This is a genomic window from Streptomyces sp. NPDC058650, from assembly GCF_042717315.1.
GTDB lineage: Bacteria > Actinomycetota > Actinomycetes > Streptomycetales > Streptomycetaceae > Streptomyces.
Genome location: NZ_JBHXRL010000010.1, coordinates 110,415 through 223,717, shown reverse-complemented (window position 1 = coordinate 223,717; position 113,303 = coordinate 110,415). Strand labels below are relative to the sequence as shown.

General features: G+C 72.5%; 95 protein-coding genes, 2 tRNA genes and 1 pseudogene (2 of these 98 cut by a window edge). 41 read left to right on the top strand and 57 right to left on the bottom strand.

The window, feature by feature from the left end:
* Window positions 1–1,445, bottom strand: partial view of a glycoside hydrolase family 48 protein gene (locus ACFWWU_RS20310; RefSeq protein WP_384147183.1) — the start only. It extends 1,468 nt beyond the left edge of the window; 1,445 of the gene's 2,913 nt are visible here — the first part of the coding sequence; the start codon lies at window positions 1,443–1,445; its stop codon lies off the left edge, out of view.
* Between the two features lie 271 nt (window positions 1,446–1,716).
* Between ACFWWU_RS20310 and ACFWWU_RS20305 the strand changes: the two genes are divergently transcribed.
* Together ACFWWU_RS20305 and ACFWWU_RS20300 are read left to right on the top strand one after the other, a co-directional pair.
* The gene (locus ACFWWU_RS20305; protein WP_384147181.1) at window positions 1,717–3,270 is read left to right on the top strand and encodes a cellulase family glycosylhydrolase; all 1,554 of its coding nucleotides are present in this window, start codon (window positions 1,717–1,719) and stop codon (window positions 3,268–3,270) included.
* Between the two features lie 47 nt (window positions 3,271–3,317).
* Window positions 3,318–5,063: a glycoside hydrolase family 6 protein gene (locus ACFWWU_RS20300; RefSeq protein WP_384147180.1), complete on the top strand. Its 1,746-nt coding sequence runs from the start codon at window positions 3,318–3,320 to the stop codon at window positions 5,061–5,063.
* A 372-nt stretch (window positions 5,064–5,435) separates the two neighbouring features.
* Here ACFWWU_RS20300 and ACFWWU_RS20295 read toward each other — a convergent pair whose 3' ends face one another.
* A complete protein-coding gene (locus ACFWWU_RS20295) occupies window positions 5,436–6,485 on the bottom strand; it encodes a LacI family DNA-binding transcriptional regulator (protein WP_384147247.1) in 1,050 nt (349 codons plus the stop codon).
* A 332-nt stretch (window positions 6,486–6,817) separates the two neighbouring features.
* On the opposite strand from ACFWWU_RS20295, the gene ACFWWU_RS20290 reads away from it, so the two are divergent.
* The 4 genes from ACFWWU_RS20290 to ACFWWU_RS20275 all read left to right on the top strand — a co-directional run bounded on the left by ACFWWU_RS20290 (window position 6,818) and on the right by ACFWWU_RS20275 (window position 11,693).
* The gene (locus ACFWWU_RS20290; RefSeq protein ID WP_384147177.1) at window positions 6,818–8,161 is read left to right on the top strand and encodes an ABC transporter substrate-binding protein; all 1,344 of its coding nucleotides are present in this window, start codon (window positions 6,818–6,820) and stop codon (window positions 8,159–8,161) included.
* Between the two features lie 88 nt (window positions 8,162–8,249).
* Window positions 8,250–9,260, top strand: coding sequence for a carbohydrate ABC transporter permease (locus ACFWWU_RS20285; protein WP_384147175.1), 1,011 nt, complete (start codon window positions 8,250–8,252; stop codon window positions 9,258–9,260).
* Between the two features lie 4 nt (window positions 9,261–9,264).
* Window positions 9,265–10,182, top strand: coding sequence for a carbohydrate ABC transporter permease (locus ACFWWU_RS20280; RefSeq protein ID WP_384147173.1), 918 nt, complete (start codon window positions 9,265–9,267; stop codon window positions 10,180–10,182).
* 68 nt (window positions 10,183–10,250) lie between these two features.
* On the top strand, window positions 10,251–11,693 hold the full coding sequence (locus tag ACFWWU_RS20275) for a GH1 family beta-glucosidase (RefSeq protein ID WP_384147171.1): 1,443 nt from the start codon (window positions 10,251–10,253) through the stop codon (window positions 11,691–11,693).
* 60 nt (window positions 11,694–11,753) lie between these two features.
* Here ACFWWU_RS20275 and ACFWWU_RS20270 read toward each other — a convergent pair whose 3' ends face one another.
* Window positions 11,754–12,956 (bottom strand): erythromycin esterase family protein, encoded by a 1,203-nt coding sequence (locus ACFWWU_RS20270; RefSeq protein ID WP_384147169.1) that lies wholly within the window; start codon window positions 12,954–12,956, stop codon window positions 11,754–11,756.
* Between the two features lie 58 nt (window positions 12,957–13,014).
* Between ACFWWU_RS20270 and ACFWWU_RS20265 the strand changes: the two genes are divergently transcribed.
* Both ACFWWU_RS20265 and ACFWWU_RS20260 read left to right on the top strand, forming a co-directional pair.
* The gene (locus ACFWWU_RS20265) at window positions 13,015–13,779 is read left to right on the top strand and encodes a TioE family transcriptional regulator (protein WP_384147167.1); all 765 of its coding nucleotides are present in this window, start codon (window positions 13,015–13,017) and stop codon (window positions 13,777–13,779) included.
* 152 nt (window positions 13,780–13,931) lie between these two features.
* A complete protein-coding gene (locus ACFWWU_RS20260; protein ID WP_384147165.1) occupies window positions 13,932–14,825 on the top strand; it encodes a glycerophosphodiester phosphodiesterase in 894 nt (297 codons plus the stop codon).
* Here the strand turns inward: ACFWWU_RS20260 and ACFWWU_RS20255 are convergent.
* From ACFWWU_RS20255 to ACFWWU_RS20240, 4 genes are read right to left on the bottom strand one after another with little or no spacing between them, the layout of a single operon-like run.
* Window positions 14,815–15,909, bottom strand: a complete 1,095-nt coding sequence (locus tag ACFWWU_RS20255) for a CU044_5270 family protein (RefSeq protein ID WP_384147163.1) — start codon at window positions 15,907–15,909, stop codon at window positions 14,815–14,817. The two genes, ACFWWU_RS20260 and ACFWWU_RS20255, sit on opposite strands and share 11 nt — an antisense overlap.
* Complete coding sequence (locus ACFWWU_RS20250; RefSeq protein WP_384147161.1) at window positions 15,906–16,568, bottom strand: RNA polymerase sigma factor; 663 nt, start codon at window positions 16,566–16,568, stop codon at window positions 15,906–15,908. The genes ACFWWU_RS20255 and ACFWWU_RS20250 overlap by 4 nt, the downstream gene beginning before the upstream one ends.
* A gap of 45 nt (window positions 16,569–16,613) precedes the next feature.
* Complete coding sequence (locus ACFWWU_RS20245; RefSeq protein ID WP_384147159.1) at window positions 16,614–17,132, bottom strand: HD domain-containing protein; 519 nt, start codon at window positions 17,130–17,132, stop codon at window positions 16,614–16,616.
* Between the two features lie 8 nt (window positions 17,133–17,140).
* Complete coding sequence (locus ACFWWU_RS20240) at window positions 17,141–18,088, bottom strand: hypothetical protein (protein ID WP_384147157.1); 948 nt, start codon at window positions 18,086–18,088, stop codon at window positions 17,141–17,143.
* A gap of 128 nt (window positions 18,089–18,216) precedes the next feature.
* On the opposite strand from ACFWWU_RS20240, the gene ACFWWU_RS20235 reads away from it, so the two are divergent.
* Window positions 18,217–18,882, top strand: a complete 666-nt coding sequence (locus ACFWWU_RS20235; RefSeq protein WP_384147155.1) for a class I SAM-dependent methyltransferase — start codon at window positions 18,217–18,219, stop codon at window positions 18,880–18,882.
* 64 nt (window positions 18,883–18,946) lie between these two features.
* On the opposite strand, the gene recQ is transcribed toward ACFWWU_RS20235, so the two are convergent.
* Window positions 18,947–20,968, bottom strand: coding sequence for a DNA helicase RecQ (gene recQ / locus ACFWWU_RS20230; RefSeq protein ID WP_384147153.1), 2,022 nt, complete (start codon window positions 20,966–20,968; stop codon window positions 18,947–18,949).
* Window positions 20,969–21,127: 159 nt separating this feature from the next.
* On the opposite strand from recQ, the gene ACFWWU_RS20225 reads away from it, so the two are divergent.
* Entirely contained in the window at window positions 21,128–22,225 is a 1,098-nt protein-coding gene (locus ACFWWU_RS20225) for a TauD/TfdA family dioxygenase (RefSeq protein ID WP_384147151.1), read from the top strand.
* A complete protein-coding gene (locus ACFWWU_RS20220) occupies window positions 22,222–22,770 on the top strand; it encodes a phosphonate degradation HD-domain oxygenase (protein WP_384147149.1) in 549 nt (182 codons plus the stop codon). The genes ACFWWU_RS20225 and ACFWWU_RS20220 overlap by 4 nt, the downstream gene beginning before the upstream one ends.
* Window positions 22,771–22,804: 34 nt before the next feature.
* On the opposite strand, the gene ACFWWU_RS20215 is transcribed toward ACFWWU_RS20220, so the two are convergent.
* The 8 genes from ACFWWU_RS20215 to ACFWWU_RS20180 form a co-directional block, all read right to left on the bottom strand.
* Window positions 22,805–23,560, bottom strand: coding sequence for a GntR family transcriptional regulator (locus ACFWWU_RS20215; protein ID WP_384147147.1), 756 nt, complete (start codon window positions 23,558–23,560; stop codon window positions 22,805–22,807).
* Window positions 23,561–23,585: 25 nt separating this feature from the next.
* Complete coding sequence (locus ACFWWU_RS20210; protein WP_384147145.1) at window positions 23,586–24,239, bottom strand: HAD family hydrolase; 654 nt, start codon at window positions 24,237–24,239, stop codon at window positions 23,586–23,588.
* Window positions 24,236–25,315, bottom strand: coding sequence for an ABC transporter ATP-binding protein (locus ACFWWU_RS20205; RefSeq protein WP_384147143.1), 1,080 nt, complete (start codon window positions 25,313–25,315; stop codon window positions 24,236–24,238). Before ACFWWU_RS20205 ends, ACFWWU_RS20210 begins: the two co-directional genes overlap by 4 nt.
* Complete coding sequence (locus ACFWWU_RS20200) at window positions 25,312–26,163, bottom strand: ABC transporter permease (RefSeq protein WP_384147141.1); 852 nt, start codon at window positions 26,161–26,163, stop codon at window positions 25,312–25,314. Before ACFWWU_RS20200 ends, ACFWWU_RS20205 begins: the two co-directional genes overlap by 4 nt.
* A complete protein-coding gene (locus ACFWWU_RS20195) occupies window positions 26,151–27,023 on the bottom strand; it encodes an ABC transporter permease (protein WP_384147246.1) in 873 nt (290 codons plus the stop codon). The genes ACFWWU_RS20200 and ACFWWU_RS20195 overlap by 13 nt, the downstream gene beginning before the upstream one ends.
* 133 nt (window positions 27,024–27,156) lie before the next feature.
* Window positions 27,157–28,308 carry an extracellular solute-binding protein gene (locus ACFWWU_RS20190; RefSeq protein WP_317601105.1) on the bottom strand — a complete coding sequence of 384 codons (1,152 nt, stop codon included), beginning with the start codon at window positions 28,306–28,308 and terminating at the stop codon, window positions 27,157–27,159.
* Between the two features lie 390 nt (window positions 28,309–28,698).
* Window positions 28,699–29,466 carry a LuxR C-terminal-related transcriptional regulator gene (locus ACFWWU_RS20185; protein ID WP_384147139.1) on the bottom strand — a complete coding sequence of 256 codons (768 nt, stop codon included), beginning with the start codon at window positions 29,464–29,466 and terminating at the stop codon, window positions 28,699–28,701.
* A gap of 31 nt (window positions 29,467–29,497) precedes the next feature.
* Window positions 29,498–31,219: an amidohydrolase gene (locus ACFWWU_RS20180; RefSeq protein ID WP_384147137.1), complete on the bottom strand. Its 1,722-nt coding sequence runs from the start codon at window positions 31,217–31,219 to the stop codon at window positions 29,498–29,500.
* Between the two features lie 249 nt (window positions 31,220–31,468).
* Here ACFWWU_RS20180 and ACFWWU_RS20175 point away from each other — a divergent pair.
* Window positions 31,469–31,749 (top strand): annotated as a pseudogene (locus ACFWWU_RS20175) (hydroxyacid dehydrogenase); the annotation flags it as partial.
* Between the two features lie 37 nt (window positions 31,750–31,786).
* Here the strand turns inward: ACFWWU_RS20175 and ACFWWU_RS20170 are convergent.
* From ACFWWU_RS20170 to ACFWWU_RS20160, 3 genes are all read right to left on the bottom strand, one after another.
* Window positions 31,787–32,389: a GPP34 family phosphoprotein gene (locus ACFWWU_RS20170; RefSeq protein ID WP_384147135.1), complete on the bottom strand. Its 603-nt coding sequence runs from the start codon at window positions 32,387–32,389 to the stop codon at window positions 31,787–31,789.
* 194 nt (window positions 32,390–32,583) lie between these two features.
* Complete coding sequence (locus ACFWWU_RS20165; RefSeq protein ID WP_384147133.1) at window positions 32,584–34,188, bottom strand: hypothetical protein; 1,605 nt, start codon at window positions 34,186–34,188, stop codon at window positions 32,584–32,586.
* Between the two features lie 353 nt (window positions 34,189–34,541).
* Window positions 34,542–36,050 carry a DUF4246 domain-containing protein gene (locus tag ACFWWU_RS20160; protein ID WP_384147131.1) on the bottom strand — a complete coding sequence of 503 codons (1,509 nt, stop codon included), beginning with the start codon at window positions 36,048–36,050 and terminating at the stop codon, window positions 34,542–34,544.
* A 263-nt stretch (window positions 36,051–36,313) separates the two neighbouring features.
* Here ACFWWU_RS20160 and ACFWWU_RS20155 point away from each other — a divergent pair, with 263 nt between their 5' ends.
* Entirely contained in the window at window positions 36,314–36,805 is a 492-nt protein-coding gene (locus ACFWWU_RS20155) for a MarR family winged helix-turn-helix transcriptional regulator (RefSeq protein ID WP_384147129.1), read from the top strand.
* 89 nt (window positions 36,806–36,894) lie between these two features.
* Here ACFWWU_RS20155 and ACFWWU_RS20150 read toward each other — a convergent pair whose 3' ends face one another.
* From ACFWWU_RS20150 to ACFWWU_RS20135, 4 genes are all read right to left on the bottom strand, one after another.
* Window positions 36,895–38,535, bottom strand: a complete 1,641-nt coding sequence (locus tag ACFWWU_RS20150; protein ID WP_384147127.1) for an SDR family oxidoreductase — start codon at window positions 38,533–38,535, stop codon at window positions 36,895–36,897.
* Between the two features lie 3 nt (window positions 38,536–38,538).
* On the bottom strand, window positions 38,539–39,420 hold the full coding sequence (locus ACFWWU_RS20145) for an oxygenase MpaB family protein (RefSeq protein WP_384147126.1): 882 nt from the start codon (window positions 39,418–39,420) through the stop codon (window positions 38,539–38,541).
* A 98-nt stretch (window positions 39,421–39,518) separates the two neighbouring features.
* The gene (locus ACFWWU_RS20140; protein WP_384147124.1) at window positions 39,519–41,636 is read right to left on the bottom strand and encodes an MMPL family transporter; all 2,118 of its coding nucleotides are present in this window, start codon (window positions 41,634–41,636) and stop codon (window positions 39,519–39,521) included.
* A 252-nt stretch (window positions 41,637–41,888) separates the two neighbouring features.
* Window positions 41,889–42,569 (bottom strand): TetR/AcrR family transcriptional regulator, encoded by a 681-nt coding sequence (locus ACFWWU_RS20135; protein ID WP_384147122.1) that lies wholly within the window; start codon window positions 42,567–42,569, stop codon window positions 41,889–41,891.
* 249 nt (window positions 42,570–42,818) lie between these two features.
* Between ACFWWU_RS20135 and ACFWWU_RS20130 the strand changes: the two genes are divergently transcribed.
* On the top strand, window positions 42,819–44,657 hold the full coding sequence (locus ACFWWU_RS20130) for an ABC transporter ATP-binding protein (RefSeq protein WP_384147120.1): 1,839 nt from the start codon (window positions 42,819–42,821) through the stop codon (window positions 44,655–44,657).
* A complete protein-coding gene (locus ACFWWU_RS20125) occupies window positions 44,654–46,369 on the top strand; it encodes an ABC transporter ATP-binding protein (RefSeq protein ID WP_384147118.1) in 1,716 nt (571 codons plus the stop codon). The genes ACFWWU_RS20130 and ACFWWU_RS20125 overlap by 4 nt, the downstream gene beginning before the upstream one ends.
* Before the next feature lie 145 nt (window positions 46,370–46,514).
* Here ACFWWU_RS20125 and ACFWWU_RS20120 read toward each other — a convergent pair whose 3' ends face one another.
* On the bottom strand, window positions 46,515–47,063 hold the full coding sequence (locus ACFWWU_RS20120; protein ID WP_384147116.1) for a TetR/AcrR family transcriptional regulator: 549 nt from the start codon (window positions 47,061–47,063) through the stop codon (window positions 46,515–46,517).
* A 178-nt stretch (window positions 47,064–47,241) separates the two neighbouring features.
* Here ACFWWU_RS20120 and ACFWWU_RS20115 point away from each other — a divergent pair, with 178 nt between their 5' ends.
* Both ACFWWU_RS20115 and ACFWWU_RS20110 read left to right on the top strand, forming a co-directional pair.
* Window positions 47,242–47,652: a nuclear transport factor 2 family protein gene (locus ACFWWU_RS20115; RefSeq protein ID WP_384147114.1), complete on the top strand. Its 411-nt coding sequence runs from the start codon at window positions 47,242–47,244 to the stop codon at window positions 47,650–47,652.
* Between the two features lie 5 nt (window positions 47,653–47,657).
* Window positions 47,658–48,122, top strand: a complete 465-nt coding sequence (locus tag ACFWWU_RS20110) for an anthrone oxygenase family protein (RefSeq protein WP_384147112.1) — start codon at window positions 47,658–47,660, stop codon at window positions 48,120–48,122.
* Window positions 48,123–48,254: 132 nt separating this feature from the next.
* On the opposite strand, the gene ACFWWU_RS20105 is transcribed toward ACFWWU_RS20110, so the two are convergent.
* From ACFWWU_RS20105 to ACFWWU_RS20095, 3 genes are read right to left on the bottom strand one after another with little or no spacing between them, the layout of a single operon-like run.
* Window positions 48,255–49,589 (bottom strand): radical SAM protein, encoded by a 1,335-nt coding sequence (locus ACFWWU_RS20105; protein WP_384147110.1) that lies wholly within the window; start codon window positions 49,587–49,589, stop codon window positions 48,255–48,257.
* A 37-nt stretch (window positions 49,590–49,626) separates the two neighbouring features.
* Window positions 49,627–50,382, bottom strand: coding sequence for a class I SAM-dependent methyltransferase (locus ACFWWU_RS20100; RefSeq protein ID WP_384147108.1), 756 nt, complete (start codon window positions 50,380–50,382; stop codon window positions 49,627–49,629).
* Between the two features lie 38 nt (window positions 50,383–50,420).
* Window positions 50,421–50,906, bottom strand: coding sequence for a MarR family winged helix-turn-helix transcriptional regulator (locus ACFWWU_RS20095; protein ID WP_384147106.1), 486 nt, complete (start codon window positions 50,904–50,906; stop codon window positions 50,421–50,423).
* A 446-nt stretch (window positions 50,907–51,352) separates the two neighbouring features.
* Between ACFWWU_RS20095 and ACFWWU_RS20090 the strand changes: the two genes are divergently transcribed.
* Window positions 51,353–51,898, top strand: coding sequence for a hypothetical protein (locus ACFWWU_RS20090; protein ID WP_384147104.1), 546 nt, complete (start codon window positions 51,353–51,355; stop codon window positions 51,896–51,898).
* Window positions 51,899–52,028: 130 nt separating this feature from the next.
* On the opposite strand, the gene trxB is transcribed toward ACFWWU_RS20090, so the two are convergent.
* On the bottom strand, window positions 52,029–53,018 hold the full coding sequence (gene trxB, locus ACFWWU_RS20085) for a thioredoxin-disulfide reductase (protein WP_384147102.1): 990 nt from the start codon (window positions 53,016–53,018) through the stop codon (window positions 52,029–52,031).
* 5 nt (window positions 53,019–53,023) lie between these two features.
* A complete protein-coding gene (locus ACFWWU_RS20080; RefSeq protein WP_384147100.1) occupies window positions 53,024–53,440 on the bottom strand; it encodes an arsenate reductase ArsC in 417 nt (138 codons plus the stop codon).
* A gap of 483 nt (window positions 53,441–53,923) precedes the next feature.
* On the opposite strand from ACFWWU_RS20080, the gene ACFWWU_RS20075 reads away from it, so the two are divergent.
* Genes ACFWWU_RS20075 through ACFWWU_RS20065 form a run of 3 tightly spaced genes read left to right on the top strand, consistent with a single transcriptional unit; the run spans window position 53,924 to window position 56,094 of the window.
* Window positions 53,924–54,232, top strand: coding sequence for an ArsR/SmtB family transcription factor (locus ACFWWU_RS20075; RefSeq protein ID WP_384147098.1), 309 nt, complete (start codon window positions 53,924–53,926; stop codon window positions 54,230–54,232).
* A gap of 33 nt (window positions 54,233–54,265) precedes the next feature.
* Window positions 54,266–55,036 carry an aquaporin gene (locus tag ACFWWU_RS20070; protein ID WP_384147096.1) on the top strand — a complete coding sequence of 257 codons (771 nt, stop codon included), beginning with the start codon at window positions 54,266–54,268 and terminating at the stop codon, window positions 55,034–55,036.
* Window positions 55,033–56,094, top strand: coding sequence for an ArsO family NAD(P)H-dependent flavin-containing monooxygenase (locus ACFWWU_RS20065; protein ID WP_384147094.1), 1,062 nt, complete (start codon window positions 55,033–55,035; stop codon window positions 56,092–56,094). The genes ACFWWU_RS20070 and ACFWWU_RS20065 overlap by 4 nt, the downstream gene beginning before the upstream one ends.
* Window positions 56,095–56,382: 288 nt before the next feature.
* Here the strand turns inward: ACFWWU_RS20065 and ACFWWU_RS20060 are convergent, their stop codons facing one another.
* On the bottom strand, window positions 56,383–56,748 hold the full coding sequence (locus tag ACFWWU_RS20060; RefSeq protein ID WP_384147092.1) for an ArsR/SmtB family transcription factor: 366 nt from the start codon (window positions 56,746–56,748) through the stop codon (window positions 56,383–56,385).
* A 187-nt stretch (window positions 56,749–56,935) separates the two neighbouring features.
* Between ACFWWU_RS20060 and ACFWWU_RS20055 the strand changes: the two genes are divergently transcribed.
* From ACFWWU_RS20055 to ACFWWU_RS20045, 3 genes are read left to right on the top strand one after another with little or no spacing between them, the layout of a single operon-like run.
* Window positions 56,936–58,309, top strand: coding sequence for an NAD(P)-binding domain-containing protein (locus ACFWWU_RS20055; protein ID WP_384147090.1), 1,374 nt, complete (start codon window positions 56,936–56,938; stop codon window positions 58,307–58,309).
* 36 nt (window positions 58,310–58,345) lie between these two features.
* Entirely contained in the window at window positions 58,346–58,816 is a 471-nt protein-coding gene (locus tag ACFWWU_RS20050; protein ID WP_384147088.1) for an ArsI/CadI family heavy metal resistance metalloenzyme, read from the top strand.
* Window positions 58,817–58,823: 7 nt separating this feature from the next.
* Window positions 58,824–60,041, top strand: a complete 1,218-nt coding sequence (locus tag ACFWWU_RS20045; protein WP_384147086.1) for an MFS transporter — start codon at window positions 58,824–58,826, stop codon at window positions 60,039–60,041.
* A gap of 118 nt (window positions 60,042–60,159) precedes the next feature.
* Here the strand turns inward: ACFWWU_RS20045 and ACFWWU_RS20040 are convergent.
* Both ACFWWU_RS20040 and ACFWWU_RS20035 read right to left on the bottom strand, forming a co-directional pair.
* Window positions 60,160–60,233 (bottom strand) — tRNA-Pro (locus tag ACFWWU_RS20040).
* 53 nt (window positions 60,234–60,286) lie between these two features.
* Window positions 60,287–63,022, bottom strand: coding sequence for an AAA family ATPase (locus tag ACFWWU_RS20035; RefSeq protein ID WP_384147245.1), 2,736 nt, complete (start codon window positions 63,020–63,022; stop codon window positions 60,287–60,289).
* 213 nt (window positions 63,023–63,235) lie between these two features.
* Between ACFWWU_RS20035 and ACFWWU_RS20030 the strand changes: the two genes are divergently transcribed.
* Window positions 63,236–63,829 carry a DUF309 domain-containing protein gene (locus ACFWWU_RS20030; RefSeq protein WP_384147084.1) on the top strand — a complete coding sequence of 198 codons (594 nt, stop codon included), beginning with the start codon at window positions 63,236–63,238 and terminating at the stop codon, window positions 63,827–63,829.
* A 6-nt stretch (window positions 63,830–63,835) separates the two neighbouring features.
* On the opposite strand, the gene ACFWWU_RS20025 is transcribed toward ACFWWU_RS20030, so the two are convergent.
* Together ACFWWU_RS20025 and ACFWWU_RS20020 are read right to left on the bottom strand one after the other, a co-directional pair.
* The gene (locus tag ACFWWU_RS20025) at window positions 63,836–64,237 is read right to left on the bottom strand and encodes a DUF488 domain-containing protein (RefSeq protein WP_384147082.1); all 402 of its coding nucleotides are present in this window, start codon (window positions 64,235–64,237) and stop codon (window positions 63,836–63,838) included.
* A 29-nt stretch (window positions 64,238–64,266) separates the two neighbouring features.
* Window positions 64,267–64,869: a TetR/AcrR family transcriptional regulator gene (locus ACFWWU_RS20020; RefSeq protein WP_384147080.1), complete on the bottom strand. Its 603-nt coding sequence runs from the start codon at window positions 64,867–64,869 to the stop codon at window positions 64,267–64,269.
* Window positions 64,870–65,020: 151 nt separating this feature from the next.
* On the opposite strand from ACFWWU_RS20020, the gene ACFWWU_RS20015 reads away from it, so the two are divergent.
* The 7 genes from ACFWWU_RS20015 (at window position 65,021) to ACFWWU_RS19985 (ending at window position 76,914) form a co-directional block, all read left to right on the top strand.
* Entirely contained in the window at window positions 65,021–65,968 is a 948-nt protein-coding gene (locus ACFWWU_RS20015) for a phosphatase PAP2 family protein (protein ID WP_384147078.1), read from the top strand.
* A complete protein-coding gene (locus ACFWWU_RS20010) occupies window positions 65,965–67,044 on the top strand; it encodes a DMT family transporter (protein WP_384147076.1) in 1,080 nt (359 codons plus the stop codon). Before ACFWWU_RS20015 ends, ACFWWU_RS20010 begins: the two co-directional genes overlap by 4 nt.
* 68 nt (window positions 67,045–67,112) lie before the next feature.
* The gene (locus ACFWWU_RS20005; protein ID WP_384147074.1) at window positions 67,113–68,126 is read left to right on the top strand and encodes an SPFH domain-containing protein; all 1,014 of its coding nucleotides are present in this window, start codon (window positions 67,113–67,115) and stop codon (window positions 68,124–68,126) included.
* Entirely contained in the window at window positions 68,123–69,028 is a 906-nt protein-coding gene (locus ACFWWU_RS20000; protein ID WP_384147072.1) for a hypothetical protein, read from the top strand. The genes ACFWWU_RS20005 and ACFWWU_RS20000 overlap by 4 nt, the downstream gene beginning before the upstream one ends.
* Before the next feature lie 1,279 nt (window positions 69,029–70,307).
* Window positions 70,308–71,174 carry a GNAT family N-acetyltransferase gene (locus tag ACFWWU_RS19995; RefSeq protein WP_384147070.1) on the top strand — a complete coding sequence of 289 codons (867 nt, stop codon included), beginning with the start codon at window positions 70,308–70,310 and terminating at the stop codon, window positions 71,172–71,174.
* Window positions 71,175–71,760: 586 nt separating this feature from the next.
* Window positions 71,761–73,461 (top strand): S8 family serine peptidase, encoded by a 1,701-nt coding sequence (locus tag ACFWWU_RS19990; RefSeq protein WP_384147244.1) that lies wholly within the window; start codon window positions 71,761–71,763, stop codon window positions 73,459–73,461.
* Between the two features lie 225 nt (window positions 73,462–73,686).
* Entirely contained in the window at window positions 73,687–76,914 is a 3,228-nt protein-coding gene (locus ACFWWU_RS19985; protein ID WP_384147068.1) for an AAA family ATPase, read from the top strand.
* 130 nt (window positions 76,915–77,044) lie between these two features.
* On the opposite strand, the gene ACFWWU_RS19980 is transcribed toward ACFWWU_RS19985, so the two are convergent.
* The gene (locus ACFWWU_RS19980) at window positions 77,045–77,851 is read right to left on the bottom strand and encodes a caspase domain-containing protein (RefSeq protein WP_384147066.1); all 807 of its coding nucleotides are present in this window, start codon (window positions 77,849–77,851) and stop codon (window positions 77,045–77,047) included.
* Window positions 77,852–77,967: 116 nt separating this feature from the next.
* Between ACFWWU_RS19980 and ACFWWU_RS19975 the strand changes: the two genes are divergently transcribed.
* The 3 genes from ACFWWU_RS19975 (at window position 77,968) to ACFWWU_RS19965 (ending at window position 85,663) form a co-directional block, all read left to right on the top strand.
* On the top strand, window positions 77,968–78,849 hold the full coding sequence (locus ACFWWU_RS19975; protein ID WP_384147064.1) for a DNA/RNA non-specific endonuclease: 882 nt from the start codon (window positions 77,968–77,970) through the stop codon (window positions 78,847–78,849).
* 118 nt (window positions 78,850–78,967) lie between these two features.
* Window positions 78,968–84,532, top strand: coding sequence for a trypsin-like peptidase domain-containing protein (locus ACFWWU_RS19970; protein WP_384147062.1), 5,565 nt, complete (start codon window positions 78,968–78,970; stop codon window positions 84,530–84,532).
* A 15-nt stretch (window positions 84,533–84,547) separates the two neighbouring features.
* A complete protein-coding gene (locus ACFWWU_RS19965; RefSeq protein WP_384147060.1) occupies window positions 84,548–85,663 on the top strand; it encodes a trypsin-like serine peptidase in 1,116 nt (371 codons plus the stop codon).
* A gap of 52 nt (window positions 85,664–85,715) precedes the next feature.
* Here ACFWWU_RS19965 and ACFWWU_RS19960 read toward each other — a convergent pair whose 3' ends face one another.
* The 3 genes from ACFWWU_RS19960 to ACFWWU_RS19950 form a co-directional block, all read right to left on the bottom strand.
* On the bottom strand, window positions 85,716–86,399 hold the full coding sequence (locus tag ACFWWU_RS19960) for a 1,4-alpha-glucan branching protein (RefSeq protein WP_384147058.1): 684 nt from the start codon (window positions 86,397–86,399) through the stop codon (window positions 85,716–85,718).
* A gap of 151 nt (window positions 86,400–86,550) precedes the next feature.
* Window positions 86,551–86,979, bottom strand: a complete 429-nt coding sequence (locus ACFWWU_RS19955; protein WP_384147056.1) for a nucleoside deaminase — start codon at window positions 86,977–86,979, stop codon at window positions 86,551–86,553.
* A gap of 103 nt (window positions 86,980–87,082) precedes the next feature.
* Window positions 87,083–87,931 carry an LLM class flavin-dependent oxidoreductase gene (locus tag ACFWWU_RS19950; protein WP_384147054.1) on the bottom strand — a complete coding sequence of 283 codons (849 nt, stop codon included), beginning with the start codon at window positions 87,929–87,931 and terminating at the stop codon, window positions 87,083–87,085.
* A 94-nt stretch (window positions 87,932–88,025) separates the two neighbouring features.
* Between ACFWWU_RS19950 and ACFWWU_RS19945 the strand changes: the two genes are divergently transcribed.
* The gene (locus ACFWWU_RS19945) at window positions 88,026–88,496 is read left to right on the top strand and encodes an Lrp/AsnC family transcriptional regulator (protein ID WP_384147052.1); all 471 of its coding nucleotides are present in this window, start codon (window positions 88,026–88,028) and stop codon (window positions 88,494–88,496) included.
* Window positions 88,497–88,682: 186 nt separating this feature from the next.
* Entirely contained in the window at window positions 88,683–89,588 is a 906-nt protein-coding gene (locus tag ACFWWU_RS19940) for a hypothetical protein (RefSeq protein WP_384147050.1), read from the top strand.
* 194 nt (window positions 89,589–89,782) lie between these two features.
* Here ACFWWU_RS19940 and ACFWWU_RS19935 read toward each other — a convergent pair whose 3' ends face one another.
* From ACFWWU_RS19935 to ACFWWU_RS19895, 9 genes are all read right to left on the bottom strand, one after another.
* The gene (locus ACFWWU_RS19935) at window positions 89,783–90,946 is read right to left on the bottom strand and encodes an oxygenase MpaB family protein (RefSeq protein ID WP_384147048.1); all 1,164 of its coding nucleotides are present in this window, start codon (window positions 90,944–90,946) and stop codon (window positions 89,783–89,785) included.
* Window positions 90,947–91,007: 61 nt separating this feature from the next.
* The gene (locus ACFWWU_RS19930; protein WP_384147046.1) at window positions 91,008–92,060 is read right to left on the bottom strand and encodes a polyprenyl synthetase family protein; all 1,053 of its coding nucleotides are present in this window, start codon (window positions 92,058–92,060) and stop codon (window positions 91,008–91,010) included.
* Window positions 92,050–92,328 (bottom strand): polyprenyl synthetase, encoded by a 279-nt coding sequence (locus tag ACFWWU_RS19925; protein ID WP_384147045.1) that lies wholly within the window; start codon window positions 92,326–92,328, stop codon window positions 92,050–92,052. The genes ACFWWU_RS19930 and ACFWWU_RS19925 overlap by 11 nt, the downstream gene beginning before the upstream one ends.
* Window positions 92,329–92,473: 145 nt before the next feature.
* Window positions 92,474–93,475, bottom strand: a complete 1,002-nt coding sequence (locus tag ACFWWU_RS19920; protein ID WP_384147043.1) for a pyridoxal-phosphate dependent enzyme — start codon at window positions 93,473–93,475, stop codon at window positions 92,474–92,476.
* Window positions 93,396–94,451 carry a GHMP kinase gene (locus ACFWWU_RS19915; protein WP_384147041.1) on the bottom strand — a complete coding sequence of 352 codons (1,056 nt, stop codon included), beginning with the start codon at window positions 94,449–94,451 and terminating at the stop codon, window positions 93,396–93,398. The genes ACFWWU_RS19920 and ACFWWU_RS19915 overlap by 80 nt, the downstream gene beginning before the upstream one ends.
* Complete coding sequence (locus ACFWWU_RS19910; RefSeq protein WP_384147039.1) at window positions 94,448–95,314, bottom strand: Rossmann-like domain-containing protein; 867 nt, start codon at window positions 95,312–95,314, stop codon at window positions 94,448–94,450. The genes ACFWWU_RS19915 and ACFWWU_RS19910 overlap by 4 nt, the downstream gene beginning before the upstream one ends.
* Window positions 95,315–95,325: 11 nt before the next feature.
* Entirely contained in the window at window positions 95,326–96,123 is a 798-nt protein-coding gene (locus tag ACFWWU_RS19905; protein ID WP_384147037.1) for an ABC transporter ATP-binding protein, read from the bottom strand.
* Window positions 96,120–97,265, bottom strand: a complete 1,146-nt coding sequence (locus ACFWWU_RS19900) for a FecCD family ABC transporter permease (protein WP_384147035.1) — start codon at window positions 97,263–97,265, stop codon at window positions 96,120–96,122. Before ACFWWU_RS19900 ends, ACFWWU_RS19905 begins: the two co-directional genes overlap by 4 nt.
* Complete coding sequence (locus ACFWWU_RS19895) at window positions 97,255–98,289, bottom strand: ABC transporter substrate-binding protein (protein ID WP_384147033.1); 1,035 nt, start codon at window positions 98,287–98,289, stop codon at window positions 97,255–97,257. The genes ACFWWU_RS19900 and ACFWWU_RS19895 overlap by 11 nt, the downstream gene beginning before the upstream one ends.
* 163 nt (window positions 98,290–98,452) lie before the next feature.
* Between ACFWWU_RS19895 and ACFWWU_RS19890 the strand changes: the two genes are divergently transcribed.
* The 3 genes from ACFWWU_RS19890 (at window position 98,453) to ACFWWU_RS19880 (ending at window position 101,298) form a co-directional block, all read left to right on the top strand.
* Window positions 98,453–99,772 carry an MFS transporter gene (locus tag ACFWWU_RS19890; RefSeq protein ID WP_384147031.1) on the top strand — a complete coding sequence of 440 codons (1,320 nt, stop codon included), beginning with the start codon at window positions 98,453–98,455 and terminating at the stop codon, window positions 99,770–99,772.
* 95 nt (window positions 99,773–99,867) lie between these two features.
* Entirely contained in the window at window positions 99,868–100,524 is a 657-nt protein-coding gene (locus ACFWWU_RS19885) for a hypothetical protein (RefSeq protein WP_384147029.1), read from the top strand.
* Window positions 100,525–100,605: 81 nt separating this feature from the next.
* Entirely contained in the window at window positions 100,606–101,298 is a 693-nt protein-coding gene (locus tag ACFWWU_RS19880; RefSeq protein WP_384147027.1) for a type 1 glutamine amidotransferase domain-containing protein, read from the top strand.
* Window positions 101,299–101,305: 7 nt separating this feature from the next.
* Here ACFWWU_RS19880 and ACFWWU_RS19875 read toward each other — a convergent pair whose 3' ends face one another.
* Together ACFWWU_RS19875 and ACFWWU_RS19870 are read right to left on the bottom strand one after the other, a co-directional pair.
* Window positions 101,306–101,911, bottom strand: coding sequence for a hypothetical protein (locus tag ACFWWU_RS19875; protein ID WP_384147025.1), 606 nt, complete (start codon window positions 101,909–101,911; stop codon window positions 101,306–101,308).
* 565 nt (window positions 101,912–102,476) lie between these two features.
* Window positions 102,477–102,550: transfer RNA gene (locus tag ACFWWU_RS19870), tRNA-Pro, on the bottom strand.
* Between the two features lie 579 nt (window positions 102,551–103,129).
* Here ACFWWU_RS19870 and ACFWWU_RS19865 point away from each other — a divergent pair.
* Entirely contained in the window at window positions 103,130–104,338 is a 1,209-nt protein-coding gene (locus ACFWWU_RS19865; RefSeq protein WP_384147023.1) for an acyl-CoA dehydrogenase family protein, read from the top strand.
* A gap of 105 nt (window positions 104,339–104,443) precedes the next feature.
* Here ACFWWU_RS19865 and ACFWWU_RS19860 read toward each other — a convergent pair whose 3' ends face one another.
* The 8 genes from ACFWWU_RS19860 to ACFWWU_RS19825 all read right to left on the bottom strand — a co-directional run.
* Window positions 104,444–105,016, bottom strand: a complete 573-nt coding sequence (locus tag ACFWWU_RS19860) for a GAF domain-containing protein (RefSeq protein WP_376408309.1) — start codon at window positions 105,014–105,016, stop codon at window positions 104,444–104,446.
* Window positions 105,013–105,636 carry an ATP/GTP-binding protein gene (locus ACFWWU_RS19855; protein WP_317600978.1) on the bottom strand — a complete coding sequence of 208 codons (624 nt, stop codon included), beginning with the start codon at window positions 105,634–105,636 and terminating at the stop codon, window positions 105,013–105,015. The genes ACFWWU_RS19860 and ACFWWU_RS19855 overlap by 4 nt, the downstream gene beginning before the upstream one ends.
* Window positions 105,614–105,985: a DUF742 domain-containing protein gene (locus tag ACFWWU_RS19850; protein WP_317602198.1), complete on the bottom strand. Its 372-nt coding sequence runs from the start codon at window positions 105,983–105,985 to the stop codon at window positions 105,614–105,616. Before ACFWWU_RS19850 ends, ACFWWU_RS19855 begins: the two co-directional genes overlap by 23 nt.
* Window positions 105,986–105,987: 2 nt before the next feature.
* Window positions 105,988–106,422, bottom strand: a complete 435-nt coding sequence (locus ACFWWU_RS19845) for a roadblock/LC7 domain-containing protein (protein WP_317600976.1) — start codon at window positions 106,420–106,422, stop codon at window positions 105,988–105,990.
* A gap of 7 nt (window positions 106,423–106,429) precedes the next feature.
* Entirely contained in the window at window positions 106,430–108,427 is a 1,998-nt protein-coding gene (locus ACFWWU_RS19840) for an ATP-binding protein (RefSeq protein WP_384147019.1), read from the bottom strand.
* A gap of 937 nt (window positions 108,428–109,364) precedes the next feature.
* Window positions 109,365–110,606 carry an amidohydrolase gene (locus ACFWWU_RS19835; RefSeq protein ID WP_384147017.1) on the bottom strand — a complete coding sequence of 414 codons (1,242 nt, stop codon included), beginning with the start codon at window positions 110,604–110,606 and terminating at the stop codon, window positions 109,365–109,367.
* Window positions 110,603–111,430, bottom strand: a complete 828-nt coding sequence (locus ACFWWU_RS19830) for an ATP-binding cassette domain-containing protein (protein WP_384147015.1) — start codon at window positions 111,428–111,430, stop codon at window positions 110,603–110,605. The genes ACFWWU_RS19835 and ACFWWU_RS19830 overlap by 4 nt, the downstream gene beginning before the upstream one ends.
* Window positions 111,427–113,303 carry the 3' portion of a dipeptide/oligopeptide/nickel ABC transporter permease/ATP-binding protein gene (locus tag ACFWWU_RS19825; protein WP_384147014.1) on the bottom strand. 22 nt of this gene lie beyond the right edge of the window, so 1,877 of the gene's 1,899 nt are visible here — the last part of the coding sequence; the start codon falls outside the window, past its right edge — the gene reads right to left on this strand; its stop codon occupies window positions 111,427–111,429. The genes ACFWWU_RS19830 and ACFWWU_RS19825 overlap by 4 nt, the downstream gene beginning before the upstream one ends.

Below are 113,303 nucleotides of genomic sequence, written 5' to 3'. Positions count from 1 at the left end.
ATGCCGTAGATGTCGTCGGTGCCGTAGGCGCTCTTGAGTTCGGCGGCGATCGGGTCGGAGCCCGAGGTCACACCGGAGTCGAGCCGGGCGGGGTACTGCGAGGGCAGGTCCCACTCGGGGGCGTACGTCGCCGGCTTCGAGGCGTTGTAGGAGCCGGTGGTGGGCGTGTCGGCGTGGGTCGGGATCATGAATTTCTCCATGGTGTCCCAGGCGCCGTTGAACTTGGTCCAGTCGCCGGTGATCTTGCCGTACATGGCCTGGAGCCAGATGAGGTAGCTGTACGCCTCCGAGGTCGTCTGGTGCCCGTGGTCGGGGGCCTCGACGATCAGCGTCTCGACGGAGTGGTACGGGATGCCCTCGGGTGAGAAGTAGCCGTTGGCCGGGTTGGTGATCTTCCCGTGGAGGTCGAGGAAGCGGGCGTCGTACGTGGAGTTCGCCGCCAGCTGGGCGACGGTGACCTCGGCCTTGGCGTGGCCGGGGGCGCTCGCGGTGAAGACGGCCGAGCCGGTGCCGGTGGCCGCGGCGGCGACGGTCACCTTCTGGGCGGTGTTCCAGTTCGCCGGGGTGAAGGTGAGGGCGGCCGGAGTCGCGGTGAGGTTGGTGTTGCCGGAGGTACGGGCGACGCTCACCGTGACGTTCGCGGTGGGGGCGGTGGAGAGCTTCAGGTCGAAGGTGCCGGTGGCGCCCTGCCGTACCCCGAGCTGGCTCGGGGAGGCGACGAGCGCGGCTCCGGCGGCGACGGTGATGCCGACGGGAGCCGACTCGGCGGAGGCACCGCGGCTGTCGTACGCCTTGGCGTAGAGGGAGTGGGGACCGGTGGCGAGGCCGGCCGCGCTGAAGGTGAAGGGCGCGGTGGTGTCGGTGCCGAGGAGCGCGGTGTCGCTGTAGAACTCCACCTTGCTCACGGTGGCGCTGTCGGCCGCGGCGGCGGTGGCCGCGAGCGGCACCGCGTCGCCCTGGCTGTATACGGCCCCCGGGGTGGGGCTGGTGAGGACGGCGACGGGCGGCTGATGGGCGCCCGTGCAGGGGGTGCCGTTGACCGCGAACGAGGTCGGGGCCGCGTTGGCCCCGCTGTAGGTGAACTGGGCGCCGGTGGTGACGGCGGCGCCGGCGGCGACGCTGCCGTTCCAGGAGGCGTTGGTCACGGTGACGTTCTTGCCGGACTGCGACCAGACACCGCTCCAGCCGTTGGTGAGCTTCTGGTCACCGGCGTAGGCGTAGGTGAGGGTCCAGCCGTTCAGGGCCTCGGCGGCCCGGTTGGTGAGGGTGAGTTCGGCGGTGAAGCCCGAACCCCAGTCGTTCGCCTTGTAGTCGACGCTGCACTGGACCGCGGCGGCCTGGGCCGTGGTGGCGCTCACGGCCGTCAGGCCGAGGGGGAGGGAGAGCGCCGCGGCAAGGGCGGTCAGCTGCAGACGTGGTCTCGTTCGTGCTCGTAGGCGTGGCATGCGGGTGGTTCTCCTCGCGGCTCGGGAGGCGGGGGAGCGAAGAGCAGACGTGCATGGAGACAAGCTCTGAACCAGTGGGAGCGCTCCCACTGTGCAGTTGGGACGCAACGGCGTCAAGATGCGCGAAGAGTCGAAGGCAATTGGCGAGGGAATTTACCCAACCCCTCTTTTCCTTGGCGCCTGTTGGCGCTACGGTCTGCCCGACCAGTGGGAGCGAATCCGTCCGGTCGGCACACCGTCAGGGGTGTGCCCTCGCTGCGAGGACTCGCTCATGCGACATCCCCCACGTCTTTCCGCGCTGCTCGCAGGAGCAGCGCTCACGATGGCGAGCACCGCGCTCGCCGTCACGGGTACGGCCTCAGGAGCCGCGGCCGCACCCGTCTGCACGGTGGAGTACTCGGTCGTCGGCCAGTGGGCCGGCGGCTACCAGGGTGCCGTCACCGTCACCAACAACGGTGCCGCGCTGAGCAGTTGGAGCATCGGCTTCGACTTCCCGGCCGGCCAGGTCGTCAGCCAGGGCTGGGGCGGCAAGTGGTCCCAGTCCGGCGCCTCCGTCACGGTCGTGAACGAGAGCTGGAACGCGGCGCTCGGCACGGGCGCCGACGTGACGGGCGGCTTCATCGCCTCCTGGACTGGCGCCAACACGGCCCCCACCGCCTTCACGCTCAACGGCACGCCGTGTGACACGGACGCGCCTCCGACTCCGACACCCACGCCGACAGCCACGACGCCGACACCCACTCCCACTCCCACCGACCCGACGACTCCCCCGACCACTCCCCCGACCTCACCCCCGCCGACTCCGGTCACTGGTGCACCCGAACTGGGCGTCACCGGGAACAAGTTCACCGACCAGAACGGCGCGGTACGCCGCCTCCTCGGCGTCAACCGCTCCGGCGGCGAGTTCATGTGCGTCCAGGGCTACGGCATCTGGGACGGTCCCGTCGACGACGCCTCGGTCAAGGCCATCGCCGACTGGAAGGCCAACACCGTCCGCATTCCCCTCAACGAGGAGTGCTGGCTCGGCCTCGACAACATCAAACCCGAGTACCGGGGCACGAACTACATCAACGCCGTGAAGGACCTGGTGAACAAGGTCATCGCGCACGGCATGACCCCGGTGGTCGAACTCCACTGGACGCACGGCCAGTACACGGGCAACTCCGCGGGCTGCGCCGACGTCCACGCCTCCTGCCAGAAGCCGATGCCCAACGCGCAGTACACGCCCGCGTTCTGGACCTCGGTGGCGAACACCTTCAAGAACGACAAGCGGGTCGTCTTCGACCTGTTCAACGAGCCCTACCCGGACCGGGCGACCTCCACCGCGACCCAGGCCTGGTCCTGCTGGCGCGACGGCGGCACCTGCCCCGGCATCGGATACGAAGTCGCCGGCATGCAGGACCTGCTGGACGCGGTCCGCGCCACGGGGGCGAAGAACCTCGTCCTCGTCCCGGGCATCGCCTACTCCAACGACCTGAGCCAGTGGCTCACGTACCGCCCCACTGACCCGGCGGCGAATCTGGCCGCCGCCTGGCACGTCTACAACTTCAACACCTGCTCCAACGAGACGTGCTGGAACGACACCCTCGCCCCGGTAGCCGCACAGGTACCTCTACTGGCGGGCGAGATCGGTGAGAACACCTGCGGACACGCGTTCATCGACCGCGTCATGAAGTGGTTCGACGACCGCGGCCTCTCGTACCTGGGCTGGACCTGGAACACATGGAACTGCAACTCCGGTCCCGCGCTGATCAGTTCGTACGACGGCACACCCACCGCATTCGGCATCGGGCTGCGCGACCACCTGCGCGACCTCACCCCGTGAAGTCCCGGAAAGTCCTCGAAATCCCCCTGGAAGGAACCCCCACCCGCATGAGCCGCACCCGAAGCACCAGCCGCACCGCCCTCCTGGCGGCGCTCGGCCTCATCACGGCCACCGGCGCCACCGCCACCGTCCTCAGCACGGCCACCGCCGGCGCCGCAGCCCCCGGCTGCAAGGTCGACTACCAGGTCACCAACCAGTGGAGCACCGGCTTCGGCACCAATGTGACCGTCACCAACACCGGTGACCCGGTCTCCGCCTGGACCCTCGAGTGGACCTACGCCGGCAACCAGCAGGTCACCCAGGGCTGGAACGCCACCATCACCCAGTCCGGCGCCGCCGTCACCGCCAAGAACGTCTCCTACAACGGATCCCTGGCGACCGGAGGCTCCACCTCCTTCGGCTTCAACGGCTCGTACAGCGGCACCAACGCCGTGCCCGCCACCTTCAAGCTCAACGGTGTCGTCTGCAACGGCGCCACCGAGCCGACGACACCCCCGACCACCCCGCCCACCACCCCGCCGACGACCCCGCCGCCGGCCGGGACCAAGGCCGACAACCCGTACGCCGGCGCCAAGGTGTACGTGAACCCCGAGTGGGCCGCGAAGGCCGCCGCCGAGCCGGGCGGCACCAAGGTCTCCGGCCAGCCCACCGGCGTCTGGCTGGACCGGACCGCCGCGGTCAACGGCTCCGCCACCTCCATGGGTCTGCGCGCCCACCTCGACGAGGCCCTGAAGCAGAAGGGGTCCGGCGAGCTCGTCGTCCAGCTGGTCATCTACAACCTGCCCGGCCGCGACTGTGCCGCGCTGGCCTCCAACGGCGAGCTCGGCCCGACGGAGATCGGCCGCTACAAGACCGAGTACATCGACCCGATCGCCGCGATCCTCGCCGACTCGAAGTACGCGGGCCTGCGGATCGTCACCACGGTCGAGATCGACTCGCTGCCCAACCTGGTCACCAACGTCTCCGGACGCCCGACGGCCACACCCAACTGTGACGTCATGAAGGCCAACGGCAACTACATCACCGGTGTCGGCTACGCCCTCAACAAGCTCGGCTCGATCGGCAACGTCTACAACTACGTCGACGCCGGTCACCACGGCTGGCTGGGCTGGGACAGCAACTTCGGCCCCTCCGCCGAGCTGTTCAAGCAGGCCGCCACGGCCGAGGGCTCCACGGTCGGCAAGGTGCACGGCTTCATCGTCAACACCGCCAACTACAGCGCGCTGAAGGAGGACCACTTCAAGATCGGAGACTCCGTCAACGGCACCTCCGTGCGCACGTCGAAGTGGATCGACTGGAACCAGTACACCGACGAGCTGTCGTACGCCCAGGCGATGCGCGACAAGCTGGTCTCGATCGGCTTCGACAGCAACCTCGGCATGCTGATCGACACCTCCCGCAACGGCTGGGGCGGCACCCAGCGGCCCACCGGCCCGGGCGCGCTGACCAGCGTCGACACGTACGTCAACGGCGGTCGCTACGACCGTCGCATCCACCTCGGCAACTGGTGCAACCAGTCCGGAGCCGGTCTCGGCGAACGGCCCCAGGCGGCGCCCGCCGCGGGTATCGACGCGTACGTCTGGATGAAGCCCCCGGGCGAGTCCGACGGCGCCTCCAAGGAGATCCCCAACGACGAGGGCAAGGGCTTCGACCGGATGTGCGACCCGACGTACACGGGCAACGCCCGTAACGGGAACAGCATGTCGGGCTCGCTGCCGGACGCCCCGCTCGCGGGCAAGTGGTTCTCGGCCCAGTTCCAGGAGCTCCTGAAGAACGCCCACCCGGCGCTGTAACACCCCTCGAAGGGGGTGCCGCGCCCGGATCCCTCGGGGTCCGGGCGCGGCACCCCGGCGAGGACCGGAGGAAGGCCGGACGGGCCGAGGACCGACCCGTCCGGCCTTTCGCTCTCCGCGACTCCGCCGACTGCCCGCACCTCCAGAACGGAGGGGACGGCCGCGAGCTGTGGCACGCGGCACGCAGCCCGGCGCTCGACGCCCTCGCCGACCGGGACGTCCTCCGCATCCGTGACGGCGGTGTCGGCGGCGCGCTCGCGGTCGCCGACGGAATCGGCATCGTCCTCGAGGCCGACGGCGGCGCGCCCGCCGTCAGCGCACGAGCGCTGGTGACGGAAGCTCCGCCGGGCGTCGCCGGGACCCGGCGGGCCGTCAGGAGGAGCCCCGTACCACCAGCTCCGTGGGCAGGACCCGCCTCGGGGCGCTCTCCGGGGCGCCCGCGACGTCCTGGAGGAGCATGCGGGCCATCGTGCGGCCCATCTCCTCGATGGGCTGCCGGACGCTCGTGAGCGGCGGGTCCATGAGCCGGGCCACCGGGGAGTCGTCGACGCCGACGAGGGCCACGTCCTCCGGGACGCGGCGCCCCGCCTCGCGCAGCACGCTCCGCGCCCCGGCCGCCATCACGTCGGAGGCGGCGAAGACGGCGTCCAGATCCGGCCTGCGGTCGAGCAGCAGCCGCATGGCCCGCCGGCCGCCCTCCTCGGTGAAGTCGCCGGCGGAGACGAGGGCCTCGTCCGGGGTGTGGCCGGCCTCGGCGAGCCCGGCGCGGTAGCCGCCGAGCCGGGCGCGGGCCACGTACATGTCGAGGGGCCCGGTGACGGTCGCGATACGGGTCCGTCCGCTGCCGACGAGGTGGGCGACGGCCGCGCGCCCGGCCCCGATGTTGTCGGAGTCGACGTACGGCACGGGCTCGGCCTCCGAGCGGCGCCCGTTCATGACGACCGGGAGGCCGAGCTCGCGGATCCGGTCGGGCAGCGGGTCGTCGCCGTGGACCGAGGCGAGCAGCACCCCGTCGACGCGCTGGGCGGCGAGGTACTGTTCGAAGCGCTGCCGCTCCTGCTCGCTGCGGACCAGGGTGAGCAGCAACTGCTTGTCGGCATCGGCCAGTTCGGCGCTGACGCCACGGATGAGGTCAAGGAAGTAGGGCTCGGCGAAGAGTCGGGCCTCGACCTCGGGGATGACGAGCGCGATCGCGTCGGTGCGGCTGCCGGCGAGGGCGCGGGCGGCCTGGTTGGGGACGTAGCCGAGTTCGGCGACGGCTCTGGCGACGGCCGTTCTGGCCTGTTCGCTGACCCGGGGAGAGCCGTTGATCACCCGGGAGACCGTTCCCCGGCCGACCCCGGCCCTGGCCGCGACCTGCTCCAGGGTCGGTCTGCCGCTCTGCCGTCCGTTCACAACCGCCGAACTCCCCTCGTAGGACATCGTGCTGCTCACCCACGCCGCAACGGGAATGGGAGCGCTCCCACACTAGTCCACCCGCCTCCCCTCACGCCATGAGCATGCGTTCAGGAGATGACGACCCCAGCCCCGCGCGGCCCCGGCGAAACCCCCGGAAAACCTTCCGGTAACGAATCCGCGTTCATGTCTTGACACCCGCACCCGCCAGGCAGCAACCTTCCGGCAACGACGTGGGAGCGCTCCCATTCGGGGCGCACACAGCCTGTACCGGGTCCTGGCGGGCAGCCGCCGAGCCGCGATCAGCCGGCCGGACCTCTTGGCGCACAACGAGCACCACCTTGGACGAGGAGAGTGGAATGCGCACTTCCAGCAGCAGACGCGGACGCCGTGCCGCGATCGCGGCGGTCGCCGTCGTCGTGACCGGTACGACCCTGCTCACCGGTTGCGGCAGCGACAGCGACGACAACGGCGGCGACGCCCAGGGCGGCGGCAAGATCACCCTGCGGGTCGGGACCTTCGGTTCCTTCGGCTACGACGACAAGACCGGCGCCAAGCTCTACGCCGAGTACGAGAAGTCCCACCCGAACATCAAGATCGAGGAGACGAACGTCTCCGACGGCCAGAAGTACTGGGACACGCTGAAGCTGCGCCTGGCCCAGAACAACGGCCTCGCCGACATCCAGGCCGTCGAGGTCGGCTACATCGCCGAGGCGACCGGCGAGACCATGGCGGACAAGTGGGTCGACCTGAGCAAGGAGGGCGGCGCGGACATCGGCGCCTTCCTTGACTGGAAGGTCAAGCAGGCGACGACCGCGAGCGGCAGCGTCATCGGCCTCGGCACCGACATCGGCCCCATGGCCATCTGCTACAACAAGGAGCTCTTCGCCAAGGCCAAGCTGCCGACCGAGCGCGATGCCGTCGCCAAGCTGTGGGCCGGCGACTGGTCCAAGTTCATCGAGACCGGGAACACGTACAAGAAGGGCGCGCCCGCCGGCACCGCCTTCCACGACTCGGCGAGCGGCCTCTTCAACGCCGTGATCTCCAGCGACCCCGTCCAGTACGCCGACGCGAGCGGCAAGCTGGACTGGGAGAACAGCCCCGGTGTGAAGAAGGCCTGGGACACCGCCGTCGCGGCGAGCAAGGGCGGACTCACCGCCAAGCTGCGCCAGTTCGACGAGAAGGGCACCTGGAACGCCGCCTTCAAGAACTCCAAGTTCGCCACGGTCGCCTGCCCGAGCTGGATGACCGGCATCATCAAGGACCAGGCCGGTGCCGCCAACCAGGGCAAGTGGGACATCGCCGCGCCGCCGGTCGCCGGCAACTGGGGCGGCGCCTTCCTCGCCGTGCCGAAGGCCGGCAAGCACACCAAGGAGGCGGCCGAGCTCGCCGCCTGGCTGACGGCCCCGGAGCAGCACGCCAAGGTCTTCGCGGTCAACGGCAACATCCCCTCGTCCAAGGACACGCTCACCTCCTCGGCGGTCCAGGACGCCAAGCTTCCGTACTTCGGCGACACCCCGGTCGGCAAGATCTTCTCCTCCGCCGCCGCCGGAATCACGCCCGCCGTCATCAGCCGCTGGGACGGCCAGGTGAAGACCTTCCTCACCGACAACGGCATCCTCGACATCGAGCAGCGCGGCACCGACCCGGCCAAGGCCTGGGAGAACGTCAAGAAGCTGGTCGACGACAAGATCGACCAGTAGCGGGGGCCGCGTGCCGGTCCGCCGCCCGCGGGCGGCGGACCGGCACCGTCCGCACCACCGCACGCATCGACCCTGGAAGGACGCCCCAGTGGCCACCTCCGTTCGGGCGAAGCCGGACGGCTCGCAGCCGCCCGCCGCACCGCCCTCCTCCCCCGGCCCGCGCGGCCGCCGCCGCTCCTCCTCTTCCGGCGGCTGGCGCAGCACGCTCTACCGCTGGGACATCAAGGCGATCCCGTACGTCTTCATCGCCCCGTTCTTCCTCACCTTCGCCGCCTTCGGCCTCTTCCCGCTGATCTACACGGGCTGGCTCTCGCTCAACCGGGTCGAGCTCGGCGGTGAACCGCAGTGGAAGGGCCTGGAGAACTACACCGACCTGGCGACCAGCGAGTTCTTCTGGAACGCGCTCGCCAACACCTTCACCATCGGGGTCATCGCGACCGTCCCCCAGCTGCTCATGGCCCTGGGCCTGGCGCACCTGCTCAACTACAAGCTCCGCGGCCGCGGCTTCTTCCGGATCGCGATCCTCGCCCCGTACGCCACGTCGATCGCGGCGGCGACGCTGGTCTTCGCCCAGCTCTTCAACACCGACTACGGGATGATCAACACCGTCCTCGACTGGTTCGGCGTCGGCCCCGTCCAGTGGGAGTCGTCCAAGTGGCCGGCGCAGATCGCGATCTCGGTGATCGTCACCTGGCGCTGGACCGGCTACAACGCCCTGATCTACCTGGCCGCCATGCAGGCCGTGCCCCAGGACCTGTACGAGGCCGCCTCCCTCGACGGGGCGTCGCGCTGGCGGCAGTTCATCAGCGTCACCATCCCGTCGATCCGGCCGACGATCCTCTTCACCGTCGTCGTCTCCACCATCGGCGCCACCCAGCTCTTCGGCGAGCCGATGCTCTACGGCGGCAGCGTCGGCATCAGCGGCGGCAGCGGCAACCAGTTCCAGACGCTGAGCCTGCTGATGTACGAGAAGGGGTGGGTGAACAACGCGCTGGGCCAGGCCTCCGCCATCGCCTGGATCATGCTGCTGCTCCTTCTGCTCGTCGGCGGCGTCCAGGCGCTCGTCTCCCGTCACAACCGCAAGAAGCTGGGAGGCTGACCCCATGGCCCGCACGCTCGACACGACCATCGAGGCCAAGGCCTCGCGCCTCCCGGAGCCTCCCCGCCCCGGGCGCCGATTCCGCCAGACGGCCGGCCGGCAGCACCACGCCGGACCCCTGACCTACGTCCTGCTGGCCGTGGCCGCCGTGGTCTCGCTCTTCCCGCTGTACTGGAACCTGGTCGCCGCCTCCCACAGCGGCGAGCGCGTGGTCCAGGCCCCGGCACCGCTGCTGCCCGGACCCCGCCTCCTGGACAACCTCAGCTTCGCCTGGAACCAGGTCCACATGGGCGAGGCGCTGATCAACACCACGGTGGTCGCCGGTCTCGTGGCCGCCTCCACCGTCGTCTTCTCCACGCTCGCCGGCTTCGCCTTCGCCAAGCTGCCGTTCCGAGGGCGCGGCATGCTGCTCTCGCTCGTGGTCGCCACGATGACGATCCCTCCGCAGCTCAGCGTCATCCCGCTGTACCAGATCATCACCGACCTCGGCTGGTTCGACCAGCTCCAGTCGGTCGTCCTGCCCTCGCTCGTCGCCGCCTTCGGCGTCTTCTTCATGCGCCAGTTCCTCGTCGAGGCCCTGCCCATCGAGCTCGTGGAGGCGGCCCGCATGGACGGGGCGCACAGTCTGCGCGTGATCTGGCACGTGGTGTTCCCGGTGGCCCGGCCCGCGATGGCCGTGCTCGGCATGCTCGTCTTCGTCCAGGCGTGGAACGACTTCTTCTGGCCGTTCATCGCCCTCACCCAGGACGGCAACCCCACCCTCCAGGTGGCCCTCGCCGGCCTCGGAGCGGGAAACCACACAGTGGACCACGCCGTCGTCCTGACGGGCGCGCTGATATCCACCGTGCCGCTGCTGCTCGTCTTCGCCTTCCTCGGCAAGCACATCGTGGGCGGCATCACGGCCGGCGCCGTCAAGAGCTGAGCAGCCGCGCCCGCTTCGCCCCGCACCGAACGTACCCACCCCCGTACCCGCGTTGGGAGCGCTCCCCTATGACCGCGTCCGAAACCCGGCCGCTCACCGCCACCCGCTCGTTCCCGCCCGACTTCCTCTGGGGCGCCGCCACCGCGGCGTACCAGATCGAAGGGGCGGCAGCGGAGGACGGCCGTACGCCGTCCATCTGGGACACCTTCTCGCACACCCCCGGCAAAGTCTTCGAGGGCCACACCGGTGACGTGGCCGTCGACCACTACCACCGGTTCCGCGAGGACGTCGGCATCATGTCCGAACTGGGCCTGAACGCCTACCGGTTCTCCGTCTCCTGGTCCCGCGTCCAGCCCACCGGACGGGGTCCCGCCGTCCAGAAGGGCCTGGACTTCTACCGGGCGCTCGTCGACGAGCTGCTCACCGCCGGGATCACGCCGGCCCTGACGCTCTACCACTGGGACCTCCCCCAGGAGTTGGAGGACGCCGGCGGCTGGCCCGAGCGGGCGACCGCCGAGCGGTTCGCCGAGTACGCCGGGATCGTCGCCGACGCCCTCGGCGACCGGGTCACCCGGTGGACCACGCTGAACGAACCCTGGTGCAGCGCCTTCCTGGGATACGGCTCCGGTGTCCACGCCCCCGGCCGCACCGACCCGGTCGACTCCCTGCGGGCCGCCCACCACCTCAACCTGGGGCACGGCCTCGCCGTCCAGGCCCTGCGGTCGGCGCTCCCGGCCGACCGGCAGATCGCGGTCTCCCTCAACCTCCACGAGGTGCGCCCGCTGACGGACGGGGCCGAGGACCGGGACGCGGCCCGCCGCATCGACGCCGTCGGCAATCGGATCTGGCTGGGTCCGATGCTGGACGGCGCCTATCCCGAGGACCTGCTCGCCGACACCGCGCACCTCACCGACTGGTCCTTCGTCCGGGACGGCGACACGGCCGCGGCGCACCAGCCGCTGGACCTCCTGGCGATCAACTACTACACGCCGACGCTGGTTTCGCACGTACCGGCGGGTGCGGAGAAGCCGCAGGACGACGGTCACGGCAACAGCGAGCACTCGCCGTGGCCCGGCGCGGACTCCGTCGCCTTCCACCGCGCGCCGGGCGAGCGTACGGCGATGGGGTGGCCTGTCGACGCGAGCGCGCTGTACGACCTGCTGAGCCGGGTCTCCGCCGCGTACCCGGACCTCCCGCTGGTGATCAGCGAGAACGGCGCCGCGTACGAGGACGAGGTCGACGAGGACGGCTCGGTGCACGACCCGGAGCGCGCCGCCTACGTGCACGCGCATCTGGAGGCCGTGCACCGCGCGCTCGAGGACGGGGTGGACGTGCGCGGCTACTTCCTCTGGTCGCTGCTCGACAACTTCGAGTGGGCGTACGGCTACGCGAAGCGGTTCGGCGCGGTCCGGGTGGACTACGACACGCTGGAGCGCACCCCGAAGTCCAGCGCCCGCTGGTACGGGCGGGTGGCCCGGTCGGGCGAACTGCACGCCCCGTACAGCGACTGAGGCGGAGGCGCGGGCGGGCCGTACCGGATCACCGGCACGGCCCGCCCGGCCGTATGCCGCCTATCTCTGCGGCATGTCCTTGACGAACACGATTCCGTCGCTGTCCGCCAAGTGGGCCGGGTCGAAGGGGGCGTAGCCGAACCAGGGAGATTCTCGCGGTGCGGGCCGTTCGTCGCCGAGGGCGGCCGCCAGGCGCCGGGCGTCGATGACGCAGCGGTCCTCCGGGAGCGCGTACAGGAGTCCTTCGAGGGTGTCCGGCGGGGGCGCGTCGACTCCCTGATGCCGGATGGTGCCGAGGGCCGTGGCCACGAAGGCGTACTCCTCGCCGAGCCGGGCGCTCACCAGGGCACCGGCGCTCCACCACTCCAGCAGTGTCCCTCCCATCCGCACCGAGCTCTTCTCCCGCTGGAGATGGGAGTTGTGGGCGTGGACGAACACCGGTCCCCTGGCGGCGACGGCGAGGAGGTTGTGCGCCATCATCTGGTCCCGCAGGCCCACCAGCCGGCTCAGGCGGGCTGGTGAGGCGTCGGCCATCCAGTGGTGGTAGCGCAGCAGGCCGACGGCGGTGCGCCCGTGGAGGCACGCCCGGTCCCACTCCTCCGGCGAGGACGCCGCGCGCAGGTGGGGCCGCTGCGCGTCGAGGAGCGCCGCCAGATCGTCGGCGAGCAGCCGCAGTTCACGGGCCTCGGCGGACTGCCCCACGGACCGGGCCGGGTCCCTCATCGCGGCGGGATCGGTCCACCGGTCGTCGGTGCCGAGCAGGCGGTCGAGTGTTTCCGCGGTGCAGGGGAAGAGGTCCGCGTCGAGCCGGGCGGCGAGATAGGCGTGGAGCGCGGTGAGGGCCTGCCGGGGGCTCGCGGCGCCGGTGATCTCCAGCGGCCCGTCGAATCCGGCGAAGCGGAGGTGCTCGGACGCGGGCCGGCCGTCGTTGTGTGCGCGCATCCAGCGCACGAGCTCGCGGTTGGCAGCGGACGTGCCCCAGTCGTGGCTGAATCCGTGTTCCATGACCTCGTCGAGGGTGCCCGTGCCGGAGGTGACGTAGTCGTCCACGAGCAGGCCGGTCGTGCAGTCGCTCTCGATCGCGATCGTCCGGTACCCCTCCTGCTCGGCGAGCTGCCGGAAGAGTTCGTTGCGCAGGTCGAGGAGGGTGTCCTCGCGATGGGTGGGCTCGCCCAGGGCGAGCAGCCGGGGCCGGGCCGGGAGCAGCCGCATGACGGCGGCGGCCTCGACGGCCTGGACGGTGTCCTTGATGTCAGTCGCCATGGCTTCAACGCTATCGTTTAAGGCTCGGTGGAGACTTTTCCTCGATATCGTCGGGTTCATGGGGAGAAACCTTCAAAGCAGGGAGCGGCTCAGGCCGGTCGATCTGGCGCGTGGCCACGGTCTGTCCACGCAGGCGGTCAGGAACTACGAGGAGGCCGGGATCCTCCCGGCCGCCGGTCGCACACCCCACGGCTACCGCACCTACACCGCGCTGCACGCGGGGGCCCTGCGCGCGTTCCTCGCCCTGGTGCCCGGCCACGGCCACCGGACGGCGGCGTCGATCATGCGGGCCGTGAACGAGGGCGCGGTCGACGAGGGGTTCCGGCTCATCGACGAGAGCCACGCCCAGCTCCTCGACGACCGGCGGACCCTGCGGACCGTGGAGCGCGCCCTCCGCGACCTGGAGCCCGGCACGGCGCCCGAGGCCGGCACGGCCCCCGAGGCCGGCGGCACGTTCATCGGGCCGCTGGCGCGGAAGCTCGGAATCCGGCCCGCGACACTGCGTACGTGGGAGCGCACCGGGCTGTTGCACCCGCGCCGCGACCCGCAGACCGGTTACCGCGTCTACGACGAGGCGGACGTACGGGACGCACGGCTTGCCCACCAGCTCAGGCGGGGCGGGTACCTGCTGGAGCAGATCGCCCCGGTGATCGCGCAGGTACGGGCGGCCGGCGGGCCGGGGCCGCTGGAGGCCGCGCTGGGCGACTGGCAGGGCCGGCTGTCCGCCCGCGGACGGGCGATGCTGAACGGGGCGGCGGAGCTGGAGGCGTACCTCCGCGCGCGTGAAGGAGACCTCGGTCGCCGGCCGGGGCGGGTGGGGTGATGCCCGGCCGTTCCGGTCGCGAGGGTGTCGCTGCCGTGCCGCGCCGCGCCGTGCCATTCCGCGGTCATGTCGCGGTGGTGTCGACGATTCGTCACGCGCGGGCCGGTGTGTGGTCCTTGGCGCGTCACCCTCCGTACCTATGCTGTGCGTTCATGAATGACGGACGATCGACCGCGCCTCGGTCCCGGCGCCCCGGACGCGTCACCTACGGCTCGGCGGCCCTCGCCGCCGTTCTCGTGCTGGCCTCTCCCTCCGCCCTCTTCGCCGAGCCGGTGGCACATCCCGCGGGGAAGGCGGCGGCCCCGGCGGCGCCGACCGTCATCGCCCATCGGGGTGCCTCCTCCGCCGCCCCCGAGAACACCCTGGTCTCCGACGAGGTCGCCCGGCGGGGCGGGGCGAAGTGGATCGAGAACGACGTCCAGCCCAGCAAGGACGGTGTGCCGTACGTCCTGCACGACTCGACCGTCGACCGGACGACCGACGGCACGGGCGCGATCCGCTCCCTCACCGCCGCCCGGCTCGACGAGCTGGACGCCGGCTCGTGGTTCGCGCCCGCCTACGCCGGGGCCCGGATCCCGACCCTGGCCGCCCAGTTGGCGGACCTGCGCGCCCGTGGCGGGTACCTCCTCCTGGAGATCAAGGGCCGCCACAACCACGCCGAGGTCGCCCGGATCGTCCGGGACGTCCGAGAGCAGTCCATGAGCAGCCGGGTCTTCGTGCAGAGCTTCGACATCCCGACGCTCGAACTCACCCGCGAGCTCGCGCCCGAGCTGCCGCTCGGACTGCTGCGCGCCACCCTCGACGCGGACCCGGTCGCGCTCGCCGAGGACCTGGGCCTCACGGCGTACAACGTCTCGGACGCCGCGCTCGCCACCCGCCCCCAGGTCGTCCGTGACCTGCACGCCGCGGGCGTGGCCGTGAACGTCTGGACGGTCGACAAGCCCGCCCGCTGGAAGGCACTGACCGCCCTCGGCGTGGACGGGATCATCACCAACCGGCCGGCGGAGCTCACCGGATGGCTCGCGGGGCGCTCCCCTACGGGGTGACCTTCAGGTCGTCTGCCCAGGCCCTGACCATGATGGCGTGGGTGAAGACGACGGTGCCGGGCTTGATCAGTCCGCCGTCGCCGCCGTCCCCCTCGACCTGGACCGTGCGCTCCCCCAGGAACGTGAGGGTCTTGCTGTCGAAGATCCACTCGGTGCGCTGGCCGCTGGTCTCGTCGAGTCGCGCGACCGCCACGCCCTTGCGGCCGACGGCGTCGGTGGCGCTGTCGACCACGACCACCCCGGGGATCTTCGCGGCGGCCCGGTAGAGCGCGGCGGTGAGGCGGGGCGACGGCCAGCTCTCGACGAGGAGGTCGCCGATGGTGGTGAAGGCCTGCTGGTCCGGGCCGCGGCCCTGACCCTCGGTCTCCCGGTAGATCTTCCGCAGCAACGCGTCGGGATCGGTGGGAAGCGTGGCGAGGTACTCGTGCGAGGGCGCGCCAAGGTGCGGCTTCGGGACGTTGCCCTGTTCGTCGAGGCCCGCCAGGGTCATGCCCTCGGGTCCGGTGGTGCCCGGTTCGATCAGCCAGCCGTCGCGGCCGTCGGGGGAGCGCCAGGACTGCCGGGTGTGCAGGGGCTGGCTGACGAGGCGGGTCACGTCGCCGTCGGTCCGCACGTGGGTGTTCGCGGACCGGGTCTCGATGTAGACGTACTGGCCGGCGTGCCCGCTCGGGGCGTCGGCCTCGGCGGCGGCCAGCGAGATGCGGTCCAGGAGCCGGGGGGCTCCCTGCGGGTCGACGGCGCCGATCCGGGTGGTGAGGGCGGGGCCGGTGGCAAGGTCGACGCCGGTGCCGTCCGTGCCGCCCGGGGTGAGGACGAGCACGCCGACGACGAGTGCGCCGGCGAGCGCGGTCACGGCCGGCAGGAGGACTGCCTTCCGCAGGAAGGGGTTGCGCCGGCCCGGGGCGCGCTCGGGGCGTGCGGCGCGCGCTTCGGCGGTGGTGCGGCGCTCGTCGTGGATCTGGCTCATCAGGCGCTCCTTGTGGAACTGGTGACGGCCCGGAGGAAGCTCGCGCTCCTCGATCACCGGAAGGTCACCGGCCTCGTGCCGGGGTGCCGTGCGGGGGTCGGTCGGGTCGAGGTTCATCGGGTTCCCTCCTGTGCGGGCCGGACCGCGTTCATGCGATCACCTGTTGTCTGTCGGGGGCGCGGCGCGGGTTCCCGGATTTCCCGGACTTCCTGCGTCTCGCGGGCGAGTTCTTCCTCGGCTCCGGTACGGAGCTTGGCGCGGGCGCGCGAGAGCCGGGAGCGGACGGTGCCGACGGGGACGCCGAGGGCGGCGGCGACCTCGGTGTAGGCGAGGCCCTCCCAGAGGCAGAGCACGAGGACCTCGCGTTCGGTGCGGCGGAGCGTGCCGAGCGCCCGCAGCGTGGCCGCGATGCGGCGCCGGTCGTCGAGCCGGCCCGCCACCTCGGAGGCGTGGTCGGGCATCGCGGCCTCGGCGGCGCCGGCCGCGGCGTACGCGGAGGCGGCCCGCCGGTAGCGCCGGTTGCCCCGGCAGTGGTTGCGGGCGACGTTGGTGGCGACGCCCAGGAGCCACGGCCGGAGCGATCCCCCTTCGGGGTCGACCTTCTGCCGCAGCCGCCAGGCCTCCAGGTAGGTCGCCGCCATCACGTCCTCGGCCACCGACCAGTCGCCGGTCAGCCGGAAGGCGTGGTTGTAGACGCTCCGGGCGTGGGAGTCGAAGAGTTCGGCGAAGGCCGAGGGGTCCCCGGCCCGGATCCGTGCGCGCGTGTCGATGTTCACGACTGTCGTCTGTCCGGCTCACGGGACGGGTTCCCGTGAGCCGGGTCACATGCGACGGGCGGTCCGCGCGTGGAGTTCCGCCAGGAGGTCGGGGTTGACGACCGCCAGGATCGTCGCGATCCGCTCGGCGTCGGTCTCCGCCCACAGGATGTCCCGCGCGCCGCGGTACTTGGCGGCGAGCCGCTCGCGCCGGGCGGGAGGGAGCTCCGCGGCGCGGTCCGGGCGGCTGTTGTGCGCGTTGTCGGCGATCTTGACGAGGGTCGCTTCGGGGTCCTCGGCGATGAGGTGGAGCTTCGCCTCGTAGGACAGGCCCGGCCCGTTGGTGACGGCTTCGACGACGGCGACGACCCGGTCGGGGACGCCGGCGTCCCTGAGCCGCTCGGCGGTCCACGGGGTGTCCTCGATGATGTCGTGCAGGAGCCCGGCCATCACCAGCTCCTCGCCGAAGGGTTCGAGTCCCGCGGCGACGGCGCGGACGTGCTCGACGTACGGCACGCCGATCAGGTCGACCTGCCCGGCGTGCGCCCGCGCGACGAGTTCCTCGACCTCCGCGAGGCTCCTCACCCGCCGGCTCACCGCTCGCCCATGAACAGCTTCGGCAGCTGCATGGTGCGGTTCTGGTCGCCGGGGAGTGCCTGGGGGCTGTTGGCCCACTCCATGGTGACCATGGGGGTCGCGCCGCTGCCGGCGTCGACGGTGGCTCCCGCGAACCGCTCGCCGGAGGCGGAGGCTTCGGCGGTGGCCGTCCGCAGCGTGTCGGCCGTGCGTGTGGCGCCCTCGGCGGAGACGGTCAGCGCGCACAGCCGCTCGCGTGACGTGCCGTCGGCCTGGGCGGTGGCCCCGATGGCGTACAGGGTGACGTCCGGCGTCTGGCTCTCGCGGCCCTTGCCGTAGAAGGTCGCGTAGTACGTGTCGTCGCCGATGCAGCGGGCGACGGCCTGGTAGGCGGGGTCGTCCGCGACCGATGCCTTCGGCGCGGCGAGCGCGGGCGGGGGCGCGTCCGGCGACAGGGAGAGGGAGCGTACGGACGCCGAGACGGCGACCTGTCCGCCGTCCGGGTCCTTCAGGAGCACTCCGCCGTCGGTCGCGGCCTCGGTGTAGCCCAGCTTCTTCATGCCGGCGGTGACGGCGTCGACGTCGAAGCCGCCGGTGAGCCGCCATCGGTCGGAGCCGATCTGGAGCGAGGTGGTCACGTCGTTCTCGTCGAACCCGTGGGTCTCCTTGAGGGGGCGGCTCTCGTATCCCGCCTGCGCCACCTCGGGGATGCCGTACGTGGAGAGTCCGCCGTACAGCTTCTTGTCCCGCTTCACCAGCCCTCGGGTCGCCGCCACGTCCGTGTAGGTGAGGAGCGCGCCGGCGTCCGCCTCGGGTGCGGCCCCGAGCGCGGCGGTGAGTCCGGTCGCCGACCCGCCGGCCGCGTCCTCGGAGTCGCCGCCGCAGGCGGCCGCTCCGGCGCCCAGGACGCCGACGAGCGCCGTCGCGGCGAACCCTCGCAGGACCTTTCGCCCGTTCCCCGTCATTCACAGCCTCCGATGTCGGCTCCAGCGATCCGGGTGGTAAGGATCGCCTCAGAAGGGTAGTGGGTCCGCCGGACGGCCCGTCCTGGGGCCGTCCGGCGGGCCCTTGGGGTGCGAGGAAGGGAAGCGGCGTGCGGGAACACGGTGCGGAGCGGAAGGCCTTGTCGGCGGCGGAGCTGTTCGACGGCATGGGGATCGACTACGAGCGGGCTTTCGGGCGTCTCCCGGCGCAGCTGGAGGCGGTCGAGTGGCTCACCGGCCGGCTGGGCGCGGGGGCCCGCGTCCTCGACGTCGGCAGCGGCACCGGCCGGCCGGTGGCCGACCTGCTGGTCCGGTCGGGCTGCGAGGTGACGGGGATCGACGTGTCCCGGACGATGGTCGAGCTGGCCCGGACGCAGGTGCCGGGGGCCCGGTTCGAGCAGTGCGGCGTCCACGACTTCGAGGCGCCCGAGGGCGGCTTCGACGCCGTCTGCGCGTTCTTCCCGCTGCTCGTCATGAGCCGGGCGGAGGTGTCGGCCGCGCTGCGGCGGATGGCGGGCTGGCTGGCGCCCGGCGGCTACCTCCTGACGGCCACGGTCCCGGCGGACGTCGAGGACGTGGAGATCGAGTGGATGGGACGCCGGGTCAGGGTCTCCAGTTTCTCGGCCGAGGAGTACGTGCGCCAGATCCGCGAGGAGTGCGGGCTCGACGTCCTCCACCACGCCGTCTCCGTCTTCCAGCCGGACGACGAGCAGGCGGGCCCGGAGGAGCACGTCTTCTGCTACGCCCGCCGGGCGAAGGAACTGCCCGGCGGGTGACCCCGATTCCGGCGCACCGGTACGGGTCTCGGTACGGGTGCCGGTCCCGGTCCCAAGGAGGACGTCACTCGTCCCAGGGCGGCTCGAACTCGTCCATGTCGGCGGGCGGCTCGTCGAGGTCGAAGGGCGGCTCGTCGTCGTACGGCGCCTGACGACCGGCCGTCGCCCGGGGTGCGGCGGCGGGGGCGGGTGCCGCGGGGCTCACCGCGGCGGTCTCGGTCGCCGCGGCGGGGGTCCCGCATTCCGCCAGGGTGGCGAGGACGCCCTCGGCGTACTTGGTGAGCTTGGCCTCGCCGACTCCGCCGACGGTGCCGAGCTCCGCGACCGTGGTGGGGAACAGCGTCGCGATCTCGCGCAGCGTCGCGTCGTGGAAGACGACGTACGCCGGGACGCCCTGCTCGCGGGCCGTCGCAGCCCGCCAGGCACGGAGGGCCTCGAAGACCGGCACGGCGGCGGTGGGCAGGTCCACCGGCACGCGGGCGCTCTTCCCCGAGCGCGCCCCGGGCTCCTTGCGGGACGCGGCGGCGGGCGCCTTCTCCTTCCGCATCGGGACGGTGCGCCGGCCTCCCAGCACCTCGCCGCTGTCCTCGGTCAGCACGAGCGTGCCGTAGTCGCCCTCCACCGTGAGCAGGCCCTGGGCGAGGAGCTGCCGGACGACGCCGCGCCACTCCGCGGTCCCCAGGTCCGACCCGACGCCGAACACCGAGAGGCCGTCGTGGTCGAACTGGATGACCTTGGCCGTCTTCTTGCCCTGGAGGATGTCGATGATCTGCCCCGCGCCGAACTTCTGGCGCCGCTCCTTGGCCAGCCGCCACACCGTGGAGAGCAGCTTCTGCGCCGCGACCGTCCCGTCCCAGGACTCGGCCGGGGTCAGGCAGGTGTCGCAGTTGCCGCACGGCTCGCCCGCCTGCCCGAAGTACGCGAGGAGCCGTACGCGGCGGCAGTCGACCGTCTCGCAGAGCGCGAGCATGGCGTCCAGGTGCATGCCCAGGGACCTGCGGTGCGCCTCGTCGCCCTCGGAGCCGTCGATGAGCTTGCGCTGCTGGACCACGTCCTGGAGGCCGTACGCCAGCCAGGCCGTGGCCGGCTCGCCGTCGCGGCCGGCGCGGCCGGTCTCCTGGTAGTAGCCCTCGACCGACTTCGGCAGGTCGAGGTGGGCCACGAAGCGCACGTCCGGCTTGTCGATGCCCATGCCGAAGGCGATCGTCGCGACCACCACGACCCCGTCCTCGCGCAGGAAGCGGGACTGGTTCGCGGCGCGGGTGCGGGCGTCCATGCCCGCGTGGTACGGCACGGCGTCGATGCCCTGCTCCGCGAGGGCCGCCGCGGTCTTCTCCACCGACGACCGGGAGAGGCAGTAGACGACGCCGGCGTCCCCGTCGTGCTCGGTCCTGATCAGCTCGAGGAGCTGCTTGAGCGGGTTGTTCTTCGGCACGATGCGGTACTGGATGTTCGGCCGGTCGAAGCCGGCGACGAAGTGCCGGGCGTCCTCCAGACCCAGGCGCGCCGCGATCTCGGCGTGGGTGGCCTCGGTGGCCGTCGCGGTCAGCGCGATCCGCGGCACCTTGGGCCAGCGCTCGTGGAGCATCGAGAGCGCCAGGTAGTCGGGCCGGAAGTCGTGGCCCCACTGGGCGACACAGTGTGCCTCGTCGATCGCGAAGAGCGACACCTTCCCCCGGTCGAGCAGCCGCTGCGTGCCCTCGGTCCGCAGCCGCTCGGGGGCCAGGTAGAGCAGGTCCAGCTCGTCCGCGAGGAACGCCTGCTCGACGGCCTGCCGCTCGTACGGATCCTGCGTCGAGTTCAGGAATCCGGCCCGCACCCCGAGGGCCCTGAGCGCGTCCACCTGGTCCTGCATCAGCGCGATGAGCGGCGAGATCACGACGCCCGTGCCGTCTCTGACGAGCGCCGGGATCTGGTAGCAGAGCGACTTTCCGCCGCCGGTCGGCATCAGGACGAGCGCGTCGCCGCCGCCGACGACCTGCTCGATGATCTCCTGCTGCTCCCCGCGGAAGGAGCTGTAGCCGAAGACGCGGTGGAGCACCTGCGAAGCGTCGGAGAGCTGGGCGGATTCGTCGGAAAGGACCATTCGTGAAGCCTAGCGGCCGCCGCCGACACCCTGGCACCGTCCGCCGGAACCTGTGGACAACCGCCCTCGCCGCCGTCCATCCGGCCGTAACCCCCCGGCCACCGATGACTGCGAGGCTCACGCCCGAACGAAAGTTGTCTGTACAACTTGGAGACCTTCATGGTGTCACTCACCTCCGCCTCCCCCCTGTGGCTGCGCGACAACTGCCCCTGCGCGGATTGCCGGGACCCCCGCAACGGCCAGAAGCTGTTCCAGATCACCGAGCTCCCCGGCGCGCTCGCCGTCGACGCCGTCCACGACGCCCGCACGCCCGACGGCGACCCGGCGCACGAGGTCGTCTGGGCCCCCGACGGACACCGGTCCGTCTACCCCGAGACCTGGCTGGCCGACCACCTCCCCGGCTCCGCCGCCGCCCCCGGCGACGGCCGCACGGAGGACGACAAGGAGCTGTGGGCCGCGAGCCGCTTCGCCGGCGGGCTTCCCGAGGCCGACTGGGACGCCTACCGCGCCGACCCGGCCGTCCGGGCCGCCGCCCTCGACTCCGTCCTGCGCCTCGGCTTCGTCCTGCTGCGCGGGGTCCCCGGCCACGACCGCCAGGTCCTCGACGTGGCGCGGACCTTCGGATACGTACGCGAGACGAACTACGGCGAGCTCTTCGAGGTGCGCGTCGAGGCCGACCCCAACAACCTCGCCTTCACGGGCGCCCGCATCACCCCGCACACCGACAACCCCTACCGCGACCCCGTCCCCACCCTCCAGCTGCTCCACTGCCTCGTCAACACCGCCCAGGGCGGCGACTCGGGCCTCGTCGACGGCTTCCACGCCGCTGCCGTGCTGCGCGCCGAGGCACCGGAGGCGTACGAGACCCTCACGCGCGTCCCCGTCCCCTTCGCGTTCGCCGACGAGCGCACCGAGCTCCGCGCCCACCGCCCGCTGATCGGCACCGACCCGGTCGGCCGGATCCGCGAGATCCGCTTCAACAACCGTTCCATCGGTACGCTGCGGCTGCCCGCCGACCGACTCGACGCCTTCTACGCCGCCTACCGGCGCTTCGGCGAGCTGCTGCTCCGCCCCGAGCTCCAGCTGGACTTCCGGCTCGCGCCCGGCGACTGCCTGATCTTCGACAACACCCGGCTGCTGCACGCCCGGACGGCCTTCGCCGAGTCCGGCGACCGCCACCTCCAGGGCGCCTACGCCGACATCGACGGCCTCGCCTCCACCCTCGCCGTCCTGCGCCGGCGGGAGAGCACCCGGTGAACCCGCTCGACACCCTCGCCGGGCTCTTCGCGGGCGAAGGCAGCGCCGAGTACCTCGGCGAGGCCGTGACCCAGGCCGAGCACATGCTCCAGGCCGGCGCCCTCGCCGAGGCCGCGGGCGCCGCGCCGCATCTGGTCGCCGCCGCGCTCCTGCACGACGTCGGTCACTTCCGGGGCGCGGTCACCGGTCGCGACCTGATGGAGAACGGCACCGACAACCGGCACAGCCACACCGGGGCCGACTGGCTCGGCCGGTGGTTCGGGCCGGAGGTCACCGAGCCCGTCCGGCTGCACGTCGCCGCCAAGCGGTACCTGTGCGCCGTCGAGCCCGGCTACGTCGACCTGCTCTCCGAGGCGTCCGTGCACACCCTGGCCGTGCAGGGCGGGCCGATGACCGAGGCGCAGGTCCGCGCCTTCGAGGCGCACCCGGGGGCCGCCGACGCCGTCGCCGTACGCCGCTGGGACGAGCAGGCGAAGGACCCGGACATGGACACGCCCGGGTTCGCGCACTTCCGGCCCCTGCTGGCCGGGCTGCTCACCCCGTAGCCGCTCACCCCGGATCAGGTGAGGGGCCGCCGCTTCAGGAACCGAGCCGGCGTCCCAGCGCGCTCGTCGCCGTCGAACTCTGCATCGTGAAGGCCACCGTCCCCGGCAGGTAGCGGTCCTGGGACCACTCCACCGGGTTCCCGGCCGGGTCGGTGGAGTGCCGCCGCTCCCGCAGCAGCGACTCCCCGGCCCGGCAGCCGAGCAGCTCCGCGTCGTCGGCGTCGGCCGGCACGAGGTCGATGGTGTGCCGGGCGTCGGTGAACAGGACGCCGTGCAGCTCCAGTTGCTCCGAGTGCGAGACCGTGTCCGGCGGCATCCCGGCCACCAGCTCCCCGATCCGCTCCGGATACGTCGTCCGCTCCACCATCACCGGCGTGCCCGCGAGCGTCCGCAGCCGCCGCACCCGGTAGACGGGCGCGCCTTCCGCGACGCGCAGCTTCTCGGCCTCCTCCGCGTCCGCCGGGACCCGGTCGACGGCCACGATCCGGCCTCCCGGCTCCTCGCCGAGCGAGCGCGCCCAGCGGGTGAAGGAGCGCAGTTCGCCGAAGCTGTGCAGCCGGGGTCCGCCGAGCACCACCCGGCGCGAGCCGCGCCGTGAGGTGATGAGCCCGTCGGTCCGCAGCGCGGCGAGCGCCTGGCGGACCGTCCCCCTGGACACGCCGTAGCGGCGGGCCAGTTCGTCCTCGGCGGGCAGCTTGGCCCCCGAGCCGTACTCGCCCGCCGAGATGGCGGTCCGCAGATCGGCGGCGACCGTCAGATACAGCGGCGTCCTGCCCCGTCCCTCGCTCACCCGCCCACCCTGTCACGGACCGGGCTCAACGGACCAGGGAGATCAACATCTCGGGGTCCACGTCGGTCAACGAGTCGGCGAGCGTGACGCCTTCGGTGCCGGCGAAGTCCACGAGCGGTTCCGTCGAGGGCACGGCGAGCACCCGGCAGCCCGCGGCGATCGCCGACGCGACCCCGGTCGGGCTGTCCTCGACGGCCACGCAGCGGGCCGGTTCGACGCCGAGCGCCACGGCCGCCGCCAGGTAAGGATCGGGTTCGGGCTTCGTGCGTACGGTGTCCTCGGCGCCGAACAGCGCGTCGAAGCGGTGTCCGTCCAGGGTGCCCGCGACCTGGACGACGACCGCGCGCGGCGAGGCGGACACGAGGGCCGTCGGGACGCGGCGGGCGCGGAGCGCGGCGAGGAGTCGCAGGGCGCCCGGCCGGGGCACGGCGGCCACTTCCAGGCGGGCGGCGAAGTCCGCGCCCAGCTCGGCGGCGAGCTCCGCCGCCGGAGCGTCCAGGTGCTCCTGGAGCAGGGCGGCCGTGTCCTCCACCGAGCGCCCGGTCACCGCCGTGCGGTGCTCGGCGTCCAGGGTGCGGTCCCGGCGTGCGGCGGCCGCCTCGACGACGTCGAGCCAGACGCCTTCGGTGTCGACGAGCGTCCCGTCCATGTCGAAGAGGACGGCCTGGAGCCGGGTCACCGGGCACCGCCCGCGGCGGCGAGGACGACGGGCCGCCGCCGGGGCCGTACGGTCACGGCGACACCGGGCGTCAGCGCGGCGGCGGCGTGGGTCGGCACGTCGGCCTTGACGTCCGTACCGTCGGCCAGGGTGACGCGGACGCGGGTGGTGGGGCCGTGGAACGCGGTGGCGACGACGCGTCCCGTGCCGCCCTCCGCCGCTTCGATCTCCAGGGCCTCGGGGCGGACGAGTGCGGTGACCGGGCCGGCTCCGGCGGGGCCCTCGACGGGCAGCCGTACCCCGAGGACGTCCACGGAGCCGTCGCCGTCGGCGTGGCCCGGCATCCGGTTCATGGTGCCGATGAACTCGGCGACGAAGTCCGTCGCGGGGCGCTCGTACAGCTCGGTCGGCGAGGCGAGCTGTTCCAGCCTGCCGCCGTTCATCACCGCGACCCGGTCGGCCATGGACAGCGCCTCCTCCTGGTCGTGGGTGACGAAGACGGTGGTGATGCCCAGCTCCAGCTGGAGCCGGCGGATCTCCTCGCGCAGCGTCAGCCGCACCCGCGCGTCGAGAGCCGACAGCGGTTCGTCGAGCAGGAGGAGCCGGGGGCGCAGCGCGAGCGCGCGGGCGAGTGCGACGCGCTGCTGCTGGCCGCCGGAGAGCTGGTGCGGGAAGCGGTCGCCGTACCCGGCCAGGCCGACGAGTTCGAGCAGTTCGCCTGCGCGCGCCCGCCGTTCGGCGGTCCTGACCTTGCGCATCCGCAGCCCGAAGGCGACGTTGTCGGCGGCCGTGAGGTGCGGGAAGAGGCTGTACGACTGGAACACCATCGCCGTGTCGCGGCGGTCGGCGGGCACCGGCACGATGTCCTCGCCGTCCAGCAGGACCTGGCCCTCGTCGGGCCGCTCGAAGCCGGCGAGGACACGCAGCGCGGTCGTCTTCCCGCAGCCGGACGGGCCGAGCAGGGCGAGGAGTTCGCCGGGGGCGACGTCGAGGTCGAGGCCGTCGAGCGCGACGGCGGAGCCGAAGGACCGGCGCAGGCCGCGGATCCGGAGGGCGGCGCCGGTGCGCACCGGCTTGTCGAGGACGGTCGGGGTCATCGGGAGGTCTTTCCTTCGGAAGTACGAGAAGTACGGGAAGTACGGGAAGGGCGCGGTGTGCGGCGGCGGTTGCCCAGCGTCGTCAGCGCGAGCAGCAGCACCCAGGTCAGCAGCAGGCTCAGCAGCGAGACGGCCACGGAGAGCCGGGCGTCCGAGCCGGACGCCTGCACGATCCACACGGCGAAGGGCTGGAATCCGAGGAGCGAGGCGACCGTGAACTCGCCGAGCACCAGCGCGAGCGTGAGGAACGAGGCGTTCAGGAGGGTGCCCCGCAGATTGGGCAGGACCGCCGAGACGAGCGCCCGGGGCCAGGACGCGCCGCAGTCCCGCGCGGCCTCGACCAGGGTGCGTACGTCGACGGAGCGCAGCCCCGCGTCGAGCGCGCGGTAGACGAAGGGCAGTGCCATCACGGCGTACGCGAGGACGAGGACGAGGGGGAAGTCGGGGTTCTGGACGGCCACGAACGTCTGGTAGAGCGGGGTCGTGGACAGCTTCTCGGGGCCCCAGCGCAGGACGGTGCCGAGGCCGGCGGTCAGCGCGACGGGCGGCACGACCAGCGGCAGGGTGCAGACGACCTCCAGGACCGAACGCAGCCGGGGTGCCGAGAGGCGGGCCGCGACCGCCGCGGGGACGGTGACGAGGAGGACGAGGGCGACGGTCGCCGCCGCGAGCCCCAGCGAGAGGAGCAGGCTGCCGGTGAAGCCGGGCGCCGTGAAGATCCGGGTGTACGAGGAGAGGGTGAGCCCCTGCCCGGGGATGTTCACGGTGAAGACGGTGGAGGCGAGCAGCGGCACCAGGAAGTAGACCCCGGCGAGCAGGAGGACGAGGGGGCGTCCTAGGCGAGCCATCGGGTGCTCCTTCGCTGGAGGGGGAGGTGGACGGCCATCACGAGCGCCGCGACGACGACCATGTCGAGGCTGAGCGCGAGGGCGACGTTCTCCTGGCCGACGAGGACGTTCCCGGAGAGCGCGTCCGCGATCTGGAGGGTCACGAGGGGTACGGAGCTGCCGACCATGGCGGCGGCCGTCGCGTACGCGGCGAAGGCGCTGCCGAAGAGCAGCACGAAGCCGCCGAGGAGGGACGGCAGCAGCACCGGGAGGCCGACGTGGCGCCAGTACTGCCAGGCGGAGGCGCCGCAGTCGCGGGCCGCCTCCCGCCACTGGACGCGCAGTCCGTCGAGTGCGGGTGCCACGGTCAGCACCATCAGCGGCACGAGGAAGTACAGGTAGGTGAGGGCGAGGCCCCAGAAGCCGTACAGCGACCAGCCGTGGTCGGCGAGGCCCAGGCTCGTGGTGAGGACGCCGGCGTTGCCGAGGGTGGCGACGAACGCGAAGGCGAGGGGTACGCCGCCGAAGTTGGCGAGTACGCCGGAGGCGGTGAGCACGGCCTCGCGGAGGGCGCGGCCGCGGGAGGAGACCACGGCCTGGGCGAGGAGCAGCCCGAAGAGGGTGCCGGCCGCGGCGGTGAGCGCGGACAGTTCGATGCTGCCGATGAGGGCGGTGCGGTAGGCGCCGTCGACGGACCGGGTGAGGTTGTCGAGGCCGTACGAGCCGTCGGCGACGGTGAAGGCGCCGTCGGTCATGGCGAGCGCGGGCAGCCCGAAGGCGAGGCCCACGACGAGGAAGAGGGGCAGGGCGGCGAGCCAGGCGCCCGCGCGGGGGCGGCGGGCCCGCCGCGCGGGGGCGTTGCCGGCGGGGCCGTCGGTCATGGGGGAACCGGTGGTCTCGCGGGCCGGGCCGGGCGCGGCGGACGCGGGGCCGGCGCCCGCCGGGGCCGGCCGCGCGTCGTGCGCGCGGACGGCCCCGGACGGGGCGGTGGAGGAGTGCGGAGTCATCGACGGGTCACCCGGAGACGGCCGCGGACCAGCCCTGCGACAGGGTCTCCTTGGCCTTCGACGTCTGCTGCTCGGTGGGGAACTTCGGCGTGCCCGTGACCTTCGGCAGCGCCGCGGCGGCCGTCTTGTCGAGGGTGCCGTCCGCTTCCATGGCGGGCATGAGGACGGGCCGGGCGTAGCCCTTGAGCCACAGGTTCTGGCCCTCGGCGCTGTAGAGGTACTCCTGCCACAGGCGGGCGGCGGCCGGGTGCGGGGCGTCCTTGTTGACGGCCTGCGAGTAGAACTGGGCGTAGACGCCGTCCGTGGGGACGGCGACCTTCCAGTCGACGCCCTTCGACGCGAACTGCTCGGCGTAGCCGGCGTTCAGGTAGTCCCAGTCGATGGAGATGGGCGTCTCGCCCTTCTCGACCGTGGCGGGGGTCGACTCGACCGGGTTGTAGTTGCCGTTCTTCTTCAGCTTGCCGAAGAAGTCGATGCCCGGCTTGATGTCGTCGAACGAGCCGCCGTTGGCCAGGGCCGCCGCGTACACGCCGCCGAAGGCGGAGCCGGACTTGGTCGGGTTGCCGTTGAGGGCGACCTGACCCTTGTACTCGGGCTTGAGCAGGTCGGCGAAGGTCTGCGGGCAGACCTTGACGCGCTTGGCGTCGCAGCCGATGGAGACGTAGCCGCCGTAGTCGTTGAACCAGCGGCCCTGCGGGTCGCGCTGCGTCTCGGGGATCTTGTCGAAGGCGGCGACCTTGTACGGGGCGGTGAGGCCCTGCTCGCCCGCCGCCTGGGCGAAGGAGGCGCCGAGGTCGAGGACGTCGGGTGCGCGGTCCTGGCCCTTGCGGGACTTCACCGCGTTGATCTCGTCCTGGCTGGAGCCGTCGGGGTTCTCGACGTTCACCTTGATGCCGTACTTCGCGGTGAAGCCGTCGATGAGCGCACCGTAGTTCGCCCAGTCCCGGGGGATGGCGATCGCGTTGAGCGTGCCTTCCTTCTTCGCGGCGGCGACCAGGGCGTCCATGCCGCCGGCGTCGGCCGCGGAGGCCGCCGTGGCGAGGTTCTTGCCGTCGGCGCCGACGGCGTCCTTCGTGGGGGCGGCGCCACAGGCGGTGAGGGACAGGGCGGTCAGGCCGAGGGCGCCGACGAGGATCGCGGCGCGGGCAGCGGAGGTCACGCGTACTCCATGGGGGAAGGGGCGAGGCCAAGCTGTATGAACAACTGTTGTCCATACAACTCCTGCATTACGGGGGGCCTCGATGTCCCACCGGTGAACGCGGGGCGACACCCGCCCGACCTTTCCCCGGCGGATCGGGCCGACTCACCCCGTGCGCGCCTCGCACGCCCTACACACCTCGCACGTCTTGCACGTCGCCTGGTGGATCCGTCGCCCGAGTGGCCTGACGGACACCAGTCCCCGTACGGGACGACCCGTGAGGGGCAGCCACGACCCGGCTGCCTCTTCGGGCCTTGCGCAACCGGGCCTTGCCGGGCGGGCCTTGCCGGGCCATGCGCGACCGGGCGATCAGCCGGGAGGTTGGCGCATCCGTGAACCCGGCGGCTCGCGTCATGGGGAGGGTTGGATTCCCCAGGCGGCGGCCCGGGCGGCGGCGGCCGCGCGGTTGGGGAGATCGAGCTTGGCGAGGATGTGCTCGATGTGGGTACCCACGGTGCGCGGCGTGATGTACAGCCGTTCGGCTATCTCCCGGTTGGTGCGGCCGGCCGTCAGCTCGGCGAGCACCTGGAGCTCCCGCGGGGAGAGCCCGCCCGGCCGCCGCGCTCCCCCGGCGGGGGCGGCGAGCTCTTGGGACGGCGCGGCGGCGCGGGAGTCGACGGCCGCGGCGAAGGCCTCGGTGAGCAGGGTGACCACGGCGCGCGCCGGATCGGGCGCGCGCCGTGGTCCGCGGGTGCTGACGTTGAGCATGCCGACGTACCGGCCGTCGGCGGCGAAGAGGCACTGGGCCACGCCGTCCTCGATCCCGAGGGGGCTCAGCACCTCCTGGAAGCCCGGCGACGCCGCGAGGAGCCGCCGGGGGACGTCCCTGAGCCAGAGCCCGCCCCGGTCCGGGCCGCGGAGCACGGGGAACACCGGGTCGTGGTGGAGGCGGGTCTCGATGTAGGCCGTGGCGTCGTCCGGGTAGCTCCCCGCCAGGGTGGTGTGGCACTGGCGCAGGGGGTCCCAGCGGGCCAGGGAGGCATGGTCGTACGCGATCACCTCGGACAGCGCGGCCAGGACCGTGTCGACGCCGGCCGCCCCGCTCGTGGCGCTTCTGGCGGCCGCACGGACGTGGACGGCCGCGTCCAGGATGTCCGTCGTGCTCCGCCGCGCCGCCATCCCCCCAGGATGATCATCTGCCCGGAATACGTCAATCGCGCAGGGTGTCGTGCACGACACGTCCGTCCATGACGGTGAGGACGACGGGCATGTCCGGGATGTCGTGCGGGTCGGCGGTGAGCAGGTCCCCGTCGAGTACGCAGAGGTCGGCGGCCTTGCCGGGCTCCAGGGAACCCTTCCAGTCGTCGGCGAAGTCCTGCCAGGCCGCGTCGATGGTGTACGTACGGATCGCCTCGGCCAGTCCGATGCGCTGCTCGGGCCCGCTGACCCGGCCGGTGGCCTTGGACTCGCGCAGCATCATGGTGGCGATGCCCTGGCGCCAGTCCGGGTGCGTGACGGGGGCGTCGGATCCGCTCGCGACCCGCACGCCGGCGTCGAGGGCGTCGCGGTAGGGCCAGGCGTACGCGGCGCGTCCGGTGCCGACGAACTCCTCCTCCATGTCGGCGACGGTCCACTTGATGGTGGGGTTCATGTTGACGCCGAAGCCGTGCGCCGCGAGGACCTTCATGCTGTGCGCGGTGAGGAAGTCGCCGTGGATGACGTAGTGGCGCGCGTCGGGCCTCGGGTGTTCGGCCGCGGCGGCGGCGAAGGCTTCCGCGACGGTGTCGCCGGCCCGGTCGCCGGTGACGTGAACGCCCAGCTGGTACCCGGCGGCGTGGGCGTGCCGGATCATGGCGCCGATCTCGGCGATCCGGTCGGCGTCGGTCTCGCCGCCGACGCAGAGGGAGCCGCAGCCGCCGCCGACGTACGGCTCGTGCATCCAGGCCGTCTTGTTGGGGACGATGCCGTCGCCGAAGATCTTGACCCCGTGGATCGCGAGGCGGCGCGGATCGGCGTCGCCGGACTCGCCCGACGCGCCGGGTCCGCCGATGGCGGTCAGGGTGCGGGCGAACTCCTCGGCGGTGCTCGCCATTCCGGTGGGCAGGAGCAGGACGCCGACGCGGGCGGTCAGTTCGCCGTCGGCGAGCAGCCGGCGGTAGACGTCGAGGGTCTCCCCGCCGAGCGCGCCCCGCATGATGCCGTCGCCGCCGGGGCCGAGCCCGGGCTCCGTGTAGCTGGTCACGCCGAGCCCGGCGAGCGTGGCGAGGGCCGACCTGATCGCGTCGGTCCGCTCCTGGCGGCTGAGCGGCGGCAGCGCGTTCTGGACGAGGGCCTGCGCGCCCTCGTGGAGCAGCCCGGTCGGCTCCCCGGTCTCGTCCACGACGACGGCCCCGCCGGGCGGGGCGACGGTGTGCCGGTCGATCCCGATGAGCTCCAGCGCCTTGGAGTTGACCCAGGTCGCGTGCCCGGAGAAGGAGTAGAGGACGACGGGGTGGTCGGGGCTGACGGCGTCGAGGTCGTGCAGCGAGGGCTGCCGCGACGGGTCGGCGACGCACTCGTCGAGGTAGCCGGTGTCCCAGCCGTGCCCGGTGATCCACTGCCCTTCCGGAGCCCGTCCGACGGCTTCCCGTACGACCTCGGCCACGTCCGCGAGGGAGGACACGGCGGGGTGGGCGACGTCGAGGGAGAGCGGCGGCGTCGCCATGCCGAAGGCGCATCCGTGCAGGTGGGAGTCGTTGATGCCGGGAAGCAGCGTCGCCCCTCGCAGGTCGACGACGCGGGTGTCGGGGCCGACGAACGGCGCCACGTCGTCCCGCCCGCCGACGGCACTGATGGTCCCGCCGGTCACCGCCAGGGCCGAGGCGACGGAGAACTCCGCGTCGACGGTGACCACCCGTCCGCCGAGAAACACCAGATCCGCGTACGTGTCCACAGAAGGTCCTTTCCACCACCGGGCGCACCACGGCCGCCCGCCAACGATCTCCCGAGGACTATCGCCGCGCGCCCGCGCCCCGCACATCGGTCATTCCACCGATACGCGCGGCGAGGACCGGGGCTCGACAGCAAGGATGGCACCGTGCGCGCGGAGGTCTTCGGCGTGGGCGCGGACGGCGGCCGCAAGGAGAACACCGCGGCAGACGTCCCGGCGGGAGACGTTCCGACGGGAGGGGGCGGCCGGCGGGACCGCGGCCTCGCGGTGTCGTCGGCCGCCGCGCAACGCCGTTCCCGTCGCCGAGTACACGGTCGCCGCGATCCTCTTCGCCAACAAGCGGGTCCTGGACATCGGCGGTCTCCACCGCGACCACCGTGCCGCTCTCGACTGGTCCGGGCTCTATCCGGGGTTCGGCAACCACCGGCGCACCGAGGGCGTGGTCGGCGCCTCGCTCGTAGGGCCGCAAGGTCCTCGAACCGCTGCGGCCCTACGACCTCGACCTGCTGCTCCAGGTGCCTGCAGGCCCTGCCGACGGCACCGTGTCGCTGATGTCGACCCGAACCCGACTCAGCCGCGCCAGAGGTTGGCGAAGGCCGAGTTCTCGATGGTCCGTCGCTGGCGTACGGCCTCCAGTTCCATCACCGCGTCGTGGACGGCGGCCACCACGGCCGTCGCCGCCTCGTCGTCGAGGCCGGGCTCGTCGTCGGACCGTGCGTCGCCGAGGCCCAACGCCGAGGCGAGGGCGGCCAGGACGGGTTCCTTCTCCTCCCAACGGTCGGCTGCCCGGCGGCGGCCGGGCGAATCGACCGGTTCCACGACGTGCGGGCCCAAGGACAGCCGGCCGCTTCGCTTCCGCCTCAGCTCACCGTCCTCCTCCAGCACGGCCTGGTACGCGGCCGAAAGGTCTCGGCCCCGGCGCCACAGCCAGTCCTCGATCCGCTCGTGGGGCGGCTGCCGAACGAGTCCTGCCGCGGCCTCGCCGAGGAGCCGATCGTCGAGCGTCGGCGACCCGTCCGGCTGAAGGTGATCGCCGTCCACGGTGACGGCTCCGGCGCCGACGAGATCGATGAGCTCGGCTCCGGCGAGCGCGAGCGACAGGTCACCCTGTCCCACGGCATGCTCCGGCCTCAGGTCTATGGCGATGATGAACAGGTCTTTCGCCGTGGTCATGAACGGCTCCCCTCGAAGACATCGACAGAGGTGCATCCCCACCGCCCCACCGGCGGGGCGAGTGTCACGAGCAGTATCGCCTCCGCCCGTGCGAGGGGTGGGGCACACTGCGCCGGGTGATGGCCTGTGGGAACGCCTCGCCCGCATGACCGTCTGAGCGCGCGGTCGGCGGTCGGCGGGCTGTCAGAGTCGGGCTACGGGGCGTCCAGCTGAGCCTTGCTGTGGGCGTAGAGAACGCGCTCGCACACGAGGCCCAGGCACTTCGCCGACGCGCCGTCTTCAAGGGCCTCGGCGTTCACCGCCGGACCGTAGTGCTCGGATACCGACCACAGGCGCTGCGCGCCGCGTTCGTAGTAGAGGTCTTCGGCACCCGTGGCGGTCTTGATCGCGCTGCCGTTGGACACCAGCTCACCGTTGCTCCACCGGTAACGCCACAGGTTGCCCGGATCGTTGTGACCGGCGCTCTGGTTGACGTACAGCTTCTCGCCCATCGCCAGTGCACCCTGGGCGCCGCCGTTCGTCATCGGCAGGTAGTTGGCCCAGCCTTGGGCCGCCACCTCGCCGGAACGGTTCTCCAGGGCCTTGACGGGGAACGAGGCGATCCGGCCCGGCGACGGGTAGCCGCTCTCGGGACGGCAGTACTCGCCCATGATCAGCCGGTCCGGGGTCGTGCTGCGGTCGAGCGACAGGTAGGACGCCTTCGGGGCGCCCGTGCTGACACACTTGAACGAACCCGAGGGATTGGACTGCGGGGCCTTGAACTTCCAGGCCGCCACCTGCGGCATCACATAGCGGTAGCCGAAGCTGTACCAGACGTTGTTGTGACGGCCGGCCTTGGTCTTCACCTCGACGTTGGACGTGGTCTTCACCCCGTCGGTGTCCGCGCCCATCTGGTCACCGGCCTTGCCGTCCCCGTTGGGATCCAGGTCCATGATCTTCTCCATGTCGAAGATCCGGATGCCGTTGCGGGTGTCGGCGACGTAGAGATAGTGGCCGTACCAGACCATGCCGCCTGCGTGCAGGCCGTTCTGCATGTCCTTGTTCGGGTCCGGAACCGTCGAGCCCTCGGCGGCGTGCACTCCGTCGAAGGAGACGTGGTCGGAGTTGTTCATGTACGCCCAGCCCAGCAGCACATGGCGGTACTTCACCGTGCCGTCGGCACGGCGCTGCACGAAGGAGACCCGCACACCCTTCTGGTTGCAGGCATCGTTCGCCTCCAACTCGTCGGGGTTGCAGTCGCCGACCTCGTTCTCGTTGCTGTCGCGGCCCGGGTCCCAGTTGTCGTAGGACGCGTAGAGCTGGATGTTCGTGTCGTTGCCGACGCCGTACTGCTCGTTGTCCGCGGCGTCCGAGACACCGGTCATGGCCTGCGGGATCCACTCGCGCGAGGTCGAGTCGTCGTTCTCCAGGCACCACTTGAGGGCCGGAGCGGGCGCCGAGCCGAACGGGTCGCGGGTGCACGACGTGTCGACGGTGCGATTGGCGTCGGCAAGGAGCTTCGACACGCCCGACTTGGGCAGTACGCCGTCGAGGCGGGCGACGCGTTCGGCGGTCGTCCCGTTCATCGCGCCGGCCTGCAGGGTGAAGTCCGAGGGGTCGGCCTTCCCGCCGGGGCTGGTCCACGCCATGGCGCCCAGGGGTGCCGCATCGCTCACCGTCGCCTGCGGTTCCTGGTGCCACGAGTCGGGCGACGGCGGCGGGGTCTCCTCGGCGTGGGCCGGGGCCGACAGACCCGTCAGTGCCAGCGAGACCGCGGTGGTGGCCGTCAGCCACGCCCGGCGCACTCGGACGTGGGACAAGCGTGGGGACAAGCGTGGGGACATGCGTGGGGACATGCGTATTGCCTCCGTTGTTTGCTACTGCGACAGCTGAATCGAACGAAGGCTTTCAGGACGCTTGTACGGATGGCAAGGGCGATCGGCGGGTCAACCACCCCGCCTGAACGGGATGTGGGGTGTTGTCCCGGAACCTCCGATTCCGGGACAACGGATCTGGCCGTGCGGTGGCGGGTGACCGGCCGGCGCACAAGCGACCGCCATATTTGCTGGAGCCAACAGCCCATGGCGCCCGCGGCGGCTCCGCCGGAAGCTGTGAGACCTGACCCACCGCGCGCTCAGATCTGATTCCGCAGGTATGTGCGGACAGAAGAGGTTCAGTGCTCGCAGAGGGAGAACTCTCGCTCGTAGAGCTGCTCGTTGTGTTCGTCGACGAAGAACTTGCGTTCCCGCATGAGTTGTTCGCGGTAGTTCTGGGCCTGTTCAAGCGTCATGGTCGAGGTGTCGGACCACGGTTGCTGCGGTGGCACATCGGATGTCGAGACGATCTTTTCCGACGGGTCGACCAGGAAGAACGCGAGAATCTTGCGGTGGCCCGGGCGGGTGGGGTCCGTGAGGCGGAACGAGCCGACGCGGTGCTGCAGGATGTTCGGGAACGCCAGGCAGCGGCCCGCCGGCGTCGACGTCGATCCCAGCGTCTGGTTCAGTGCGTCTTCGTTCTCCAGGCCGTAGACCTCACGCAGACCGTTGTCGTCGTTCTGTTCGTAGTGCGGGTCGTCGAGTACCGCCCGGAAACTCAGCCGGCTCTCGGTGATGTTCTCGCTGTCCCAGTAGTAGATGCCGGTCGAGACGATCCGCTCGTTCAACATCCCCTCGACGTGCCAGGAACCGCCGGTGTACTCGGGCTTGTCCGGGGTGAGATGAATGGTGGCGAGCTTGACGATGACCTGGAGACCGCGGCCGCGCAGGTCGACTCGGGCGGATTCGTCGGGCAACTCGGGCGGGGTGAAGGCCGGGGCGTCCGGGACGACCGGGCGACGGTTCTCCCACCAGTCGTCCTGGGCCTCTTCCCATGCGGTGACGGCTTCTTCGTAGGCCGCGTCATCACTGTAGGAGGATTCGTCCGGATGCTCCGGCTCCGAGTCGTACCACCCGTAGGGATCGGCCTCGATCCGCAGGGGCCGCGGATGGCGCAGATCGGTGAGCACGTTCTCCAGGAGCGGACGCATGCGCGCGAACACGTCCGGCAGGACGGCGGCCAGTTCGTGATGCGCCTCGGGGTGGACGTTGTTGACGTACGAACGGAAGGCGACATCGCCGTCGTCACTGACCTCGACGTCCGTGGGCAACCACTGGAACTTCTCCGAGAACTCGTGCTTCGAGTAGTGATTCGTCGGGTTCAGCCAAGCCCGCTCGGGCGCGCCGCTCGCCTCTCTCACCAGACAGAACAGTGAGGGATGAACCAGATCCAGTACCTGCCCGTCGGATCCGGGATGCCAGTCCTGCTCTGCCTCGGGGGCCTGCTCCAGAACCCGAACAGCCTCGCGCAGCCGGGATCGGAGCTTGTCGTCGACCAGTGTGTCCGACTGCCATACCCCGTCGACGGCGGACACCTCGACGCCGGATCGTCCGTCCCGCAGCCCGGCGTAGTGCACGAGTTCGGCAAGCACGTAACGAACCTGCGCCTCGGTGAGGCCCTGGGCGACTGCTTCCCGCGTCCATTTGGCGACGATGTCGGCATCGTTCATCTTGTCGAACCACCCTGGCTTCGCCCGAATGTGCGCGCTGCACTGCATCATCTGAAGTTCCCGCAGCGTTCGGGGTTTCGCCAACGAAAGGGAACGGGAAGCGTGAAAGGGCAGCGGGAAGGCAGACAGGCCGGTCAAGTCTCGTGGTCCCTACAGTCGGTGTGCGGTGGCGGGAAGGATAGCTCAGCGGACTGACACCCCGTCGGCCCGTCCTCCACCTCCCAGCGCGGGCCGACCACGCCGGCCAAGGCGCCGTCGCCTACGCCCGCCTCCCGCTCCAGGTCCCGCTGATCGTCTGGGTCCGGAAGGCCGCCGCGCCTCGGCGCCGAAGACCGGCCCCGAGGTGCGCCGGGCCCGCAGCCGTTTCGTCCTTGGACCGTCCCGGCGCATAGGCTGATCGTGTGGCCAGCACTGATGACCGAGACAGGACCGCGCCCCCCGGCGGGGCGCCGGGTGACCTCCAGAATTTCGCCGTCGCCCTGCGCCGCACGCACGGGGAGATCAGCAGGCTCGTCCACGGCTTCGCGCTGGCCCAGGGCCTGCACCCGACCGACGTGCAGGCGCTCGGCATCATCCTGGACAGCCCGGAGCCGCTCACACCCGGTCGGCTGCGCGAGCATCTCGGACTGACGTCCGGGGCGGTCACCGCCTGTCTCGACCGGCTGGAGAAGGCCGGTCACGTCCGCAGGTCCAGGGACAGCGCGGATCGCAGAGTGGTGCACGTGCACTACGTGGAGGGGGCGAGGGCGGCCGCACGCCGCTACTTCCTCCCGCTGGCGGAGGCCACCTCCCGAGCCAGAGGGCGCTTCGACGACGAGGAGCTGGCCACGGCGCTGCGGTTCCTCACCGCGCTCAACGAGGAACTGGGAGCCCTTCGGGCACCCGGCCGCTGACCCCCTGAGCCGCGGGTGCGCCGGAAGCGCCCCAGGCCGTCGGCGAGCGTCACGATCGGGTAGGGATCACTCCCGCGTGGGCGGGGCCGTCACGGCCGCCGCCGGGTCCCTGCCCCTCCCCCACCGGACCCTCGCTCACCGGTCCCGTCCGCCGCGGCCGTGCGGTCGGGACCTCCGCCCGTGACGCCGGGCGCTTCCCGCGTACGCCTGGACGCGTGCCCCGCGTCGGCGGCTTCCTCCGCGGCTCGGGCCATCCTGCGGGCCATGCCTCCGAACACGATGGCGTGGAAGGGGGAGACGCTCCACCAGTAGAAGTGCCCGGCCAGCCCCCGAGGGTGGAACAGGGCCCGCTGCCGATAGCGCGACCGGCCGGCTCCGTCGTCCTCCACGCGCATCTCCAGCCAGGCGAGGCCGGGCAGCCGCATCTCCGCCCGGAGCCTGAGCATGCTCCCCCGCTCGATCTCCTCCACCCGCCAGAAGTCCAGGGCGTCGCCCACCCGCAGGCGGGCCGCGTCGCGGCGGCCTCGGCGGAGCCCGACCCCGCCGACGAGGCGGTCGAGCCAGCCGCGCAGGGCCCACGCGAGCGGGAACGAGTACCAGCCGTTCTCCCCACCGATCCCTTCGACGACCCGCCACAGGTCCTCGGATCCGGCGGCGACGTCCCGTTCCCGTTCGTCGGTGTACAGGCTGCCGCCGGCCCAGTCGGGGTCGGTGGGCAGCGGGTCGCTCGGTGCTCCGGGCATCGAGGCGGAGGACCAGCGGGTGACGACCTGCGCGTCGCGCACGCGCTGCAGGGCGAGGGCGAGGGCCCGTTCGAAGGGCACGGGGGACCCGGGTGGGTCGGGCACGTGGTCGGCGATGTCGTGCTCGGCGCACACGACCTCGTGGCGCAGGGACTCGGCGAGCGGCCGGGCCAGGGCGGCGGGCACCGGTGTGACCAGTCCAATCCAGAGGCTGGACAGGCGTGGGGTGAGCATGGGGACGGGCAGGATCAGCCTGCGGGGCAGCCGGGCGACGGAGGCGTAACGCTCCATCATCTCCCGGTAGGTGAGGACGTCGGGGCCCCCGATGTCGAAGGTCCGGCTGACGTCCGCGGGCATCCGCGCGCTGCCGACGAGGTAGCGCAGGACGTCACGGACGGCGATGGGCTGGACGCGGGTGCCGACCCAGCTGGGGGTCACCATGACCGGGAGCCGCTCGGTCAGATAGCGCAGCATCTCGAACGACGCGGAGCCGGAACCGATCACGACGGCGGCGCGGAGCACGGTCGTGGGCACCCCGGAGGCGAGCAGGATCCGGCCGACTTCGTCCCGGGAGCGCAGGTGCGGGGAGAGTTCCTCGTTCCGCATGCCTGCGGGGGTGAGTCCCCCGAGGTACACGATGCGGCGGACCCCGGCGGCCCGTGCCTCCGCCGCGAAGGTTCGGGCGGCGTGGCGGTCCTTCTCCTCGAAGTCCTTCCCTGAGCTCATGGAGTGCACCAGGTAGTAGGCCACGCGCACGTCGCGCAGGGCGGGGCGCAGGCCGGCGGCGTCGGTGACGTCGCCGCGGACGACCTCGACGCGGTCCGCCCAGGGATGGTCGCGGAGATGCGCGGGCGTGCGTGCCAGGCAGCGGACGGCGTACCCCGCGTCGAGCAGTTCCGGCACGAGCCGACCGCCGATGTAGCCGCCGGGACCGGTGACCAGGCACAGCTCGCCTGTCGCCGGGATGCTCCGTGGACGCGTCGGCATGACTCACATCCCTCCTTGAGCGGGTGGAACGGGCGGAGTCACCCAGCGGATCGCCGCGATGACCGCACGGCCGCCGGGACGGGCCGCGGGCAGCAGGATCCGCGTCGCGTACGGCACGTCCAGAGACGCTCGCGCCCAGGCGGGCAGCAGCTCGACTGCCGCGGCCGCCAGGAAGGCGTACGGAATCCTCGCCGCGACCGGCAGCGGCGGATGTGACAACAGGTAGCGTGTCGCCGCGCGGGACTCCGGGGTGGCTCGAAGATCCGGACGGTACGCGGCGAGGCGTGCCGTCAGCCCGGCGACGGTTTCGGGAGGACGCTCGACGCCGAGCCGGGACGCGACCCGGGCCATGTCGGCCACGTACCCGTCCTGCCCGGTCGGATCGAGCGGGCGTCGGCCGTAGCGTTGGTGGGCTCTCAGGAAACAGGCCACTTCCGCGATGTGCACCCAGGTCAGGAGACGGGGATCGGACGCGCGGTACGGCACCCCCTCGGACGTGCTCCCTTGGACCCGCTCGTGCACGCTGCGTACCCGCTCCACGGCTCGCTCGGCGTCTTGGCTCAGCCCGAACGTCGTGACCGCCAGGAACGTGCTGGTGCGCTGGAGCCGGCCCCAGGGATCTCCCTGGAAGTCGGAGTGGGCGGCGACCGCCGCCATGGCCACGGGGTGCAGCGACTGGAGCAGCAGGGCGGCAAGGCCGCCGACGTACATCGAAGCGTCGCCATGGACGACGCGCACGGGGCGTTCGGGTCCGAACCAGCGCGGTCCGGGCGGGCCATGGATCCGGGCACGTTTGTCGCGCGCCTGAGGGCCCGCGACCCGGTACAGCAGTGCTTCACCGGACCGCTTCCGCAGCTCGCCGACGAACGCACCAGGTGAGCGCATGACTCCATTATCCCCGTATCTCCGCTGGGCTACTGAGCGCTGGGGACGCCGGCCCCCGGGAACACGATCAGCGCACACGAACGCCCCCGAGCAGGGACCTACGTACCGGCCTTCTCGGTCTGCCTGCCGGGATCCCGGCGGCTGAGCTCGCCCGGCCACCAGGCCGTCGGCCCGATGTCCCGCACCAGGGCGGGGACGAGCAGGGAGCGGACGACCAGGGTGTCGAGAAGGACGCCGAAGGCGACGATGAAGGCGATCTGTGCCAGGAACGCGAGGGGGATGACGCCGAGGGCGGCGAAGGTGGCCGCGAGGACCACGCCCGCCGAGGTGATGACGCCGCCGGTGGCCGTCAGCCCGCGCAGCACGCCCTCGCGGACTCCGTGCCGCAGCGATTCCTCCCGTACGCGGGACATGAGGAAGATGTTGTAGTCCACGCCCAGCGCGACCAGGAAGACGAACCCGTACAACGGCACCGACGAGTCCGTGCCGGTGAAACCGAGGACGTGCCGGAAGACGAGCGAGGAGATCCCGAGCGTCGCGAGGAAGTTGAGGGCGACGGTGGCCACGAGCAACACCGGCATCAGGAGCGAGCGGAGCAGGCCGACGAGGATGACCAGGATGATGGCCAGCACCACCGGCACGATGAGGGTCCGGTCCCGCTCGGCGGTGCGCTGCGTGTCGTACTGCTGGGCGGTGTAGCCACCGACGAGAGCATCGGCTCCCGGGACGGCACGCACGGCCTCCCGGAGGCTGACGACCGCCTCCTTGGCCGCCACGCTGTCCGCCGCGTCACTCAGGGTGACATCGAGCCTGACCCTGCCGTCGACCACGAGCACGGCGCCGGCGCCCGGCCGACCGGCAACGGTCACCGGGGTGGCCGAGTCGACTCCGTCGGTGGCCTCGGCCGCCGCGGTCACGGCAGGCAGCGCCGCGGCGTCGGCGATCACCACCGCCGGATTGCCCGAGCCGCCCGGGAAGTGGCGGCCCAGGGTCTTCTGGGCGGCGACGGACGGCGCGTCGTTGACGAAGATCTCGTCGAGCGGCACGCCCCGGGACTCCAGCGTGGGGGCGAAAGCGGCACACGCCAGCAGACCGCCGAGGGTGATCACCCACACCTTGCGCGGCGCCCGGTCCACGAGGCTCGCCACCCGCCGCCACAGGCCGTGGCCGCCGCTTGCCGCGTCCGCCGGCCGGGGCTTGGCCGGCCAGTAGGCGGCGCGGCCCAACAGCACCAGGACGGCGGGCAGGAAGGTGAGCGCGCTGAGGACCGCGCAGACGATGCCGATGGCGCCGACCGGCCCGAGTGCCCGGTTGTTCGTCAGATCGCTGAAGAGGAGGGCGAGAAGACCGAGGGCCACGGTGGCCGCGCTGGCCGTGACGGGCCCGACCGACTGCCTCAGGGCAGCGCGCATGGCCGGGACACGGTCGCCCTCGTGCGCGGCGAGCTCCTCGCGGTACCGGACGGCCAACAGCAGCGCGTAGTCGGTGGCGGCGCCGATGACGAGGATCGACAGGATGCCCTGGACCTGACCGTCCACGCGCACGATGTCGTGGTCGGCGAGCACGTAGACCACGGCACACGCCAGGCCGAGCGCGAACACCGCCCCGAGGATGATCACCAGAGGAAGCAGCACGCTGCGGTAGACGAGCAGCAGAATCAGCAGGACGGTCACCAGAGCGACGACGAGCAGGAGACCGTCGATCCCGGCGAAGGCGTCACTCAGGTCGGCCTGGGTCGCGGCCGGACCCGCGAGCTGCGCCGTGGTGCCGGGTACCGTCCCGGCTGCCGTGGTCACGGCCGCGAGGGCCGTGGGCAGCTCGTCCCCGAGATCGGGCCGCAGCTGCACGACACCGCTCAGCGCCAGACCGTCCTTCGACACGAGGGCCGGGGACGGCGTCCCCACGATCCCCGGCTGTCCGGTCATCGATGCCAAGGCCTGGGTGGCCGCGGCCTGCTGGGCCTTGCCGAGCTTCCCTCCTTCGGAGCCGGCCGTCCACACCACGATCGCGGGCAGGGTCTCCTCCTGGCGGAACGCCTTCCGGGCCTCGACGACCTGGGTGGATTCCGCACTGCGCGGCAGGAACGCGGCCTGGTCGTTGGTGGCGACCTCGCCGAGTTTGCCGGCGTACGGGCCCAGACCGCCTCCGATGGCGAGCCAGGCGATGAGGAGGGCGAGGGGCAGCAGACGTCGGACCCATGGGGTGGACGAGAGCATGGGGGCTCCAAGGCAGGGGAAGTTACTTCAAACCGAAAACTCTCAATGATTGAGATAGATTATCCATGCGCCCGAGCGGTGCCGCACACATCTCCCCGAAGTTCCCCCTGGCCGCGGCGAACGGATGCACCGAACGCGTCACCCGGTACGTGAGCGCGGTGGCCGTTGCCTGCCGCACCGGGCCGCGGTCCGCGCTCGTCCCCGCAGCCCGCGCTCCTCCCCGCAGCCCGTACCCCTCCCCGTTGCCCGCGCTCAGGCGATGCCCCGTGGGGTGGCTTGCGCGAGCAGCCCGTCGACGAAGGTGCGGAGCGCCTGAGGGTAGATGTCCCGTGCGGCCAGCGCTGCCCACCGGACGCCGATGGCGGCCAGGTGGGGCACCTGGGACGGGTCCAGGTCGTCGCGGTAGGCGAAGGGCGCGCCCTCGGCCTGCCGACGGGCGGAGTGGGCGCGGACCAGGACCTCGCCGACGGTGAAGTACCAGATGCCGCGGAAGACGTCGACGCTCTGCTCGGGCGTGCATCCGTGGTCGGCGGCTCCGGCCACGATGGCTTCGACCATCCACATCGCGGATTCGTCGAGGAGTCCGACGAACCCGTCGGCCGAGAGGACTTCCGCTGCCCATGGCCAGGCCGCGAGGGCGTCGTGCAGAGCGGTGGCGGCCGCGACGATGCGCTCCCGTGGGTCACCGGGCAGTTCGGGGCGTCCCACCTGCTCGATGTGGTGATGGAGCAGGAGGAGCAGCAGGTCGTCCTTGTTCCGGATGTGGTGGTACAGGGTCGTCGCCCCGATGCCGATCTCGGCGGCCAGACGGCGGATCGTCAGCTTCTCCCAGCCGTGCTCATCGATGAGCCGGCGGGCGGCCACCAGGATCTGCGCACGGGAGGTCAGGGGTGGCCGGCCGGTGCGGCCGTGCGGTGCGGGCGCTCGGGACATCGTCCCATCATGCCGCCCGCCGACCTTCGCCTCGCCACGGGTGCGGATTCAGCCTTCATGTTCACGACGGCCCGTCCCGTGCTACTTTCGGAACACGTTCGGAAAGTCAAAGGGCAGTGAGGCAAACGGAGTTCGCGATGCCGAAAGCCTCGGGTGCTCGGCCAGGGCTCACGCCGGCAGCAGTGACCCTCGTGCCGTTCCGCCGCCCGAGCGGCACGGTCGAGGCAGATCGACGAAGACAGGGGGACCATGACCACCACCGACCTCGCCAAGGCTGGGGAGCAGTCCACAGCACCACCCGATGCCGATTCCGTGGCCGGGCAGAACACGGCCGGGCTGCTGCGCCCCTACTACCGGAGCTTCGCCGCCGTGGTGATCCTGCAGGTCGTCGGCGCCCTCGCGGGGCTGATGCCGCTGCTGGCGGTCGTCGAACTGGGGCGCACACTGCTGGCGTCCGGCCCGATCGATCACGGTCATGTCTGGACCGTCGTGATCGCGGGGGCGGCCGGCCTGTTCCTTCGGCTCCTGTTCACGGCCGCGTCGTCAGGTATCGGGCACATCGTCGACGGCCAGGTGCAACTGACGCTCCGCCGGCAACTGGCCGCGCGGCTGGGACACGTACCGATCGGCTGGTTCTTCCGGCGCCGGACCGGCGAGCTGGCGAAGGTGGTGGGGGAGGACGTCAGCGCCGTCCACCCGTTCATCGCCCACACTCCCGGCGAGCTCGTCTCCGCCTTCGTGGTTCCGCTGACGTCGCTGATCTACCTGTTCACCATCGAATGGCGGCTCACACTGATCACGCTGATACCGGTCGTGCTGGCGGTGGCGCTGGTCCCCCTGATGATGACGCCGACCCGGCTGCGCGAGCAGGAGGAGTTCGACGCCGCCATGGGAGACATCTCGAGTTCCGTCGTCGAGTTCGTCCAGGGCATCGCCGTGGTCAAGGCGTTCGGCGCGTCCGGGCGCGCCCATCGCAGGTTCCTCACAGCGGTGGACGGTTTCGTCGGCAGCTTCTTCCGGATGGTGCGCGGTCTCGCCGGGATCGCCGCCGGGATGCAGGTGGCGCTGTCACCGCCGTTCGTCCTGCTCGTCATCCTGATCGGCGGTACGGCTCTGATCACCACCGGCGGCATGGCTCCGGCCGACCTGCTGCCCTTCCTGCTGCTCGGACTGGGCCTGACCGCGCCCGTGGCGGCCCTCGGCCACGGCTTTGACGACATCCAGGCCGCCCGGCGCGCGGTCGGCCGGATCCGGGACGTCCTCGCGGTGCAGTCGTTACCGGAGCCCGCGCGCCCGGTCGCGCCACGGGGCCACCGGGTGGAACTGCGTGACGTCCGATTCGGGTACGAGGCCGATCACGAGGTCCTGCGCGGGATCGATCTGGTGCTGGAACCGGGGACCACCACCGCGATCGTCGGTGCGTCCGGAAGCGGAAAGTCCACGCTGGTCCAGCTGTTGCCGCGGTTCTTCGACCCGACCCACGGTTCCGTCGTCCTCGGCGGTGTCGACCTGCGTGAGCTCGGTAGCCGGCAGCTCTACCGGACCGTCTCCTTCGTCTTCCAGGACGTCCGCCTGCTGCGCGCGTCGGTCGCGGACAACATCGCGCTGGCAGTACCGCACGCCGACCTCGACGACGTGGTGCGCGCCGCCCGGCTGGCGAACATCCACGAGCGGATTCTCGAGCTGCCCCGCGGATACGAGTCGGTGATCGGTGAGGACGCCGGTCTGTCGGGGGGCGAGGCGCAGCGCATCGCGCTCGCCCGCGCGCTGATCGGCGACGCGCCCGTTCTCGTGCTCGACGAGGCGACCGCCTTCGCGGACCCGCAGACCGAACAGGCGGTTCGCCGGGCACTGGCGACGCTGGAGGGCGACCGGACGATCCTGGTCATCGCACATCGCCTGGAGACGATCGCCGACGCCGACACCGTCGTGATGCTGGACAACGGGTCGATCGTCGAACACGGCAGTCCGTCCGAACTCCTGGCGCGGAACGGGAAGTTCGCCGCGTTCTGGCAATCCCAACGGTCGGCGCTCGCCGACCGGACCGAAACCGACGGTGACGTGCCGCAGGGAGGCGAGCCCCGATGATTCGCATGCTGCTGCGCGTGCTGGGCCACGAGTACGCCCAGCCGGTGCGTCGCACCGTGGCCCTGATGACGACGACCGCGGTGGTCGAGGGTCTGTCCTGCGCACTGCTGGTTCCCGTACTGCGTGCGCTGTTCGGGGGTACGCCTGATGACGCCTGGCCCTGGCTGATCGCGTTCGGGGTCGCGGTCGCGGTCTACGCGGCACTGCGCTTCGTCAGCGACCGGTCCGGCTTCCATGCCGGGACCACGCTGTTGCGCGGCACGTACCACCGTCTCGGCGATCATCTGGCCCGACTGCCCATCGGCTGGTACGACGCGGGCCGCCTCGGAGAGGTGTCCGTCCTGGCCGGCCGCGGCGTCCTCCAGGCGATGGGCGTGATCGCGCATCTGCTGGCCCCGTTCATCTCCGCCTGCGTGACCCCCCTGACGATCGTCGTCGTGATGCTGGCCTTCAACTGGCAGATGGGTCTGGCCGCGTTGGCCGCCGTACCGATCGTGGCGGCGATCCAGATCCGGACGGGACGCTCGATGGCCGCCACCGACGCGGAGCGACACGAACGCGACCACGAGGCCACCGGACGGGTCATCGAATACCTCCAGGCCCAGCCGGTGCTGCGCGCCGGTGGCCGGACCGTCGAACGCTTCCGGGTGCTCGACGACTCGCTGCGGGAAGTCCAGGCCGCGTCCCGCCGTTCCACACTGTCGGCGCTGCCCGGCGTCGTGGGTTCGACGCTCGCGGTACAGATGACGTTCACCGCCTTGCTGGCCCTGGGCGCCTACCTCGTGCTCGGCGGGAACATCGGTGCGGCCGAGGTCTTGGCGATCCTGGTGCTTGCCGCCCGCTGCGCGGATCCGCTGCTGTCGCTGGCGGACATGGGTGGCCAGATCCGCGGCGCACGTTACGAGCTGGCGAGGCTCGACACGGTATTGCGCACCGAGCCGCTGCCGGAAGCCGACGAACCGGTCCAGCCGGTCCGCCATGACCTGGAGTTCGCGTCCGTCGCCTTCCGGCACGGCGACCGCACGGTGATCGACGACCTGTCGTTGTCCTTGCCGCAAGGACAACGGCTCGCCGTGGTCGGACCCTCGGGTTCCGGCAAGAGCACCTTGCTGCAGTTGATCGCGCGGTTCTACGACGTGGACGCGGGCGCGGTACGGGTGGGAGGTGTCGACGTACGCGCGATCGACTCCGCGGTGCTGATGGCGCGGATCGCCATCGTCTTCCAGGACGTCTACCTCTTCGACGGCACGATCGAGGAGAACGTGCGTCTCGGCCGCCCCGACGCCGACGAGGCCGAGGTGCGGGCGGCAGCGACGGCGGCGCGGCTGGACGAGGTGATCGAGCGGCTGCCCGACGGATGGTCGACGCGTGTCGGCGAGGGCGGCGCGAGACTGTCGGGTGGTGAACGCCAGCGCGTCTCGATCGCGCGAGCGCTGCTGAAGAACGCGCCCATCGTGCTCCTGGACGAAGTGACCTCCGCACTGGACCCGGTGAACGAGGCAGCCGTCCATGAGGGCATCGAACGTCTGATGGCCGGCCGGACGGTGGTGATGGTCGCGCACCGGATGCGGACCGTCCGACGCGCCGATCGCGTCGTCTTCCTGGACGGCGGCCGGATCGTGGAGGAAGGCAGCCACGACGAACTACTGCGCCACGGCGGCCGCTACGCCGATTTCTGGAACATCTCCCTGACACCGGCAGCGACTGAATGAGTCGGCAGTCGGCGATGTCGTAGGCGGGCACCGGGGAAACAGCCCCCGGGTGGTCCCGAAAGCGATCGAGGGGCCGTTTCAGACTGCTCTGCGACGGCCCCTCGATCTACGACTCTTGCTGGAGTGGCCCGGCCCCCTCCGGTCCTCAGCACCGTCGACCAGCCGCCGGAGGCCGCGCTCCGAGCACGCCGAACGTGGCGGCACGGAGGCATTCCGCCGCCTCGGGCACGGCCATCCGGCCCGCGCCGACCTCGTCACCGGCGGCGTGCCCCAAGGCCGTCACCGCAGCCGCCAGCCAGCCCGCGGGCGGGGCGGGGTCGAACTCCCCCGCCGCCTGGCCCTTCTCGATCAACCGTGTCAGCCGCGCGGCGACGGGCTGGTGCCGCGCCCTGTCCGCCTCGGCGTCCACCGGGACCCGGCCGACCTGGATCAGCACCGGGTTCTGCTCGAACAGGCGCCATCCGATCTCCTGGAGCCTCAGCAGCGCGTCCAGCGCGGGGCCCTCGTCGAGCCCCGCCGCGTCCATCGCCGCCATGGCCTCGTCCGTGACGCGGTCGGCCGCGGCCTCCAGGAGCGCGTCGCGGGTGCCGAAGTGCGCGTAGACGGTCTGCCGGGTGACACCGGCGGCGTCCGCGATCGCGGCCATGCCGGCGTCGGGCCGCTCGGCGAGCAGCCGGACGGCCGCGTCGAGCACGGCGACTCGGCTGCGTTCGGCATCCGCCCGGCGGCGAGACCGAGCGCGCGACGGACTGTCCGGGACCTCGGAAGCAGACAACTCTTACACCCTTGTCAGAAATAACTCCTCCCGCATATCTTACAAGGGCGTAAGACATAAGGAGCGGGGTGCGCACCCGCCCGACGGCCGGAGCGCCATGAAACCTCCCTCCACTCCACCGCCCGAGCAGTTCGTCGCCGACTTCTTCACCACATTCACCGAGGCCGTCGTGCACGGCTCGGACGATCCCGCCGACCTCATGGCCAGGTTCTACACCCGGGACGTCATCCAGGTCGCCGATGGCGTACGGCTCGACTGGGACCGGCTTCTCGCCCACCTCCGCCCTGTCCGCAGGAACCTGACCGGCTTCCGGTTCGAGGTGCACGAGGCGCTGCTGGACGGCGACAGGATCGCGACCCGCTTCACGGTCCACGCCCGGATGCGCAAGGGCGGGCCGGTCTCGACCCTGGTGCATATGTTCGCGGAGTTCACACCGGACGGCCTGCTGCGACGAGCCGAGCAGCTCACGCGCGCCCTCACCCCTGCCGACCCCCAGCCCCAGAGGTAGCCCGGATGCGCATCCGACTCACGCAAGGCATCGCACTCCTGGCCACGGGCGCCCTCGCGGGCGCGTTCGGCTACGGGGCCGCCAACCTCGTACCCACCTTCGACGCCGTACCGCTCGAGACGCGACTCGCCTTCCATGCCGAACTCATGAAGATGAACGGCATCACCATGCAAGGCGCCATGGGGCTGTCCGTGCTGAGCGCCACGGCACTCGCCGTGATGACCCGCGGCAGGACACGACTCCTCGCCGCCGGGGCAGGACTGCTGGCCCTGGCGTCCTTCCTGATCACCCGGCTCGGCAACGTCCCCATCAACGGCCGCATCAAGGAATGGGCAGCCACCTCGGCACCCGCCGATCACGCGCAGATCCTGAACCAGTGGGAGGCGTACAACTACGCCCGCACAGCGACCGCGTTCGCCGCGTTCGCCCTGCTCATCTTCCTCACCCTGCGCCGGGAACACACCGAATAGGCCGCGGGGTCACGCCCTCCGCGGCGCCCGGCCCGTCGACGGCTCGCCCGCAGCGAGCAAGCGGAGCCTGGTTGACGAGGCGGGCCGAGCTGTCGGCCACCGCGATGCCGCCGGCTGTGCGCGGCAGAGCGGCTAGGGGGTGTCCGACTCGAGTCCCTCCAGGCTGTCCATGAACGAGCTGACGGAGAACACCGCACGACCGGGACCGGCCGGTCCGTAGCCGGGCGGGGAGTTCAGACCGAACTCCTCCAGCGTCGCGCGGTAGGTCTCCAGCAGACGGATGTGGTACTCGAGCGGTGCGCCCAGCGGGTTGGCCTTGCCCAGCGGGGTCGTGGGTTCCGGGCACCAGGTGGTGAACCGGGGGACGACGCCGTTCGCCATGAAGAACCGCAGGCCCTCGGCGGTCGACTCGATCGCCTCGCTCACCTTGGTGAAGCCGAACGGCTCCGCCATCTCGATGCCCGCCACGAAGTTGGGGATCACGTTGCGGGGCCCGAACACCTCGGTCGAGTCCAGGATCCTGCGGTGCCACTCGTCGCGGCCGACGTAGCGTTCCTTGCCCGGGCAGTGGAGCTGGAACAGCCTGCGGTCCCACACCTCGAAGTTGGGGTGGTAGATCCGGATTCCGTAGTCGTGGAAGCGCTGCACGGCGTCGCGGGGCAGCGCCTGCGCGACGACCTTGCCGGTCCAACGGCCCGGGAAGCGCTCCTCGATGGCCTTCGCGTAGTGGCCGTAGAAGTCCGCCTCGTCGCGGCCCGCGACCTTCGAGGTGATCGAGCCGCCCGTGAGGGTGTACGCCCGGGAGGTCCCCGCGGTGTCGTAGCGGTCGATGATCTCCAGGGCCTCCAGTACCTCCTCCACCGGCTTCACACCGGTGTACGGGCGGCCCGCCGCCTTGTGCTGGCGCCAGTTGTGGTTGATGTCGCAGAACTGGCACTCCTCCTTGGCGCCGAAGTACTGGCACACCCGGAAGACCGTCAGGTAGATGAGGTAGCCCCACTGGATGGTGGGCGCGACCTCCATCACCGACTTCCCGTTGGACAGCTGGTGCCGGTAGTACTCGGGCATCGGCGGCAGGCCGACATCCGCGATCCGTACGCCGTCCAGGTACAGGCCGAGCGCGCCGTCCTCGCCACCCCGCACGGTGTACGGGGAGTCGGGATTGACCCGGACGGACACGACGGTGCGGCGCAGATCGTAGGAGCCGCCGGTGAGCACGATCTCCTCGGGCGGGCGGTTCAGCGCGGCGGCGCCGAGCTCCGGCAGAGTGCGATGGTCGAAGGAGAAGATGAAATACGACTTCGGCTTGACATCGCCGGAGGCCCCGTCGGCGGTACCGCTGAGCGCGGACTCGTCGAAGGCCATGCCGCCGCGCAGCAGGTCCTCCTTGATCACGGCTTCCCGTGGCACGTGCGGGAAGCGCCCCATCAGGTCCTCGATCAGCGCGGTACGGCTCTGGCTCTCCACGTGCTCTCCTCGTGAAACGGTGGGTGGGTCGTTCTGCTCACGGTCGACGGGCGTGCAGCACGCGCATGCCCCGGGGGCCCGCGGCGTCGTGGGCGATCTCCAACCCCACGGCACGGCATCGGGCGGACAACCACTCCGCGCCGATGCGCAGCTTGGGGTAACTGCTCGCCCGCATCGACCACTGTCCGTCCGTGCGGGTGTGGAGCAGGTCGTGGACCATGACGGTCTCCTCGTCGCGGTACTCGAGGAAGCACGTCAACAGGTGGTTCTCGTCGCTCCGCACGGGAAGGAAGCGGTCGGTTCCCTGGAGCGGCCGGGTGAGGTCGCGGTACGTGATGACCAGGTGGCCGCCGGGCGCGAGGGCGTTCCGAGCGTCGCCCAGCAGCGCCACCACGTCGGACGCGGCGGGGAGATGCGGGAGCGTGTCTCCCATACAGACGACGACGCCCGCCGTTCCCGGGGCGGCGACGTGCGGCAGCGCCGTACGGATGTCGGCGAGCACCGGCCGGACCGGTGACCGGTCGCCGGCGTGGCGGGCGAGTTCGTCGAGGAGTTTCCGGCTCGTGTCGACGGCCGCGACGGACCGGAAGCCGAGGCCGGCCAGCGCCAGGGACTGGGCGCCGGACCCGCAGCCGAGGTCGACGGCCACGGCGTGGTCGAACGCGTCGGGCGAGACGCCGAGACCGCGGAGCAGCGCGGACTGTTCCTCGGCCAGCGCGGCGATATCGCCGCCGAGCATCCAGGTGTACCGGTCTGCGAGGAGGTCTTCGTAGTGCTCGGTCGCTGTTGCCATGGGAACTCCCTGGGTGAGGGGGAAAGAGGGTCGGAGCGTCAGCCCGCCGCTTCGTCGGCCTCCGCGGTGCGGACCCAGTCGGCGAGGTCGGCGAGGTGGATGTTGGCCCGGGCGGCGTCGAGTTCGGTGCCGAGCGCCGACCGATAGGTGGAGGTGGCCTCCGCGTACCGCCGGCGCCCCGCCTCGGTGATGGCGGCGGTCACGGCGCGCCCGTCGCCGGACCCGGAGGTCCGCTCGGTCAGCCCCTGGCCCTCGAGGCGGGCGATCAGCCGGGTCACCGAGCTGTCCTTCATCCCGATGCGATCGGCCAGTTCACCCATCCGCAGCGCACCGCCGGTCTCGGGCCGGCTCAGCGCGCACATGGCCCGGTACTCGGACAGCGGCAGGGCGTGCCGCCGGCGCAGCACCTCGTCGAGCCGGCGCTCCATCCGGCCCAGCAACCGCACCGCCATGCACCAGCGTTCGTCCTCGGCGTCGGTGGCGGGCGAGGAGTCCGGCACCGTGTGCTCCTGGGGCGCATCCATGAAGGACAGCCTATCTGCTTGTACAAGCAAGGACACAAGTCCGGTCGTCGACCCGGCCGGTGCGACGGGCGACGAGGGACAAGGGCGAGGGTGAGGGCGAGGGGCGAGAGTGAGGGCGAGCGTGCGCAGGTCGACGGCCGGCGCATCGCCAGGCCGCGGCAGCCGAGATCCTTGCGCATGCGGCTCCTCACCTGCCGGAACGTGGGCGAGCCCGCTTGAGTCGTCCCTCCGTCCGTTCACATCACCTCCTGCGCGTCGCCGCCGTCGTAGCCGCGTTCACGGACGCGCCCGGACGGCCGTGAGAACGCGAGAAGACTGCCGGAATCCGGCAGTGAACAACTGCGCTGTTCCGTGGCACCATCCGTGAACCGACGGAGCGAGTCAGTGCCGTCCGGCGACGGAACCATCGAGATCGCCGACCAAGACCAAGACGAACCGGGGGCACGGTGAGAAGCAGCGCCAAGATCCACGCAGGGACACAACTCGCTCTCGCCACCGCCGGGCTTCTCGCCGCGGCGCTGGCCACCGCGCCGCTCCTCCCGCCCTTCGCCGACGAGTGGCTCCTCCTCGGGATCGGCATCGTTCTGCTGGTGCCCCTCCACGTGGCGACGCTCATCCGCGGCATCGCCGTCGGGCTCCGCGCCCGGGGCTTCGCGAGCAGCAAGGCGAACCAGTGGCGTGCCCTACGTTCCCTGCCCCGCCGGGTCCAAGGGCTGCTCGCGGCTGTGGGACTGACCGGGCTGGTGCTGATCATCCATGCCGGAGCGGACGCCTCCTCCCTTCAGAACACCGACACCGTCCGAGGCCGGTACTTCGCCATCGACACCTCCGACCCCCAACGCCAACGGATCGAGATCAGCAGGAGCGAGTCCGAAGCGCTGCAAAAGGAGGACCAGCAGGTCGCGTTCGCGGCCTACGCCCTCGTCGCGACGGTCGGTGCCGGTCTGACGCTCGTCCTCGCGAGGCTCGACAGCTGGGCGGGCAGGTCATGACACCCGGGCAGCGCGCGCGAGGCCCACAGCAGCGCGAAGCTCCTGGTGGCTGCGGGCGATCTTGGTCGAGAACCCGTCCACCAGGAGCTTCGTCGTTCTGCGGATCCGTCCGACGCGTGGCCCGGTACCGTCAGATGGGAAGAGGCTCAGACACGGCGGTCTTCACCTTGTCGACGACGGCAGCGAGGTAGCGCTCCGTATCGAGAGCCGCGGCACAGCCGCTGGCGGCGGCGGTGATGGCCTGGCGATAGGTGTGGTCGACGACGTCCCCGGCGGCGAAGACGCCGGGGATGTTGGTGCGGGTGGAAGGGGACTCCACCGTGATGTAGCCGTCGTCGTCGAGGTCGACCTGGCCCGTGAAGAGTTCGGTGCGCGGGTCGTGGCCGATGGCGATGAACAGGCCGGTGACGTCGAGGTCGCGGGTCTTGCCGGTGAAGGTGTCGCGCAGGACGACGCCGGCGAGCATGCCGTTCTCGGACGTGATCTCGGCGATCTCGCTGTCGAACGCGAAGGAGATCTTGTCGTCGGCGAAGGCCCGGTTCTGCATGGCCTTGGAGGCGCGCAGGGTCGAGCGGCGGTGGACGACGGTGACGGAGCGGGCGAAGCGGGTGAGGAAGGTGGCTTCCTCCATGGCGGTGTCGCCCCCGCCGACCACGACGATGTCGCGGTCGCGGAAGAAGAAGCCGTCGCAGGTCGCGCACCACGAGACGCCTCGGCCGGACAGCTCGTCCTCGTTCGGCAGACCGAGCTTGCGGTAGCCGGAGCCGGTCGCGATGATCACGGCCTTGGCCCGGTGGACCGTTCCCTCGCTGTCGGTCACTTCCTTGATGTCACCGGTGAGGTCGACGGAGATGACGTCGTCATCGATCATCTCGGCGCCGAAGCGTTCGGCCTGGGCCCGCATGTTGTCCATGAGGTCGGGGCCGTCGATGCCGGTCGGGAAGCCAGGGAAGTTCTCGACCTCGGTCGTGGTGGTCAGGGAGCCGCCGACGAAGATCGAGCTGCCGAAGAGCAGGGGCCGCAGCTGGGCGCGTGCGGTGTAGAGCGCGGCGGTGTATCCGGCGGGGCCGGAGCCTATGACGATGACCTCACGGACGTCGTCGGACGTGGGCTCGCTCACGGGTGTTACGCCTCCTGCTTCGCGTCGATCTCGGCGATGAGGCCCTCGATGAGGCCCTTGATCTCGTCGCGGATCGGGCGGACGGCCTCGACGCCCTGGCCGGCCGGGTCCTCCAGGGCCCAGTCCAGGTACTTCTTGCCCGGGAAGATCGGGCAGGCGTCGCCGCAGCCCATGGTGATGACGTAGTCCGACGCCTGGACGGCCTCGGTGGTGAGGACCTTCGGCTTCTGGTCGGAGATGTCGACGCCGACCTCGGCCATGGCCTCGACGGCGGCCGGGTTGACCTGGTCGCCCGGAATCGAACCCGCGGAGCGGACCTCGATGCGGTCCCCGGCGAGGTGGTCGAGGAAGCCGGCGGCCATCTGGGAGCGGCCTGCGTTGTGGACGCAGACGAAGAGCACGGAGGCGAGCGGAGCGGTCATCGGTTCTTCCTTAGGCAGGGATGGAACGTGGTGCGGGGACGGGAAGCTTCAGGTGCCGGGCAGGGTGTCCAGCAGGGTGGTGATGCGGGCGTCGACGGCCTCGCGGAGGGAACGCACCACCGCGATCGGGGCGCCGTCGGGGTCCGGGACGGGCCGGTGCCTGGACCACGTGCGGGTCGGCGGAGCGGGAAGGACGGGTGCCGGCGACGGAGCCGCAAGGACGGGTGCCGGCGGAGGCGACGATGACGTCGTCTCCGGCCCGGTGTGCGAGCGGGGCCGCCGCCGGCTGGGAGCGGCCGGCGTTGTGGCTGCACACGAACAGCACCCGCGTCCGGTCGCCGCCAGTCGGGTAGGCGACACCGGCCGCGAGACGTTCGCCGGAAAGGACCGGGTACGAGGACGCGGTCATGGCGAGAACCCCCCGGATTCAAAGAGGTCAGCCCAGGCTGGTATCAGCTCCGGGTGATGTGAGAGTATCAGCACATGATGACGTCAGTCGATACTGATCTGATCCGGGTTCTGGGTGATCCCCTGCGCCTCCAGATCGTGACTCTGCTCGCCCGCGAGACGCTGTGCACCAGCCATCTCGTGGAGGAGACCGGTGCCAAGCAGACCAACCTCTCGAACCATCTGAGAGTGCTGCGCGAGGCCGGGGTCGTCGAGACGGAGCCCTGCGGCCGGTTCACCTACTACCGGCTCAAGCCGGATGTCATCGAGCAGCTCGCGGGTCAGTTCGCCGCCCTGGCCGCAGCCGCGCGCGCCAACGCCGATACCCAGAGAGCCTGCCCGTAGTCTCTCGCCTCACCTGCCGAGGAGTACCCGCCCGTGACCGCCACCGAGCCCGCTGCGAGCGCCGCCATAGCCACCGACCCGTCGCCGCAGCCCGCGCCCGGCGCCACCCCGCCCCGTACCCCGCTCGCCGCCCGAGCCGCCGCCGAGCTCGTCGGCACCGCCGCGCTGGTGGCGATCGTCGTCGGCTCCGGCATCCAGGCCACCGACCTCACCGACGACGTGGCACTGCAGCTCCTCGCCAACTCCACCGCCACCGTCTTCGGCCTCGGCGTCCTGATCGCCCTCCTCGGGCCGGTCTCGGGGGCGCACTTCAACCCGGCCGTCACCCTGGCCGAGTGGTGGACCGCCCGGCGCGGCGGCGCGGGCGTGAACACCCGCGAGCTTGCCGTCTACGTCCCGTCCCAGATCGTCGGCGCGATCGCGGGGGCGATCCTGGCGGACGCGATGTTCGGGGAGCCACTGGTGAAGTGGTCCACGCACGACCGCTCCGCGGGGAACCTCCTGCTCGGCGAGGTCGTCGCGACGGCCGGTCTGATCCTGCTGATCTTCGGCCTCGCCCGTACCGACCGCCTCCGCTTCGCGCCGGTGGCGGTCGCCTCGTACATCGGCGCCGCCTACTGGTTCACCTCGTCCACGTCCTTCGCGAACCCGGCGGTGACGATCGGACGGGCCTTCACCGACACCTTCGCCGGCATCGCCCCCGCCTCAGTCCCCGCGTTCGTCGGCATGCAGATCATCGGCGCGGTCGTGGGTCTCGCCCTGGTCGCGGTCATCTTCCTGCGCGGGAAGACGGACGCCGAGTGACCCAGGTCGTGGACGTGGTGGTGATCGGCGGCGGCCAGGCCGGGCTCGCCGCCGGCTACCACCTGCGCCGCCTCGGCCTGGACTTCGTCATCCTCGACTCCCAGGCCACCCCCGGCGGCGCCTGGCAGCACACCTGGGACTCCCTCCACCTCTTCTCCCCGGCCGCGTACTCCTCCCTGCCCGGCCGGCTGATGCCGCCGCAGCCGGGCGAGACGTACCCGGACGCCGCCCACGTCGTCGCGTACCTCTCCGATTACGAGCAGCGGTACGAGCTCCCCGTCGTGCGGCCGGTCCGCGTCGAAGCGGTCCACCGCGACGGCGAGTTCCTGCGTGTGGAGGCCGCCGCCGGCACCTGGCGGGCTCGCACGGTCGTCAGCGCGACCGGCACCTGGTGGCGCCCCTTCGTCCCCGCCGTCCCGGGGCGTACGGAGTTCCAGGGTGCCCAGCTCCACACGGTCGCGTACCGGCGCCCTGCCGACTTCGCCGGGCAGCGGGTCGTGGTGGTGGGCGGCGGGAACTCCGGCGCCCAGATCGCCGCCGACCTCGCGTACGAAACCGACCTGACCTGGGTCACCCTCCGCGAACCCCGCTACCTCGCCGACGACATCGACGGCCGCGCCCTCTTCGACCACGCCACCGCCCGGCGCCGCGCCCTGGACGAGGGGCGTACGGACGCGGGAGGCGTGGCCTCTCTGGGCGACATCGTCGCCGTCCCGCCCGTACGCGAAGCCCGCGACGCCGGGATCCTCAAGGCCCAGCCGATGTTCGCCCGGCTCACGGCAACGGGCGTCGAGTGGGCCGACGGCACCTGCTCGGACGCCGACGCGATCATCTGGTGCACCGGCTTCCGCCCCGCCCTCGCCCACCTCGCACCGCTCGGCCTGCGCGATCCCCGCGGCCACATCCCCACCCACGGTACCCAGGCCCTCGCCGAACCCCGCCTGCATCTCCTCGGCTACGGCGACTGGACCGGCCCTGCCTCCGCCACCCTCATCGGCGTCGGTCGCCCCGCCCGCGAAGCCGCCCGCCAGATCGCCGGCCTACTCGGCGCCGTCTGAGCCGGCGGGGCGCGTGAGGTTGGTGCGGATGTCGCCGTCCGTGCGCGTATCGGGGCCGATCGCGACCGACCCCGATACGTGGGGTCGGTCGCGGCCGCCCGGCGGGCCGGCTCGCGCCCGGGCCACGTCCGCGACCTGCCCGCTGCGCGGCTTTTCGCCGGTCACGGCACATCCCGGCGGGCAGCGTCCCGCTCCTGGAGAGCGTCCGGCACGCCCTCGTGGGCGGCACATCTCCGACGGTGAACCTGCGCCTGGGTGCGGGTTCACGAGTCCGAGCTCCTGCCAGGGCTACGCCGCGGCGGCGGCGTTGGTGAGGAGCGCGCCCATGGCGGCGAGGACGGCGGGTTCGACGCGGTAGTAGACCCAGGTGCCCCGTCGCTCGGAGGAGAGCAGCCCGGCCTCCTTGAGCTTCTTCAGGTGGTGGGAGACCGTGGGCTGGGAGACGCCGACGTCGGAGATGTCGCAGACGCATGCCTCGCCGCCCTCGTGCGAGGCGACGGACGAGAGCAGACGCAGGCGAACCGGGTCACCCAGCGCCTTGAACATGACCGCGGTTCGCTCGGCCTCCTCGGCCGTCAGCGGTCGCTCGGCGAGCGGCGGGCAGCAGGGCTCGACGGCGGGCTCCAGAAGCGGCAGCGCCTTCACATTCGACATACGTCTATGTTGACACACGTCGAACCAGGCACCCAGAGGCTTCGTGCCGAACTCCCGGCGGGCGAGCTGCCGGGACCCCCGGCCAGGTCCATCAATTCGATGAATGTCTATGTTGACGCTCGTCGATACAGGTGCCATGCTGAGGGCACAAGAGATCGACAGACGTCGAAACACAAGGGGAACCGCCATGAACGTCACCGCCACCGAGCAGCTGCCTGTCGTGGTCGTCGGGGCCGGCCCCGCCGGTCTGGCTGCCGCCGCTCATCTCGTCGACCGCGGCCTGGAGCCGCTGGTCCTGGAGGCGGGTGCGCAGGCGGGCGCGGCGGTGCGCGAGTGGTCGCACGTGCGGCTCTTCTCCACCTGGGGCGAGGTCACCGACCCGGCCGCCGAAAAGCTCCTCGCCCCCACCGGCTGGGTGAAGCCGGACCCGGGCACGTACCCGACGGGCGGCGACTGGGCGGCCCACTACCTCCAGCCGCTCGCCGACGTCCTCGGCGACAAGGTTCGCCTCGGCACCCGGGTCACCGGCGTCTCCCGGTCGGGCCGCGACCGGATCGTCGACGCCGACCGCGAGACCCAGCCCTTCACCGTCCGCGTCACCCACGCCGACGGCCGCGAAGAGCGGATCCTCGCCCACGCCGTCATCGACGCCTCCGGCACCTGGGCCATCCCGAGCCCGGCCGGCGGTGACGGGCTCCCGGCCCTCGGCGAGCGCGCGGCGTCCGACCGGATCTCCTACCGCGTCCCGGACCTCAACGACAGCGCTGTCCGGGCCCGTTACGCGGGCAGGCGCACCGCCGTCATCGGCTCCGGCGCCTCTGCCTTCACGGCGCTCGCCTCCCTCGCCGACCTCGCGAAGTCCGAGGACGGCACCGGCACGCACGCCACCTGGATCCTCCGCCGGGGCATCTCCGGCTCCACGTTCGGCGGTGGCACCGCCGACCAGCTCCCCGCCCGCGGCGCCCTCGGCCTCGCCGCCAAGGCCGCCGTCGACGACGGCCACGCGGACGCCGTCACCGGCTTCCGTACGGACACGATCGAGCGCGCCGGCGAGCAGCTCGTGCTGATGGCCGAGGACGGCCGACGGCTCGACCCGGTCGACGAGGTCATCGTCCTGACCGGCTTCCGCCCCGACCTCTCCTTCCTCGACGAGCTCCGCCTGGGCCTGGACGAGCGCCTCCAGGCCCCCGTCGAGCTGGCTCCCCTGATCGACCCGAACCAGCACTCCTGCGGCACGGTCTACCCGCACGGCGTGAAGGAGCTCTCGCACCCGGAGGAAGGGGTGTACCTGGTCGGCATGAAGTCGTACGGCCGCGCGCCGACGTTCCTCGCGCTCACCGGCTACGAGCAGGTCCGATCCGTCGTCGCGGCGATCGCCGGCGACCGGGAGTCGGCCGAGCGCGTCGAGCTCGTGCTTCCCGAGACCGGGGTGTGCGGCGGCGCCGGCCTCTTCGACCAGCAGACCGCGGACGACCAGTCCGACGGCGGCGGTTGCTGCGCCCCCACCCCGGCCCTCATCCAGCTCGGCGTCGGCTCCCCGGCCGGCTCCGGCGGCTGCTGACCGTCCCGACTGTCCACTCACAGCAGGAGGCCCGTCATGTCTCGTGTACAGCTCGCCCTGCGCGTCCCCGACCTCTCGGCATCCGTCGCCTTCTACACCAAGCTCTTCGGCGCCGAGCCGGCCAAACTCCGCGACGGCTACGCCAACTTCGCCCTCACCGAGCCGCCGCTCAAGCTCGTGCTCATCGAAGGCGCCGACGGCGAGGACACCCGCCTGGACCACCTCGGCGTCGAGGTCGACACCACCGACGCCGTCCAGGCGGCCACTGCCCGGCTGGCCCAGGAAGGTCTCGCCACCACGGAGGAGAACGACACCACCTGCTGCTACGCCCTTCAGGACAAGGTGTGGGTCCACGGCCCCGGCCGCGAGCCGTGGGAGGTGTACGTCGTCAAGGCCGACGCCGACACCCTGGCCAAGCAGCAGGCCGGCACGTGCTGTTCCCGCCAGGCCACCGCCGGCGCCCGGACGAGCGAACCGGCCACAGCCACCGCCGGTAGCTGCTGCTGATCGACGGATGACCCACCTTCACACCCGCGGGGCCGCGACCGGAACAGGGGACCGGTCGCGGCCCCGCGCCGTCCTGCCCGCGCTCTGCGCCACCCAGATCACCGGCTGGGGAATCGTCTACTACGCCTTCCCCGTCCTGAACCCCCAGATCACCGCCGCCACCGGCTGGTCCGCCAGCGCCACCATGGCCGCCTTCTCGCTCGCCCTCGTCATCTCCGGCATCGCCGGAATCCGCGTCGGCCGCACCATCGACCACCACGGCCCCCGGACCATCATGACCACGGGGTCGGCCGTCGGAGCCCTGAGCCTGTCGATCGTGGCCCTCGCTCCCAACCTCCCGGTGTTCTTCGCCGGATGGGCCCTGGCCGGGTTCGCCATGGCCGCCACGTTCTACCAGCCCGCCTTCGCCGCCGTCACCCGCTGGTGGGCGCCCGACCATGTCCGCGCCCTCACCATCGTCACGCTCGCCGGCGGCCTCGCCTCGACGGTCTTCGCACCTCTGACCGCCGTCCTCGCCGCTCACTTGTCCTGGCGCGCCACCTACCTCGTGCTCGCCGCGATCCTCGCCGTCATCACGATTCCGGCCCACGCACTCGCCCTCAGAGCCCCGTGGCCACCGGCCCCACCAGCGCCTGGTCACACAGACGCGACCCCGCGGAACGTGGTGGGCAGCCGCCCCTTCCTGCTGCTCGCCCTGGCGTTCACACTCTCAGCGTTCGCCATGTACGCCGTCGTCGTCACCCTCGTGCCGCTCCTGATCGAACGCGGCTACACCACCAGCCAAGCCGCCTGGGCCCTCGGCCTCGGCGGCGCCGGCCAAACCCTCGGCCGCACCCTCTACGCCACGCTCGCCCGCCGCACCGGCACGACCACCCGGACCGTCGTCCTCATCGCCCTCGGAAGCCTGACCACCGCCGCCCTCGCCCTCACCCCCGGCCCATACGGCCTCGTGACGGCCCTGTCCGTCGCCGCCGGCGTGGTGCGCGGCAACCTCACCCTCCTCCAGGCGACCGCCATCACCGACCGATGGGGGGCCACCCACTACGGCACGCTCTCCGGACTCCTCAGCGCCCCCGCCATGACCGCGTCAGCGCTCGCTCCCTTCGCCGCAGCTCTCCTCGCGCCGACGCTGGGCGGCTACCCGAGTCTGTTCGCCGTGCTGGCGGGCGCCGCAGGAGCCGCGGCGCTCGTCGCCGCCGGCTCGTCGGTCCGCGGCGCGAGGTAGACCCCTCGGTCCCCGAATCGAGCCCCGCCTGTCACAGTCGGCACGGGGTCCCCAAAAACGATCAAAGGGCCGTTTCAGATTGCTCTGAAACGGCCCTTTGATCTGCGACTTCGAAAAGTCGGGACGACAGGATTTGAACCTGCGACCCCTTGACCCCCAGTCAAGTGCGCTACCAAGCTGCGCCACGTCCCGATGCGCGTCTCCCGCGGGGTTTCCCCGCGTCGGCGTGCAGGAGAAACACTACCTCACTCCGGGGGGTGGGCTGACGCACGGGCTGTCACCGCTGCCGCGGCGAGGGCGTCTGCGCCGCAGGTGGCGGCCAGGGTGGCAGCTCGGGCGAGGGCGGCGGGGGAGCCGGTGGCGTGGCCGAGGTCGAGGTGGGCCCGGGCCTCCTCGTAGCGGGACGGGGAGGCGGCGAGGTGGGTGACGGCCCGGGTGAGGAGGTCGCGGGCCTCCGGCGGGTCCGCGAAGAGGGCGGCGCAGCGCAGGGCTTCGCCCAGGGCCGTGGGGGTGCCGAGGCGTTCGGCGTGGGTCAGGGCGTCGGCGGCGATGCGCGCCGCACGGTCCGGGTCCTCGGGCGCGAGGGCCCTGGCGAGGTCGAAGGGCCAGGGGGCCCAGACGACGTGGTGCCGGCCGCGGGTGGTCAGCGCCTCGGCCGCCCCTTGCAGGGTGCGTACGGCCTCCTCGGCGCGGCCTTCGGCGAGCAGCAGCCGGCCGAGGACGCTGGGGCCGTCGGGCAGCACGATCGCGCCCGGCCAGGGCGGGCCGAAGGCGTAGCGGTCGGCGATGCTCCGCGCCTCGGCGGTACGGCCGCGGGCGAGGAGGGTGTCGACGAGGAGGCAGGCGGTGTCCCAGTGGACGGGGAGCCCGGCGCCGACCCGGTCGGCCAGGCGCAGGCCCTCCTCCAGGTGGTGCTGGGCGCGCGGCAGGTCGCCGCGGCGCCGGTGCACCAGGCCGAGGAGGCTGTGGGCGAAGGCGAGGTGGGCGCCGCTCCAACCGGAGATCTCGAAGGCCCGGACGGCCTCGGCGAACAGCGCCTCGGCCCGGTCGGGCCGGTCGGCGAACACGTACGCGATGCCGGTGAGGGCCGGGATCTCGAAGCCCCAGGTGGTGTCCGTCCAGCCGAGGCCGCGGGCGGGCAGGCCGTCGGCGAGGGCACGGTCGCAGAGGCGTACGACCTCGGCGGCGGGTTCGCCGCGGAGCATCGCGTCGAAGCCCCGGACGGCGAGGAGGGCGCGTTCGGAGTTGTCCGCTCCGGTGAGGGTGGCGGTGAGGTCGGCCAGGCGGCGGGAGCGGCCGGGGCCGTCCTCCTCGGTCGCCTGGAAGCCCTCGTACATGAAGTGGGCCGCCTGGAGGCGGCGTCGGCCGGTGCCCGGCGGGGTGCGGGCCGCCTCGGCGGCGACGGCCCGCGCGGCCTCCTGAAGCTGGTTGTTGTGGGCGAGGGCCTGCGCGAGCCGGTAGGTCGCGTCGGTGCGCAGGGCGTCGTCGAGGCCGGGCAGGTCGAGCGCGGAGCGCAGGTGGAGGACGGTGGCGGCGGGTGCCGTGAGCAGGGACGCGCAGCCGAGTTCGTACAGGACCCTGGCGTACGAGTCGGGGCCGGGCGGCTCGGCGAGGGCCCGTTCCAGGCAGCGGCGCGCCGCGTCGGGGGCGCCGACGGCCAGGTGCTCGACGGCGGCGGCCCGTAGTCGGCGCACCACGTCCTCGTCGTCGTCCGGGTGGACTTCGAGGAGGTGGCGGGAGGCGGCCGCAGGTCCGTGGCCCGCTTCGGTGAGCGCCCAGGCCGCGCGCCCGTGCAGGGCGGTTCGGACGGCCGGCGGCACCGAGCCGTACACGGCGGTGCCGATGAGCGGATGCGCGAACTCCAGCGGCGGGCCGGCGAGCGGATTCCGTGGCGGCGGCGCCGTGACGATCCTGGCCCGGCGGAGCCGTTCCGTGTGGTCGGCGAGCTCCCTCGCGTCCATGCCCGTGAGCTGCGCGAGGAGGTCCGGTGTGCTGTCCGCGCCGAGGACGGCGACCGCCCAGGCGAGGCGGGTCGGGCCGCTGCCGAGTGCTTCGAGGCGTGTGACGAGGCCGCCGCCCCGGGCGCCCGCCGCGAGGCTCCGGAGGAAGCCCGCCGTGCCCGCGACGGGTTCGAGCGTCCGGTCCCTGACCTTGGCGAGGAGCTCGACCGTCTCGTACGGGTTGCCGGCGGTCACCGCCCAGAGCTCCCGGCAGAACGCCTCGTCCGTGTGGGCGCCGAGGGTCTCGCGGGCGAGCTCGTCGGTGGCCTCGCGGGTGAGGGCGTGCAGCCCGAGCGTCAGGAGGGCGCGGTCCGCCAGTGCGGCGAGCGGGTGCGTGTCGTCGCCCCCATCGCCCCCTTCGCCCCCTTCACCTCGGTCGCCCCTGTCACCGCCGTCGCCTCGGTCGCCCTCGTCGCTCGGCAGCGGGCGGTGGGCGAGGACCACGAGGACCGGCAGCCGGCTGTCCTGTCGCGTGCGCGTGAAGGCTTCGAGCCAGGTCAGGGTCTCCGTGTCGGCCCAGTGGGCGTCGTCCACGAGCAGCACCGGGGGCCGGTCGCGCAGGCCGTCCGCGAGCCGGTCGAGGAGCCGGACCAGACCGTCCCGTACGCCCTGCGGATCGGCGGGCGCCGCCGACGGCGGGGGCGGCGGGGCGAGACCGAGCGCGGGCGCGACGAGGTCGAAGTGGTCGCCGAAGAGGTGGTGGACGCGGTCGGAGCCGTAGCCGTCCAGAGCGGGCTGGAGGAGCTGGCGGGTGAGGTGGAAGGGGACCGGGGTGAGGGTCTCGCCGCCGCGGGCGGTCAGGACCGTGCACCGGTCCCGGGCCACGCGGTGGATCTCGGCGAGGAGGGTCGTCTTGCCGACGCCCGGGTCGCCCCGGAGGACGAGGACGCCGCCCTGGGCGGGTCCGCCGGCCGCGGCCCCGGCGACGAGCGCGTCGACGGCGTGGAAGGCCGCGGCGAGCTCCGGTCCGCGTTCGAGCAGGACGCCCCGCCTCGGGCGGGCGGCCGTGGCCAGGGTCGTGAACGACCCCACGGGCAGCGGCTGTTCGGGTTCCGACGGCACCGGTGACTCACTCCCCCACAAGAGCTACGGGCACGACGCGGCCCGCCTGGCCCGTGCGACCCACACGGACCCGGGAAACGTCGGACCGACGAGCCTACCGCCCCTGATCGTCCCGGGGGCGACAATGGACGGGTGAACGGGACGACGAGGGATCGCGACGAGGAGGGCCGGGCGCGGAGCGCACGCCCCCGTGACGGGCTCGGCCGCCCCTTGCCCTACGGGGCGGAGGGAGTGCCCCGGCAGCCCGAGGGCGTGGTGCGGACCCCCGCCGAGACCCTGCGCGAGGCGCAGCGGCTGCTTGACGCCGGGATGCCCTTCCACGCGCACGAGGTCTTCGAGGACGCCTGGAAGTCGGGCCCCGAGACGGAACGCGATCTGTGGCAGGGGCTCGCGCAGCTCGCGGTCGGCCTGACGCACGCGGCCCGCGGCAACCGGGAGGGCGGGGCGCGGCTGCTGCGCAGGGGCGCCGACAGGCTTACTTCACTGGGGAGTTCGCACGGCAGCCCGTACGGCGGTTCGCCCGGCGGTCCGCATGGCGGTTCGCACGGCAGTCCGCACGGAGGCCTAGGTGGTCGTCCGTCCGGGGGTCCGTACGAGAGTCCGTACGGGCTCGATGTCGGCGGACTCGTGGCGTGGGCGCGGGAGTTGGCCGACCGTTCCGAAGCGTCCCGTACGGAGGTCGACGCGGCGGCAGAGGCACCGCGGTTGCGCGCCCCCGGCGCGTGAGTCCCGCTACTCCCCTGCCTGCGGGGCGAGTTCGCGTTCCAGCACGGACGTGTGGCTGACCGAGGGGTCCTTGGCGGCGGTGAGCAGCGTGACGGTGTCCCGCGCGGCCAGCTCCCGGAGCCGGTCGAGGGCCGCGGCTGCTTCGGGCGCGGCGAGCTCGGCCTCGTACCGCCGGCAGAACTCCGCGTACTCCCCTTCGGGGCCGTGGTACCAGCGGCGCAGCTCGGTGGAGGGCGTCAGGGCCTTGGGCCACTCGTCGATGCGGGCGTCCGTCGTGGCGAGGCCGCGGGGCCAGAGCCGGTCGACGAGGACGCGTACGCCGTCGTCGGACGACGGGGTCTCGTAGATCCGGCGGACGCGGACGTGGGGGTGGGGGTGGGGGTGGGCGTGGGCGTTGCTCGGCGGCATGTCTCCAGGGTGCCGGACGGGCCGGGTGGTCACCTCTCGGCGCGCAGCGCCGGAAGGAGGACGGCGTCCACGAAGCCGCGCATGGTCGAGGTCTCGGCGAACCGCTCCTCGAAGATCCGCTCGATGCGGAGCATGCCCAGGAAGCAGGGGGCGACGAAGGCGATGGCGGGATTGTCGGCGGCGATCTCGCCCCGCTCGACCGCGCGCGCCACGACGGCGTCGATGGCCGCGATCTCGGGGGCGATGACGGTCTCGCGGAGCGCGGCGCGCAGGTCGGGGTGCTGGATGAAGGCCTGGGCCACGGCCTCCATGAGCTCGGCGTCGCGTTCGCGGTGGGAGGCGGCGATGCGGGCGGCCTCGCGCAGGTCTCCGGCGAGGGAGCCGGTGTCGATGCCGGTGAAGACGGTGCAGCGGCGCTGAGCGAGGGCGGCGGTGACGAGCTGCGGCTTCGTGCCCCACTGACGGTAGAGGGTGGCCTTGCCGCACTTGGTGCGGGCCGCGACGCCCTCCATGGTCACCGAGTCGTAGCCGCCTTCCCTGAGGAGGCAGATCACCGCGTCGTACAGCTCCGTCTCACGCTCCGGCGTGATCTTGCTGCGACGGGCTGCGGCGGTCGCCGCCTGTGTGGACATCGAATCCTCCCGGACACCTCTGCCTCTGCACATACGAGAGTAGGGGGTGCACAATCGAGACGCAAACGTATCGAGACGCTTGCGTCTCGATGAAATCGGATCTAGGCTCACTCCGTTTGCTACCGGTTTGACGGATTAGAGGGGCCGCGCGATGGCTGCCGGGATACGCGGGACACGAGGACGACGTCCTCCAGGACCGGGGACGACGGCTACCCCCGGCCCCGGTGAGCCCGGAGGCCGCGAAGGCGGGGAGCGTCACGCGGGGGGCGAAGGCGGCGAGGGTCACGCGGGCCGCGACGGCCGCGCGGACTCCGGTGGTCACGGCGCCCCCGACGGCCGCGAGGCGGCCGCGCGACCGCCGCTCCTGCGCGAGTTCGTGCTCGTCACCGCGCTCTTCCTCGTCTACAAGCTCGGCCGGCTCGTCGCCAACGGCCACGAGACCCGCGCCTTCCACAACGCCGACCTCGTCTGGGACGCCGAGCGCGTGCTCCACCTCCCCGGCGAGGGAACGATCCAGCAGCTGCTGATGCACGGCGAACCGCTGATCCGGGCCGCCAACACCTACTACGCGACCGTGCACTTCCCCGCCACCCTCGCCTTCCTCGGCTGGCTGTACTGGCGCCGCCCCGCCCACTACCTGTGGTCGCGCCGCGTCCTCGCGCTCCTGACCGGCGCCGCGCTCACCCTGCACCTGCTGATGCCGCTCGCCCCGCCGCGCATGCTCGCCGCCACCGGCCTCGTCGACACGGCGCGGGTCTACGGCCCCTCCGTGTACGGGGCCACCCCCGCGACCGACTCGATGGCGAACCAGTTCGCCGCCATGCCGTCGCTGCACTTCGGCTGGGCCCTGATGGTCGCGATCGGCCTGATCGCCGCCACCCGCTCCCGCTGGCGCGTGCTGTGGCTGCTGCATCCGCTGCTCACCCTGCTCGTCATCGTCGGCACCGCCAACCACTACTGGTTCGACGCCCTGGCCGCCGCCGCACTCCTCGGCCTCGCGCTGCTCGCCTTCCGGGCCCCGGGCCGCCTCAGCACGCCTCCGCCGACCGTGCCCGGTCCGCGCCGCACGGCCGCCCTCCCGGCCGGGGCTCTGCGATGACCCCCGTCGCCGGCACCGTCCTCGCGGTGCTGCTCTCCCTCGTCTCCGCCGCCGGGTACGCGCTCGCCGCCGTCGCGCAGTCACGACTCGCCGCTTCCTCGGCCGCCCCCGACGGGCGCGGGGCGCTCCGCGCGCTCCTCGCCCGCGGGCAGTGGTGGTGGGCGGTCGGCCTGAACGCCGCCGGGGCGCTCGCCCATGTGGCCGCCCTGCACTACGGGCCGCTGACACTGGTTCAGCCGCTGGGCGCCCTGACGCTCGTGGCGGCGCTGCCGCTGGGCGCGTACTGCGCGCGCCGGCGCGTGACCGTGACCGAGTGGCGCGGAGCGCTGCTGACCCTGGGCGGGCTCGTCGGCCTGGTCGCGATGACCGGACCGGCGGAGCCGGGCGAGGCGCTCAGCCTGCGCGAGGCCCTGATCGTCGCCGCGGCGACGGCCCTGCTGATCGCCGCACTGGCCTCGGGCCGCGTGTCGCGGAGGCGCGACGACACAGGCGGGAGGGGCGGCCGCGGGCTGGGGCACGCGACGGCCTCCGGCATCGCCTCCGGCGTCGGCTCCGCCCTGACGCAGACCCTGACGGCGGCGCTCGCGCTCGAACTGCCCGGCAGGGAACCCGTCTGGTGGCAGACCGCGCTGCTCGCGGTCCTCATCTCAGGCTTCGCCGTGGGCGGACTCCTGCTCTCGCAGGCGGCCTACCGGGGCGGGCTCGCGGCGCCGCTGGCCGTCGTCAACCTCTCCAATCCGGCGGCCGCCGCGATCATCGGCGTGGCCCTGCTCGGCGAGACCTTCCGCGCGGGTGCGTGGGGCTGGCCGATCGCGGCCGCGGCGTCGCTGGTCGCGGCGCGGGGCGTGGTGCTCCTGACGAAGGGCGGCACCACGCCGGCCCCCGAGTCGCCCTCGCCCTCCGCCTCCGCCTCCGCCTCCGCCTCCGCCTCCAGCGCTACCTCCACCTCCACCGTCGTGGCGGGGTCCCGGCCGATGCCGCCTGCCCGCGTCACCGACCTCCCCACACCCCTCTCCCTCCCCCTTCCCCGCACCGTTCCGGACATGGAGCCGGCTTCCGCGTCCCTCTCCGGGTGATCACTTTCGTCATGTTGACGAAAACCAAAGGAACCCCCTATCGTCAACATGACGACAAGGGGGTTTCCATGGCTGACATCACCCGGCGGTCCGGCTGGCGCCATCTGCGCTCCGCGCCCACCGCCCACATCCGCCACCAGCGCCGCGGACAGCTCGTCCACGACGGCGAAGGGCTGAGCTTCTGGTTCCGGCCGCGCACCGCCGCGCTCTCCGAAGTGCCCGTGAACGACCGGGAGCTGGCGATGGCCTTCCACGCCCGCACGGCCGACTTCCAGGACGTGAGCGTGCAGTCCACCGTCACGTACCGGATCGGCGACCCGGGCGCGGCGGCCACCCGCCTCGACTTCTCGATCGACCCCGACACCGGCGCCTGGCGCGGTACGCCGCTGGAGCAGATCGCGACCCTCCTCACCGAGACCGCCCAACAGCACGCCCTCGACGTCCTCGCCCGCACCACACTCGCGGCGGCTCTCGTCGACGGAGTGGCGGCCGTGCGCGACCGGATCGCGACGGGCCTCGCGGACGAACCGCGCCTGCCGGACACGGGCATCGAACTGGTCGCGGTGCGCGTGGTCGCGATCCGGCCCGAACCGGAGGTCGAGCGCGCCCTGCGCACCCCCGCCCGTGAGCAGATCCAGCAGGAGGCTGACCGCGCCACGTACGAGCGCCGGGCCGTGGCCGTCGAGCGCGAGCGCACCATCGCCGAGAACGAACTCGCCAGCAAGATCGAGCTGGCCCGCCAGGAGGAGCGGCTCGTCGAGCAGCGCGGCACCAACGCGCGCCGCGAGGCCGAGGAGAGCGCGGCCGCCGACGCGGTACGGGCCGAGGCCGAGGCCGTACGGAAGGTCCGGCTCGCCCGGGCCGAGGCCGAGGCGGCGCGCCTGGTCGGCGAGGCGCGGGCGGGCGCGCAGTCCGCCTGGCTGCGGGCGCACGCGGAGGCGGAGCCGGCGACGCTGCACGCCCTGGCGGTGCACCGGGCCGCGGAGAACCTGCCCCGCATCGAGCACCTCACGCTCTCCCCCGACGTGCTGACCGGACTCCTCGCGAAGCTGGGCGGCGGCGAGGGCGGGGCCCGGTCGTGAGCCTCGCGCCGCGCGCGGTCCTCGTGCACCGGACCACGGAGTACGAGGAACTGCTCGCCCGGCACGGTACGCACGGCCAGGCGGCGTTCTTCCTCTCCGCGCGCGGCCGCTCGGTCGAGGCCGTACGGGAACGGCACGAACGCGCCCACCGGGCGCTCGCCGAAGTGGCGGGCGCGGTCCCGCTGTCGTGGCGGCAGACCCGGGTGGAACGCGCCGACCTGGACCGGTTCCTCTTCGGCCCCGAGGACGTCGTCGTCGTGGTCGGCCAGGACGGTCTGGTCGCCAACGCGGCGAAGTACCTGACCGGGCAGCCGGTCGTCGGGATCGACGCCGACCCCGGCCGCAACGCGGGCGTCCTGGTCCGGCACCGCGCGGCGCACGCGCGGCGGCTGCTCCCGTACGCGGCGGGGGACGGGGCGACGGTCGACGAGCTGACGATGGTGGAGGCGGTCACCGACGACGCGCAGCGGCTCCTCGCGCTGAACGAGATCTACGTCGGCCCGCCCGGCCACCAGACCGCGCGCTACACGCTGGGGCTCGACGGTCCGCGCGTCCCACCGGAGCCCGAGGCGCAGGCCTCGTCGGGCGTCCTCGTCGGCACCGGCACCGGGGCCACGGGCTGGCTCCGCTCCCTGTGGGAGCAGCGCTCCAGCGCGCTCGCCCTGCCCGCGCCGGCGGACGCCCGGCTCGCCTGGTTCGTCCGCGAGGCCTGGCCGTCGCCGACGACCGGCACCAGCCGCGTCGAGGGCCTCCTCGACACGGGCCAAGCCCTGCGCCTCACCGTCGAATCGGACCGCCTGGTGGCCTTCGGCGACGGCGTCGAGTCGGACGCGCTGCACCTGACATGCGGCCAGACGATCCGCCTCACCACCGCGGAAACCCGCCTCCGACTGGTGGGTTGACGGGTGGGCCGCGGGCGGTCGGTACGGGGGGGGCGAAATCGCGTCGGTCCCAGGGCCGGGACCGGGACTGGGACTGGGGCCGGGAGCTGGGGACGGGACCGGGACCTGGAGCCAGGGCCGGAACCTGAGGCCAAGGCCCGGAGCCGGAGCCCGGGGCCGGGGGGCCAGGGGCCAGGGGCCGGGGCCTTTGGCCTGGGCCGGGGGCCCGAGACCGGAGCCGGAGGGGCCCGGAGCCGGAGCCGAAACCCGGGGCCAGGGGTCAGGGGCCCGGGGCCTTTGGCCTGGGCCGGGGGGCCCGTAGCCGGAGCCCAGAGCCCGGGACCGGAGCCGAAGGGGCCCGGAGCCGGAGCCCGGGGCCAAGGGGCAGGGCCAAGGGCGGGGTTCGGGCCGGGGGCCGGAGCCAGGGGCCGGGGACGGAGCCCGGAGACCGGGACCAGGGACGGGACCGGAGCCCGGGACCAGGGACAGGGGCCAGGGACATGACCGGGGGCCGAAGCCGGAGCCCGGGCGGGAGCCGGAGCCGGAGGGGCCCGCAGGCGGAGCCCGGGCCAGGGCTCGGGGCTCGGGGCCGGGGCCGTGTGCGGCTTCCGCACCGTTCCGAGCATCGCTGCGGGTCCGGTGGTCGGCAGCGGGCCAGGACCGGAGCCGGAGCCGGGGCCGGGGCCGTGTGCGGCTTCCGCACCGTTCCGAGCATCGCTGCGGGTCCGATGGTCGGCGGCGGGGCCGGGCGGGAGCCGGAGCCGGAGTGGCCCGGGCTCGGGGCTCGGGGCCGGGGCCGTGTGTGGCTTCCGCGCCGTTCCGGTCATCGCTGCGGGTCCGGTGCTCGGCGGCGGGGCCGGGGCCGTGTGCGGGGCCCGTGTGCGGCTTCCGCGCCGTTCCGAGCATCGCTGCGGGTCCGGTGGTCGGGGGCGAGGCACCCGGCCCGGTGGTCGGCGCCGGAGGCACCCGGCCCGGTGGTCGGCGCCGGGGTATCCGAACCGGCGGCCGGCGCCCGGGGTATCCGAACCGGCGGCCGGCGCCCGGGCACCCGGCCCGGCGGCCGGCGCCGGGGGCGCCCAGACCGGTGGGGTCGGCCTTCGCCGGTCGCCGAACCCGGGAGGGCCCTCACCCCGGCGCGGCCTCCACCACCGAGCCCCGCAGGCACGCGCGGCCGGAATCGATCGGCGTGTGCCGGAGGGGCCGTACGGCGGCACTATGCTCGGCGCGCTCCGCCCCGTCCTCCGATGCCCGACCCCGTCCCCCGACGGTCCCGCCCGGCTCCGGCTGTTGAAGGAACCCCATGGCCCCCGCCTCCTCCGGTTCGCTGTCCGTCGCCCCCGCCACGCCCGAGGACTGGGCGCTCGTGTGTTCCTGGGCCGCCGAGGAGGGGTGGAATCCCGGGCGCTCCGACGTCCCCGCCTTCTTCGCGCAGGATCCGGGCGGCTTCTTCCTCGGCCGCGTCGACGGGGAGCCGGTATCCGCCATCTCGGTGGTCAACTACAGCGACGCGTACGCCTTCCTCGGCTTCTACCTCGTGCGCCCCGGACTCCGGGGGCTCGGCCACGGCCTGGCCACCTGGCGGGCCGCGCTCGCCCACGCCGGTGACCGGTCCGTCGGGCTCGACGGCGTCCCGGCCCAGCAGGACAACTACCGGCGCTCCGGCTTCACCACGGCGTACCGCACGGCGCGCTTCGTCGGCGAGGTCCCGGCGCCCGACCGTCCCGTGGCCGGAGTGGTGCCGGGCGAGCTGCTCGACCCGGCCGCCATCGCCGCGTACGACAGCGCCTGTCACCATGCCGACCGGCCGCGTTTCCTCGCCGGCTGGCTCACCACGCCAGGCCATCGCGTGCTGGTCCGGATCGTCGACGGCCGGCCGGCCGGGTACGGGGTCGTCCGCCCCGCACGGGACGAGGCACGCGTCGGACCACTGTTCGCCGACACCTCGGCGGACGCGGCGGCCCTGCTCGACGCGCTCGCCGCCGAGGCGCGGGACTTCGGCGCGGCGCGGATCGCCGTCGACATGCCCGAGGCGAACCCGGCGGCGGCACGTCTGGCGCTGGAGCGGGGTCTTGAGCCGACGTTCGAGACGGCCCGGATGTACACGGGTCCGGTCCGGCCGGTGGCGCGGGAGCGGGTCTTCGGCGTCACGACGCTCGAACTCGGCTGACGGCCCCCGGATTCGCGCCGCGCGCCACACGCCTCCGTACCACCCCCCACCAGCCGAAACGTCGCCCCGCCGCGCGCCCTGCCCGGCAGATCCCCCGCTGATCCCCCGCAGATCCCCGGATGATCGCCCGCCGATTCCCCGCTGATTTCCCCCACCCCTCCCCCGGACCCCCGCCGCCCGGTGAGGGGTGACAAGGGTTTTCCCCGTATCGGGTTCACTCCCCCGTTCCCTACTGTCCTCCGCACCGGCAGATATCATCCCCCGAGCTGTACCTGACAGGTGCATGCGGAGGGTGCTGTCCGCCGGGGACGGCCTTGACCCGGGCCGTCGCGCCGGTGGCGGCGCACGGGCTCCCCAAGCCCAGGGACCGACGGACAGCGACCCCACTTCGCCCCGTGAGTCCCGCGCCGCCGCCACTGCTCCGCAGTTACGTCGTACTCGAAAGGGCCACACCTTGAACGGTTCCAGGCGGAGAGTCATATCCGTGGTCGCGAGCGCCGCGATCCTCGGCGCCGCTGCCACCACCGGGGCGTTCGCCGCCGCCCCGGGCGCTGCCACCCCGAAGCCGGCTCCGGCTTCGCAGACGATGCGGGCGCTGCCGAGCGCCCCGGTCGAGAAGGTCATCGTCACCTACAAGAACCAGGCCGCCGAGGCCGGTTCCAACACCGCCGCGAAGAGCGACACGGCCGAGAAGGCCGCGAAGACGGGCGAGAAGCTCTCCTTCGAGCGCCGCCTCGCCGGCGGTGGCGCCCTGGTCGACCTGGGCGACAGCGCCACCAAGCAGGACCTCACGGAGGTCATGGACGCGTTCCGCGCCGACCCCTCCGTCGCCTCGGTCGAGCCCGACATCCGCGCCTACGCGATGGCGGCCGCGCCCAACGACACCGACTACGCCAAGCAGTGGGACCTCTTCGAGCCCACCGGCGGCATGAACGTTCCTGCGGCCTGGGACAAGACGACCGGCTCCGGCGTCACCGTCGCCGTCATCGACACCGGCCAGGCCGCCCACTCGGACCTGGCGACCAACGTCGTCTCCGGTTACGACTTCATCTCCGCGTCCGCCGACGCCCGCGACGGCAACGGCCGTGACGCGGACCCGAAGGACGAGGGCGACTGGAACGCCACCGACGGCGAGTGCGGCACCGGCTCCCGAGCCTCCAACTCCTCCTGGCACGGCACCCACGTGGCCGGCACCATCGGCGCCGTCACGAACAACACCAAGGGCATCGCGGGCATCGCGTACAACGCGAAGATCCAGCCCGTGCGGGTGCTCGGCAAGTGCGGCGGCTCGTCCTCCGACATCGCCGACGCCATCACCTGGGCGTCCGGCGGCAGCGTGCCGGGCGTCCCGGCCAACGCGAACCCGGCGAAGGTCATCAACCTCAGCCTGGGCGGCGCCAGCGCCTCCTGCCCGAGCGTCTACCAGACCGCCATCAACGGCGCCGTCTCGCGCGGTACGACCGTCGTCGTCGCCGCGGGCAACAGCAACGCCAACGCCTCCGGCTTCACTCCCGCGAACTGCGCCAACGTCATCAACGTGGCGTCGACCAGCCGCGAGGGCAACCGGTCGTACTACTCCAACTTCGGCACGATCGTCGACGTGGCCGCGCCCGGTGGCGAGACCCGCCGCTCCACCGACACGCCCGGCACCGTCACGACCCCCGAGAACGGCATCTACTCCACGCTGAACTCGGGCACGACGACCCAGTCGGCCGAGAACTACAAGCCCTACCAGGGCACCTCGATGGCCGCGCCGCACATCGCCGGCCTCGCCGCTCTGCTCAAGTCGGCCAAGAGCACCCTCACCCCGGCCGAGATCGAGTCCGCGATCAAGACCAACGCCCGCCCGCTGCCCGGCACCTGCACCGGCGGCTGCGGCACCGGCATCGCCGACTCCGCGAAGACCGTGGACGCCGTCACCGGCACCACCACTCCGCCGACCGGCACCGTCTTCACCAACGCGACGAACGTGACGATCTCCGACAACGCCACCGTGTCGTCCTCGATCGCCGTCACCGGCCGCACCGGCAACGCCCCCGCCGCCCTCAAGGTCGGCGTGGACATCAAGCACACCTGGCGCGGGGACCTGGCCATCGACCTGGTCGCCCCCGACGGCACCGTGCGCAACCTGAAGGCGTCCTCCTCCTCGGACAGCGCCGACAACGTCCTCGCGACGTACACGGTCGACGCGTCGAGCGAGGTCGCGAACGGCACCTGGAAGCTCCAGGTCCGCGATGTGGCCTCGGGTGACACCGGCTACATCGACTCGTGGAACCTCACCTTCTGATCCACCGCTGAATCCCTTCTGAACCACCCCCCACATCAGCATCATTGCTGGTCAGCGACGCGCTCGTGGTCTATACCACGGGCGCGTTCTGGCGCGCCGGGACGGAACCTGCCGGGGACGTCCCGTCCGTATGCCGGACAAGGGGCCTGGACTCCACGTGTGGGCTCCGTATTCTCTGCCCACGGGGCTCATGGGCCAGGGCCCGAGCGCCGGAGGTGGTGGACAGTGACGACAGCACCGCACCGCCCCCTGCGCCCCGCCGGCCCGGGCGGACCGCCGGCACCCGTCGGCCGGGAGGAACTCCTCGCCCGACTGGAGCGCGTCCTGCACGCGCGGGGCCGCGCGCTGCTCACCGGCCCCGCCGGCGTCGGCAAGACCGAGCTCGCGCTCGCCGAGGCCGCCCGCGCCGAGGCGCGCGGCGAGACCGTCCTGTGGCTCGCCACCCTGCCGTCCGACCGCGAGATACCCGGCGCCGCGGCGGCCGCGCTCGTCGCCTCCGTGGCGGCGACGGTGAACTGGCCGGGCCTCGGCACACCCGTACCCGCCCCGTCCGCCGCGGACCCGCACCCCGCCTGGCCGTCATCCACCGCCCGGTCGGCGCCCCACGCCCAGCCGTCATCCACCGCCGGAACCGCGCCCACCGCCGGAGCCGCGCCCACAGCCGGAGCCACGCCCACCACCGGACTCGCCTCCATCCCCGGACCCGCGTCCCCCACACGGCGACCGTCCCCCGCAGGGGCCCCGAATCCCGCAGGGCCTTCGTCCCCCGCAGGCCCTTCGTCCCCCGCGGGACCCTCGATTCCCGCAGGGCCGTCGCCCGCCGGGCGGTTCGGGCCCGCCGGACAGTTCGCGCCCGGCGTGCTCGCCTCCGGGGTCTTCGACGAACTGCCCGGCCCCCAGCGCACCGCCGTCGCCATGCTCTGCCGCGAGGCCCCGATCGACGCGGGCGGCTGGGATCCGATCGCCCTGCGCCTCGGCATCGCCCGGATCCTGCGCGCCCTCGCCTGCCGCGGCCCCGTCCTGCTCGTCGTCGACGGCGTGCAGCACATCGACGCGGACAGCGCGGACCTGCTGCGCTTCGCGCTCCATCTGGCGCCGCCCGCGCTGCGGGTGGTCGCCATCGAGACACCGGAACCGTACGGCGAGGCCCACGAACCGTACGGCGAGAGCCATCGGGCGGCCTTCCGCCCCGAGGACCCGCACGCCACGCACCTCTGGGTGCCGTCGGAGGCGGACGTCCTCCTGGTCCCCCCGCTGCACGCCGACGAGATCGCCGAACTCCTCATCCACCACCGTCTGCCCTCCCGGATGGCCGGCCGCATCCACCGGGCCAGCGGCGGCAATCCGCGGCTCGCGCTCGCCGTCGGCCGTTCGCTCGCCGACGCCCGCACCCCGGTCCACCACGCGGAGGCGCTGACGCTCTCCGGGCGCGCCCGCGACCTGGCCCGCCAGCTCCTGGGTGCCGCGCCCCTCCCCGTACGCGAGACGCTGCTGCTCGCGGCGCTGGCGCTGCGCCCCTCGGCGACCCTGGTGCGCCGGGCCGGGCGGCCCACCGCGGAGGCGGACCTGGCGGCCGCGGAGCGGGCCGATCTGGTGTCGCTCGCCGAGGACGGCTCGGTGACGTTCACCGCCGGGCTGCTGCCCTCGACCCTGGTGCACGACGCCTGCTGGGCGGAGCGGAGCGCCGGGCACGCGGCCCTCGCCGAGGTCGTCGACGACCCGGTGGAGGCGGTACGCCACCGGGCGCTCGCGACCGAAGGACCCGACGAGGAGCTCGCCGCCGAGGTCGCCGCCGCCGCCGATCTGGCCCGGGGGCGCGGGAACAGCGCGCTCGCCGCCGAACTGGCGCTGCTCGCTGCCGAGTCGACGCCGGGCCGGGACGGCACGCGGCGGATCGCGCGGCTCGTCGACGCCGCCGAGGAGGCCGCGCGAGCGGCCCGCGCCGACCTCGCGATCCGGGCCGCCACCGACCTCCTCGCCCGGGACGCGGCGCCGGCCGACCGGGTCAGGGCCCGCCTCGCCGTGCTCGACACGGCCGGCCAGGGACTGACCGGACTCGACGAGATGTACGTGCACGCCATGGAGGACTCGGAGGGGGACACGGCGCTGCGGGCCGCCGTCATGCTCCGGCTCGCCGTCAAGTACGTGCTCGCGGACGGCGATCCGCAGCGCTCACGGACCGCCGCCGCCGAATCTGCCGCCCTGGCCGCCTCGACGGGCGATCCGCGCACGGCGGCGCAGGCGCTGACCGTGCAGGCGCGGATGGAGCGGGCTCTCGGTTCACCGGACGCGGAGGCGGTGCTCGCCCAGGCCCGTGCCCTGGAGCTCGCCGAGCGTCCGCTCGGAATCCGTAACGCGGCACAGATCCTGACCATTCGTCACGCTCTCTTCGACGGTCGGCTGGCGGACGCCCGTGACGAACTGGGCGCCCTCCTCCCGCTGGTGCAGCGACGCGGCTCGGTGGAGGACGCCATCGAACTCCTCAGCACCCTCGCCGAGATCGAGTCCCGGATCGGTCCGTGCGCGGCGGCCATCGCCCACGCCGGGCAGTCGCTCGCCCTCACCCTGGAGGCGGGCCTCTCCCCCGGTCCCGCCTGGTACGCGCTGGCGCTCGCGGAGACCGCGGGCGGCAGCTTCGCGCGGGCCGCGAGCTACGCCCGCCGCAGTGTCCAGGCCTCGGAGGAGGAGGGTGACCGGGTCTTCCTCTCCCGCAGCCGGTACGCGCTCGGCCGCGTCCAGCTGGTCAACGGTGACGTGGCCGCCGCCCTGGAGACGCTGCGGCGCGTCCAGGCCGACGAACGGGCCCAGTCGACCGTGGATCCGTCGATGCTGCGCTGGCACGAGGAGCTGGCCGAGGCCCTGCTCGCCAACGACGCCGGTGACGAGGCCCTCGCGCTCCTCGCGGAGGTACGGCCGGTGGCGGAGCGGCTCGGCCGCGCCCCCGTCCTCCTCGGCTGCGACCGGGTGCACGCGCTGTGTCTCGCGGCGGAGGGGCGGACGGACGCGGCGGCCGAGCTGCTCACGGGGACGGCCGAGCGCTTCGGTCGCGCCGGGCTGCCGCTGGAGCGGGGCCGGGCACTGATCGCGCTGGCCCGGGTGGAGCGCCGCAGGCGGCGCAGGTCGGCGGCGCAGAGCGCCTTGCACGAGGCCGCCTCGGTGTTCGAGCGGGCAGGAGCGGCGCCGTGGCTGGCCCTGGCGGGCGAGACCCCGGCGGGCGCGGTGGGCGAGAGCTCCGGCGGCGGCTCGGGCGGCGAGGAGACGCTGCCCGCGCTGTCCGCGCTCACGGAGGCGGAGCTGCGGCTCGCCCGGCTGGTGGGCCAGGGGGCCAGCAACCAGGAGGCGGCGGCGAAGCTGTACCTGAGCGTGAAGACGGTCGAGGCGCGGCTGACCCGCATCTACCAGAAGCTCGACGTCCGCTCGCGCGCCCAGCTGGCGACGGCCCTCAGACCGTGAAGCCGAGGCCGTGAAGCCCGGACCGTGACGGGACGGCCGTGACGGTTCAGACCGCGACGTGACGGCCGTAACGGTCAGACCGTGACGTGACGGACGTGGTGCCCGGACCGTGACGTGACGGCCGTGACGGTCAGACCGTGAAGGGGCGCTGGTCGAGGAAGTCCCGGGCGGGCGTGCCGGTCAGATGGAGGTTCGGGCTCTGGGTCGGGGGCAGTCTGTGCTGGATCGCCCGGTGGAATTCCCGGTACCCACCCCGGAAGGCGCCCCCGTCCCACGCCTGGAGGAGTGCCGCGGTGAAGGCTCCGTTGACGTCGCCGTCGGCCGCGGTCTGGTTGTCCTGGCAGGCCGAGACGAGCAGGGCGTCGGCGTCCGCCCCGTCGGCGGACGCCTCCTCCGCGAGCGACTGCCGCAGCTCGTCCAGGAAGCTCCGGTCGCGTTCGTACAGCTGCCGCTGCTGCGGTTCGGGCAGGTAGCGGCCCCGGTCGCCGTCCGTACCGCCGGGGAGCTCGATGCTGCTGCCGCTGTGGCAGCAGTCGAAGAGGGCGACGATCCGCACGTCGTCGGCGAAGGCGCGGAAGGCCCGCTGCACCTCGTCGTCGAGGAACTGGCGGTCGTAGAGGACGAGGGTCTCGTCGAGGGCGTCCGGCTCGTCGTCCGTGCCGGACTCGTCGGGGACCTGTCCGCCGTGGCCCGAATAGGTGAAGAGCAGGATGTCGCCGGGGGCGAGCCGGGCGGCGGCCTCGCCGAGGACGGAGGTGATGTTGGCGACGGTGCCCTCCGGGGTGAGCAGGACGGTGGGCTCGAATCCCGCGGTGCGGGCAATCCGGGCCATGTCGTGGGCGTCGTTCTCGCAGGCGACCAGGGTCCCCGCCCAGCCTTCGTAACGGGCGGGGTCGACCTCGTTCAGTCCGACGTGCAGGGAGAGTCCGGTGGCCATGGGGTGCCTCCTCGTACGAAGGGGAGGGGATGCGAGGGCGGCTGCCGGAAGCGGCTGATCGAGTGGCCTGCGGTACGGCGCCGAGCGCGACCCTCTCCACGCGGTACTTACATCGTATGAACCCATCCGATCCCCCGCCCTCCGCAGCCGGCCCTCGCGGCGACGCGCTCGCCGACCGCGCCGGCTACGACGAGGCCTTCCTCGGACCCGTCGTACCGCTGCCGTTCCCGGTCCGCGACACGATCGAGACGGTGGTCCTGCCGTACACGCACTTCACGGTCGTCTTCCGGCCCGACCGCCGGCTGGCCGCCTCGACGGCCGTGTGCATCGAGGGGCGGGAGCTCCAGGAGGACGTACCCCGGGACGACGTCTGGGAGTTCGACCCCCGGCTGCCCGAGGAGCAGCAGGCCGGCGACGCGGTCTACCGGAACAACAGTCTCGACCGGGGCCATCTGGTGCGCCGCCTCGACCCGGTGTGGGGGCCTCCGGCCGTGGCGGCACGGGCGAATACCGACACCTTCCACTTCACCAACGCCGCGCCGCAGGCCGACGTCTTCAACCAGGGCAAGCAGCTCTGGCAGGGCCTGGAGAACTACCTCCTCGACCACGCCGCCGACTTCGACCGGAAGCTGACCGTCCTCACCGGTCCCGTGCTCCAGGACTCCGACCCGCCCTACCGGGGGATCCAGGTGCCGCTGCGGTTCTGGAAGGTCGCCGCGTTCCTCCAGGACGGGGCGCTCGCCGCCGCCGCGTACGTCCTCGACCAGAGCCCCGACATGAGCCGGGACGCCGAGCGGGCGCTCGCGGGGGCGACGGCGGGGGCGCCGCCGCCCCTCGGACCGTTCCGCACGTACCAGGTGCCGGTCTCGGACATCGCGGAGATCACCGAGCTGGAGTTCGGGCCGCTGCCGGACGTGGACGTCCTGCCGGCGGCGCGCGGGCCGGAGGAGCGCTGGCGGCGGCTCGAGTCGTACGGGGACATCGTGCTGCACTCCTGATCACCGGCCCCTCGCGCCGCCGGGCCGCCCCAGCGCCCCCTTTGGACCAGCGATTGCGACGGGTACGGCCCGGTGAAACGATGAGAAGGACCCAGCCAGTTCGCCGGACAGGTGCGGTATGCCGCTCACCGAGACGGAGTGGGGGCTCGTCGCCAGTTGGGTACGGGCCCATCTCCTGGACACGCCAGAGCCACGGGAGAGCATGCTGCGCGCGGGGCTGCCCGCCGATTTCGTCCAGGACCTGCCGCTCACCCCGGACCCCGACCGGAACGCCCTGCTCGTGGTCGGGGCCGCCCGCAAGGACATCGCCCACCAGCGCCGGCTGCTCGCGGTCCTCGCCGGGCTCGACGCACTGGCCGCGATCGACGATCCGCACTCCTTCGAGCAGGGCGCGGAGGCCCGGAACCTGCTCACCCGGCTCCGGGAGGACGAGCGGCTCGACCGCTCGCCGCGGGACCCGTTCCGGAGCCAGCTCCTGAAGCGCGGCACGGTGGCGTTCCTCGACCGGTCCGAGCTGCGCGAGAAGCTCCGGGGCTTCCTCGCGGACCCGGAGCAGACGGTCCTGGTCGTCGACGGCCCCCCGGACAGCGGCCGCTCCTATACGTACGAGCTCATCCGCCACCTCGGACAGCACTGCGGCTTCCGGCCGGTACGGGTCGCCCTGTCCCGCACGTCGACGGCGGCGCGGCTCATGGAGCGCCTCGCCGCCTTCGTCGCGGGGCCCGGCGTCGGCGCCGCCTCCGACGCCCACGAAGGCTCGTTGAATCCGACACGGTTGAACGATCCACTGCCCTCCTTCGAGGACGCCGCGCACCGGATCATCGGCCGGGCGACCGCCGCCCAGGAGAGCTACTGGATCGTCCTCGACGACTGCGATCGGCTCGACCCCAACTCGGACGTGTGGGACTGCATCGGCGTCCTCGCCCGGGCGGTCTACGAACACACCCCGGTACGGCAGGAGACCGCGCCCCGCCTCGTCCTCCTCGGCTATTCGACGACGATGCGTCAACTCCCTTACGAGATACGAAAAAACGAGTGTCGCGACACCACTCGCCTGCTGGACGAGGACGATCTCCGCGCGTTCTTCCGGGAGTTCTTCGGCGAGTTCGTCACCGTGCTGCCGGACACCCCGCACGAACCGGCCGAGGAAGTGGTCCGCGACCTCACCGAGACGGCCGTATCCGAGGTCCTGTGCGCCGCCGACCGCCCCGGGGCGGAGGACAGTTACATGCGGCGGGTGTGCACGGCCGTGGAGGACGTCGTACGGCTCCACCGGGTGTTCCCGCCGCTGCCTCCCGCACCCGGGGACGCCGGCCACCTGTTGCGCGACGCCCTGCGCACGAGCCTGGCGGCACCCGCGCCCGCCCTGCCCGACCTGCGCAAGACCTACCGCGAAGCGGCCTGCCTCCTCCAGGAGTTCGACCCGGCGCTGCTACGGCTCCCCGGCGAGGAGCGGTCCACCGGCCGGGCGGTCCTGGAGCTGGTCGACGACTGCACGGCCCTGCCCTCCCCCGGTGCCCCGGTCTGGACGCTCATGCCCGAGATCCGCGAGACGGCCCTCGTGGGCCTCGCGGGACCCGACGCCGCGCTGCGCGCCCTGCTGACGAACATCGGCCTGCGCCCCGAGGGCCCCGGACCCGAACGCACCGCCCTCGCCCTGCTCGCGGGCGCGGGCGCCGTCGACGGCATCGGCCGCCTCACCGGCGGAGCGGACGCCGACGCGCTCTGCGACACCCTCCAAGCCGTCCTCTGGCTCCGCCGCGTCCCCGGCATCACCGGACTGCCTCCCGTCGACGACGTCCAGCACCGGCTGGAGGAGGCGCGGCTGCTCCAGCCGATGCACCGCCTCCTCCAGGGGACCTTCCACGGCCGCGCCGCCGAACTCGACTCCCTGCACGCCTATCTCGCACTCCCCGAGGAGCCGGCGGAGCCCCCCGTCCTCATCCACGGCGTGGGCGGCATCGGCAAGAGCATGCTGCTCGCCCGGTTCCTCGTCGACGCGCTGGCCGCCGCCCCCGCCCGATTCCCCTTCGCCTACCTCGACTTCGAGCGGCCGACGCTCTCCATCCACGAACCCGCCACCGTGATCGCGGAGATGGCACGCCAGCTGGGCATCCAGCACCCGGGCCACCGCGCCGCCTTCGACGCCCTCGCGGACGAGTGCGAGCTGACGGCGGCGGGACAGCGCGGCGAACGCAACGAACTCGACGAGCTCTACCAGCTCTCCACCACGCGGGCGACGATCGGCCGTGACTACTCGGCGGACTTCCACGCCCGGGCCAGCGCCCGCGAGCAGGAGCTCGCCCGCAGGATGGCGGCCCTGGTCGCCGAGGCCGTACGGCCTCCGGCGGGGGGTCCGGTCCCGACGGGCGGTGCAGTCTCGGCGGGCGGCTCGGTCTCGGCGGGCGGTTCGGCCCCGCCCCTCCTGATCGTCATGGACTCCTTCGAGGAGGCCCAGTACCGGGGTTCGCCGGTGATCAGCCGCATGTGGGCGATCTGGACGGCGCTGCGCGCCGCGTACTCGCGCCTGCGCTTCGTCGTCGCCGGACGCGCGCCCGTCGACCACCCGGCGCGCGTCCTCACCCCTCGGACGATGGAGCTCACCGAGCTGGACCAGCAGGCCTCCGTCGACCTGCTGATGTCGTCCGGGGTGGACGACGAGACGGTCGCCGAGAGGCTCGTCGACCGGATCGGCGGCCATCCGCTGAGCCTCAAGCTGGCCGCCCGTACGGCGGTCGCCCTCGGCGCCGACTCCGCCTCCCTCGGCGAGCTGCTGCGCGGACTTCCGTACCGGCGGCGCTACTTCGACAGCCAGGTCGACCAGATGCTCATCCAGGGCACGCTGTACGACCGCCTCCTCAAGCACATCGCGGAGGACGACGTCCGGGCCCTGGTCCAGGCCGGCCTCGCGCTCCGCTTCATCACCCCCGACCTCGTACGGCACGTCCTGGCCGGACCGGCCGGGCTCCGGGTCGACACCCCCGCGGAGGCCCGGCGTCTCTACGGGCTGCTCACCTCCCGGGTGGACCTGATGGAGTCGGCCGGCCCGGGGGCCATCAGACACCGGACCGATCTGCGCGCCATCATGCTCCGCCTGTCGGACCGCGCGCGGACCGATCTGATGCGGGCCGTCGACCGGAGCGCCGTCGCGTACTACGCGGCCCGCGAAGAGCCGCGGGACCGCGCCGAGGAGATCTACCACCGACTCCGGCTCGGCGAGAACCCCCGTACGGTGGAGGCACGTTGGGAGCCGGGCGTCGCCACGTACCTGGGTGGCGCGACCCACCGCGAGATGCCGGACCGGTCGGCCGCCTTCCTCCTGGGCCTGATCGGCGGCCACGTCCCCGACCAGATCATGACCGGCGCCGACCAGGAGGACTGGGAGCGGATCGCCGCGCGCGAGGTCGAGGACCTGCTCACCCAGGGTTACGTGGAGGCCGCGGCACAGCGGCTGTCCGAGCGGCGGCCGTGGACACCGTGCAGCAGGCTCCACGCGCTGCTCGCGGAGACCCTCGCCCGCTCGGGGCGGAGCGCGGAGGCCCGCGACGGCGCCGAGCGCGCCGTGGGCGGGGCGGCGGAGGCGGGCTGCGCGGAGACCCAGCTCGAACTGCTCCAGCTGTCCGCGCGGCTCGCGCAGGACGCGGGCGACTTCGCCGACGCGGACCGGGACCTCCAGGAGGCCGAGGAGATCGCCGGCGGTCTCGGCCTGCGGTACGAGTCCCTGGGCGTCCTCGTCGCGCGGTCCCGGCTCGCGGCGCTGGCGGACGGCGACGCCGCTCCGGCGGAGGCGCGGCTCGCCCGGACCCTGCGCGGGATGCCCGACGCGGAGCTGGCCCGGCAGCCGTCCCTCGCCCGTACGGCGGCCGCCACGGCCTGCCGGGCGGACCCCCAGCTCCTGGAGCACACGCTGCGCCTCGTGGGGCTCCCGGCGGACGAGGACGCGGTCGTGGACGAGCTCGCCCACTGGATCGACACGACGATGACCGACGAGCCCCGGCTGCGCGAGCCGCTGGCCCGCATCCTGGACACGGCGGCGGGCGAGCCCCCGCGCGCGGAGCCGGGGACCGGGGGGACGGCCGCGCTCCGCATGGGCCGCGAGCGGATCGAGCGGGCGCTGCGCGAGGCACGGCGGCGCGGCACGCTGGACAGCGTCGCGCGCCAGGCGCTCACGCTCCGCGACGGCAGCGGGGACCTGCTCCTCGGCGTCGCCTCCGCCATGGACGCGGGCCCGGCCGCGCACGGCTCCACCCCGTACGAACCCGTCCCGTACGGACCCGGCGCGTACGAACCCTTCCCGGTCGAACCCGGCGCGTACGACCCTGCCCCGCACGCCCCCACGGCTCCCGGCCCGCACTCCCCTCCCTCGCCGTCCCCTCACCTGCCCCCGCCCCCAGCCCCGCCCGGCCACGCACTCCCCGACTCCGCGACGGGCTCGTGGGCGACTCCCCACATGGCCGCGCGCCCCCGGCGCGGGAGCGTCGGTCTGTGGACGCAGCCGCCGCCCGACGCCGCCGGGGCCGCGCTCCGCAAGGAGCCCTTCCTGCCCCAGGAGGAACTCGTCCGGGTCCGCAACGCCGCCATGGAGGCAGGACTCGCCGACCACCTACTGCGCCCCGCCCTCCTCAAGGGCATCCCGGCGCACTTCACTGCCACCCTCCAACGGCTGACCGGCCCCCTGCAACAGGTCCACGCCGACCTGAACGCGATGAACCAGGTCGAGCGCCTCATCGACGGCCTGGTGCCCCTGGAGATCTGGCTGCACAACGCCATCGAGCAGACCCACGATCAGGGCCCGCGCGCCGTCCTGCAGGGCGCGCTCGACACCGTGGCCCGGGAGATCACCGGCGAGGCGGTCCTGCCGGCGGACATGATGCCCGGGGAGTTCAAGGAGGAGATCGTCCTCCAGGACGACACCGTGCCGTACGAGTTCCTCCACGGCGGCATCCGGGCCGGCGCCTCCGTCGCCCTGCTGAGGATCCCGCCGTACGAGTCGGGGGCCCCGCTCCTCCCGTCGTACCCGCACGGCGGCACGGGGTGGATGGTCGCGCCCGGGCTGCTGATCACCAACCACCATGTGGTGATGGCGCGTTCGTGGGAGTCGGGCGTCCGGCCTTTCGTGAGCGACGAGGATCTGCGGCTCCAGGCGCTGATGTCCCGCTCCCGCTTCGACTTCGTCGAGAACGCGACGGCCTCGCCCGAGGTGACCGCCGGCGAACTCGTCGCCTGGAACGAGGCGCTGGACTACGCCATCGTGCGGCTCACCGCCGAGCAGGCGCCGCGGCCGACGCTGAAGGTCGCCACCCGGCCGCTGCTCGTCAGGGAGCGCCAGCGGGTACCGGTCAACATCATCCAGCACCCGGGTGGTCTGCCGAAGCGGGTCGCCCTGCGCAACAACCTGGTCTACCGGGCGGACGAGCGGGACATCCTGTACTTCACCGACACGCGCGGCGGCTCCTCCGGCTCGCCCGTGTGCCTCGACGACTGGACGGTGGTGGGCCTGCACCGCGGCACGCAGAAGGTGGACGAGGTCGAATTCCAGGGCGGGAAGACGAAGTTCGTGAACGTCGGCACCCAGATGAGCAGCATCATGGCCCATCTTCGGGAGGCCCGGCCGGAGTTGTACGACGAGATCGTGGCCGGCCAGTCGGGCCGGCCCGCCCCTGGGGGACGGACGCACGGGTAGCCGAGGTGAGTGACCATGCCGAACGGATCACGCAGCGGATCACGCAGCGGAGCGGGTACCGGATCGCCCGTCGCGACCGGCGTCGAGCAGGTCTTCGGGGACCTGCGGGAGGTCGCCGCCCGGGTCCGGGCGGATCTGGAGGCGGAGATCGCCGAGTCGTCGCTCGAACTGCCCGCCGACGTGGCGCCCGCGGTCGAGATCTCCCGCTTCGCCCGCGAGGAGCGGGCACGGGTCCTGGAAGCCGGGGTCAGCGGGCTGGAGAAGCTGGCGGCGCACCGCGAGGACGAGATCGACGAGGACGAGTCCTTCGGCGTGGAGGCGATCGTCCTCCTCCAGGGCCGACCCGCGATCCTGGTCCAGCGCCAGGACTTCGCGTCGCAGCGGGACGAGTGGGCGGTCCTCGACGGCCAACGGGCCGCCATCAGGGAGTCCTTGGCCCGGGTCGGGCGGGTCGAGGTCACCGGCCATCCCAGCCTGGACTGGATCGGCACGGCCTTTCTCGTCGGCCCGCGCACGGTGATGACGAATCGTCATGTCGCGGCGGAGTTCAGCCGATTCGAAGCGGACCGCGACAGCTGGACCTTCGCGTTCGGCATGTCGGCGCGGGTGGACCCGGCCGAGGAGCTTCCCGTCGACGGCGCCGGTGACCCTGCCGCGGCTGCGTCCTCCGCCCCGTACGAGATCACGGAGATCATCGGCGTCCACCCGGACGTCGACATGGCCCTGCTGCGGATCGAGCCCGCGGCCTCCGACGGGCTGCCGACCCCGCTCGCGGTCGCCGCGGACGCCCCCGCGAGCGTCCCGGGCCGCCCGGTGTACGTGGTCGGCTACCCGGCCTGGGACGGCCGGCGCAACGAGCCCGAGTCGATGCGCCGGATCTTCATGGACGTGTACAACGTGAAACGGCTCCAGCCGGGCGCGGCCACCGAGTTCACCCCCGGCAGCCTGGTGATGAAGCACGACTGCTCGACGCTGGGCGGCAACAGCGGCTCCCCGGTCTTCGACCTCACCGACCACCGCGTCCTCGGCCTGCACTTCGGCGGCCGCTACCGCAGCGGGAACCTCGCGGTCCCGCTGTGGGAGCTGGTCGACGACCCCCTGCTCGCCCGGGCGGACGTCAACTGGGTCTAGGGAGTGCCTTGTCGATCGGGCCGGGCGCGTGGCGTGATCGGCGAGACACCCGTTAGAGCACGCCCTCCATCACGGCGAACGCACCCCTGGCGACGGTCCCGTCCGGCCGAGTCCACTCGGCGGTGACGCCACCGAGCCCGGAAACACCGTCCGAGCCGCCCGAGCCGTCCGAGCGCAGCACGCGCCGTACACGCAGGGCCAGTCGGCCGGTCTCGTCGCCGGGCGTCCGTACCACCACCTCGGTGTGGTCGGCGCCTTCCGTGACCCGTACGAGTTCCACGTCGCCGCCCGTTCCCTCCGCGCCGCCCCCGGCGAAGGAGGCGGAGACGGTGAGGTCGGGCGTGTCGTTCACGGACTGGTCCTGCGCCACCGCGCGACCCCGCAGCAGGGCGTACAACTGCCCGACGAGAACGGGGTCGTGGGCTCCGTCGTAGATCCAGCGGGTCCCCAGGACACCGTGCTCGGACGTGCCGATGAGGGCGTGGGCGGCGCCCTCCAGCGGTGCCCCGCGGTAGGTCATGGGCACCAGGTAGGCGGCAGCCCCCTCCTCCGCCCCGTCGGTCACCACCATGAACTCGATCCCCACCTCGCCGGACGGGTCGTCGAGCCGGAACCCTCCGGCCCTGGCCGGGCTCGGCCCGCCCTCCCGACCGGCGTACCAGTCACGGGTGGGCAGCCACGAGGCGAGCAGCTCCATCTTGGTGGGCTGCATCGTGGTGTGGTGGATGACGGCCATCGTGCGACTCTTCCCCTCGACCGGGCGAACTCACGGACCAACGGAACCTAACAGACGGTTGCCGGGTCGCCGTGCGGGGCCACTCGGCCGGACCTAGCCTGGGAGATGGAGTGTCGTCCCCGGCTGCCAGGAGGCCTGACGGCCCGGGCGGTCAGCGGTAGTACCCCTCCACGACGGCCCGTACCTCGTCGAGCAGCGCGGGGCCGTCCTGCGGTACGGGCGGCTTGCCGCTGCCCGGCCTGATGTCCAGGAGCTGTTCGCCGGAGAGGGCGAACACCACGCGCCGCAGCCCCGCCAGCCGGATGACGGGCTCGCACATCCCGCAGGGCTCGCAGCTGGTGTACATCGTGGTCTGCGCCGCCGTGGCCGCGTCCAGCTCCCTCGCGGCCCAGCGCGCCAGCTTCAGTTCCGGGTGCGCGGTGATGTCGTGGTCGGTGAGGGTCGTGTTGTACTCCTCCGCCAGCACCGTCCCGTCCGGTGCCGCGAGCAGCGAGCCGAAGGGCGGGTCGCCGCCGTCCTTCGCCTTGGCCGCGAGCGCGATGGCCCGGCGGAGGAGGGTGTGGTCGTCGTGAGTGATCATGCGAGGGCTCCGTTCAGTAGGGGGACAGCGGTCAGTCGAGGGCGGGGGTCCGTCGTGGGGCCGGGGGTCAGTCGTGGGCCGGGAGTCAGTCGTGGGACAGGGGTCAGTCGTGGGACAGGTTCAGGGCCCCGGCCACGGCGGTGAGTGCCTGCCAGGCCTTTTCCGGGTGGTGCGTCTCGCTCGGGTTCCCCGCGTACGGGTCGAGGACGACGGACTCGGCACCCAGCTGCCGCAGTCGGTCGAGGTCGTCGAGGATCTGGTCGATCGTGCCGTGTCCCGCGAGCCGGTCCTCGCCGGTCACCGGCGCCGCGGTGACCTGGAGGGCGATCCGCGGAGCCAGCCCCGGCACGGGGAGCCCCAGTTCGTCCGCGGCGGCCTTCAGCCGGTCGGCGCCCTCACGCAGCCACGGCAGGGTGGGGCGCAGCGGGTGCCAGGCGTCCCCGAGCCGTACGGCACGCCGCATCCCCGCGTCGCTGTTGCCGCCGACCCACACCGGAATCCTCCTCTCCCCGTAGTCCGCGGTGTTCGCCCACGCCTCCCGGACGCCCCGCAGGTGCTCGTCGGTGAGCCGGCCACGGCGCTCGAAGGGGATGCCGAGGGCGGCGAACTCCTGTCGCGCCCAGCCGACGCCCACGCCGAGGACCAGTCGTCCGCCGCTCAGCTGGTCGAGGTTGGCCGCCATCCGGGCGGTGAGCAGTGGGTGCCGGTAGGGCGCGATGAGCACGGTCGTGCCGAGCCGGACGCGGGTGGTGAGGCCGGCCAGCCAGGAGAGGGTGGTGAACGGCTCGTAGAAGGGTGCCGGATAGCGCTCGGCGACGTCGGGTGTGACGGCGATGTGGTCCGAGACCATCAGGAGGTCGAAACCCAGGCCCTCCACGGTCCGGGCCCAGTTCCGCAGGACTCCGGGGTCGGTGCCGGGTCCGAAGTTGAGGATGTTGACTCCGATCTTCACGAGAACGAGGCTAGTCAGGGGGCAGGGTCCCGCAGAAGGGATTCCCGCCTGTTCCGAGGCCCTTCGACCGTGGATCCGCCGGTAATCTGGCCGGATGACCGAGACCATCGACGCGACGGACTGGGCGATCCTGAGGGAAGTCCAGAAGGACGGCCGGATCGCGTACACGGAGTTGGCGCGGCGGGTGAACCTGAGCGCGTCGGCGACGAAGGAGCGGGTGCGGCGCCTGGAGGACGCCGAGGTGATCACGGGGTTCCGGGCGGAGGTGGACCTGGAGCGGACCGGCTATCCGGTGCTCGCGGTGGTCCGGCTGAAGTACCCGGGGACACGGCACGAGCCGTTGCGCCGGCTGCTCGGTGAGCGCCCGGAGTACCTGGAGTGTCTGCGTACCACCGGGGACGACTGCTACGTCCTGAAGGTGGCGGCCACGTCGATGTCCCATCTGGAGGAGCTCGTCGACGCGCTGGCCCGGTTCGGGAGTACGACCACGAACCTCGTCCTCAGCCGGACGCTGCCGTTGCGGGGACCGGCCGAGCCGCGAACGGAGGCGCGCGCGGCGGGCTGAGATCCGGTGGGGGCGTGCGATACCAGCCGTGCGCCCTCAGGGTCCGACCGCGCGCTCCGGCGAACGGGGCAACGGGCACTGGGGGCTTCCCGACCAAGATCAATAGCCTGACGTCCGGCGCGTGACCTCGCGTCTTTCGGACAGAGAAGGCAAGCGACTCCCGTGAAACTTCCGATGTTGCAGCGCATGGCCTGGCTCACCGCGGCGATCGCGCTGCTGACGACGCTCGGCTCCGCCCCGGCAGGCGCCGCCGGAGAATGGCAGAAGGTCGGTGCCGACGCCCGCAGCGGTGTCAGCGGTCTCGCGTACGAGGGCCGCACCGAGGACGGAACCGGAGTGCGCGTCCTGGCCGTGCACGACAACAAGCGGTCCGGCCTGCAGCGGCTTTCCCGGATCACCCACCGGAACGGCTCCGACACCGTCTCCCCGCTCACCTGGGACGGGCCGGAGCCGGTCGACCTGGAAGCCGTCGAGGCCATCCCGGGGATGCCGGGCGAGTACCTGGCGCTCACCAGCCGGGGCATCCTCTTCCGTCTGAAGGTCTCCGGCTCCACGGCGACGGTCGTCGACTACACGCCGCTGCCGGCGATCGGCGAGGGCGACGACTTCGAGAGCTTCGCGCTCGTCGCGCAGAACGGGAAGCTCGCCGCCCTGTGGGCGGACCGGGGCGCGGGACCCGACCGTCCCGCCACCCTGTACGCGGCGCCCCTGACGTTCGCCGCATGGGGGCAGCCGCTGTTCGGCGCGGTGACGAACCGGACCTACCGGTCGACGTACCCGGACGACGCCGGCACGCGGCACATCTCCGACATCGCGGTGACCGCCGCCGGCCGGCTCGTCGTGGGTTCGGCGGCGGACGCCGGTGACGACGGCCCGTTCGACTCCGCGGTGAGCGACGTCGGCCGGGTGACGATCTCGGCGACGGGCCGGGTCCGGGTCACGCTCGCGGCCTCCCCGACGGTGCTCGGGACGTACCCCCAGTACAAGATCGAGGCGGTGGAGTGCCTGCCCGACTCCACGGACACCCTGCTGGGCACGGACGACGAGAACCTCGGCGGCTCCGTGCGGACCGCGTCCCTCTGCGGCGCCTGAGCCTGAGGTGACACGACGGGCTCCGGGGCCCGGTGGGGGCCGCCTCCTTGGAGAACCTGGTCGCGGCGGCCCGCACCGTCCGGGCGGAACTCCCCACCCCCTGACCGCGCCGTAGCGACGGGGAATCCTCGTGCCCCTCGCCCGAGCGACGGGGAATCCTCGTGCCCCCCGCCCGAGCGGCGGGGGCAAGCGCATTACGGGGAGACCGTGGCGGCCGGGGGTGTCCAGCGGCGGGTGCGGGCCGGGGCGGCCGAGAGGCCGTACTCCTTCCTGAGGTGTTCGGGGATGGCGTAGTGCATGACGCGTCCGCGGGTGAGGGAGGACAGTTCGAGGACGGTGGTGAGGTGGCCCAGGCGGTCCAGGGCCCAGGCGCCGAGCGGGGAGCGGTCCTCGATGGTCTCCAGGACGCCGAGGAGGTGGGGGACGGACTTGACGAGGGTGTCCCAGCGGGTGCGGGGGACGTCCAGCCAGTCGGCGCAGGTGTCGCCGACGAGGTAGCGGATGAGTGCGGAGACGACCGGGTCGAAGAGGGTGCCGGGCACGACCTCCTCGTAGAGGTCGATCAGCTGCCGGGTGAGATGGGACCCCTCCGGGGAGGGTCCCATGTAGCGGATCATGTACTGGTCGAGGAAGCGGCGGGCCTCGTCGAGGGTCTCGGGGACGGCGTCCTGGTCGACGCCCAGCATCGCACCGACCACGCGCCAGGCGTAGTAGTAGGCGTCCGCGCCCTCGGAGGTCATGTGGATGCCGAGGCGATGCAGGCTGTCGAGGACGAGCATCGAGAAGAACATCTGCCCGCCGATCATGTCCTCCTGACAGATCGGCACCCCCAACGCCTCGGTGTCCCACAGGTTTTCACGGGTGAGGTGATGGCGGATGGAGGCGTGCAGCAGGCGGACCTTCTGCGCGGCGGGGATGAAGCGACTGCCCGCCTCGAAGGCGTCGGGACGCATCAGGTAGACGGTGAACTGGCCTGTCTCCGCCATGCGCGTGGACGGGTAACTCAGACCGTGTGTCGTCGACAGCAGCTTCGCCACGTGCGGCACGAGGTAGCAGGCGGGCATGGCGGCGAAGGACAGCGCGGTGGAGATGTGCACGTTGTTGTCGATGAAGAACAGCCGGGCCCTCTCCATCTCCCCCCAGTCCACCCAGGCCGGCGGGGCGCTCGTGACCCGGAGGTACTCCCGGGCGACGTCGGGCAGCCCGTCCGGCAGCGGGGCGCCGACGGTGGAGACGTACCGCATCAGGGTGTTGAACGTACCGACCTCGCCGCGCTCGAAGAGCGCGGCGACCGTGGCGTCGGCGAGTTCGTCGCCGGTCTTCCGCAGGGCGTCCGTCGACGCCTCGGTCCGGGTCATGGCAGGGCTCCTTGTTCTCCGTGTCGTCCGTCCGTGCCGTCCGTGTCGTCCGTGTCGTCCGTCAGGAACGGCGGGCCGCCGCCGAGTGCGCCAGGGTGGTGAGCGCGGCGGCGGGCTGCGCGGGCAGGTTCAGCCCGTCCAGGGCGCGGAGGGCCTCCTCGACCCGCGCGGTGATCATGGCCTCGACCCGTTCGGGTGCCCTCAGCCGCCGCATGACCGCGCGTACGGCCTCCAGGGCGTCGGGTTCGTCCGGCCGGCCGAGCAGGTCGCGCAGCCGCCCGCGATCGCCGTCCCCGGCGAGCCGCCAGGTCTCCGCGAGGAGGGCGGTGGGCCGCCGGCCGTGTACGTCGTCGGCACCGGCCTTTCCGGTGACCTCCGGGTCTCCGAACAGGCCGAGCAGATCGTCCCGCAGCTGGAACGCCTCTCCGAGCGGAAGTCCGTACGCGGAGTAGCCCTCGCGCAGCCGCCGCCCTGCCCCGGCCAGGGCGCCGCCGATCAACAGGGGCTGTTCGACCGTGTACTTGGCGGTCTTGTAGCGGATCACCTTCAGTGCCGCCGCCGTGTCCGGGGCGGCGCCGGTGTGCAGGATCTCCAGGCACTCGCCCGCGATCAGGTCCCGGGCCAGGGCCGCCCAGAGCGGGCGGGCCCGGCCGAGGTAGGCGGCCGGCAGCCCGCTGGTGACGAACAGCTGGCCGGCGAGCGACACGAGCAGGTCCCCGACGAGCATGGCCAGCGCCCGGGCACCCGCGGCGGGCCGCGGGTGGTGCTCCACCGCGCCGCGCAGGGCCACGTGCGCGGTGGGCCGACCGTGCCGCAGCGGACTGTCGTCGATCAGGTCGTCGTGCACGATCGCGGCCGCGTGCACGATCTCCATCGAGGCCGCCGCCCGCAGCAGCGGTTCGCTGTCGGGCTGCCCCACCGCGCGCCAGCCCCAGTAACAGAACGCCGCCCGCAGCCGCTTGCCGTCCGCGACCGCCGCCTCCAGCTGCCCGGCCAGCGGGCCCAGCGCGGGATCGACCTCGGACAACAGGTCGGCCTCCTCGGCGACGTACCGCCGGAGTACGTCGTCGACGCGCGCCTTGAACGCGGCGGGATCCCAGCGGTCAGACGTCATCGTCGGCCCGCCGGGCCAGCACGTGCCGGGCGAGAACCTCCAGGTGGGCCGGTGGCGGTGACGCGTACCTGTCGAGCACGAGGCGCCCGCGCGCCGCCAGATCCCGCTCGGCCTCCGCCGCCACCTCGGCGGCGTCCGATCGCCTCAACAGGCCCCGGACGGCCCCGAGTCCCGAACTCAGCGTACTCACCGCCAGGTCCGCGAGCCCCGCCGCCAGCAACACCGCCCGCTCGTCCAGGCCCGCCTGGGATCCCGACTCCCGCGTCATACCGTGCCCCCACCCGCGGCACGCCCAGGACCCCGTGCCCCGGCCGCGCTCTCGCCGCCACTTCTCCCCCAGCGTCCCGCCCGCCCGGGGAACGGCGCAGGTGAACTCACCAACGAGTGATCACCTCGCTGGAGCGTACGAGTGCTCACGCACGCGCGCGGTTCCAGTGCATCCGGGACCACGGCAGGACCAGCTCGCTCCGGTCGGTCACGTCGCGCGGGGCGAGGCCCGCGACAGGCACCGCCTCACGGTGCCGTGCGTAGACGGTGTCGACATAGCGGTGGCCGGTGTCGGCGGCGATGAAGAGGACCGTCCGCCCGGGAGTGCGCTCGCGTTCGTGGCGGGCGGCGAGATAGCCGGCGCCGGTCGAGAGCCCCGCGAAGACCGCGTGCCGGCGCAGCAGGTCGACGCTGCCGGCCAGTGCCGCGTCGAAGGAGATCCAGTGCAGGGTGTCGTACAGCTCGTGCGAGACGTTCCCGAAGGGGATGGAGCTGCCGATGCCGGCGATGATGATCTCGGGATCGGAGACGTGCTCGGCGCCGAACGTGACGCTGCCGTACGGCTGGACGCCGACCAGTTCGACGTCGGCCGGCCCGTCGTCCGGCACGCGCAGGTAGCGGGCCAGGGCACCGGTCGACGCACCCGAGCCGACCCCGCCGACGACGGTGAGCCCGGCCGCTCCGGTCGCCTCCCGGACCCGGTCGGCGATCGCGCGGTAGCCGAGGTAGTGGATGTCATCGTGGTACTGCCGCATCCAGTGGTACTCGGGGTGCTCGGCGAGGATCTCGTGGATCCGCTCGACGCGCCGCTTCTGGTCGAGCTTGAGATCGCTGCACGACTCCATCTGCTCCAACGTCGCTCCGAGGATGGCGAGTTGGGTGCGCAGCGTGTGATCCACCGTGGACGAACCGACGATGTGACAGCGCATGCCGTACCGATGGCAGGCCAGGGCGAGGGCGTAGGCGTAGATGCCGCTGGAGCTGTCCAGGAGGGTGTCTCCGCGCCGTACGACTCCGGTGTCCAGGAGGTGGCGTACCGCCGCCAGGGCGGAGACCACCTTCATCGTCTCAAAACGCAGGCAGACGAGCCGGTCGTCGAGACGTATCAGGTCCGGCCGGCCGATCGACTCCGCGATGTGCTGGTCCATTCCCAGGCTCCTTGGTGGTGGTGACGGTCGTGAAGGTCCGAGTGGCGGGGATGCCGTGGGCGTCCAGGGCACGCAGGCAGCCGCGGACGCGGTGCCGCACCCCCGGCGCGGCCGGGTCGAAGAGCACGCCCGCCACCGCGCCGCTGTGCGCGATCTGCACGCCCGCCGCCCCGACCCGGCGGGCGATGTCGGTCAGGGCGTCGAACTCCGGGTGTCCGAGCACTTGTTGGCCGCGCCGCGCGCTGGCGGTGGCGACCTGCCCGAGCAGTCCGACGTCGCCGGTGGCCACGGCACGGCGCAGCCGCGCGCGCAGCAGCTCGAAGTCCCGTACGTCGCCGGCGTCGAGCTCGTGCGCGGGGAGGGCGAGTGTGTCCACGGGCGCTCCACCGCCCAGCACGCAGCCCACCACGACCAGCGGCGGCAGGGAGGGGCCGAGGGCTTCCAGGACGCGGCCCTCCCGCTGGGCGAAGAGCACGGGACCGCCGTCCAACATCAGCGGATCGCAGGCCAGCTCGGCGCGGACCGCCAGCCGGGCGACGGTCTCGGGCGTCAGGCACAGGCCGTACGAGTCCGCGACCGCGCGTACGGCGGCGATCACGTCGCTGGTCGAGCTGCCCATGCCCAGTCCCACCGGTATGTCGCCGGTGAGGCGCAACTCCCCTCCACAGGGCGGCTGTCCGGCCCGCTCGGCGCACGCGGACACGGCGAGCGCCGCGGCGTGCGCGGCCTTCCTCCGGCCGGCGGGGAGGACGGTGAGCGCCTCGGCCGGCGTGCCGGGGACGCGGACGAACTCGGCTCCGCTGCCGGGGCCGGCCACGGGGAGGGTGACCAGTCCGGCGCACCGGCGCCCGTCGCCGTCGAGGAAGACCCCTTGGAGGATCTCGCCGTGGTGACAGGGCGCGTAACCGGTGCCGGTGCTGATGCCGGTGCGCGTGTCGGCGTCCGTGGAGAGGGCCGGGCGGGCGGCGGGGATCACGCGCCGCCCACCGTCCGGTAGCGGTACAGGACCGTCTCCTCGGCGCTGAACTGGGAGAAGGGGAAGGGCTCCGCGGAGAGCGCGGTGACGCCGGAGCCGAGGAACGCGCGGGCGACGGCGCTGCCGGTCTGCGCGTAGACGACCAGCGGGATGCCGCGGGAGCGGCAGCGGTCGAGGATCGTGTCGAACGAGCCGTTGCTCAGGGTCATTCCGGTGGCGACGACGGCCTGGGCCCGGTCCAGCACCTCGTGCATGTCGGCGGTGACGGGGTCGCCCCACTGCGTGGTCCTGAGGTTGAGGTCGCAGGGCAGCGGTCGGCCGCCGCGCGCGCGGATCGCCGCGACGAGCGGATTGACGACGCCGATGAGACCCACCTCGGCGCCCTCCTCGATGTCCAGCAGGCCGGCGATGGCCGCGTCGCGTGCCTTCGCGCGGACTTCCGGGGTTCCGGTGGGGAGGGTGACCGGCTCGGCTTCGCCCGCCGCGCCGGCCGCCCGGTGCGGTCGGACCTCGGAGAGGTACGCGTCGAGGGCGGCGATCCGCAGCGGACGCGGAGCGTCTCGCAGGAGCACGTCGAGCGGGGCGCCGGAGGAGTCGCGGCAGATCGACGGGTCGATCTCGCCGGCCTCGAAGGCGCAGCCGCCGAACGAACCGCCGAGGCGGACGAGGACGTACTGGTTGAGATAGGTGGTGTCGCCGCCGGCCAGGCGGGTGCCGTGGTGGATCCAGAACACGCTGGTCGCGACGAGCTCGAAGGGAAGCGGGCCGTGCGCACCGGCCAGGACGGCCTCGACGAGGCCGTCGACGGACGTCGCGGCGGAAGGGGTCGGAGTGGTGGAGGAGGTGGGGATCGTCTGGGTCATGGCTTTCCTTTTCACAGGGCGGGTTGGGGTGCACGTGCCGCGCCACCGAGCGGCCCCCGGTACGTCACGTGGGGATGTCCCAAGGCGTCGGCGGTGAGTTCGGCGTCCACCTCGAAGACTTCGGCGAGCCGGTCGGCGGTCAGCACGGCGGGGGGCGGGCCGGAGGCGATCAGCCGGCCGTGGTGCAGGAGCAGCAGCCGGTCGCAGTACCGGGCGGCGAGCGACAGGTCGTGCAGCGCGACCAGGACCGTCCGGCCGGTGCCGGACAGCAGCTCCATGAGTTCCAACTGGTGTTTCACGTCCAGGTGGTTGGTGGGTTCGTCGAGCAGCAGCGCGTACGGCTGCTGGGCGAGCGCGCGGGCGATGTGGGCGCGCTGCCGTTCGCCGCCCGACAGCGCTTTCCAGGAGCGGTCGGCGAGCGCGGTCAGGCCGAGCCGTTCGAGGGCGGCGGCCACCACGGCCCGGTCGGTGGCGTCCGGACCGCGCCAGCGGTCCCGGAACGGGGTCCGCCCCAGGCCCACGACGTCGCCGACCCGCAGGTCGCTGTCCGCGCCCGAGTCCTGTTCGACGAAGGCGACATGGCGGGCGACGCGACGCGCGCTCCAGTGCCGTACGGACTCCCCGTCGTAGCGGACCTCGCCCGCGTCGGGGGCCCGGAGGCCGGCCAGGCAGCGCAGCAGTGACGACTTGCCGGAGCCGTTCGGGCCGAGCAGTCCCACGGTCTCGCCGGGGGCGATGTCCACGCTGACGTCACGGACGACGCGCGTGCCGGCCACCGACCAGCTGAGTGCTTCGGCGGTGATCCTCACAGTTCCCCCTTCCTGCGCAGGACGAGGAGGAAGAGCGGTACGCCGAGGAGAGCGGTGATGACACCCACCGGAACCTCGCGGGGCGCGAAGGCGATTCGCGCCAGCGCGTCCGTCCAGACCAGGAAAACCGCTCCGGCGAGCGCCGCGTAGGGCAGCAGGACCCGGTGCAGCGGCCCGACCAGGAACCGCACCCCGTGCGGGACGATCAGCCCGACGAAGCCGATGGCTCCGACGGTGGCCACCGCCACGGCGGTCAGCACGGCCGTGACCACGAGGAGCACCATCCGGGTGTGCCGTACGCCGATCCCCAGGGAGGCCGCGGTGTCGGTGCCGAAGGAGAGCCCGTCGAGGGCGGTGGAGCAGAACCACGCGACCGCGAGACCCAGCGGGGTGACGATCGCGCAGACCACGACGGTGTTCCAGCGGGCCGGCGCCATCGAGCCCAGCAGCCAGTGGGTGACGGCCCGTGTGGTGTCCGCGTCCGCCGAGGCCATGAGGACGAGCGAGGTCAGGGCGGTGAACAGCTGGCCGACGACCACGCCGGTGAGGACGATGCGGCCGGAGTCGAGCCCGCTGCGCCGTAGCAGCAGCAGGAGCATGGCGAAGGACAGCAGGGCGCCGACGAGCGCGCCCCCGGTGACCCCGAGCGCGCTCGCGCCCAGCCCGGTCAGAGGCAGGACGACGACGATGACGGCTCCCGTCGACGCGCCGGAGGAGACGCCGAGCAGGTAGGGGTCGGCGAGCGCGTTGCGGGTGACGGCCTGGAGCACGGCACCGCAGACGGCGAGGGAGGCGCCGACGAGGGCGGCCATCAGCACGCGCGGCAGACGCAGGTCCCAGACGAGGGAGTCCACGAGCGGGGGCAACGGGTCGACGTCCAGGCCGAGATGGGTGCCGAGGACGCGTCCGAGGCCGGTCCAGCTCACGTCGGCGGTGCCGATGCGCACGGCAGCGGCCACCGAGCCCGCGAGAAGGCCCAGGGCGAGAAGGAAGAGCACCACCCGGGCCGCTGCAGGCCGACGGCCGGCGACGGGCCGGCGGGCGGTGACGGGGCCGCCCCCGTCACCACCCGTCCGCGAGCCGCGGGCCGCCGGCAGCAGGAGATCCGTCGTTCCGCCCCGGCCGACCGGGTCAGCGGGCATACCCGAGGTCCTTCATGCCGTCCGCGAGCAGTCCCAGGGCGTGCACCGAGCGCACGGAGGGGTCCAGCTCGATGCCCGGCACTTCGAGGATCTTGTCGTCGCGGACCGCCGCCAGCTCGGAGATCACCGGGTGTCCGGTCATCGAGGCGCGCTTCTCGGCGGCGCTGTCGCCCGGCCGGCCGCGCTCGGACAGGTCGCCGATCACGATGAAGTCCGGGTCGCGCCGGGCGACTTCCTCCCAGGAGACCTCCGGCCAGTCCTCGTCCACGTCGTCGAAGGCGTTCTTCGCGCCGACGATCCGGCTCATCTCGCTGGGCAGACCGGTCCCGCCCGCCACGTACGGCATGCCGTTGAAGACGGAGTAGAGGTAGACGACGGTCGGCCGGTCCGCGCCCTGGGGGACCTTGGAGGCGTTCGCCCCGGCCTTGGCGACGGTGGCCCGCTGGTCGGCGGCGAGCCGACCGGCCCGCTCCTCGGCTCCGAAGACCTTGCCGAGGTTCTCGTAGTCGGAGAAGAGCAGTTCGAAGGGGGTCTTGCCGGCCGCGTTCTGCTGCGGGCAGTCCACGGCGCTGACGAAGGTGGGGACCTTGAGGGCGTCCAGCTCCTCGCGGGTGCCGGCCCGGTCCTTGGTGAACAGGTCCGCGGACCCGGCGACGACGAAGTCGGGTGTGGCGGCGCGCAGTTGCTCGCCCGTGGCGATCTTCGGTGCGATGACCGGGATCTCGGCGTACGCCGCCGCGTACCGGGCCGGGATCTTCGTCTTGAGGTTGGCCGTTCCCGCCATCCGGTCCTGGAGTCCGAGTGCGAGCAGGGTCTCGGTCGAGGTCTGGTCCAGGGCGACGGCGCGCTTCGGCGTGCCGGCGAAGGACACCTGACGGCCGCAGCTGGTGACGGCGTCCGCGGCGACGGAGGGCCGGTCGGCGGAGTTGGCGCCCGGCGCGGAGCCGTCGCCGCCCGCCGTGGAGCAGCCCACGGTGGCGAGGAGGACGGTCAGGGCGATGCCGAGGCGGGCGGGGTGGCGCATGGGATCTCCGGTCTGCGGGGGGCCTGGACTCAGGCATGGGTGTTGTCGTGCACCGGGCAGGAGTGCCGCGTTCGAAGGGTACTGTAATGGTATTCATTTTCATTAACTACTCCGGGGGTCCGATCCCCCACCCCATCCATCGTCCCCAAGGAGCACTCACACCGTGGCGACCACACCCCCGACCACAGCGGCCAAGTCCGATACCCCACACCCGCGTTCGATCCTCCGCGACATCGCGTTCCTGCGCCTGTGGGCGGGCACCACCGCCTCCGGGCTCGCGACCTGGGCCCTGCCCTTCGTCCTCGGACTCGCCGTGCTGCACCGCGACCTCGGCGCCGCAGGCCTCGGCCTGGTCCTCGCCGCGCGCACCGCCGGCTTCCTCGTCGCCGTCGCCGTCGGCGGCGTGCTCGCCGACCGGCACTCCCGCCGCGCGGTCGTGTTCTGGTCGGCCCTCGCCGCCGCGGCCGCCGCGCCCCTCCTCGCCGCCGGACTCGGCGGCTCGCTCGCGCTGATGACGGCAGCCGCCGCCCTCGCGGGCGCCGGACAGGGCGCCTGCCGCCCGGCGTTCCAGGCGCTCACCGCCGAGACCGTCGACCCCGAGCGCCGCCAACAGGCCAACGCCGCCATGACCATGGCCGTACGCGGTTCCACCCTCGCCGGCCCCACCCTGACCGCGCTGCTCGCGGCCTTCCTCGATGTCCGGACGCTGCTGCTCGGCATCGGCCTGCTCTGGCTGGTCGCCGCGCTCGTCCCGGGCAAGGGTGCCGCCACCGCGGCGGACCCGGCCGCCGTACCGGACCCTGCCGCCGTACCGGACCCGACCGCGGAGCCCGCGCCGCGCGCCGGTTTCCGCGCCGAGTTCCTGGAGGGCATACGCGAGGCGCGGCGCCACCCGTGGTTCCTCGCCGGCCTCGCCGGCCTCGTCGCGGTCATCGCCCTCGGCTACTCCGCCACGAGCGTCGCGCTGCCCCTGATCAGCAGGGACCGCTACGGCACCCAGTGGGTGCTGGCCGCGGCCATGACCGCGTACACCGTGGGCGCGCTCGCGGGTGCCCTGGTCATCGCCCGTTGGCGCCCGCGCTCCCAGGGCTGGGCCGCCTTCGCCGGGCTGGCCGCCTACGGCGTCGCGCCGCTGAGCCTGATGCTGCCCGTGCACCCGCTCGTCGTGGTCGCCGCGTACGCCGTCGCCGGAATCGGGATCGAGCTGTTCAATGTGCCCTGGTTCACGGCCACCCAGCGGGAGGTCGCCCCGGACAAGCTGGCCCGCGTCTCCTCGCTGGACTTCCTCGTGTCCTACGGCCTCGCGCCGGTCGGCCTGGCCCTGATCGCCCCGGCGATCGACGCTTTCGGGGTCACGCCTGTACTCGGCGCGTGCGCCGCCGCCTGCTTCCTCGTACCGGCAGCGGCGGCGCTGACACCCACGGCCCGCCACTTCGCCCGCACGGCCCCGGCCCCGGCCCCGGCCCCGGCGAAGACGGCCTGACGGCGGGCGGCGAACGGAGACCGTGTCGGACCCCTCCGATACGGTCTCCGTTCGACGGCTCTCTCGAGTCGGGACGACGACACACGGGGACAAGGATGACTATTCACCGTCCGGGACTGCCCGGGGACCTTCCGAAGGGCGAGGTCCTGTGGGCCCGGTGGGCGCTGCTCGCCTCGATGAGCGCGACCACCGAGGAAGAGGGTCGCCCGAGCGGCCACCGCACCGGTCGCTGGATCGACGACGAGGGCCTCCACCACGACGACGCCGGCTGCACCTGGTGGACCATGTCCCGGATGGGCGAGGGCCGGTTCGTGCTCTACGGCGAGGACGAGGCGAGCGGCGTCAAGTGGCACGAACCGCCGATCGACATGCTGGCGGGCGGCCCGGACTGGCTTCCGTACGACGAACTGCACGACCGGCTCAAGGGCTACGAGCTGGGCTGCGTCTACTGGTACGAGAACGGGTCCTGGGCTCGCGCGCCGTACCCCGACGACCTCGGCGACGACGGCCTGGACTGCGGCATGAGCGACTTCGTCGACCGGGACCGCACGCTGCGCGAACTGTCCGACCACATCGACGGCGCCACCGACGGGCCGAGCGCGGACGCTCTCCTGGCCGAAGCCGAGGCGCATCGGCTGAAGCCGGGTCCGCTGCTGGATCGGCTGCGCCCCACCAACCCGGACGGCGATCCGCTGGACCTTCCGGCCGTCGCCAGGGCACTCACCCTCGCGGGCCTCACCGCCCCTCGGTGAACGACGTCGCGGGCCGAACCCCGCGGGCATAGCGTGGAGGACATCGCCGCACTGACGATCCGAACCCCCGGAGGCCCCCACATGTCCAAGATCCTTCTCGTGATGACCGGTGTCGACCACTGGACGCTCGCCGACGGCACCAAGCACCCCACCGGCTTCTGGGCCGAGGAGGCCGTCGCGCCGTACGAGGCGTTCAGGGCCGCCGGCCACGAGATCGTCGTGGCCACCCCCGGCGGCGTCGTCCCCACGGTCGACCGGGGCAGCCTCGCCCCCGAGGTCAACGGCGGCCAGGAGGGCGCCGACAAGATCGCCGCCACCCTCGCCTCCCTCGCCGAGATCAAGAACCCGATCACGCTGGAGGACGTGAACCTCGACGACTACGCGGCCGTCTTCTACCCCGGCGGCCACGGCCCCATGGAGGACCTCGCGGTCGACCCGACCTCGGGCCGGATCCTGATCGACGCCCTCGACTCGGGCAAGCCCCTCGCCGTCGTCTGCCACGGCCCCGCCGCACTGCTCGCCGCCACACGGGCCGACGGCACCAACGCCTTCGCCGGCTACAAGGTCGCCGCCTTCACCAACGCCGAGGAGGCCCAGGCCGGCCTCGCCGACAAGGCCAAGTGGCTCCTGGAGACCCGCCTCGTCGAGGCCGGCGTGGACGTACAGGTCGGCGAGCCGTGGGCGCCGAACATCGTCGTCGACCGCAACCTCGTCACCGGCCAGAACCCGTCCTCCTCCGCCCCACTCGCGGCCGAGGTGCTCAAGAAGCTCTAGCTCGGTGTCATCGGAGGCGACGAGCAGGTCCCATGCCAAACGGAGGCACTCTTACCATCCCGCCGATCTGGAGGTGCACGCCGTCGTGTCCTTCGCCGCCCGTGAACCTCGGATTCAGAGTGAACGCAATCGAGCGGAAGAGGCCTTGGAGGCGCACGCTGCCGTCGGAATCCGTGGGCTCGGTCGACCCTGGGGGTGGTTGGTACGCCTCGCCCATGACTTTGTTGGCGTCGACGATGAAGTCGGCGTCGCCGCTGAGCTTGATGACCCGCGTACCCACCGGGAGATCCAGAAACTCCATGGTCGAGGCGAACGATCCCAGATGAAGGACGGGATCCTTCACCTCGGCGTCGAAAGCGACTGTGAACGAACTCCCGCCCTTGAGACCCACGATTTCCACCAGGTCCGAGGCGGGGAGCGGCGGGGTGAACGCCGCCGTTCGAAAGCCCGGGAACGTCCCGTCGAGGAAAGCGGCGCCCAAGGGGGGCCGGTCCGTCGTCAGGTTGCCCTGCCCGGTGAGCGTCACCATCTGGCCACCCAGGGTTCCGACGGCCTCGGTCTTCTCATGGTTGATGAACGTCCAGTCGACGAACGCAAGCCGACGTGTCGCCATGTGTCTCGGCCTTCCTGACGATCTGGCTCATGTGCGCCAACGGGTTCGCCCGGAAGCTCCCGTTACGCGCCCCAAGACCGGCCCCACCGGGGCACGTGTGGCCTGGTCAATGACAGCGCTCGCGGCGCTGAACCTCTCAGGAAGGACGGCCTTGTCACATGGCCGGGGGCTCGCTGTCGGGGCATTTTTCAGATTAGCCGGATCTGAGATTCGCGGCTCGCGGGGCCGTACCCGGCCTGGGGTGATGCGGGGCGGGTGACGGGGACGCGAGTCGGCTCGACTTCTCCTCCGGGGTTGCCGGGTAGAGCAATTCGTTCCGCCGAACGGGTGGGAAGCCTCGGCCCTGGACGAGGCTGAAGTCACGGCTTTCATCGAGGCGATCAAAGGCGGCCGTCTGTTCGGCGTGATGCTCCTGACCCTTATCGCCGAGCGGCCCGCAGAGGTCTGCGGGACTCGCCGGGAGGAGGACGTCGACCTGTCCTTCACCAAGCGGGTCTACGTCAAAAGCCCTGCCTCACCGAAGTGAGACAGGGCTCTGATCTGCGACTACGAGGCGAACCTCTAGTCGGGACGACAGGATTTGAACCTGCGACCCCTTGACCCCCAGTCAAGTGCGCTACCAAGCTGCGCCACGTCCCGATGCCCGTCTGACCTGGGGTTTCCCCTGGCCGAACGCGCATGAGAACGATACCGCACTTTCGACGGTGGTCACGAACCCTTTCCGGCGCCCAGGCGGGGGCACACGCCGGGGGCGCGGCACTCACTCTCCGTAACGCTTCCGCGCGCCCCTCAGTGCGCCCGCGCGCCCGTGGCGAGGGCTCGTGGAGTGGGGAGGGCGGGGGCGAGGCCCGTGTTCTCGGGGCTGGAGCGGGGTGGGGCGGGTTCCGGAATGCCGCTCCTATGGTGACGAAGGGGCTCATGTGGACACCTCGGGGCCCTCATGGCCATATGCCCCTGGATCCGTTGCCGTTGGCATGTGGCAGAAAGATGCCCACGGGGAATGGACTCCGGATCGGCGGAAGAGGGCCAACACCACACGAAACACAGTCAGATTCAATCGTCAACAGCTCCTGTTTCGGACAAAAGTCGTGGCGATATTGCTCCGTCCCGGAAAGATCAACACCATGAAGAGGTCGGCCTGTTCGGGACGGGACCACTGCCGATGCACCACCTGCTCGATCGACTCGGGGAGCAGGCGTTTCGCAGGGGAGGACTCGAATGGACGGCTACTTCAGCAGTCGACTGCATCATCAGCTCAGGGAGACGGTCCGGGACTTCGCAGAGCGTGAGGTTCGGCCACGGATAGCCGAGATGGAAGCATCCCGGACAGTCCATCACGAGCTCTCCCGGCTCATCGCCGAGCAGGGCTGGCTAGGCGCGACAATCAGCCAGGAATACGGCGGTATGGGCGCCGGCCATCTCGCCAAGACGATCATCATCGAGGAGCTCTCCCGGGTCAGCGGCGCGATGGGCGCCATGGTCCAGGCCTCACAGCTGGGCACCGCCAAGATCGTCCACTTCGGCAGCGACGAGCAGCGCAAGACCTGGCTCCCGGCCGTCGCCGCCGGTGAGTGCCTGCCGACCATCGCGGTCACCGAGCCCGAGTCCGGCGGTCACGTCCTCGGCATGAGCGCCAGCGCGGTCCGCGACGGCGACGACTACATCCTCAACGGCAGCAAGGTCTTCGTCGGCAACAGCCACGTGGGCGATCTGCACGGTGTCGTGGTCAGGACCGGTCCCGGTTCGAAGGGACTCACGGCCTTCCTGGTCGAATCCGATCGCCCCGGGTTCAGGACCGGTCCGCAGCAGCCCGCCATGGGACTCCACGGCTTCAGCTTCGGCGAGCTGATCTTCGAGAACTGCCGCGTACCGGCCTCCAACCGCCTCGGCGACGAGGGCGACGGCCTCGCCGTCGCGTACTCCTCCAGCGTGCTGTACGGGCGGGCCAACCTCACCGCCGTCTCGCTCGGCATCCACCAGGCGATCCTGGAGGAGACCACCCGGTTCGCCTCCGAGCGCATCCGTTACGGCAAGCCGCTCCACGACCTGCCCACGGTGAAGCTGAAGCTGGGTCAGATGCAGTCCCGGCTGATGACGGCCCGGCTCGCCGCGTACCACGCCGTGCACCTGCTCGACCAGGGCATGTCCTGCGACGCCGAGCTGATGAACGCGAAGCTCGTCAACGTCGAGTCGGCGATCGACTCCGGACGCAACGCCATGGAGATCCATGCCGCCGCCGGCCTCTTCACGGACCGGGCGATCGAGCGGTACCTCCGGGACGCGCACCACATCTTCGCCCCGGCCGGCACCTCCGACATCCAGCTCCTGCGCCTGGCCGAGGTCGCCCTCGGCCAGGACAAGGGCAGTTGGTCCGAGCGGCTCTCCGAGCTGGTCCGTACCCCGGAGCTCGAACCGGTGCACGCCTGAGCGGGCACGGATACGGCCGGGGCCCCGGTACGGCGACACGCGCCGTACCGGGGCCCCGGCCGTCTTCCCCGCGGTTCCGGCGTCCGTCCCCGCGGTTCCGGGTGCTCAGAACATGCCGTCCTCGCGGCGGTGGATCTGCTCCACCAGCTCCGCCGCCATGGCCTTGATCGTCTCCAGTCCGGCGCGCCCCCACGGCCGGACGTCGGTGTCGACCACGCAGATCGTGCCCAGCGCGACACCAGTACGGTCGATCAGCGGCGCGCCCATGTAGGAGCGGATCCCGATCTCGTCGACTACCGGGTTCCCCGCGAAGCGCGGGTAGTCGCAGACGTCCTCCAGGACGAGCGCCTTGCGCCGTACCACCACGTGCGGGCAGTAGCCGTGGTCGCGGGCCATGTAGCGGCCGACGCCACCGGTGCTCGCCGCGGCCGCGCCCAGGTCGCTGCCCGAATGGGTGCCCTCGGGCGTGTGCAGCCCCGCGAAGAACTGCCGGTTCTCGTCGATGAAGTTGACCATCGAGAACGGCGCCCCGGTCACGTCGGCGAGACGGTGGGCGAACTCGTCGAACGCCGGGTCCGGCCGCTCCCCGAGCCCGAGTTCACGCAACCGCTGGACGCGCGCGGGCGCGTCCTTGTCGATGGGGGTCAGCAGGAGATGACCGGTCGGGTCGTAGGTCATGTCGTGGCTCCGAAGCTCGGCACGGCGGCCGGGATGGTGGTGAGGAGATGCTGGACGAGGGTCAGCAGGGTACGGATGCCGGAGCTGGAGATCCGGGCGTCGCAGACGACGACCGGCACCTCCGGCTTGAGGTCGAGCGCGGCCCGCACCTCGTCCGGCTCGTAGCGGTAGGCGCCGTCGAACTCGTTGACCGCCACGACGAAGCGGATGCCCCGCCGCTCGAAGAAGTCCACGGCGGAGAAACACTCCTGGAGCCTGCGGGTGTCGGCGAGGACGACCGCGCCCAGCGCGCCCTCGGAGAGCTCGTCCCACATGAACCAGAAGCGCTCCTGCCCGGGGGTGCCGAACAGGTAGAGCACATGGCGGTCGTCGAGCGTCATGCGCCCGAAGTCCATGGCCACGGTGGTCGTGGTCTTGGACTCCACGCCCTCCAGGCTGTCGGTGGCCGCGCTGACCGAGGTCAGCAGCTCCTCGGTGCTGAGCGGTTCGATCTCGCTGACCGCGCCCACGAAGGTCGTCTTGCCCACGCCGAACCCGCCCGCCACAAGGATCTTGAGAGCGGTGGGGAAGGGGTCGGTCGCGAAACTCTCGTGGCGCTCAGAGCCGTTGTCGTAGGCCATCGAGCACTGCCTCCAGCAAGGAACGGTCGGTTGGGTAGGCGTGGAACCGGGGGGCACGGGCGGTGAGTGCCCCACAGTCCACGAGGTCGGAGAGCAGGACCTTGGTGACGACGGCCGGCAGCCGTAAGTGCGCCGCGATCTCCGCCACCGAGGTGGGCCCGTCGCACAGCCCGAGTGCCAGGCTGTGTTCGGGGCCCATGTGGGCCTGCGGGATCGAGCCGGTCGCCATCACCATCGAAAGCAGGTCCAGCGCGGTGCTGGGCTTGGTCCGGCCGCCGCTCACGGTGTACGGCCGGATCAGCCGGCCTGCCGCGTCGTCGAGCCAGGGCCCTTCCTGATGGGACGTCATGTTCACTGCCCGATGCCACCTGCCGCACCGGCCGCCTGCCGGGCAGGCGTGACCAGGTATGGCCGGACGCTCTTGACGAGCATCGCCATCTCGTAGCCGAGTACGGCGGCGTCCGCCTCGCGTCCGGCGAGGACGGCCAGGCAGGTGCCCGAACCCGCGGTGGAGACGAACAGGAGCGTGGAGTCGAGCTCCACGACCACCTGGCGTACCTCGCCGCCGTCGCCGAACCGGGCGCCCGCGCTCCGGCCGAGCGAGTAGAGACCGGAGGCCAGGGCCGCCATGTGGTCGGCGGCGTCGGGGTCGAGGCCGTGGACGGATTTCACGAGGCCGTCGGAGGAGAGCAGAACGGCGTTGCGGGTGTACGGAACCCGCTGGACCAGTCCGCTCAGCAGCCAGTCGAGATCCGAGGAATGGCCGTTCGGCACATTGCTCGCCATGGTGCATCTACTCCTTGTGCGCGTCGCCTGGACGCAGCGGCTCGTGGGGGGCGGGCTGGGATTCGGCGAGGCCGATTCCGCGCTGGAAGGCGGCCATCAGACCGGGGTCGTGCAGGGCGTGCTCCTCGGGCCTGCGGGCCGCGGGCTCGTCGCGCAGCTGCGGGACGAGGTGCTCCTGCGCGCGCCGCTTCGGGAGGAGGGGCCGGCCGGAGGGCTCGGCACGGGAGGCCGCGGGCGCCGGAGGCAGCAGCGGGGCCTGGTGCTCGGCGCCGACCGACTGCGCCGTTATCGAGGGGGCGGATCCGGCGTCCGCACGGCCGTCGACGTGGCCGTTCAGGTGCGTGCTCGTACGGGGGTACGCGAGCGGGTCGGCAGACGGGGCCTCCTCGTGGCGGGCGGCGGCCCGCTCCGGGGAGGGTGCGGGCGCCATCGGCGCGGAGGCCTGGGTGTACGCCGGCACCTGACCCACGGCCGGGACCGGGAGCGGGACCGAGTGGGGTCCCTCGTAGTTCCCGTCGTAGTTCACGTCGCGGTGGCCTTCGTGGTGCCCGTCGTGCCGGTCGGAGCTCCGGACGTCGGCGTGGGAAGGGGCGTCGGCGTGGGCCGGGACCTGGACCGGCGCCGGAGCCTGGACCGGCTCGGGGGCGTGGACCGGCTCCGGGGCCTGCGCCTGGGGCTGCATCTGCACCTGCCCCGGCGGGACCGCCGGGGAGCCGACGGCCGCGGCGGCCTGGCGCTCGTGCTGCGCCAGGCCCTCGGGGTCGGCGCCGAGGAGGCCCTGCGGCAGCACGAGGACGGCCTGGACGCCGCCGTAGATGTTCGACTGGAGCCGTACGGCGATGCCGTGCCGGCGGGCGAGCGCCGAGACGACGAAGAGGCCGATGCGGCCGTCCTGGAGCAGATGCGCGACGTTGACCTGGTCGGGATCGGAGAGCAGGGCGTTCATCTTGTTCTGCTCGGTGACGGGCATGCCCAGGCCGCGGTCCTCGACCTCGATCGCCAGGCCGGCCGTGACGTACTGGGCGCGCAGCAGCACCGTGGTGTGCGGGGCGGAGAACAGTGTCGCGTTCTCGACGAGTTCGGCGAGGAGGTGGATGACGTCGGCCACGGCATGGCCCCGGAGCGTACCGTCGATCGGCGGGACGAGTTTCACCCGCGGGTACTGCTCGACCTCGGCGATCGAGGAGCGGAGCACCTCGGTCATGGTGACCGGGTTCGACCACTGGCGGCGGGAGATGGCGCCACCGAGCACGGCGAGGTTCTCGGCGTGCCGGCGGATGCGGGTGGCCAGGTGGTCGACGTGGAACAGGCCCTTGAGCAGCTCCGGGTCCTCGACCTCGTTCTCCAGCTCGTCGAGGAGCTGGATCTCGCGGTGGACGAGGGACTGCAGGCGCCGGGCGAGGTTGACGAAGACCTCGACCTTCTGTTCGTTGCCGACGCTGCTGGAGAGTCGGGACGCCTGGACGACGGCTGCCACGGCGGCCTCGTGCGAGCGGTTCAACTCCTGTGACAGCAGGTCGAATTCATCACCTGTCGCGGGGCCGGACGGCATCGCGGGGCGGGGCGGGAGCCCCTCCCCCCGGCGCAACTGTTCGACGATCGCACGCAGCTCGCTCTGACCGCGGGCGCTGGAGCGGCGCAGGGAGTTACAGCGGTCCAGGACCGCTTTGGCCGCCCGGTCGGCGCCGAGCGCCGCGGCGGTCACGGAGGCGACGGTGAGGGCGGCCGCGCCGGTCAGCGCGGCCCAGAGGCCGGGCGTGGGGCTGGCCCCCGTGGAGCGGATGGTGAAGAGGACGGCCGCCGCGCCGCCCAGTGCCACCGCGACGGCGGGGAGCACGGAGGTGCGCAGGAGTTGGGGGCGTATGCGGGCTTCCGTCGAGAGCGGCGCGGATGTCTGCGCCGGGGGGGTGCTGGGAGTGCCGGAGGCGGAGCGGGCGCCCGACCGGCCGTGCCGCCCGCCCTCGCGTCGATCGGACCGCGAGGCGGGTGCGCGAAGTTGAGACATGAGTGTCCTTGGTACGTGCCCAGGAATCGGCGTACTGCGGGTACAGGGGGTGGACTACGGGGGTGCTTCAGACGGTTGTTCAGGGCTGTCGTGCGGGGTGTCGTGCCGGGGGTACTGCGAGGGTGCGATGAGCCTACCGATGATCACCAACCACACACTGTAGTCGTCAACCGTTCATGTGCGGTGCGCAGTTGGCAAACTTACCCGTAGAGCGGGCCGGTCTGGTATTGCCCTTCGCACAACAGGCCGAGAAGCACATGGCCGAAAGTCGACGTCTCGCCTTCGACAGGCCGTGGAGCGGCGGGAACGGAAGAGGGCGGAGGTGCTCGCGCACCTCCGCCCGCTGCGGAAATCGCCTCCCACCGGAATCCCCCGGCGGAGGCGCGGACCGGCCGGCCCGCACGCGCGCCACGTCGTGCGGGCCGCCTCCGGCGCCTCCCGGCCGGTATCCGTGCCGGGCTCCCCGGGCGTCCGTCCGGTACCCGGATTCGCGTTCGCGCTCGATGCGGTGACGCGCGGCCCGTGACCGTCGGTGAGAGCGGAACGTTCCCAGCCGCCCGCGGGGGCCTGGGCGAACACCCGCCACCACGAGCGTCCGGCAGCCGCTCGACGCCCGGCCCGAACGGCTCGCCCGGGCACGGCAGGCCGACCCGCCGGCCAGTCGCGTGCCTACCGCCCGCCCTCCAGGCCGCCGTATGACCCGAGTCCCGCCGTGCCCTCATGCGGTTCGTTCGAGGAACGCGGCGAGGTGCTTGTCGTAGGTGTCGGGGTCGGCGTTCCAGGCGCCGGTGTGGCTTGCCCCCTCGACGGTCACGAGGGTGACCTCGTCGGGCCAGTCGCGCGCCGAAGGACCGGGGGCCGCCGGAGGACGAGGCGGTAACCGTGCGCGCGGCGTTCCTCATCACGGTATCCGCGCGTACGTCCTTCCTCGTTCTGGTCACGTCAGGCGGCTCAGCGCGGCCGACACCAGTGTCTGGACGCCTGGCACGAGCACGGAGAGGTCGGGGGCGAACAGGGGGCTGTGGTTGCCCGGTACGTTGCCGGCCTTCTCGGCCAGGTCCCTGCCGGGGGCCGCCTCCCACACGTCGGCCGGAGTCGAGGTGACGTACCAGTAGTCGTAGGGGACGCCGTCGGGTACGAGGAGGGAGAAGTCCTCGCTGCCCATCGCCGGCCCGAAGTCGAACACCGTGTGCGCTCCGAAGAGTTCGCCGTGTACCGCCGCGATCTGGCCGTCGAGTACGGCGTCGTTGACGGTGTTCGGGTAGCCGGGCCGTACCGCGACGTCGGGCGGCACCGGACAGCCGGCGGTCCGGCACTCGCCCGCGACGATGCGGCGGACGGCTCCGAGGACCCGGTCGCGTACGTGCGCGTCCTGAGTGCGCAGGTTCAGGGAGAGCCGGGCCTCGGCGGGGATGATGTTGTGCTTCGTACCGGCATGGAACTGGCCTACCGTCAGCACCACCGCGTGCGCCGCCGCGACCTCCCGTGACACCACCGTCTGGAGACGCGTGACGATGTAGGCGGCCGTCACGACCGGGTCGACCGTCGACTCGGGGCGTGAGCCGTGGCCGCCTACGCCGTGCACGACGACGTCGATGTCGTCGGAGGCCGACATGGTCAGGCCCGGGGTGTGCGGGTAGAAGCCGGCGAGTCCCGGCGTGACGTGCTGGCCGAGCAGCACGTCGGGGCGGGGGAAGCGGGTGCGCAGTCCACCGGCGACCATGGCCGAGGCGCCGCCGCCGGACTCCTCGGCGGGCTGCCCGATGACGACCAGCGTGCCGGACCAGGTGTCGCGGGCGGCGGCCAGTGCCTCGGCGGCGCCGGCGAGCCAGGTGACGTGCAGGTCGTGGCCGCAGGCGTGCATGACCCCGTCGACGGCGGAGGCGTACTCCAGGCCGGTGGCCTCCTGGAGCGGCAGCGCGTCCATGTCGCCGCGCAGCCAGACGACCGGGCCGTCACCGTTGACGAGGACTCCGACCACACCGGTGCCGCCGATGCCTTCCGTCACGTCGTAGCCGGCCGCGCGCAGGCACGCGATGAGCTTCGCCGCGGTGCGGTGCTCCTGGAAGGCGAGCTCGGGATGACGGTGCAGGTCCCGGTAGAAGTCCTCCAGTGCGGCGGGCTTCAGACCGGCGGTGATCTGCCGCGTGCGGTCGGCGACGGCGGTCGGATCGTTCATGCTGCTGTCTCCTTCTTCTCGAACGTCGGCTTCGCCTCGAACGCCGACTTCTCCTCGAACGCCGGTGCGCTCGCCAGCAGGCGGCGTGTGTAGGGGTGTCGCGGGGCCCGGTACACATCCCGCACCGGCCCCTGCTCCACCAGCTCCCCCTGGCACAGCACGGCGACCTCGTCGCTGACATGGCGGACGACAGCCAGGTCGTGGGAGATGAAGACCATCGTCAGGGCCAGCGAACGGCGCAGTTCCTCCAGGAGGTTAAGCACCTCGGCCTGGACGGAGGCGTCGAGCGCCGAGGTGATCTCGTCGGCGATCACCACTTCGGGTTCCACGGCCAGGGCGCGGGCGACCGCGATGCGCTGGCGCTGGCCGCCGGAGAACTCGTGCGGGTACTTGGCCGCGGCCGAACCGTCCAGCGCGACGGTCTCCAGCCACCGCTCGACCGTCGCCGCGTGCTTCCCGGCGTCGGCCCTCACCGGGTCGACGGCCTCGGCGATGGCCTCGCCGACCGTCATGCGCGGGTTGAGGGAGGCGTACGGGTCCTGGGAGACGAGCTGGATCCGGCGGCGTACCGCGACGAGCTCCCTTCCCGCGAGACCCGTGAGGTCTTCTCCGCCGAGGGTGATGCGGCCGGTGCGGACGGGGTGGATGCCCACGATCGCCTTGGCGATCGTCGACTTGCCCGATCCGGACTCGCCGACCAGGCCGAGCGTCTGCCCGGCCCGGACCCCGGTGGACACGCCGTGCAGCACCGTCCTGGCGCGCCTGCCGTGCCCGAAGGCGACGGTCAGGTTCTCGACGGCCAGCTTGTGGGGGGACGTGGTCATACGGCCGGTACCTCCTCGTGTACGGCATGGCAGGCGACGGCGTCGACCATCCGCGGGCGCTCGGTGCCGCAGAGGCCGTCGAGCACCACCGGGCAACGGTCGGCGAACGCGCAGCCGTCCGGGCGGTCGGCGGGCGCCGGCGGGCGGCCCGGGATCGTCGCGAGCGGTGCGCGCGCCTCGGTGGTGTCCGTATCCGACCCCGTATCCGAACCCGAACCCGCTCCCGAACCCGCATCCGCGTCCATGTCCTGAAGGCGCGGGCTCGCGGCCAGCAGGGCCTTGGTGTACGGATGCCTGGCGCGGCCCGCCCGCAGATCGGCCGCGGACAGTTCCTCCGCCACCCGGCCGGCGTACATCACCACGACACGGTGGCAGACCGTGCCGATCACCCCGATGTCGTGGGAGATGACGAGCATGCTCGTGCCGCGCGTTCGGTTGATGTCCTTCAGGAGGTCGAGGACGTCGGCCTGGACGGTCACGTCGAGGGCGGTGGTCGGTTCGTCGGCGACGATCAGTCGCGGACCGGGCAGGAGGGCGGCGGCGATCATCGCACGCTGCCGCATGCCGCCGGACAGCTCGTGCGGGTAATGCTTCACGACCCGGGCGGGGTTCTCGATCCGCACCTGTTCCAGGGCCTCGACGGCGCGCCTGCGCGCCTCACTCCTGCGCACGCCCTGGTGCACGCGGAGCGTTTCGGTCAACTGACCGCCCATCCTCAGGGCCGGGTTGAAGGAGGCCGACGGGTCCTGGTAGACGATGCCGATCTCGGTGGCCAGGCGCCTGAGGTCGGCATCGGGGCCGACCAGGTCGAGGTCGCCCAGGGCCAGTTCGGCCGCGTGCGCGGACAATCCCTCCGGCAGGAGCCGTGTCACGCTCATCGCCGTCAGCGACTTGCCGGAGCCGGACTCCCCCACCAGGCCGACGATCTCGCCGGGCATGACGTGGAAGGAGACGTCGTCGACGAGACGGGTGCCGTCCGGCAGGGCGACGACGAGGCCCTCCACCTTGACCAGGGCGTCCACGGGTGATCGGCGAGAGCTCGCGGACACCGGGACGGCGGAGCGCCTCGTCCTGGCCTTCGTACCACCGGCACGGGGGTCGAGTGCCGTGGCGAGGCCGTCGCCGACGAAGCCCGCGAGGACGCCGGTGACGGTGATGGCGACCGCCGGGCCGATCGCCTCGGCGGGGTTGGTGTAGAGGGACTCCAGGCCGGAGTTGAGCAGCGATCCCCAGTCGTAGTCCGGCGACTGTACGCCGACCCCCAGGAAGGACAGGCCGGACAGCGCGACGAGCACGTTCGCGAAGGCCACCGAGAGCAGCACGAGCAGCGGCCCGGAGATGTTGGGCAGCAGGTGGCGGGCGAGCACACGGTGAGCGGGTACGCCCATCAGGCGAGCCTGGGTCACGAAGTCGCGCTGGGCGACCGACGCCGCCATGTTGGCGGTGAGGCGGGCGAAGGCGGGTGCGCCGCCCAGGCCGATCGCGAGGACGGAGGCGGTGGGTCCGGTCCCGAGGACCGCGGCGATCACCAGCGCCAGGATGAGCGCCGGGTAGGAGATCAGCACGTCGATCAGGCGCAGGCCCAGCTCGCGTACGCGCCGGCCCGAGACCCAGACGACGGTGCCGAGCAGGGTGCCCGCGACGGCGGCGATCGCGGTCGCGGCGAGTGTCATCTCCAGGGTGAGGCGGGTGGCGACCAGGGTGCGGGCCAGGACGTCGCGGCCGAGGGCGTCGGTGCCGAGCCAGTGCTCGCCGGACGGATCGGCGCGGGCAGCCCCGCCGAGGGCGGTCGCCCGCTCCTCCCACAGGAAGGGTGCGACGACGCTGAGGAGGGCGATCAGGCCGAGGCCGGCGAGGGCGAGGACGAGCGGGG

Bases quoted from the DNA above. Each gene is read 5' to 3' on its own strand.
- ACFWWU_RS20305 (WP_384147181.1), top strand. From the start codon at position 1,717: ATGCGACATCCCCCACGTCTTTCCGCGCTGCTCGCAGGAGCAGCGCTC.
- ACFWWU_RS20300 (WP_384147180.1), top strand. From the start codon at position 3,318: ATGAGCCGCACCCGAAGCACCAGCCGCACCGCCCTCCTGGCGGCGCTC.
- ACFWWU_RS20295 (WP_384147247.1), bottom strand. From the start codon at position 6,485: ATGTCCTACGAGGGGAGTTCGGCGGTTGTGAACGGACGGCAGAGCGGC.
- ACFWWU_RS20290 (WP_384147177.1), top strand. From the start codon at position 6,818: ATGCGCACTTCCAGCAGCAGACGCGGACGCCGTGCCGCGATCGCGGCG.
- ACFWWU_RS20280 (WP_384147173.1), top strand. From the start codon at position 9,265: ATGGCCCGCACGCTCGACACGACCATCGAGGCCAAGGCCTCGCGCCTC.
- ACFWWU_RS20275 (WP_384147171.1), top strand. From the start codon at position 10,251: ATGACCGCGTCCGAAACCCGGCCGCTCACCGCCACCCGCTCGTTCCCG.
- ACFWWU_RS20270 (WP_384147169.1), bottom strand. From the start codon at position 12,956: ATGGCGACTGACATCAAGGACACCGTCCAGGCCGTCGAGGCCGCCGCC.
- ACFWWU_RS20265 (WP_384147167.1), top strand. From the start codon at position 13,015: ATGGGGAGAAACCTTCAAAGCAGGGAGCGGCTCAGGCCGGTCGATCTG.
- ACFWWU_RS20260 (WP_384147165.1), top strand. From the start codon at position 13,932: ATGAATGACGGACGATCGACCGCGCCTCGGTCCCGGCGCCCCGGACGC.
- ACFWWU_RS20255 (WP_384147163.1), bottom strand. From the start codon at position 15,909: ATGAACCTCGACCCGACCGACCCCCGCACGGCACCCCGGCACGAGGCC.
- ACFWWU_RS20240 (WP_384147157.1), bottom strand. From the start codon at position 18,088: ATGACGGGGAACGGGCGAAAGGTCCTGCGAGGGTTCGCCGCGACGGCG.
- recQ (WP_384147153.1), bottom strand. From the start codon at position 20,968: ATGGTCCTTTCCGACGAATCCGCCCAGCTCTCCGACGCTTCGCAGGTG.
- ACFWWU_RS20225 (WP_384147151.1), top strand. From the start codon at position 21,128: ATGGTGTCACTCACCTCCGCCTCCCCCCTGTGGCTGCGCGACAACTGC.
- ACFWWU_RS20205 (WP_384147143.1), bottom strand. From the start codon at position 25,315: ATGACCCCGACCGTCCTCGACAAGCCGGTGCGCACCGGCGCCGCCCTC.
- ACFWWU_RS20200 (WP_384147141.1), bottom strand. From the start codon at position 26,163: ATGGCTCGCCTAGGACGCCCCCTCGTCCTCCTGCTCGCCGGGGTCTAC.
- ACFWWU_RS20195 (WP_384147246.1), bottom strand. From the start codon at position 27,023: ATGACCGACGGCCCCGCCGGCAACGCCCCCGCGCGGCGGGCCCGCCGC.
- ACFWWU_RS20185 (WP_384147139.1), bottom strand. From the start codon at position 29,466: ATGGCGGCGCGGCGGAGCACGACGGACATCCTGGACGCGGCCGTCCAC.
- ACFWWU_RS20170 (WP_384147135.1), bottom strand. From the start codon at position 32,389: ATGACCACGGCGAAAGACCTGTTCATCATCGCCATAGACCTGAGGCCG.
- ACFWWU_RS20150 (WP_384147127.1), bottom strand. From the start codon at position 38,535: ATGCCGACGCGTCCACGGAGCATCCCGGCGACAGGCGAGCTGTGCCTG.
- ACFWWU_RS20145 (WP_384147126.1), bottom strand. From the start codon at position 39,420: ATGCGCTCACCTGGTGCGTTCGTCGGCGAGCTGCGGAAGCGGTCCGGT.
- ACFWWU_RS20140 (WP_384147124.1), bottom strand. From the start codon at position 41,636: ATGCTCTCGTCCACCCCATGGGTCCGACGTCTGCTGCCCCTCGCCCTC.
- ACFWWU_RS20135 (WP_384147122.1), bottom strand. From the start codon at position 42,569: ATGTCCCGAGCGCCCGCACCGCACGGCCGCACCGGCCGGCCACCCCTG.
- ACFWWU_RS20130 (WP_384147120.1), top strand. From the start codon at position 42,819: ATGACCACCACCGACCTCGCCAAGGCTGGGGAGCAGTCCACAGCACCA.
- ACFWWU_RS20125 (WP_384147118.1), top strand. From the start codon at position 44,654: ATGATTCGCATGCTGCTGCGCGTGCTGGGCCACGAGTACGCCCAGCCG.
- ACFWWU_RS20115 (WP_384147114.1), top strand. From the start codon at position 47,242: ATGAAACCTCCCTCCACTCCACCGCCCGAGCAGTTCGTCGCCGACTTC.
- ACFWWU_RS20110 (WP_384147112.1), top strand. From the start codon at position 47,658: ATGCGCATCCGACTCACGCAAGGCATCGCACTCCTGGCCACGGGCGCC.
- ACFWWU_RS20100 (WP_384147108.1), bottom strand. From the start codon at position 50,382: ATGGCAACAGCGACCGAGCACTACGAAGACCTCCTCGCAGACCGGTAC.
- ACFWWU_RS20095 (WP_384147106.1), bottom strand. From the start codon at position 50,906: ATGGATGCGCCCCAGGAGCACACGGTGCCGGACTCCTCGCCCGCCACC.
- ACFWWU_RS20080 (WP_384147100.1), bottom strand. From the start codon at position 53,440: ATGACCGCTCCGCTCGCCTCCGTGCTCTTCGTCTGCGTCCACAACGCA.
- ACFWWU_RS20075 (WP_384147098.1), top strand. From the start codon at position 53,924: ATGATGACGTCAGTCGATACTGATCTGATCCGGGTTCTGGGTGATCCC.
- ACFWWU_RS20060 (WP_384147092.1), bottom strand. From the start codon at position 56,748: ATGTCGAATGTGAAGGCGCTGCCGCTTCTGGAGCCCGCCGTCGAGCCC.
- ACFWWU_RS20055 (WP_384147090.1), top strand. From the start codon at position 56,936: ATGAACGTCACCGCCACCGAGCAGCTGCCTGTCGTGGTCGTCGGGGCC.
- ACFWWU_RS20050 (WP_384147088.1), top strand. From the start codon at position 58,346: ATGTCTCGTGTACAGCTCGCCCTGCGCGTCCCCGACCTCTCGGCATCC.
- ACFWWU_RS20045 (WP_384147086.1), top strand. From the start codon at position 58,824: ATGACCCACCTTCACACCCGCGGGGCCGCGACCGGAACAGGGGACCGG.
- ACFWWU_RS20025 (WP_384147082.1), bottom strand. From the start codon at position 64,237: ATGCCGCCGAGCAACGCCCACGCCCACCCCCACCCCCACCCCCACGTC.
- ACFWWU_RS20020 (WP_384147080.1), bottom strand. From the start codon at position 64,869: ATGTCCACACAGGCGGCGACCGCCGCAGCCCGTCGCAGCAAGATCACG.
- ACFWWU_RS20015 (WP_384147078.1), top strand. From the start codon at position 65,021: ATGGCTGCCGGGATACGCGGGACACGAGGACGACGTCCTCCAGGACCG.
- ACFWWU_RS20010 (WP_384147076.1), top strand. From the start codon at position 65,965: ATGACCCCCGTCGCCGGCACCGTCCTCGCGGTGCTGCTCTCCCTCGTC.
- ACFWWU_RS20005 (WP_384147074.1), top strand. From the start codon at position 67,113: ATGGCTGACATCACCCGGCGGTCCGGCTGGCGCCATCTGCGCTCCGCG.
- ACFWWU_RS19995 (WP_384147070.1), top strand. From the start codon at position 70,308: ATGGCCCCCGCCTCCTCCGGTTCGCTGTCCGTCGCCCCCGCCACGCCC.
- ACFWWU_RS19990 (WP_384147244.1), top strand. From the start codon at position 71,761: ATGCGGGCGCTGCCGAGCGCCCCGGTCGAGAAGGTCATCGTCACCTAC.
- ACFWWU_RS19980 (WP_384147066.1), bottom strand. From the start codon at position 77,851: ATGGCCACCGGACTCTCCCTGCACGTCGGACTGAACGAGGTCGACCCC.
- ACFWWU_RS19975 (WP_384147064.1), top strand. From the start codon at position 77,968: ATGAACCCATCCGATCCCCCGCCCTCCGCAGCCGGCCCTCGCGGCGAC.
- ACFWWU_RS19970 (WP_384147062.1), top strand. From the start codon at position 78,968: ATGCCGCTCACCGAGACGGAGTGGGGGCTCGTCGCCAGTTGGGTACGG.
- ACFWWU_RS19965 (WP_384147060.1), top strand. From the start codon at position 84,548: ATGCCGAACGGATCACGCAGCGGATCACGCAGCGGAGCGGGTACCGGA.
- ACFWWU_RS19960 (WP_384147058.1), bottom strand. From the start codon at position 86,399: ATGGCCGTCATCCACCACACCACGATGCAGCCCACCAAGATGGAGCTG.
- ACFWWU_RS19955 (WP_384147056.1), bottom strand. From the start codon at position 86,979: ATGATCACTCACGACGACCACACCCTCCTCCGCCGGGCCATCGCGCTC.
- ACFWWU_RS19945 (WP_384147052.1), top strand. From the start codon at position 88,026: ATGACCGAGACCATCGACGCGACGGACTGGGCGATCCTGAGGGAAGTC.
- ACFWWU_RS19940 (WP_384147050.1), top strand. From the start codon at position 88,683: ATGGCCTGGCTCACCGCGGCGATCGCGCTGCTGACGACGCTCGGCTCC.
- ACFWWU_RS19935 (WP_384147048.1), bottom strand. From the start codon at position 90,946: ATGACCCGGACCGAGGCGTCGACGGACGCCCTGCGGAAGACCGGCGAC.
- ACFWWU_RS19930 (WP_384147046.1), bottom strand. From the start codon at position 92,060: ATGACGTCTGACCGCTGGGATCCCGCCGCGTTCAAGGCGCGCGTCGAC.
- ACFWWU_RS19925 (WP_384147045.1), bottom strand. From the start codon at position 92,328: ATGACGCGGGAGTCGGGATCCCAGGCGGGCCTGGACGAGCGGGCGGTG.
- ACFWWU_RS19920 (WP_384147043.1), bottom strand. From the start codon at position 93,475: ATGGACCAGCACATCGCGGAGTCGATCGGCCGGCCGGACCTGATACGT.
- ACFWWU_RS19910 (WP_384147039.1), bottom strand. From the start codon at position 95,314: ATGACCCAGACGATCCCCACCTCCTCCACCACTCCGACCCCTTCCGCC.
- ACFWWU_RS19900 (WP_384147035.1), bottom strand. From the start codon at position 97,265: ATGCCCGCTGACCCGGTCGGCCGGGGCGGAACGACGGATCTCCTGCTG.
- ACFWWU_RS19895 (WP_384147033.1), bottom strand. From the start codon at position 98,289: ATGCGCCACCCCGCCCGCCTCGGCATCGCCCTGACCGTCCTCCTCGCC.
- ACFWWU_RS19885 (WP_384147029.1), top strand. From the start codon at position 99,868: ATGACTATTCACCGTCCGGGACTGCCCGGGGACCTTCCGAAGGGCGAG.
- ACFWWU_RS19880 (WP_384147027.1), top strand. From the start codon at position 100,606: ATGTCCAAGATCCTTCTCGTGATGACCGGTGTCGACCACTGGACGCTC.
- ACFWWU_RS19875 (WP_384147025.1), bottom strand. From the start codon at position 101,911: ATGGCGACACGTCGGCTTGCGTTCGTCGACTGGACGTTCATCAACCAT.
- ACFWWU_RS19865 (WP_384147023.1), top strand. From the start codon at position 103,130: ATGGACGGCTACTTCAGCAGTCGACTGCATCATCAGCTCAGGGAGACG.
- ACFWWU_RS19860 (WP_376408309.1), bottom strand. From the start codon at position 105,016: ATGACCTACGACCCGACCGGTCATCTCCTGCTGACCCCCATCGACAAG.
- ACFWWU_RS19855 (WP_317600978.1), bottom strand. From the start codon at position 105,636: ATGGCCTACGACAACGGCTCTGAGCGCCACGAGAGTTTCGCGACCGAC.
- ACFWWU_RS19850 (WP_317602198.1), bottom strand. From the start codon at position 105,985: ATGACGTCCCATCAGGAAGGGCCCTGGCTCGACGACGCGGCAGGCCGG.
- ACFWWU_RS19845 (WP_317600976.1), bottom strand. From the start codon at position 106,422: ATGGCGAGCAATGTGCCGAACGGCCATTCCTCGGATCTCGACTGGCTG.
- ACFWWU_RS19840 (WP_384147019.1), bottom strand. From the start codon at position 108,427: ATGTCTCAACTTCGCGCACCCGCCTCGCGGTCCGATCGACGCGAGGGC.
- ACFWWU_RS19835 (WP_384147017.1), bottom strand. From the start codon at position 110,606: ATGAACGATCCGACCGCCGTCGCCGACCGCACGCGGCAGATCACCGCC.
- ACFWWU_RS19830 (WP_384147015.1), bottom strand. From the start codon at position 111,430: ATGACCACGTCCCCCCACAAGCTGGCCGTCGAGAACCTGACCGTCGCC.